Below are 112,197 nucleotides of genomic sequence, written 5' to 3'. Positions count from 1 at the left end.
AGGCCGCCCCGCTGGTGACACGGCGGGCGAGGGCGACGCCACGGCTCGGGTCTGCCGTCCAGATACTCAGGCCGAGCCCGTAGGGCGTGGCGTTCGCGAGCCGTACGGCGTCCTCGTCGTCCCGGGCGACGGCGATGGCGGCGAGCGGGCCGAAGGTCTCCTCGTCGAAGGCCGGCAATCCCGGGCCGGTGTCCCCCAGGACCGTGGGCTGGTAGAAGTAGCCGTCGCCGGGCACGGGCTTGCCTCCGGTCAGCAGGGGGGCGCTCTCGCCCAGACACTGCAAGCTCTGATCGACAGCCTGACCAGCCAGGACTTCACGCTCGGCAGCGAAATCCATCTGGACGTCGTGGGCTGAAGCCGCTCGCCGGCGATGGCCGGCCGTGCCGAGCACGTGACCATGATGCAGCGCTCGCCCGGCTACGTCGTGCCGCGTCCCGGATCCCGCGAAAGACAAGCTCGCCCATGCCCGGCACACGGTGTTCCAAGAGCATCGTCTCACCGTCGACTGGCGGATGCCGGGCAGGAGGTGACCGGCGTCGAGGTGATCGTGGGCACCCCGGCCGGGTCGGTCGTCGCTGCCCAGGGGCCCCGACGCACCGGCCTAGGCGGCATCGTGGATGACGAGCTTGAACTCGGCGAGGGTCAGCAGACGCGGGGTGGCGTCGTTGTGCGTAACACGGAGCGCAATCGGAGTACCCGGGACAACGAATGCACCATGGTTCTTGACGTAGTACTGGCCGCCGGGCGTCGGCGTGCGGTGCTCGGTCGCCGTGGTGTCGTTGGGATTCGGCGTCAGGCCCAGCGGGTCACGGACGTACTGGTCGCGCAGCTCGGTGTAGCCGGCCGTGCCGCTGGCGGACTCCCACTGGATCATCGCGTGCAAGTGGCCCCAACCGGCTTTGGACGGCCAGATCAGGCCGCTCCGGTCGTCGGTCGACCAGTCACTCACCACATAACCGTCCGGCTGGGCGGCCTGGTGCATCTCGAACCGGTCCGTCGACTCCGCCGCTCCGAAGGGAAAGCGGACAATCTTGTACGTGGTCCCCGGCGAGACCAGCTGAGGTGTATCGACCTTGAGAGAGCAGACCTGCACTCCGGCCGCAACGCCACCGTCCGTAGCCATAGTTCAGCATTGCCCACGGTCGGCCGACGGTATGCCCACCCCGCTGCCTGCCTGCCCGCACTGCCAGTCCGACGTCGAGCTCCGCATACCCGACTGATCGCCTGCCTGCGAGGAGACTTCGTCTCATACCTGTCCGATCCCGCCTGGGGAGGACATGAGAGGCGGGGGGAGAAGCTTCCACCGACCGTAGTCCCATGCCGCGAGTACTGGACTCATTCATCAAGGCCAAGGGAACTGTTCGAGCGTAAAAGGCACCGACTCCGGCATCCCCTGCCTTACAAGTCCGCCGAAGCACCGTCGTGGAGCCAGGCATCCCGACCTTCCACGACAACGCCGGCAGGGACGGCACCTCACCGCTGTGACCCGAGTGATCAGCGTCCCGGACAGTTCACCTACAAGTGCTGAGGACGTGGCTCGGACTTGGTGGCGCGACGGGGGCGGCCTTGTAGGTCTCGGGCAGGAAGCGGTGTTCGATGGCCGTGCGCTTGGTGGCGGCGTCGCCGCCAACGACCTCGGCGCGTCTGTTCATCAGGGCAAGGAAACCCTGGCGGGCGACTTCCTTGCGGCTGTTCTTCTTCATACCGGGACCGAAGGCGGTGTTGTTCATGCCGGCGCTGGCGTGGAGGTTGCTGTCGGTGGCCCCGGGCATGAGGCAGGTGACGGTGACGCCGTGTTCCCTGAGTTCCTCGCGCAGTCCGAGGGCGAACATGCGGGTGATTTCGGGGATCTTCTTCGACGGACCGTGTCGGATTTTGACCATCATCAGTCAGAAGTTTATCGGCATTTCCGCAGGTGTCGCCCTACGTTGGCCGTAGGGGCGAGGAACGGGCACCTCCCCCGTGGCGGAAACGGAGAGAGCGGCGAAGGGCGACGGTGTCGGCGGGACGTGTCATCTCGGCACACGCGGGCGAGACGATCCGCACGTGGCTGAAAGAGGCCGACCGGGTGCTGGTCGCGGCCGGCGCCGGTCTGAGCGCTGCGGCGGGCTGCGACTACGGCGACACCGAGCGCTTCAGGGAGCTGCTGCCGGCGCTGCACCGGCTCGGCCTGCGCTCGCGCTACCTGCTCGGTGCGCCCCTCCCGAAGGACATGATGTGGGGCTACTGGGCCGTCCATATCGACGACGTCCGCTTCACCCCGGGCCCCAACCCTCTCTACGGCAGGCTGAGGGACCTGGTGGGCGAGCACGACCACCGGGTGATGACGTCCAACGTCGATGCCCTCTTCGCCCGCAGCGGTTTCGCTCCGGACCGGGTCTTCACTCCTCAGGGCGACTACGGCCGGCTGCAGTGCACCGTCCCCTGCGGCCGTGACACCTGGCCCAGCAAGCCGTTCCTCGACCCTATCCTCGCGGCCTACGACCGTGACACCGGCCGGGTGACCGATCCACAGGCCCTGCCGCGCTGCCCCAACTGTGGCGCCGAGGTCTTTCCGAACGTCCGGGTCGGCCCCGAGTTCGTGGACGATGCCTACCTGCCCGCCGGACAGCGGCTGGCCAGGTGGCTCGCCGACGCACCCACGGACAGCGCCTTGCTCGTCCTGGAGATCGGTGCCGGGTTCAATACCCCCGGGGTGATCCGCCTGCCGATGGAGAACGTGGTGCGCCAGACGCCACGGGCCCGCCTCGTCAGGATCAACCCCGACCATCCTGACGTTCCCGCCGACCTGGCAGAACGGGCTCTGCCCGTGCCCTCGGCGCGGACCGGCTCCTCGACCGGATCGACCCCTGACGGGTCCCGGTGGAGCGCCTTCGTCACCACCGGAAGGAGACATACACGTCATGTCCGAGCCACCCATGGGATCCGCGGGATCTACGAACCCTGCGGCATCCACGGCATCCACGGCATCCACGGCATCCACGGCCAGCGTTCCCGCGGTCGCGGTCGCGGTCACCGGCTCCACCGGCCGTCTCGGTGGGCGCGTCGCCCGGCGTCTCGCCGAGCGGGGCACGTCGCAGGTACTGGTGGTCCGCCGCCCCGACCGTGCCCCGAGGCTTCCCGGTGCGGTGGCCGTACGCGGCGACTACGCCGACCGGGCCTCTGTGCTCGAAGCCCTCGCGGGCATCCGGACCGTGTTCATGGTGTCCGCCTCCGAGAGCGCCGAACGGCTCGCCCAGCACAAGGCGTTCGTGGACGCCGCCGTGGAGTCGGGTGTCCGGCATCTGGTCTACGTCTCCTTCTACGGCGCTGGTCCCGAGGCCACCTTCACCTTGGCGCGCGACCACTTCCACACCGAGCAGCACATCCGGGCGAGCGGCCTGGCGTACACGTTCCTCCGGGACAACTTCTACGCGGAGTTCGTCCCCGACCTCGTCGGCGAGGACGGCGTCATCCGCGGCCCGGCCGGACAGGGGCGTGCCGCGTTCGTGGGCCAGGACGACATCGCCGACGCGGCCGCCACGGTGCTCTCGCGCCCGGAGGACCACGAGGGCATGTCTTACGACCTCACCGGGCCCGAGTCCCTGACGCTGGACGAAGCGGCCGTGATCCTGTCCGAGCAGCTCGGACGCACCGTCACCTACCAGCCGGAGACGATCGAGGAGGCCTACACCTCCCGTGCCTCCTACGGTGTTCCGCCGTGGCAGCTGGACGCCTGGGTGTCCACCTACACGGCCATCGCGTCCGGCGAACTCGCCGGCGTCAGCGACGCGGTGCGCCGCCTCACCGGCCACGGCGCCACGCCCCTCGCCGACGTCGTACGCACCGCCCGGCGCTGAACCGCATCACCGACGAGCGACACGTGTCACGTTTTGAACAGTGCAGGTCGCCTGAGGCGCCGGTCCGTCGCCTTCTGCGCCGTGAGCACCGGAGCGTGTTCGGTTACCCCAAGCGCGAGGCCGCCTCGGTCGCACTGCGGACGGTCACGGACTGGCTCGAAGCGCACCTGGGCCGTTTCGACCGCATCGTGTTCGCCGTGTTCGGGGAGGACGACGAACTGGCCTACCGGCATGCCCTCGGCCACGGCGCTCGGCCTTGATCCGACGGGCGCCGTCGCAGCTTGGGGCCGCTCATGCACCGGCACCCGAACGAGGGACGCTCGGCCGTCGACCGCATCCGGTACCGCTCCAGGGGGCGAAATCTCATCGCCCGTACGCATGCCCCACCCGGCGGAAGGCTTCCTGCCATGTCCACCCCGCACTGGCTCTTCGGCGACCAGCTCGGCCCGCATTTCCTCACTCCCGCCGGTGAACAGGGCCCCGAGCACGGGGCGCCTGTGGTGATGATCGAAGCGAGGTCGGTCTTCCGGCGCAGGCGTTTTCACCGCGCCAAGGCCCACCTGGTGCTCTCGGCGATGCGGCACCGCGCGGCGGAGCTGGGTGAGCGCGTGACCTACGTGCGGGCGGAGACCTATCGCGAGGGTCTGCGCCGGGCGGTGGACGACGCCCCGGTGACCGTGTGCCACCCCACCTCGTACGCGGCGCTGCGGCTGGTGCGCTCCTTGCCGGGGGTGCGGGTTCTGCCCGCCCGAGGCTTCCTCGTCGCGCACGGGGAGTTCGCCGGGTGGGCCGGGGAGCTCGGTGGGCGGCGGCTGCTCCAGGAGAACTTCTACCGCTGGGTGCGTGAGCGGCACGACCTGCTGATGGACGGTGGCAGCCCGGCCGGGGGCCGGTTCAACCACGATCACGCCAACCGCGAGCCGCCGCCGCGCGGTGCCACCGCACTGGAGGTGCCCGGACCGTACCGGCCGCGGGAGGACGACATCGACGCCGAGGTGCGTCAGGACCTCGACCGGTGGGAGCGCGAGGACGGGGTGCGGTTCGTCGGTCGGGACGGCCCCCGCCGCTTCCCCGCCACCCGGCGCGAGGCCCTGTCGGCGCTGCGCCGCTTCGTGGCGCACCGGCTGTCCGCCTTCGGACCGTACGAGGACGCGATGCTGGCCGGCGACCCGGTGATGGCCCACAGTCTGCTGTCGTCCTCGATGAATCTGGGGCTGCTGCACCCCGCCGAGTGCGTGGAACGCGCCGAGCGCGCCTGGCGGGAGGGCACCGTCCCGGTGAACAGTGCCGAGGGGTTCGTCCGGCAGGTCGCGGGCTGGCGGGAGTACGTCTGGCAGCTGTACTGGCACTTCGGCGAGGACTACCGGCACGGCAACGCTCTCGGGCACTCGCGAGGACTGCCGGCCTACTTCAGCGAACTCGACGCGGACGCGGTCACCGCCCGCTGTCTGTCCGAAGCGCTCGCCCAGGTCCGGGACACCGGATGGACGCACCACATCCCCCGCCTGATGGTGCTGGGCAGCCACGCGCTGCAGCGCGGGTGGGACCCGGCCGCCGTCACCGACTGGTTCCACCGCTGCTTCGTCGACGGCTACGACTGGGTGATGGTGCCGAACGTGGTCGGCATGTCCCAGTACGCGGACGGCGGCCGGATGACCACCAAGCCTTACACGTCCGGGGGCGCCTACATCCACCGCATGAGCGACCTGTGTGACGGCTGCGCCTTCCGGCCCACCGACCGCACCGGCCCGCACGCGTGCCCCTTCACCGCCGGGTACTGGGCTTTTCTGCACCGGCACCGGCACCGGTTGTCCGGCAACGCCCGCATGCGGCGCGCGGTGCAGGGTCTGGAGCGGCTGGGCGACCTCGACGAGGTGCTGCGCCAGGAGCGGCACCGAGGGGACGAGCCGCCGTGACCAGGCCGCGTGGCGGTGGGGTCCGCGGCGGTGGCGGGATCGCTGGGTGCGCTGGGTGTCACGGCGCTCGCGACACCCGCGCAGGCCACACCCGCAACGATCAACACCGACCAGGTGATGGCCACCACCGATCGCGCGACCCACGCCCCGAACCAGCGCGGAACCTGGGCAGGTGGTGCAGGTCCGCCATGAGGAGCATGTTCTCCTCGCCGGTGATCGGGCCGTCCACGGCGGAGAACTGGCCGGTGACACCGATCGCGGCCCGCACGGACCGCGGGTCGGTGGCGAGGTCGTGGCCGCCTACCCGGATGTCACCGGCGTCGGCGATGATCAGGGTGGAGAGGATCTTGACGGCGGTGGTCTTGCCTGCGCCGTTCGGGCCGAGCAGGGGGGCGAGACCGTGCCCGTTGCCACGTGCAGGTCGATGCCGTCGAGGACGGACTTGTTCCCGAAGGACTTCCGCAGCGCCGTGGCGGCGATGGCGGAGATGTGGGTCGTTGTCGTCATGCCCCGGAGTCTGCGGGGCGCCGCGTTCAACGGCCTGTCAGCGCAGTTTCATCCCTCCTCGCCGGCCGGCCGCACCCGCCGCTCGACGTCCGTCCCGGCCTCCAATTCATCGCGCTGCACGGCACTTTCGCTGCACAGCACTGTCAGGGGGCCGCTCGAGACCCGGTGCCGGTTTCGAGAGATGGTGCTCGAACTTGAGGGGACTCGTCAGGGCCGAGGTTTCTTGTGGGAACCTGAACCTGATCGTCGAGGGAGCCTGCCATGCCCACCGCCCCGCACATCGCACTCGACTCGCCCGCGGCCGTCGACGGGCGCCATATCCGTGCCGTGACCTTCCAGTCCGTACGGATGGAGTACCTGCGGCGCGTGCTCGGGGAGCTGAGCCTCGCGGCGGCCGGCAGCCGGGCGCTCGTCGTCGGCAGCGGGCGCGGCCTTCTGGCCCGCGGTCTCGCCCGACTCGGGTTCGAGGCCGTGGGAGCCGATCCGTCCCCCGCCGCCACGGCCCTCGCCCTGGACACGGACGGCGGACTGGGCGTCACGTACCTCACGACGCCTGCCGAGGAACTCGACCTCGCGGACAGCTCTTTCGACCTCGTGTACTGCGCCGACACCCTCGAGATCACCGAACGGCCGGATGCGGTCCTCAAGGAGGCGGCACGCGTGCTGCGCCCCGGTGGTGCTTTCGTCTACGACACGGTGAACCGCACCCCCGTGTCCCGTCTTGTCTACCTCGGCGCCTTCCAGACCGTCCCGAGCACACGGATCATGCCCCGGGGCCGCTACGCCGCTCACCGGCTGCGCCGCCCCGTCGAGCTTGCCGAGTCCCTCGACCGGGCGGGACTGTCCGCAAAGGACGTCTCGTCGTTCAAGCCGCGCGACGTACGCAGTCTGGTGCGCGCGACGCGCGGGCGCCGGCGGGGCACGCTGACCGATGATCAGCTGCCGGAGCTCGTCGGCATGGTGCTCGAGCCGGAGAGCAGGCCGGTCGTGACGTACCTGGGATACGCGGTCCGCCGGGCATGAGGGTGCGCGCCGCGTAGGGCACGGAACGTTCCGGGGAACGGGACCGCAGCGGCCTGGACACCGGCGGGCGGAAGCGCCTGAGTACGCGTACTCACACTGTCCGAGCTGTCCGCCCCTGCTGCCCGCGGGCCGGTCGCAGCCACACTGGACCGCCTTGTCCCCGTACGAAGAGGTTCCGATGGCCCGTGCCCTCAGTCTGCGTTCCGCCACAGCCGGCGACATGTCCTGGATTCATGAACTGCGGCACCGCGTCTACGCGCAGGAGTTGGGCCAGCACGTGCCCAATGCCGAGGGGCGGCTGGTCGACGGGCTGGACGGCGACAACGTCTACCTGGTCGCGGCACGGGGTGCGGATCGTGCCGGGTTCGTGAGCGTGACGCCGCCGTGGGCCGGCCGGTACGGGCTGGACAAGTACCTGAGCCGGGCGGAGCTCCCGCTCCTCGACGAGGCCGACGTCTTCGAGGTGCGGCTGCTCACCGTCGAGCCCGACGCGCGGGTGGGCGCGGCAGGCGCACTGCTGATGTATGCGGCGCTGCGCTGGATCGCGTCCCGGGGCGGGCGGCGGGTGGTGGCGATGGGCCGTGCCGACCTGGTCGGCATGTACCGGGCGGCGGGTCTGCGTCCCGTCGGCCGTACCGTCCGCAGCGGGGCGGTCGACTTCGAAGTGCTGACGGGGGAGGTGGCGGAACTGTCGCGGTGTGCCGCAGGGCGGCATGCGGCGACCCTGGCCCGGTTGGCGGCCGGGGTGGACTGGCAGCTGGACACGCCGTTCGCGCCCCGGCCGGACGGCTGCGAGCACGGTGGGGCCTCGTTCACCGCGGTGGGCACGGACTTCCGCACGCTCGAACGGCGTCACGAGGTGGTCGCGGCCGACGTGCTCGACGCCTGGTTCCCACCGGCCCCCGGGGCGCGCGCCGCCCTCGCCGAGGACGTGGGGTGGGTCGCCCGCACCTCACCACCGACCGGTGCGGAGGGCTTGCTCGCGGAGGTCGCCGCGGTCCGCGGCCTGCCCCCGGGGACGCTCGCGGTGGGCGCCGGCTCTTCCGACCTGATCTTCCGGGCCTTCGGCCGGTGGCTGACATCGACGAGCCGGGTTCTGCTGATGGACCCCGGGTACGGCGAGTACGCCCATGTCACGGAGCGGGTGATCGGCTGCCGCGTGGACCGGTTTCGGCTGCGGCGCGACGAGGGCTGGCGCATCGATCCGGTCAGGTTGTCGGCGGCCGTCGTCGACGGGGCGTACGACCTTGTGGTCGTGGTCAACCCGAACAACCCGACCGGCCGCCATGCACCGGCCGCCGAGCTGCGTGAGGTGATCACCGCTGCCCCGGCCCGGACGCGGTGGTGGATCGACGAGGCGTACCTCGGCTACGTCGATCCCGCCGAGTCGCTCGCCCCGTTCGCCGCGCGGGACCCGCGCGTGGTGGTCTGCACCTCGATGTCGAAGACGTATGCCCTGTCCGGCGTGCGGGCCGCGTATCTAGTGACCGAGCCGGGTACGGCGGCGGAGCTGAACAGGTGGACGCCGCCCTGGGCGGTCGGGCTTCCGGCCCAGCTCGCGGCCGTGGCGGCACTGCGCGACCCGGCGTACTACGCGACCGCGCTGCGGCGCACGCACGAGCTGCGCCGTCGGCTCGCCGCCGACCTGGCCGCGGTGGACGCCTCGGTCACGGTCGAGGAGTCGGTGGCCAACTTCCTTTCCCTGACCCTGCCGTGGGGCGGGCCGAGCGCCGCCTCTCTGGTCGCGGAGTGCCGGCACCACGGTGTGTACCTGCGGGACCTGTCGCCGCTGTCGTCGGCTTACGAGGGCCGCACCGTGCGCGTAGCGGTCCGCGACACCGGCGAGAACGGGCGCATCGTGGACGCCTTCCGGGCCGCCCTCGGTGAACTGCGCGCGCGTCCCTGCGCTGTGCCGGGCGTCGGGGCGGCTCAGTGACCTCGGTGGCCGCTCTGGTGCCGTGGCTGGGCGGCGCCCTGCTGGTGAGCGGCGTGGCGGTGGGGACGTCGCGGCGGCGGGAGTTGCTGGTCCGGTGGTGTGCGTGGGCCGTGGGTGTGCCGCTGGTGACCGCCGCGTTCTGGTGGGGGCGGCCTGGGATCGCCCTGCTCGCCGGAGTCGTCGCGGTGGTCGCGGTGCTGGAGTTCGGGGTGCTGGCTCGACTCCCGCGCGTCGACCGGGCGGTGCTCGCCGCGGCCGTCACGGGGTTGGTCGTCGCCGCGGCATCGGCGCCGGACCAGGTCTGGCGGGTGGGCGCCGTCGGGGCGCTCGCACTGGTCGCCGTACCGCTGGTGGCCGGCGATGCGGAGGACGGACTGCGACGGCTCGGCACCGGTCTGCTCGGCTTGGTCTGGCTGGGCGTGCTGGCCGTGTTGGTGCCGCTGGGGACGCTCGGCCTGGCGCTGTTCGCTGCCGTGTCGGTCGCCGACGTGGTGGCCTACTTCACCGGAAGGCGGCTGGGCGGGCCCCGGTTGTCGCCGCTGTCCCCGGCCAAGCGGTGGAGCGGCACGCTGTGCGGTGCGGCGGCGGGCCTCGCGGTACTCGCGCTGCTGTCGGCGTGGAGTTGGCCGGCGGCGGCCGCGGTGGCCGTCGGCGGACCGGCGGGTGACTTGGTGGAGTCCCTCGTCAAGCGCGGTGCCGGGGTCAAGGACTCGGGCCGGTGGTTGGCGGGAGCGGGAGGCCTGCTGGACCGGATCGACTCACTCGTCGGGGCGTTGGCGGTGGCCGTGGTGCTGGGGTGAGCGGCGGGCAGATCGAGGCTGAGGGGGCGGCCAAGCGACCGGGCCGTACTCTGCCGGGGTGGATGCGGTGCCGGTTTGTCCGTGCCCCCCTGCGGAATTGTCCGAGATCCGTAACGGAGGGATCCCCCAGTCGTCGTCCCTCGTCCTGTCAGGTGGCCGGGATCGGGCGAGGAACTTCGAAAGAGCGGGGCGGACATGGCGCGGCACGGTGGTGGGCGGGGCTGGTACGGCAAGGTCATCGGGGCGGCGCTCGGGGTGACGGTGCTCGCCACCGGCGCGTCGGTGTGGACCGCGCAGGCCGGCGCCACCGGCACGTCGGCACCGAACGCAACGGCCTCCGTCTCGCCCGCCGGTGACACCGAGCCGGTGGCCGTCAGCATCGCGCACGCCTCAGAGAAGGGGGCGCGTGGCGTCAACGTCACCATCGACGACGGCCCCGACCCCGTGTGGACCCCTCAAGTGCTCGACGTGCTGCGGGAGTACGGGGTGAAGGCCACGTTCTGCATGGTGGGAACGCAGGCGCAGGCGCACCCGGACCTCGTGAAGAAGGTCGTCGCGGACGGGCATCGGCTGTGCGACCACTCCGTGTCGCACGACACCGCCATGGACAAGAACTCCCACGCCTACCAGTCACGGCAGATCCTCGACGCCGAACGCATGATCACCAAGGCGTCCGGAGGTGTCCGGCCGATGTATTACCGGGCGCCCGGCGGAGCCTTCACCCCGTACAGCCGCAAGCTCGCCGCGTCCCGGGGGATGCGGCCGCTGGGCTGGAACGTGGACAGCAAGGACTTCGAGCGGCCCGGCACGGACGCCATCGTCGCCACCGTGGAGCGGGAACTGCCCAACGGGCCGACGCTTCTCTTCCACGATGCGGGCGGCGACCGGTCCCAGACCGTCGAGGCGCTGCGGCGGATCCTCCCCTGGCTCAAGGAGCAGGGCTACTCCTGTGGCTTCCCGGTGCGTTGAGCGGCCCTGCTCCGACATGCCGGGCCGGTAGTCCGGCCTTCTCCCGGATGCCGCCGACATCGCAGCGTACGAGTGGAATGTCGCCAAGCGTCTCGTGGGACGTGCTTCACGCTGCTCCCGCGTTGTCCAGCTGCAGTGCCGCACGCAGCCAGTCGTCCGCGGAGCCCGGGGTCGGCTGCGGGCGGCTGCCGGGCGGGGTCAGGACGACGGAGGCGAGTTCCCAGTACCGGTCCAGCCGTGCCTCGGCCGACAGACGGGTCGCCAGCGAGCGGCGGAACTCGTCGGTGTCACGGCTGCGGTAGGCGCTGGCGTACGCCGCGACGTAGGCGTCCAGGGCCTCGCCCGGCTGCGGGTCCTGTGCCCGGCGCACGTGTGGGGCTGCGAGTTCGAAGGCTTCGATGAGGCCCGCGTACAGCAGGACGGCACCGTCGGCCCCTGCTGCTCGGTGTATCTCCGGCTGGGGCTGCCGACCGCCTGGGCAGGGAGCCGTCGTCATCGCATGCAGGCGGGCGAAGGCGAGCACCTGGGACGGGTGCGGTTCGTCGGGCGGCTGGGGGACGGCCGCCTCCAGGAATGCCGCGGTTGCCGGGCGCGGCATCCGTGCCGGCAGCCAGGCGCGCCAGAACCTGGCCAGTGGTGCGGTGCTCGGCGGGGTGTTCAGCGAGCTGAGCAGCGTCAGCCGGCCGGCCCGCTGAGCCGGCGGGCAGTCCCGCACCAGTTGGAGTGCCGCTTCCCGCCAGCGCAGCGCCTTCAGCTCACTGCCGAGCTCTCGCAGACGGCTGTCCAGGGCGCCCTCCAATGCCCGGCCGGCTGCCTCCTGGTCTTCGAGGATGCGGCGTACCTGGGGCAGGGGCAGGTCAAGGGTGCGCAGGGAGCGGATCAGCTGGAGTCGTTCCAGCGCCTGGCGGCCGTAGCGGCGGTGTCCGCCACTGGTGCGGGCTGCTTCGGGCAGCAGGCCCTGGTCGGAATAGAAGCGGACGGTCTTCACGGTGGCACCGGCCCGCTCGGCGAGCTCCCCGATGCTCCACAAGTGCTCGTGCGAAGTGGACAGTTGAACCTCCCTCAGGGGGAGTTCCTACGGTACCTGGGCGCGGGCCGGGCAGACGCCGTCGCCCGCGGACGATGGCGTACGCGACCGGCGCGGCGTCATGGACGAGTCCGGGGAGGGCTTTGTGCGGGTGTTCATCATGGTGGCGGGTGTGTTCACCGGGGCTCATGTCTGGCAGGAGACGGCCGCGCGGCTGGTCGCGGCGGGCAGCGCGGCGCACGCGGTGCCGCTGACGGGCGTCGACCCGGCCCGGCCCGCCACCCCGGCGCACGTCGGTTTGGAGACGCACATCGAGGACGTGATCGCGGCGATCGACGCGGTGGACGTGACGTCCGGGCAGGAGATCGTGCTCGTGGGTCACGACTACGGCATCCATCCGGTGATCGGCGCCGCAGACAGGCGTGCGGAGCGCATCGCACGCGTGGTGTACCTGGACAGCGGGATACCGCAGAACGGTGTTCCGGCACTGGCCGCCGTGCCGGACCAGGCGCTTCGCGCGCTGCTGGCCGAACGCGCCGAGGCAGGCGAGCGGGAGGGCGTGCTTGCGCCACCGGCTCAGGACGAATGGGGACGCTGGGGCAGTACCGATGGTGTCGACGGGGCGTCCCTGGAGCGGCTGACCGCGTTGGCGGCCCCACAGCCGCTGGGCACCCTGCTGCAGCCGCTGCGGCTGACCGGAGCGGTCGCCGCGGTTCCCTTCACCGGCGTGCTGTGCGCCGGGAACGGCGCCAGTATCGGCCTGGTGCAAAGGCTCGTCGACTTCGGCGACCCCGCGCTGGCCGCCCTGACCCAACCTCAGGTCACCTTCTTCGAACTTCCCACCGGGCACTGGCCGATGCTGTCGTGTCCCGCCGCACTGGCAGACGTCCTGCTGCGGGCCGCGGCCGGTGAGGGGCACCGCCTGCGGCCGGTCGGCGACGATGCGCCGCCCGCTCACCTGCGCCCGTTCCCGCTGGACCTCCCCGAGCCGCCTCGCGACCGCCAGGGTCAAGTCGATCTGTACGTCCCCGACGGCGACGGCCCGCGACCGGCCGTGGTGTTCGTGCACGGTGGACCCGTGCCCGCCGGAGCGCGGCCGCGCCCGCGTGAGTGGCCGACCCTGGTGGGCTACGCCCGCTTGGCCGCCGCCGAAGGCATGATCGGCGCAACCCTCGACCACGGTCTTCACGACATCGCGGACTACGAACGGGCCGCCGCGGACATCGCCGCCTCGGTGGAACTGGTGCGGGCCGACGCCCGGGTGGACGCCGACCGGATCGCCCTGTGGTTCTTCTCCGGCGGCGGCCTCCTCACCGCGGACTGGCTCACCCGGCCTCCCGCCTGGCTGCGCTGCCTGGCCGCCTCCTACCCCATCCTCGCCCCCCTTCCCGCCTGGGGAATGGCAGGCAGCCGCTTCCACCCCGCCAGGGCGGTCGACGAGGCGGGGCCCCTGCCTGTCGTCCTCCTCCGTGCCGGGCGGGAGGCACCCGAGATCGCCGCGACCGTGGAAGCGTTCGTGACCGCGGCCGAGAAGTGCGCAGCGCGACTCGAAGTGGTCGATGTCCCCAACGGCCATCATGGGTTCGAAACCGTGGACGCACCTGAGGAAACGGTCCCGGCCCTGCGGCATGCGATGCGCTCGGTGGTCGCCCACCTGACGGGGTGAGTCCCCACCCTCGGCGATGCGCCGGCTCGCCGGCTGCACATGGGGAGGTCTTCGTTCCGGGCATGGTGGCACCCCGGGGGCGGTGAAGCGTGGAGGGCCGGATGCCACGGCGGGCGCCGGCCCGGACTTCGCCGCGTCTGCGGTCTCCCCCCGGAACCATGGTGGCGCTAACTCCACCCCCGTCAGGGGGTGGACGTCATTATGCCGGCGGAGAATGCTCTGGATACTGAGCCTCATGACCACATCGATGGCGCCGCAGATGGACCCGCCGACGCGAGGAGAACGACAGCAGCAGAACAAGGGAAGTGACTTCTCTGAATTGTCTCGGCGGATAGCCGAGGCCGGACTTCTCCGGCGTCGTCCGCTGTATTACACCGTCCGTTTCGGACTGGTCGCCCTGGCTCTCGCGGGGTGTGTCGGCGCATTCGTCGCACTGGGCGACAGCTGGGGCCAGGTGTTCGTCGCCGTCGCCCTGGCCGTGGTCTTCGGTCAGCTCGGGCTGGCCGCCCACGACCTCGCCCACCGACAGGTCTTCTCCCGTCGGCGGTCCAGCGAGGTGGGGGGACTGCTGGTCGCCGACCTGCTGCTGGGCATGAGCTACGGGTGGTGGATGAACAAGCACACCCGGCACCACGCCAACCCCAACCACGAGGAAAAGGACCCGGACGTCTCGCCGGACATCCTCGTCTGGTCGCGCCGACAGGCGCGCGCGGCCCGGGGTTTGCCGCGTTTCGTCGGAAAGCACCAGGCCGCGCTCTTCTTCCCGCTGTTGACCCTGGAAGGGCTGAATCTGAGCTTCAGCAGCTTTCGAGCTCTGAAGAGTCCCTCGATGAAGAGGCCCGCACTCGAAGGCGCGCTCCTGGTGGCGCATTTCGTGGTGTACTTCGGCGGCCTGTTCACCGTCCTCTCCCCCGCCAAGGCACTCCTTTTCCTCGCCGTCCACCAAGGCCTGTTCGGGATCTACCTCGGTTCGGTGTTCGCGCCCAACCACAAGGGGATGCCGATGATCGAGGAGGGGAGCAGGCTGGACTTCCTGCGCCGCCAGGTTCTCACCTCGCGCAACGTCAGGGGCGGCGCACTGGTCGACGCCTTCATGGGCGGGCTCAACTACCAGATCGAGCACCACCTCTTCCCCAGCATGCCGACACCCGCACTGGCCAGCGCCCAGGTCATCACCGAGCGGTACTGCGCGGAGTTGCGCATCCCCTACCACCAGACGGGACTGATCGCCTCGCACCGGGAGGCGCTGCGCCATCTCAGGAGCGTCGGCGAGCCGCTGCGCGCCCCGGCGGAGGGCTGACCCGCCGGACCGCCCGGCTGTGACCCTCCGCAAGCGGATGGTGGAATCCGCAGAGCGCCCCGCCCTCTCATTCCGTCCGACCGGCTCGGGCAGCGGTGAAAGCCAGCAGGGGCGTGGCCGTCCGTGAGGGATCTTCGAGCAGGGGCGAGTGCCCAAGCGGGGGAAGCTGCTGGAGAAGCTACTCAGGCCGCGCCTCGGCAGCCTGCCGCGCCCCGTGGTAGCCAACGTCGGTGAGCCCTTCCGCCCGGGCGCCGGAGCGGTCGTGGCGTGGAACAGTGGAGACGAGGAGACACGGCGCCCTGGAGGGTGTGGGCCGGACGAAGGAGGCCGGGATGCGTCCCCCTGTTCTGGCGGGCATCGACGGATCCGAGTGTGCGGCGGCAGCGGCCGAGTGGGCGGCGCGGGAGGCCGCTCTTCGCGGTGTTCCGCTACGGCTGCTGCAGGTGGCTCCGCGGCTCTCCGGCCCCACTGTTCCGGGCCCGGCGCTGGAACGCCTGCACCTGATGGGCGCCCGGGTGGTCCAGCGGACGGTCGAGGACCTCGCCGGCCGCTACCCGGACCTCGAAGTGACGGGCGAGCAGGCGGACGAGCCGCCCGCCGTCGCTCTTCTCGGCGCCGCCCGCGATGCCGGACTCCTCGTCGTGGGCACGCGCGGAACAGGCGGTTTCCAGGATCTGGTGGTCGGCTCGGTCGCCCTGCGGACGGCAGCAGCGGCCCCCTGCCCCGTCGTACTCGTCCCCCGCCCCACCAGCACCTTCGCCGGCGGAACGGCTGCGCCTCGCGGCACCGGCATCGTCGTGCTGGGCTTCGACGCCCACCGGCCGGCCGGCGAGGCGGCCGACTTCGCGTTCAGGACGGCCGACACGCGCACGGCCCGCCTGCGCGTGGTGCAGGCCTGGGCCCTTCCCGCGGAATCGGTCTCCCCGCGCTCCTTCGTGGTGACCGAGGAAGACCGCGCCACCTGGGAAGACCAGGAGGTGCTGGGGCTCTCCGACGCACTGCGTCCATGGCAGGAGAAGTACCCGCGGGTGACGGTGTCCACCGACCTCATGCTGCTGCACGCCGCGGAAGCGCTCCTGAACGCCTCCCGGAGAGCGGACCTGCTCGTCATCGGGCGCCGCACCGACCCGAGGGCGGCCGAGGGGCGGCTGGGCCCGGTCGCCCATGCCGTGCTGCACCATGCCCGTTGTCCGGTCACGGTCGTACCGCACGGAGACTGACGACTCAGCCGAAGAACACCTCGAACTCGTCGTACAGCGACGGCTCCACCACCTTGTTCTCCGCCGTGGCGTCCGCCAAGGACACGCGGACGATGCGTGTGCTCTCGAGAGCGACCATGCAGCCGAAGTCCCCGTCCTTGACGGCCTCGATCGCGTGCAGCCCGAAGCGGGTGGCCAGCCATCGGTCGAAGGCACTCGGGGTGCCACCGCGCTGGATGTGCCCCAGCACCGTGGTGCGGGCGTCCTTCTCGGTGCGTGCCGAGATCTCCTGGGCCAGCCATTCACCGATGCCGGAGAGTCGTACATGACCGAACTCGTCCAGCGACTGGTCCTTGACGATCAACTGCCCTTCCTTGGGGACGGCACCTTCGGCCACGACGACGATCGGCGCGTAGTTGATCTGGAACCGGCTCTTCACCTGCTCACAGACCTGTTCGATGTCGAAGGGCCGCTCCGGGATGAGGATCACGTTGGCGCCGCCCGCGATGCCGGCGTGCAGGGCGATCCAGCCGGAGTGCCGTCCCATCACTTCCACGACCAGGGCTCGCATGTGTGACTCGGCGGTGGTGTGGAGGCGGTCGATGGCCTCTGTCGCGATGCCGACGGCGGTGTCGAAGCCGAAGGTGTAATCGGTGCCCGTGACGTCGTTGTCGATGGTCTTCGGCACGCCGACCAGATCGATGCCCTGTCGGCTGAGCTCCATGGCCGCCCCCAGAGTGTCCTCTCCGCCGATGACGACGAGCGCGTCCACATCGTGCGCGGCGAGGGTCTCCCGTACACGCTGCATCCCGTTCTCGTGCTTGAACGGGTTCGTTCGGGAGGAGCCGAGGATGGTCCCGCCCCGGGGAAGGATCCCCCGGACGCTGGAGATGTCCAGGGGGACGACATCGTTCTTGAGCAGACCCAGCCAGCCGTCGCGGATCCCGACGAAGTCGAACGAGTAGTCCTGGACACCCTTGCGCACGACACTGCGGATCACGGCGTTGAGGCCGGGGCAGTCCCCGCCACCGGTCAGCACTCCGACCTTCATGGGTTTTCTCCCGTCCGCCGCACACGCTGCCCGCCGGCGCCCCTCGCGACGGCCGTGGCCGACCAGAGGGCAGGAACCGCCGCCTCGCTTACAGCGTCCCTCTCTTCCGTCCACGATGGCCACTCGAAGGACGCCCGCCCGGAAGGCGACGATGATTTCGTCGCGGAGTCGCGGAGTCGCGGAGTCGCGGAGTCGCGGAGTCGCGGAGTCGCGGAGTGGTGAGGGGCGTGCTGTCCTGATGTAGTACGCAGGGAGTGCACCGATGCGGCATTTCCGGACTTCCGTCCTCGTCTCCGTGCGGTCGCCCGCCCCCACCGGGTCGGGCGGTGGGTTGCTGCCGGCGCGGGAACTCGCGGTCGCCTGGTCGCTGGTCGTCCTGATCACGGTGCCCGCCTGGGTGCTGACCGTCGGGCAGGCCCGGGGCATGGGCGTCGAGCCCGGCACGATGGGGCTGGCGCTGCCCCTCTTCCTTCTGCTGTGGCTGGCGATGATGGCGGCCATGATGCTGCCGTCCATGGCGCCGGTGGCCCTCACCTGGGTACGGGGGCTCGTGCGCCGGTCGTCCGGGTGGAGCCGGGCGGGGCACATCGTTGAGTTCGTGGGCGGGTATCTGCTGGTGTGGACGGCCTTCGGGCTGCTCGCCTACGTCGCTCTGGACTTCACCGGTGACCTGGTGGCCGAGCAACCTACGGCGGGACGCTGGATCGGAGCGGGGGCCTTCCTGCTGGCGGGCCTGTACCAACTGGGCCCTCTCAAGAACGTCTGCCTTCGGCACTGCCGAGACCCCATGAGCCAGCTGGTGCGCTACGCCGGGTTCCGGCAGCCCGCCCGCGAGCTGCGGGTGGGCCTCCACCATGGTGGGTACTGCGCCGGTTGCTGCGCGGGGCTGATGGTCGTCCTCATACCGCTCGGCGTGATGAACGTGGCGGTGATGGCCGGGCTGGCGGTGGTGATCTTCGCGGAGAAACTGTGGTCGCGGGGGCCCTTGCTCGCGGGAGTGGTGGGTGTGGTCTTCCTCGTCCTCGCCGTGCTTGCGCCGTTCCAGGACTGGCTGCTGCCGGGGCTGCAGGAACCTGCGCCTTCGATGAGCGACATGTGAGCACCTGCGGCAAGCTGGGAGAGAGGCCGCCTCGCGATCCGCGTGCGGGCTCGGGACATGCGGTCTCGCCACTCCGATGGAGCTCCCTCGGGCTCGACGGGAGGGATGCGAGATGACGGAACAGATCAGCGCCGGGACCAGCTGGCATCTGGTGGGCGACTGGTTCGACGTGTGCAAGTGCGCCATACCGTGCCCCTGCACGTTCGCGCAGGCTCCGACCTACGGGGACTGCGAGGGCGTGCTGGTCTGGCACATTCGTGAGGGCAACTACGGCGACGTACGCCTGGACGATCTCAACGTCCTGATGCTGGGCGCCTTCGTGGGCAACGTCTGGGCCGGCGAGCACAGCGACGCGTACGCCGCGGTCTTCCTCGACGAACGCGCCGACGACCGGCAGCGCGCCGCACTCGCAACCGTCTTCGGCGGTGAGGCCGGGGGCTGGCCGGCACGGTTCGGGGAGATGCTCCGCCCCGAGATGCGCGGCATGGACTTCGCACCGATCCGTGTGGAGATCGACGAGGACCTCGCCACCTGGAGAGCCGAGATCCCCGGCCGGGTCACGGCCACCGCCGAAGCGCTCGCCGGCCCGACGACACCGCAGGGCGCCCGCGTCCAGGTCCACAACGCTCCGGGCGCCGAGGTAGGGCCGGGCCAGGTCGCCACCTGGGGACGGGCCACCACGGACCGCGCCGACGCTTTCGGCTTCTCCTGGGAACGCTCGGGAAAGTCGAGCAAATACTTCCCCTTCGACTGGACCGGGCCCGACTGAGCGCGAACAGTGCGGCGAGAAGCCCGGCTTCCGGTTCCAGCGCTCCGGCTGCCGGAGGCGCGAAGGTCGACCTCGGCCTTAAGCCGTCAAGGGTGCCGGCACACACGGCGTCCCGGACGAGCGACCAGAGGAGGACATCCGCCCCACCAGCTTCCCGATCGCTTCACCATCCGGGCGGCAGCCACACCTCCCCGCCCTCGACGAGCCGTGGCCGCCGATGGCGCCACCATCGCCCGCCTCCGGGTTCCGCGCGGTCGGCACCGACTCCCAGCAGAGGCACGGTCGCACTGAGGTAACGAGCGTCGAGCTCTCTCAGCTCCGCCTCGCGAAGGGAGCGCACGGTTTCGGTCAGCATCGGCCATGCTTCGGCCAGCCAGTCCCGGCACTGCACGTCATGTCGGTACTCGAAGGCACTGTCCGCGTCGAAACCGTCCTCGACGTCCTCGACGAAGAACGCCCAGGCCTCCAGCATGGCGTTGAGCGTGACAACGCCGTATCGCCCGGCCAAAGCCTGCCCCGCGTGATGGATCGAGGCGTAGTCCTCCGGACTGAGCACTGGTGATTCCACACACGTGACCCTGCCAAGTTCCCTCTCGTCGTACAACCCGCGGAGGTCGCGCAGCGTCAAGTACTCGACGAGTGGCCTGGCTTGACTGCCCGCTCGGATGTAACAGAAGCTGTTGCGACAAGGAGGGGTGATGGCGGCGAACAGTCGATTGACCATCGCGACGCACGCGCTGGTCTGGCTTGCGCTGGCGCAGCGTCGCGGCCAGGAGCTTCTCACTTCGGAGCAGGTCGCGGCCAGCGTCAACACCAACCCCGTGATCATCCGGCGCAGCCTCGGTGATCTGCGGCGGGCCGGGCTCGTGGACGTCCGCCGCGGCGCCGGTGCGGGCTGGAGTCTGGCGCGTGAGCCCGAGGGGATCACCCTGCTCGAGGTGTATGACGCCGTCGATGCGCAACCACCGTTCGGCCTGCACCACACCGAGCCCAATCTGGAGTGTCCGGTCGGCCGGGGTATCCGGCCCGCCCTCAGCGGGGCCTACGGCCGTGTCGAGCAGGCCATACGGCGGGAGCTGGCAGACACCTCGATCGCCGACGTCCTGCGCGAGACGCTGACGAACCAGCCGACAGGCCGGTAGCCGGACAGTCGCCGTACCACTTGTTGTGACAAAGATTGTTTCAGCAATCGAAGGGGAGCAAGGCCTGTGGAAGCTCTACGGAGCCCGGTCGTCGAACTACGGCAGTACACGCTGCACTCAGGACAGCGAGACGTACTGATCGATCTGTTCGACCGGGAGTTCATCGAGTCCCAGGAGGCAGTGGGCGCGACCGTCCTGGGGCAGTTCCGGGACCTGGACGACCCCGACCGCTTCGTTTGGCTGCGCGGCTTCGAAAACATGTCGCGCCGAGCCGAAGTCCTGGAGAGCTTCTACGGCGGACCGGTCTGGCAGGCACACCGCGACGAGGCGAACGCGACGATGATCGACTCCGATGACGTGCTGCTGCTGCGGCCGGCTTCGGCGCGCGGCGGTTTCCCCGTGCCGGAAGGCGCCCGCCCGGCTCCCGGTGAGCGGGCGTCGTCGCCACCGTCGCTCGTCCTCGCGACGATCTGGTACGGCCACGGCCCGTTCGACGCACCGTTCGTCGAGTTCTTCGAGCAGCGCGTGCGCCCCGTGCTGGCCGAGGCCGGCGGCGAGCCACTGGCGTACCTGCGGTCGGAGCACGCCCCGAACACCTTCCCGGCGCTGCCGGTTCGGACCGACGACGAGGTCTTCGTATGGTGTGCGCGTTTCAGCGACGAAAGCCACCTCGACGACTACCGGAATCGCTTGCAGCATTCGGAACATTGGCGCGAGGAGGTGCTGCCGGCTCTTTCGGAACGGTGGGTCAGGGCCCCGCAACAGCTGCGGCTGGCACCTACCGCGCGGTCGATACTTCGGTGAGTTCCACGGCGCCAGTGGCAGTGTCGATCAGCCGACCTCCGCGGGTCGCGGGGGGGGTGGTACGGGCCTCGGCCTTCAGGGTGGCATCGCCGGGCCCATCCAGGGGACAGGTGTTCAGAAGTGCCGCGGCATCCGCTTCGACGGGCAGCGGGACCGTGTGGGAAGAGGGTGGGTGGTGTCCTGGACGTAGCCAGGTCTCCAGGGTCGTGAAGGCCGCGCGGTGGCACGGCGTGAGCGGGCGCAGGCGCCCCGGGTAGGTGTCCGCCAGGGCGTCCGTGTGGGTGCCGCCCTCGATGCGGTAGTAGCGATGCAGTGGGCTCCGGCCGGCCTGGCGCACCATACGGGCGTAGAGGTCGGAGTCCTGGGTGATCGGCAGCAGGACGTCCAGGGTGCCGTGCAGGGTGATCAACGGTTTGCCGATCCTGCCGGTCAGAGCGATCCTGTCCACAGCTGTGCGAACCTCGTCGGGACGCGCGGCGTAGTCGTAGTCGGCGTCACAGGCCGACGTGCCCGGCGCGCAGAAGGGCGTGCCCGCCTCGGTCGGGCCGTCGAAAGCGGGGTCCAGTTCCTCACGGTAGACGCGCTGGGTCAGATCCCAGTAGACCTTGTGGTGGTACGGCCAGAGGAACTCGGAGCCGGCCGGGAAACCGGCGCCATGCAGAGCCCTGCGCGCCGCGTCGGCTCTCTCACCCCCGGTGGCGAACACGGGGTAGTTGCGCAGCGCCTCGGGCAGGAAGTTCAGCAGGGTGGGACCGTCGGAGCGCCACAGTGTCCCCTCCCAGTCCACGCCCCCGTCGTAGAGACCGGGATGGTTCTCCAACTGCCAGCGCACGAGGTATCCGCCGTTGGACATGCCGGTCACCAGCGTGCGTGACGGCGGTCGGTGATAGTGCCGGGCGACCGTGGCGCGGGCGGCTCGGGTGAGCTGGGTGAGCCGGTCGTTCCATTCCGCGATGGCGTCGCCCGGCTTCCTGCCGTCCCGGTAGAAGGCCGGTCTGGTGTTGCCCTTGTCGGTGGCGGCGTAGGCATAGCCGCGGGAGAGCACCCAGTCGGCGATGGCCCGGTCGTTGGCGTACTGCTCCCGGTTGCCGGGGGTGCCGGCGACCACCAGCCCGCCGTTCCACCGGTCGGGCAGCCGGATGACGAACTGGGCGTCGTGGTCCCATCGGTTGTTGGTGTTGGTGGTGGACGTGTCCGGGAAGTAGCCGTCGATCTGAACGCCGGGGACCCCCTCCGGCACGGCCAGGCCCTGCGGGGTCAGTCCCGCCCAGTCGGCAGGGTCGGTGTGGCCCGAGGTCACGGTGCCGGCCGTGGTCAACTCCTCAAGGCAGGCGGCCCGTTGGTGTTCCGCCCCCGGTACGCGCAGGTGGGTGAGGCGTGTGCAGCGGCCACCGTCCGAGTTCACCGGTGCCAACGGGGTGGGCCCGGGTGCGAGTGTGAGGGCGGCCAGGGCGAGGGCCGCCGCCGGTCCACCGCGTCGCCAGGAACATGGCAGGGGGCGGAAAGAGGGACGCATGCGGGTACCTCCGCGGTCGCCTTCAGGGACGAACGGGAGGCTATGGCGCTGCTACATCACGGCATATGGGGCTGCCGAACACGATCCGGAGTCATGGCATAGCGGTCGGCACCACCGGACGCGGGCCGGGTCGACCGTGCCCCCAGGGCGCGGATCGACCGTGCCGCCCATGGGCACCAGCCTGAGCGCTCCTGCCATACACGGTCCTTCACGTGCCGGGAAATGTCCCGCCATCACACAGGTTCTCGCCACTCATGGCTGTCCCACCCATGCCGACGCCGGCTCGGAAACCCCGATGATGCACTCCTCACCGGTCACCGGTCCTGTCGGTACCGGCGAGCCCCCCCCACGCATCAGGAGGCAGTCGTCATGGAACAGTCGCGTCCTGCGTTCCGTTTCTCGCGGACCCTCGCCGGAAGCATGCGCCGTTGGGTCACCGCCGCCGGGGCTCTCGTCCTGACCGGCGGCCTGCTCGCCGTCAGCCCGCAAGCATCCGCCGCGGGTCTGGTCCAGGTCCCCGCGTTCGGCAGCAACCCGGGCAACCTGTCGATGTACACCTACGCACCCGACGCGCTGCCCGCCGGTGCCCCGTTGGTCGTCGCCCTGCACGGCTGCACGCAGAGTGCGAACGACTACTACGCGCACTCCGGCTGGCCCAAGTACGCCGACCGCTATGGTTTCGCGCTGGTCCTCCCCCAGACCAGCCGCTCCAACAACGCCACTTCCTGTTTCAACTGGTTCGAGCCGGGCGACAGCGGACGCGGTCTGGGTGAGGCGTTGTCGATCAAGCAGATGGTGGACAAGGCCGTCTCGCTGTACGGCGGCGACACCCGGCGCATCTACATCACGGGCCTGTCCGCGGGCGGCGCCATGACGGCGAACATGCTGGCCGCCTACCCCGACGTCTTCGCGGGCGGGGCCATCGGCTCCGGCCTGCCCGCCCGTTGCGCGAGCAGCGCGATCACGGCCTACACCTGTATGTACAGCCCGCCGGACAGGAGCCCGGCCCAGTGGGGGGACCTGGTGCGTTCCGCCGCTCCGGCCGGCACGACCTCCTGGCCGCGCGTGGCGATCTGGCAGGGCACCGCCGACACCACCGTGAAGCCCGCCAACGCCGTTGAGTTGCGCGACCAGTGGACGAACGTGTGGGGCATCGGCCAGACGCCGTCCCGTATGGAGAGCCTCGGCGGGGGTACCACGCTGACCGTGTTCGACGACGCCTCCGGCCGATCCGCCGTCGAGGTGTACTCCGTGCCCGGCATGGGGCACGGACTGGCCGTCGACCCGGGCAGCGGCGTCGAAGAGTGCGGCAGCGCCGGCAGCTACTACCTCGACACCATCTGCTCCAGCTACCACACCGCCCGCTTCTGGGGGCTCGACGGTGACGAGGACGCAGACATCCTGCCCGCACCCACAGGGCTGAGGGTCATGGCACCACCGACACCGCCGTCTCGCTGAGGCGGAAGCCGGTCGGCGGCGCGGCCTCGTACACGGTCTGTCACAGCGGTGCATCGGAAGCAGGTCCAGCCGCCGTGGCGACGGGGACGAGGTGCCGGACTGTGCCGGTGGGATCGAGCGCCGAGCTCGCGCAAAACCGTTGGTGGGACCGCGGCGACCGGTGCTACGTTTCCGGAGGCCGTGCGAGAGAACGAGGAGGTGGTACCCGTGAACGCAGAATCGACATGGGTGCTCCCCTCAGGGGTCACGGTCGGGCGGTAGGTCGCCCGGGAGCGCCGTTCCAGCGCACTCCCGAAAGGCACGACCATGCAGTTCACCACGGAACGGCGTCTCGACGACGGCGTCCTCGAGCGCGAATTCACCCTCGGCGAGATCCCCGGCACGCTGTGGACACCGGGTTCCACGCCGGCCCCACTGGTCCTGATGGCGCACAACAACGGCCTGCCCAAGGCCGATCCCCGGCTCGTGGCCCGGGCCGGGTACACCGCGGGACGCGGCTACGCGGTGGCCACCATCGACGCCGCCGGGTGCGGTGACCGTCCCCGCTCCGCCGCCGCCGAGCAGGCCCGTGGAGACCTCCGCCGGGCGATGCGGGCAGGCGAGCCGGTCGACGAGATGTTGGAGTCCTTCGTCGGGCCGCTGGTCGAAAACGCGGTCCCGGAATGGCAGACCACTCTGGATGCCCTTCTCGAGCTTCCCGAGATCGACGGCCGGGTCGGGTACTCCGGGGGGTGGACCGCCCTCGGCATTCGGCTGGCGGTGGCCGAGCCGCGCATCGCGGCCGCAGGCCTCTTCGCCGGCGGGTACGTGCCCCGCGCCCAGCGCGAGGAGGCCCGGCAGGTCACCATTCCGTTGCTGTTCCTCCTTCAGTGGGACGACGAGGGGAATCCCCGGCAACGGGCTCTGGACCTGTTCGACGCCTTCGGCAGCAAGGAGAAGACACTCCACGCCAATCTGGGAGGGCACACCGGCACTCCGTCGTTCGAGCTGGAGGACGGGTGCCGGTTCTTGGACCGGCACCTGAAGTGAGGCCGGGACGGCACCGGGCGTGGAGGAGCCCGTAGGAAGCAGGGGCCACCGCGGCCACACGCCCGAACCGTTCGGAAAGGTCGGCGACGAGCGGTGATGGGAGGAGCCGCCCAGGTGGATGAACAGCTCGCCGTTCATCCACCTGGGAGCTGCTGCCCGAGGTCGGTGGCCGAGCCCCACGCTGTGGCCTTCGGCCCGGGTCCCGCACTGCCGTTCCGTGGTGTGGGTGACGCTGGGTCAAGAGCTGCGTGGGGCCATCAAGCCGGACTCGTAGGCACGGACGACGAGTTGGGCGCGGTCGCGGGTTCGGAGTTTGGCCATGGCGCGATTGATGTGCGTCTTCGCGGTCAGCGGGCTGATCACCATATGGGCGGCGATCTCTTCGTTGGACAGCCCCTTCGCGACCAGGACCACGGCCTCGCGTTCGCGGCTGGTCAGCTCCTCCAGGCCTGTGCCGGCATCGGTGGGGAGTGGCTGGGTGACGTACCGGTTGATCAACTTGCGGGTGATCGAGGGAGCGAGCAGGGCATCGCCACGAGCGGCGACACGTACGGCGTGCAGGAAGTCCTCCGGCACGACGTCCTTGACCAGGAACCCGGTGGCGCCGGCGCGCAGGGCGTCGAGGACGTATTCGTCCAAGCCGTAGTTGGTCAGGATGACCACGTGCACCCCGGCCAGGGCCGGGTCCGCGGCAATGCGCCGGGTCGCCTCGATGCCGTCGACGACCGGCATCCTGATGTCGATGAGCGCGACGTCGGGCAGGTGCCTTTCGGCGAGTTCGAGGGCCTCTTCGCCGTCGGCGGCCTCGGCCACCACCTCGATGCCGTCCTCGAGATCGAGGAGCGCGCGGAATCCGCTGCGGATGAGGGGCTGGTCATCGACCAGCAGGACACGGATCATGAGGCCCGGTCCACGGGGAGTTCGGCCTGGACGGTGAAGCCTCCCCCGTCCCGTGGTTCGGCGCGCAGCCGACCGCCGAGGGCGGTGACGCGTTCGCGCATGCCGAGCAGACCGAGGCCGGGCAGCGGGGCGGTGGCCGACATCGCCTTGCCGTCGTCGTCGATGCGTATGGCGAGGGAATCCGGAAGACAGCTGATGCGGACCGCCGCGGTGGTGGCGTCGGCATGCCGGGCGACGTTGGTGAGCGCCTCCTGCACGATCCGGTAGACGGTCCGGTCCACCGCGGCCGGTACGTCGTGCTGCCGCCCGTCGATCGTCAGCGTGGTGTCGAGTCCCAACGTCCGGGAGTTTTCCACCAGGTCGTGGACTTCGTCGAGCCCGCGCGGCGGGGTCGTGTCGTCGTCGCGCAGCGCCTCCAGCGTGGCGCGCAGTTCCCGGCTGGCTTCGCGGCCGGCCTCCTGGATGGCCAGCATCGCTTCCGGTACCTGCTCGCCGAGTCTGCGGGCTACATGGACCGCGGCTTCGGACTGCACTTTGATCACGGAGATCTGATGAGTGAGCGAATCGTGCAGCTCCCGCGCGATGCGCAGCCGCTCCTCGTCGGCGCGCCGCCGCGCGGTCTCCTCCCTGGTCCGCTCGGCCTCCTCCGCCCGCCGCTCGGCCTGCCGTACGGCCTCCCCGGCGGCGAAGGCCGCGATCAGCCAGGCGATCTCGAGTACGCCGCCACCCCGCCCGAACGCTTCGCGCACCGGCTCGTCCCGGACGATGAGCGCGGTGAGGTGGAGAGCGAGCAGCAGGGCGAGGGACACCGCCACGGTGACGGCACGGTGTCCGGCCCGCACCGCGCCGTACACGGCGACCAGATAGGAGACGGCGAGCACGTCGAACCCGGCCGCCTGATACCCCACCGCGCTCAGTGCGGTGACGGTCAGGACCAGAAGGGGAGCGCGGCGGCCTGCCGCCAAGGCCAGCCCGCCGCCCGCCAGCAGCGCATAGCCGAGCAGGTCACTGTTCGCCGTGGAGCTCCCGGCGGACATCCCCCTGCCCACCTGCAGCGCCGCCACGCCGATGGCGACCGCGCAGTCGCGGACAGCGGCCGGGACCCCTGATCGTTCTCTGCCCATGCGCGCACCCTAGTCGGACGCCGTCACGGGCGAGTCCCGCTGACGAACGAGACGCCGACTACCGCGCCCGCGGTAGTCGCGGCTCGACTGCCGCAGCCGCAGGAGGCACCTGGACCTCCGGCAGCAGCGCGCATTGTCTGCGTCCGCTGGACGACCGACGCGGGGCCGACGGACATGCTGGGCCGACGTCGAACAGCAGGAGACGAGGAGGCCTCTCATGGCAGTTTCACTCGTGATCGCCGCACCGGCAGCCGCGCACATCGCGGTCCAGTCCGCTGCCACCACCGGCCTGACCTCCGGGCGACTGGTAGGCAGCACGGCTGCCCTCGTGGCACTGGCCGGCTTGATCATCGGCGGACTCGCTCTGGCCCGCTCCGCCGGTCGTCGCGGCATCGGCAACCGGCGAAACAGGGCCTTCATGGCCCTGGCGGCGGGACTGATCGGCCTGTCCATGGGCGTGGTGAACCTGGCGGTCGCCGACGGGGGCCCCGGCACCGGCAACGGCGTGGTCGCAGGTGGCATGGCTCTGGCCTTCGGGCTGATCGGCACGGTTCTCAGCGGTCTGGCACTCATCCGCGCTCGGCGCACCGGCTGACGGTGGCAGGGGCCGGCCTGTACGGCGTGGCGCGGATCGGGGTGTGCGGGGGCGGAGGGTGGGCGGGCGGGCCGCGAAGAGATCGCCCGGGTCGAGGGCGGTCACTTCGAGCCGGGGCGGTGCGTGCCCCGTACAGTTGAGTGACGGGAAGCCCACTTCCCCCTCGCGCCCATCCGTACGGGAGCACTCATGCACCACCCGTCCGGCAGCCCGGACGGCGACCCGGACGTACTGTTCGGGCTCGACGCCCTCTCCCCCGGCCCCACCGCACCCGACCGGCCCTCCGCGTTCCGCGTCTCCGCCGTGGCACGCCGGCTGCTGCCCGTGCGGGAGATCTACGCCGAGCCCGCGGCTGCCGCGTCCCCACGCGGAAGGCAGATCAGCGCCCGGTTCCCCGACGCCCGGATGACGATGGTCGACTCGCACTGGCGCATCCCCGGGCTGCACGGCAACCAGGGCAACATCGAGCGCTGGGTGCGTATCAAGGGGGAGACGCTGGTCCTGGGTGAGAAGAAGACCCTCACCACTCGCCCCAACGGCCGGTCCGCGGACTGGATCGCTCCCGGCACCTCCAACGGTTGCGCCATGGCCTGCGCCTACTGCTACGTGCCCCGGCGCAAGGGGTACGCCAACCCCATCACCGTCTTCACCAACATCGAAAGGATCATCGCCCACCTCGCCCGGCATGTGACACGGCAGGGGCCCAAGCCCGAGCCGAACCAGTGCGACCCCGAGGCGTGGGTGTACGACATCGGGGAGAACGGCGACTGCTCCGTGGATGCGCTGATCTGCGACAACACCGCGGACCTGGTGCACGCCTTCCGGGAGTGGCCCACGGCGAAGGCGTCCTTCGCCACCAAGTTCGTCAACCCCGACCTGCTGGGTTACGACCCGCGTGGCCGCACCCGCATCCGGTTCTCGCTGATGCCGCCGGACGACGCCCGGCTGCTCGATGTGCGCACCTCACCCGTCGCCGAGCGGATCGGCGCCGCCGCGGACTTCCTGGACGCGGGGTACGAGGTGCACTTCAACCTCTCCCCCGTGGTCGTCCGCCCCGGGTGGCAGGACGCCTGGGCCGAGCTGCTCACCCACCTCGACGACGTCCTGCCCCGGCGGGTGAAACAGCAGGCCGCCGCGGAGGTGATCATGCTGACCCACAACCAGGAGCTGCACGAGGTCAACCTCGGCTGGCATCCACGCGCCGAGGAGGCCCTGTGGCGGCCGGAACTCCAACAGGCCAAGCGCTCCGAGAACGGCGCACGGAACCTCCGCTACCGCAACAGCGTCAAGAGCGAGGCCGTACAGACACTACGCACCCTGATCGACCGCCACGCGCCGTGGCTCCGAGTGCGGTACGCCTTCTGAGCATCGGGCGGGACCAGTGAGGCGGCCGTCCGGGCCGACGACCGAGACGCCGGGCCCCTCAGTTCATTCCGGTGGAGTGACAAGGCAGAAGGGATGACCGACCGGGTCGGCGTAGACCCGGTATCCGACTGGCTTGTCCGACCCGTCGAGCAGTGTTGCGCCCAACGCGAGCACTTGCGGCTCCGCCAGGTCAAGATCCGCGACCATGACGTCGATGTGCATCTGCTGAGGACGGTCGGGGTCGGACCACTGGGGCGGTCGGAAGTCGAGGTCTCGCTGGAATGCCACGACTTCCCTTCCTGTCGCTGTGCCCAGGACGACGAACTCCACCGTGTCCTCGAGTCGGCTGAGTGACAGCAGACGCTCATAGAAGTCGGCGAGCTCGGACGGGTCGGGACAGTCGATGACGATGGCGTGAAGCTTTCCGATCATCCCGTTGACTATGGTGCCTACAGCGCTGCAGCACCAGGTGAGCAGTCCGTTCCGCCCCGGCCTGTGGCCTCCGTACTACGTTCGCTCGACTGCCTGAGCTCGGCCACGAGGAGCTGCAGCAGGCCGGGGCAGTGCTCCTCGATGTCCGCTCTGAGGAGTCTCAGTGCGCTTCCGTTGCCGTGGTCGCGTTGCGCCACCAGGCCCGCCTCGCGCAGCACTCGGAAGTGGTACGTACGCGTGGCCTTCTTCACCGGCAGGTCGAACGAGCCGCAGGCGCGCTCCTGGCCCTCGGGACCGCTCGCGAGTTCGGCGATCACTTTCCGCCGGGAGTCGTCCGCGAGCGCGGCGAACACTGTGCCGAGGTCCACGATCCTCCTTCAGCCGCAGGTATGAGTTGCATCGTACCTCGGTGCCTGATTAATCTCCCAGGTATGAACATTGTCGTACCTGAAGGAAGCGGCCCTGTCGGTATCTGCGGATTCGCCCGGCCGCGCCCTGAACGCGCCGAAGAACTGGAGCGTCTGCTGCTCTCGTTCGTCGAGCCCACTCGCGCCGAGCCGGGCGCCTGGCAGTATCAGGTGCACCGCGCTGCCGCCGACCCCACGACGCTGGTCTTCTACGAGCTGTGGCGTTCCGGTGACGACCTGCTCAGGCACCTCGCCCGACCCGATCTTGTCCGGTTCCAGGAGACTCGCATGGAGTACCTGCGTGAGGACCTGGAGATCCACTGGCTGACTCCGCTCACCGCAGAGACTCCGGCCCGCGGCCCACGGCAGGATGCGTAGCGCTGCACTGCGTGGTCACCAGGAGTCGGCGATCAGCTTCTTCACCTCGGGGGGCAGTCCGTTGCCGGAGTCGATCGCAAGGAACTTCACGTCGTCGGGTGCGTCTCCGACGGCGATGGCCACGGTGGGAGGGAGGCCGTCGACGGCGTAGGCGGTTTCCGTCGTGGACGGCTCCTCGCCCTTGTTCCGACCGCCGGTGTCGTCACAGGGCGGCTGGATCGCTGTGCCCAGTTCGTTGCCGACGGTGAACTCCACGTTGGCGACATCCCGGTAGGTGCGACCTTCGTAGGTCACCACGTAGGCGCACGACGCCGCGGCCTCGCCGCTGTCCTCCTCCGGCTCGCAGGCGGAAACCGACGCCGCGGCGGCTGCCGTCAGCAGTGCGAGCACGGATCGCTTGGCCCAGCGCATGAGGGGACCTCCAGGTTCGAATCCTCAACCGACATGTCCGAGTCCGAAGACGTGTCCGGCCTCATCAACACCGACGGAGTGGAGGTCCTGTTCGTTCGGGCGGTTTCTGGGCGCCCCTCGCGGGGCCGGGGCCCGTACAGACGGTCCCGGCCCCCGCGAGGTCGGGCTCATACGCGGTCGGCCGCGATCAGGACGTACTGGAAGGAGCCGTCCCGGTAGGACTCGATGAACGCCTTCTCGATCCCGGTGACCAGCGAGGACGTGGCCCGCAGCTCCCAGTAGGGCAGCGTGTCCGGGGTGAGGTCGACGATGGTCTGCGGCACGAGCCGGTTGTCGGCCATGGCGCGCAGATACTCGCGGCGGGAGTGGATATTGCACTCGAAGTGGGCGTTGATCTGGGAGACCCACTTCGACGGCTGGCCGTAGCGGGGGTTCCAGCAGCCGGTGATCGTCACGTACCGGCCGCCCACCTTGAGGAAGCGGGAGTGCTCGGCGAACAGGTCGTGCAGGTCGACGTACATCGTCGACTCGTTGTTCCACGAGGCGGTGACGCTGCCCTTGTCGAAGGGCGTGTCGAGCATGTTGCACACGCGGGAGCGGACGTGGTCCTCGATCCGCAGTTCTCGCGCGCGCCTGTTGCCGAAGTCGGCCTGGGTGGCGGACAGGGTGACGCCCTCCACCTTGCAGCCGAAGCGGCGATGGGCCATGACCATGGACCCTCCGCGCCCGCAGCCGGCGTCGACGAGGGTGTCGTCGGGCCCGACCGTGCCGAGGTGATCCATGAGGAACTCTGCCTGTGCCGACTCCAGCCGGTGCAGCTCCGCGATGAGCTTTTTCTCGTACTCGCTGTGGGCCGGGTCGCCGAGCGCGGCGTGGTCCACGGCGCCGATGCCGTAGTGGTGGTGGTAGAGCCCGTCCACGTCACCGAGACGGAGGTTGACCGGCCGCGCCTCGTTGTTCCAATAGCGGGCGATGTCCCCCTGGTACGGCGTCGCCGGGGCCGGGATCTTCGCGGAGAGGGTGGAGGTCGTTTCAGTGGTCACAGAGGTGTCCGTTCCTTACCAGAAGTCGGGCAGGGTGTAGCGGTAGGTGTTGGTGCGGTGCCAGTCGTGGTTGCCGTCGACCCAGGCGGCCACGCCTTTGAGGAAACGCAGCACGGGGGGCAGGGGGCAGGCCTCCGCGAGGTCGGCCGCGGCGGCCTCGAAGGCGTGCTGGAGTTCGTTGTGAACCTCGACGGCCTTCAGGTAGGCGTCGCGTTCGGAGAGCTGCTCGCGTTCGGCGATCACCACGGGCAGGTTCAGGTGGCGGCCAGGGCTGTTGAGTTCCTTTGTGTACGAGTAGAGGTCGTTGACGATGGTGGTCGCGTTGCCGGCGAGGGCGATGACCCGCTGCATGTCCGGCCGGGCGTGCAGGTCCGCGGGCAGTTCGTAGCCGCCGACGGTGTCGGTGATCGTGGGGCAGGGGCGGAAGTTGTTGAACTGGCGCATCGCCAGGTACTCCCACACCTCCGGGACGTGCTCGGTCTGCGCCCAGGCGGCCTCGGCGAGGTAGCCCATGTGCAGCCGGGCCATGTCGTGACGGAAGCGGTCGGCCTGGGAGTCCGTGGCCGCGCGGACGAAGTAGTCCATCGCGCTGCGGTACGCCCGTCGCGGGGCGTCCGAGGTGAGCGACTCGTGCCACGCCGGCGTGTACTGCGCGGTGGTGTGGAAGTGGTCGAGCGCGGTGTGCGCGAGCAGGAGGCGGCCGCCGAGTCCGACGGGGGACCCTCCGTGGTCCTCGCAATAGCAGTCGTCCACCGCGTTCTCCGCGACCATCAGCCGCGTGGCGAGCATCAGGTGGTCGACCGTCGGCGCGTCGGGATGGCAGGCGACCATGTACCGGCCGACGGAGAAGCCGTCGAACTGCCCCTCCCACTCCTCGGGGTAGAGCTGGACCTCGTCCTCGGCCCAGGCCTTGATCCGGCGGCTCACCTCCTCGACGCGCACAGGGTCCGGCTCCGGGACGGGGTGGTGGTAGAGGCCGGGCACGGCTTGCCCCGCGGCGGGCTCGGCGGGGTCCGGGGGGACCGGATCGGGGCGCGTGGGGGTGTACCTGCCGGCCAAGGAGAGCGAGCTCGTGCCCGGTCCGGTCGGTCCGCGCAGGATCCGCCGAAGGGCGGATCCGACCCCGACCGCGTCAGGCGCGTCCGGGACGGCGGATCCGACCGCAGCCGCCACAGACGTGTCCAGTACGGCGGATCCGACCGCAGCCGCCCCAGACGTGTCCAGTACGGCGGATTTGACGGCTGGCGTGTCAGGCGCGCCCAGGCCGGCGGTGGCGGCCGCCGAGGTCGGTGGCGTCGGCGGGCCGGGAATCGTCACCGGCGGATGCAGTGCGGCCAGAAAGTGCCGGGCGGTCGGCGTGATCTGACGGTCGGGGGCCGACGCGGTGGGGGCGTCCGGCATGGCGGTGGGCGATGCCGGACGTTGCTCAGGTGGGGATGTTCCGAAGGGCCCGGAGTCGGGCATCGGCGGCTCCTTGCTGCGGTGGGGTGGGCGCTGCATGGCAGGTGGGGGCGACAGGCATGCCCCTGCCGCGGATCAGGGCTTCAACGTGGCCTGGGCGCGATCTGCACGTTCTCCATCACTCCGAGGGCGTCGGGCAGGAGCACCGCGGCTGAGTAGTAGGTGCTGACGAGGTAGGAGATGATCGCCTGTTCGTTGATGCCCATGAACCGCACGGAGAGCCCCGGTTCGTACTCGTCCGGCAGTCCGGTCTGCCACAGGCCGATGACGCCCTGGTTCTTCTCGCCGGTGCGCATCGCGATGATGGAGCTGGTCTGCTCCTTGCTGATCGGGATCTTGTTGCAGGGCAGAATGGGGACACCGCGCCAGGCGGGGACGGATTGCCCGCCGAGGTCGACATGATCGGGGTAGAGGCCGCAGGCGTTGAAGCCGCGTCCGATGGCGGCGATGGTCCTGGGGTGGGCGAGGAACATCTTGGTGCCGCGCCGACGGCAGAGCAGATCGTCCATGTCGTCCGGGGTCGGCGGTCCGGAGCGGGGCTGGATGCGCTGCTTGAAGTCGGCGTTGTGCAGGAGCCCGAAGTCACGGTTGTTGATCAGCTCGTGTTCCTGGCGCTCGCGCAACGCCTCCACGGTGAGCCTGAGTTGCTCCTCGCTCTGGTTCATCGGACCGTTGTAGAGGTCGGCGACCCGGGTGTGGATCCTCAGGACGGTCTGCGCGACGGAGAGCTCGTACTCGCGCGGCTGCAGTTCGTAGTCCACGAAGGTGCCGGGCAGTTCGGCTTCGCCGACATGGCCGGCCGACAGGGCGATCTCGGCCTCGCCGTGCTTGTTCTGCCGCAGCCGCGAGCGGGAGCCGAACCGGTCGACGTGGGCCTGAAGGCTTGGGGCGGAGGCGAGAACCGCACTGAAGTCGGCGCGGGTGAGAGTGAGGAGGGTGCCGGAGGTCTCGGCGGTGGTCGTGCAGTCGTGGCGGGCGTCGGAGTCCAGCAGGGCGCCCTCACCGAAGTGGTCGCCGTCCGCGAGCACCCCGACCGCGATCTCTCCGCCGTACTTGCCCTCCGAGGTCCGGCTGACCCGGCCGTGGGCGATCAGGTGGAGCCGGTCTGCGGGGCTGCCCCGTTCTGCGAGGACTTCCCCCGCCGCGAAGTCGCGCTGCGTGCAGCGGTCGGCGAGGGCGGTGAGGACGTCCGTGTCCCCGAAGCCGCGCAGCAGGGCCAGTTCACCGAGCTCCCGGGGGATCACCCGGACCGTGGCGCCTTCCTGGACGAACTCGATGTGCCCGTCGCCGAGGGTGTGGCGCAGCCGCCGGTTGACCCGGTAGGCGCCGCCGTCGGCCTCGACCCAGGGCAGCATCCGCAGCAGCCAGCGGGAGGTGATCTCCTGCATCTGCGGAGCGGACTTGGTGGTGGTGGCGAGGTTGCGGGCAGCGGTCGTGCTCAGGGACTGCTGCGGCGGGTCGGACGTGGTCCGGGCTTCCGGGATGCTGTCGACGGTCATCGAGGGCAGGTGCTCCTTGCACGACGGGTCGTCCGGTGCACACGGGTGCGCCGACCGGGAGACAGGGAGGAGTGGGCAACGAGCGGGAAGGATCACGGGAATCCGTCCACCTGCAGAAAGCTAGCCGCTGAGGGGGCCGCATCCACCAGCGAGACGAGATGCTTACCTCGAAGCAGTGACAATCACTTGAATGCGGTTTATCGGTCCGTGATGTGTCATCGCCAGTCAGTGCCCGGTACCGCTCGGGATGTTTACGGCGTTCCGGGAAGCCGAACCGTGACGAGGAGGCCGCCGGCGGGGCGGGCGACGAGGTCGAGGGCCCCGTCGTGAGCGCGGACGACGCTGTGCACGATGGCGAGGCCCAGGCCGACACCGGCGTGCTCGTCGGTGCGTACGCGTTGCGTTCCGCGCCGGAAGGGCTCCGTGAGCGTCGGCAGCAGTTCCGCCGGCACGGGATGGCCCGTGTTCTCGACCCGCAGCAGGCACGTGTCGTTCCGGGTCTCGGTGTGGACCGTCACGGTGCCTGCAATGGGGAGGTTGTGGACGATCGCGTTCTGGAGGAGATTCGTCACCATCCGCAGCAGGAGCTCCGCGGAGCCGCTGGTTCGTGCCGCTGCGCCGATGACGTCGAGCGTGATGCCGCGCTGTTCGGCGAGGCCGAGCAGGTTTTCCGCGGCCTCTTCGGCGATCAGGGAGAGGTCGACGCTCTCGCGGGCGAGGTTCCCGCGGTCGCTGCGACTGAGCAGCAGGAGGGCCTCGGTGAGGGCGATCGAACGGATGTTGACGGCGTGCAGGCGGTCGAAGAGTTCGTCCTCGTTCCGCCGCGCGGGGTCCTTGCGGGCGAGGTCGAGCAGCGACTGTGAGATGGCCAGCGGGGTGCGCAGTTCGTGGGAGGCGTTCGCGGCGAACCTCCGCTGCTCGGCGACGTGCGCCTCGAGTTGCCCGAGCATCGTGTCGAACGTGTCGGCGAGTTCGCGGAATTCGTCCTGGCGGCCCTCCATGCGGACCCGGTGGGACAGCGATCCGTTCCCGGCCGTCCGTGCCGCGGCCGTGATCCGGGAGAGCGGTGCGCGCGCTTGTGCCGTGGTGCGCCACCAGCGGCGCGACGCCCACGCGGCCGACGCGGCGCCGACGGCGTTGACGATCACATCGTCCACGGAGGACACCCGGTCCAGCTGCAGTACGTACTGCGCCGTTTCGACCAGGACCGAGCAGCCCGCCCCGAGCGCCAGCACCCGCGGCACGGAAGCCAGCGCCGCGCACCGCATCGGGGCGAAGAACCCCAGTGCCGCGAAGACCAGCAGATTGCCGGCGATTCCGAGCGGGCCCATCGTGATCAGGTCTCCCAGCGGTATCAGGCTCACGCGGCCGGGGACTGTGCCCGCCCCTGCGCCCGGCATGAGGATCATCCAGACGAACGGCACCGTCCCGTGGACCATGCCCACCTCGGCCAGCGACATCCGCCACGCCCCCACGACGCCGGCGGCACGCCGGCGGCGCGCCAGAGTCCACGCCACCAGCGCGGCCAACGGCAGCGTGACCAGAGTCATGAGCACGACGCCGGTGAACGTGTCGAAGCAGCCGTGCCACCGACCGCCATGCACGTCGGAGCGGCCATCATGAGCGGCCGCCGCACGACGTACACGGCACCCGCCACGGTGAGAATCCCAAGGGCGGACAACACGATCTCGCGCGTGCGGCGGGGCGGTGGGGGCTGGAATGCGTTCTGGGCCATGTCCCCATTGCAAAGAGAGGACCGTTGCGGTGGCGTATCCGCTTTTCGATACGCCGGCGATACCACCATGGCGGGGAAGAGCCCGCCTCTCCCCCAGTGACCGGAACTGCTCCGTCGCAGCCGGCGGAGCGCTAGTGTCGAACCCCGTGATCGTATGGCTCAACGGCACCCATGGCGCAGGCAAGACGACGACCAGTGCACTCGTGCAGAAGCTGATTCCGGATTCACGGGTTTTCGACGCCGAGAAGGTCGGCGAGACACTCATGGACATCACGCCGGCGCTGCCCGGGCCCGGCACGGACAACTTCCAGGACTGGCCGCCGTGGCGGCCGCTGGTCGTCGAGACGGCCCGCCGCGTACTCGACTACACCGGCGGCACTCTGGTGATCCCCATGACCGTCCTGGTCGAGCAGTACTGGCGGGAGATCAGCGCCGGGCTCGCCCAACACTCCATCGAGGTACGGCACTTCGTCCTCCACGCCGACCAGGACACCCTCCGCCGGCGCATCGAGAGCGAACATGTCGTCCCCTCCCCCTTCCGTCTCAGATACCTCGCGCCCTACGCCGAGGCCGCCCGCACGTGGCTGCACAGCGCGGCCGAGGTCGTCGACACCACGCACCTCACGCCCGACCAGGCCGCCCTGCGCATCGCAGAGGCCGTCGGGACGCGGCGCCCCTGATCGGTCGGCCACACTCATCGGTAGCCTGCGTCACCATGATGCGCGTCTGGATCCTGCCCATGCTGCTCGTGCTCTGCGGCTCCGTCGCCGCGACCGGACTGGTCTTCGCGGGGAGCCCCGGCACGGCAGCCGCACTGCTGCTGGTGTTCCTGCTGCTCGCCGGTGTGAACTCGCCGCTGGTCTTCCCGAGATCGATCGGTGCAGAGGAGGCACGACAACGCAGCACGGTCGACGGCCGACCGGTCGTGTTCTGGCGGCCGGGCTGCGCCTACTGCCTGCGCCTGCGTATCCGGTTGGGGCGGAGCGCTCGCCAGGTGTACTGGGTGGACATCTGGCGTGACCCGGCCGGAGCCGCGGCGGTCAGGGAGGCCAACGACGGCAACGAGACCGTGCCGACTGTCGTCGTGGACGGCCGCTCACACACCAACCCCGATCCGGCGTGGGTCCGCAGCCGGCTCTCCCCGTCCCGGTGACGCGGAGCCCCCGTCATCGCAGGTGACGGCTACTCCTGCGTGCTCACCACCGGGGCGTCTTCTCAGGGCAGGAGCGGATGCCCGGTGGAACCGGCACAGGGCGGTCGGTCCACCGCCCCGCTCCACTCGACGGTCGGTCCACCGCCCCGCACGACTCGACGGTCAGTGCACGGCCCTGCTCCACTCGACGGTCAGTCCACTGCCCCGCTCCACTCGACGGTCAGTGCACGGCCCTGCGCGCGTCCCGCCTCGGCGGCCGGGCGGCGCGTGGACGGGTCCAGCGCATTGGGACCGACCGCGGCCCGCGACGCCTCGTCCGGTTCGACGACCGCGACCTGGGCACCTCGCGCCCGCAGCTCCTCGATGGAGCGCTCCACCGGCACATCGCTGGGGAACGGCTCGACGGCACCCATCGGCGCGATCACGAGTACGCGCGAAGCGCCCGCGGCGTGGTCGGCGTTGGCGACGGAACGCACACCGCCGTCGACGTACCGGCGCCCGTCGATCGTGACCGGCGGCCAGATACCCGGAACGGCGCAACTCGCCGCGACGGCGTCGACCAGGCTCACGCCGGAGTCGTTGTCGAACACCCGCTGCTGCCCGCTCTCGGCATCCACCGCCACGATGCGCACGGTGCGCGCGGGCCATTCGTGCGACGGCAGCCGCGACTCGATGACCGCGCGGCGCCGGGACTCCGGCACGGTCCGGGCACGGAGCGCCAGCTGTCCGACCGCGCGCCGCATCTCGCCCACGTCGGCCGCGCCGTCCAGCGCGGCGCCCATCTGCGCGGCGAATGCGTCCAGATCCATCTCCGCCATGATCTCGGCAGCCTGCAGGGCGGGATCGACCTGCCGGGCGTACAACTCCTCCAGGGGCAGTCCGCTGCCCAGCTGTGCTGCGACGACCGACCCGGCGGAGGTGCCCACGATCACGTCGGCTCCCGTCACGTCCTGCCCGGCGTCCGCCAGGCCCGCCAGCAGCCCCGTGGTCCAGGCGATGCCCCCGACTCCACCGCCGCCCAGCACCAACGCGTCTGTCATGTCCGCCCCTTGCGTTGTGGAGTGATCGCTGAGGATCGGAATCGTAGGCCCGCAGCAGTACGAGGACTTCCGCCCCGGTGGCGCCGGGGCGGGCCCGTCAGGCATCTCGGGCCGGTGCACCGTCTGGAAGGTGCCGCTGGGGCGAGTTGTCCGAAGGCATGGTGGCCAGCCGGGGAGGTACCGCTACGTCGTGCCCCGTGCCAGGCGGGCGCAGCTCCGGATCGATTCGCCCTGCGGGAGCCGTCGCTACGGCAGGCTCGGATCCGGAGGCACCGGAGGCGTCGGTCAGGGCGATGCGGGCCGTGATGCGTTTGCCGACCGCCTCCCGGTCGACGGACAGGTCCTCCGACACGGCCTTGACGATCTCCAGGCCGTGGCCGCCGATCCTGCCCGGATCCGCGGCCCGGGGCGCCGGGACCTCGGGATCGCTGTCCCATACGACCACTTCCACGGCGCCGGCGGTCAGACCCAGCTCCACCAGGACGGGCCCCGGCGCGTACTTGCAGGCGTTGGTGACCAGTTCGCTCACCACGAGCTGGGTGAGGTCCCTCGCGCGCGCTGTCACCAGCAGTTCGTACTCTTCGCCCGCCTGGTCGAGGAAGGCGGCCGCGTGCTGGCGCGCGTCCGCGATGCAGCCGTCGTCGCCGCCCAGGGCGAAGCCGACGCGCACCAAGTACTCGTCGCGTGCTGTACAGCCGTCACCGTCGGTATCATCTGCCACTGGCCTCGCCTCACTCCCCGTTTCGCGCGCGACTACCCCCCTGGTCGGCATGCATGCCGCCCGGGTGATGTTCGAGACAATCCCGTAGGTGCATCCGGGCGGCCGGTGGGGCAGAATCATCCGCGCACGTCCTGAACCGGTGACAAGCCTAAATCGCAGTCGAGGAGACCGTGGCCCACATCGAACCAGCGGACCGGCCAGAACGGCTCTCCGTCGAACACCGCATGGTCGAGGGCATCCGTGTCGTGACCCTGCGGGGCGAAATCGATCACGACGTCCAGGATGTGCTGCGGCAGGCCCTGCAGGCCGAGGGCGGGGCGGTGCCGCCGCGCATAGTCGCCGATCTCAACGCGGTGACGTTCATGGACTCCAGCGGCATCAACGTCTTCGTCGCGGCCTACCAGCAGCTGAGCGACGCGGACGGTTGGGTGCGCATCGCCGGCGCCCAGGACTCCGTCCTGCGCGTCCTGCAACTGGTCGGCGTCGACACGCTCATCCCCTGCCACCCCACGACCGAGCAGGCCCTGACCGCCTGACCGCCCCCTGCGGACGGGCCGCCGGGCAGCACGGTGAGGCGTAAGGCGCTGCACGGCCGTGCCCTGCCGCCGGTTCCGCCTCAGGCGGGAGCCTGCGCTGTGTGGAGTGCGCCGATCGTGGCGGCGAGGGTGCCCGGCAGGAAGCGGAGAACCGTTTCGGCAGGCGGGTTGGAGGCGGGCTCCAGTCAGCCGCCGGTGAGCGGAACTCTGATGCACCCTGCGGTGGCCGAGGATAGGCCTAGACCCTTTCCTGAACCCGGGCTAGGCTCTGCCGGGCGTATCCGAGAGCGCTCTCAAGCTCTGCTGTTCCACCCCCACCTGCTGGAACAACGAAGGGGCATCCCTTGAGACGCACCACCATCCTGCGCACCGGACTGTCCGCACTCCTCCTGCTCGGCACCTGGGGGACCGCGAGCGCCCTGCCGGCCTCCGCCGCGGACACTCCCGTGCGATCCGCCCAGGCACCGGCTTCCCCCGAACTCCTCTCCGCGATGCAGCGCGACCTGGGGCTGACCCGGGACGAGGCCGAGGCGCGCCTGGCCGCCGAGAAGAACGCGACGGACGTCGAACGCAAGGCGCAAAAGGCCGCGGGCCCGGCCTACGGCGGCTCCTGGTTCGATGCCCGCAGTGGCGGACTCACCGTCGCCGTCACCCGCGCCGCGCGGGCCGACGCGGTCCGCGCGACCGGAGCGACCGTACGGCTCGTGCGGCACGACGCACGGCAACTCGACGCGGCGAAGAAGAGCATCGACGCGCTGCCCGCCCCCGCCGGAGTCGCGAGTTGGCACGTCGATCCCAAGGCCAACAAGGTCGTCGTCGGCATCGTCGAGTCGCACCGGGACGACAACGATGTCCGGGCCTTCCTCGCCCGAGCCCGCCAGGCCGGTCCCGTGACGGTGCGGCAGACTCCGGCCGCACCGCGTACCTTCGCCGCCGGCACCGTGGGCGGCGACCCGTACTACACCGGCAACGTCCGCTGCTCCATAGGCTTCTCCGTGCACGGCGGCTTCGTCACCGCCGGGCACTGCGGCTCCCCGAGCGCGGCGGTGTACGGCTGGGACCGGTCGTACATCGGCAATTTCCAGGGGTCGTCGTTCCCGGGCAACGACTACGCCTGGGTGAACGTGGGCAGTGGCTGGTGGACCGTGCCGGTGGTGCTGGGCTGGGGCACGATTCCCGACCGGCTCGTCCGCGGTTCCGCCGAGGCACCGGTGGGTGCCTCCGTCTGCCGCTCCGGTTCCACCACGCACTGGCACTGCGGCACCGTGCTGGCGAAGAACGAGACGGTGAACTACCGCGAGGGCGCCGTCCATCAGATGACCAAGACGAGCGTCTGCGCCGAGCCGGGTGACTCCGGTGGCTCCTTCATCAGCGGCGACCAGGCCCAGGGCGTCACCTCGGGCGGCTGGGGCAACTGCGCCGGGGGCGGCGAGACGTGGCATCAGCCGGTCAACGAGATCCTCAACCGGTACGGACTGACGCTGCATACCGCCTGACCCTCACCAGCACGCCGAGCGGGCCCCGGCACGGAACGGCCACCGGAGCCCGCTCGGAGCGCCCGGCGTCCTCCAGCGGTCTGCGGCTCGGTCAAAGGCGTTCGATGATGGTCACGTTGGCCTGGCCGCCGCCCTCGCACATCGTCTGCAGCCCGTAGCGGCCGCCGGTGCGTTCCAGCTCGTGCAGGAGGGTGGTCATGAGCCGGGTTCCGGTGGCTCCGAGCGGGTGGCCGAGGGCGATGGCGCCGCCGTTGGCGTTGACCTTCTCCGGGTCGGCGCCGGTCTCCTTCAGCCAGGCCAGCACCACCGAGGCGAAGGCCTCGTTGATCTCGACCAGGTCGATCTCGTCGAGCGTCATCCCGGATTTCTTCAGGGCGTACGCGGTGGCCGGGATCGGAGCGGTCAGCATGCGGATGGGGTCCTCGCCGCGCACCGAGAGGTGGTGGACGCGGGCCCTGGGGGTCAGGCCGTGCTCCCGTACGGCCCGCTCCGACGCGATGAGCATGGCCGAGGCGCCGTCGGAGATCTGGGACGAGAGGGCGGCCGTGAGCCGGCCGCCCTCCACCAGTGGCTGCAGGCCCGCCATCTTCTGCCGGCTGGTGTCGCGGCGCGGTCCCTCGTCGTGGACGACGTCGCCGTAGGCGACGGTCTCCCGGGCGAAGCGGCCCTCGTCGATGGCCCGGATCGCCCGCCGGTGGGAGCGGAAGGCGAACTCCTCCATGGATTCCCGTGAGATGTCCCATGTGCGGGCGATCTCCTCGGCACCGAGGAACTGGTTGACCGGCCGGTCGCCGTAGCGGGCCCGCCAGCCCGCCGAGCCGGCGAACGGGCCCTCGGTCAGGCCCAGCGGGGCGGCGGCCTGCCGGGTGGCGAAGGCGATGGGGATCTGCGACATGTTCTGCACGCCGCCGGCGACGACCAGGTCCTGGGTGCCGGAGAGGACTCCCTGCGCGGCGAAGTGCAGGGCCTGCTGCGAGGAGCCGCACTGGCGGTCGACGGTCACACCGGGTACCTCTTCGGGCAGTCCGGCGGCCAGCCAGCAGGTGCGCGCTATGTCACCGGCCTGCGGGCCGACGGTGTCGAGGCAGCCGAACACCACGTCCTCGACGGCGGCCGGGTCGACGCCGGAGCGCTCCATCAGCGCGGTCAGCACATGGGCGCCCAGGTCGGCCGGGTGGATGGCGGACAGTCCGCCGCCCCGTCGGCCGACCGGGGTGCGCACCGCTTCGACGATGTAGGCCTCGGCCATGGCGTCTCCTTCTGTGGGCCTGCGGATGCAGGACTGCCTATGTGTCGTGCAGTGCGATGCCCTCCAGCACCATCGACAGGTACTGACGGGCGATCTCCTCGGGGCTGTGCCGGCCGCCCGGCCGGTACCAGGACGCGGCGACCCAGACCGTGTCGCGAACGAAGCGGTAGGTGAGCCGTACGTCCAGGTCGGGCCGGAAGACCTTGGCGGCCACTCCGCGCTCCAGCGTGCCGAGCCACGCCTTCTCGAACTTCTGCTGCGACTCGACGAGATAGGCGAAGTGCGGCTGGGTCCCGAGGTGCCTGGACTCCTTCTGGTAGATGGCGACCGCGTCGAGGTGCCGGTCGATCTCCCGGAAGGACTCGGTCACAAGGGCCTCCAGGGTTTCCCTGGGGCCGAGCCCGGCGCCGAGCACGGCGTCGTACCGGGCCCAGAGTTCGTCCAGGAAGCCGGAGAGGATCTCGTCCAGCATCGACTCCTTGGAATCGAAGTGGTAATAGAGGCTGCCCGCCAGCATCCCCGCCGCGTCCGCGATCTTGCGGACGGTCGTGGCGTTGTAGCCCTGCGCGGCGAACACCCGGGCCGCGATGGCCAGGAGTTCCTCGCGCCGCTCGGGCGGGCTCACCCTGGACTTCTTGTGGTCGCTGTTGCTGCTTTTCGGCACGGGACCATTCTCGCCTCACGGGTGCTGGCTGCTGACCGACAGGACCTCGCCGGTCAGGTACGACGCGTAGCCGCTGGCCAGGAACACGATCACGTTGGCCACCTCCCACGGTTCGGCACAGCGCCCGAAGGCCTCCCGGCCGGTCAGTTCCTCCAGCAGTTCGGGGGTGGTGACCTTGGCGAGGTGCGGGTGCATGGCCAGGCTCGGGGAGACGGCGTTCACCCGCACTCCATAGGCGGCGGCCTCCACCGCGGCACAGCGGGTGAGGGCCATGACACCGGCCTTCGCGGCGGCGTAGTGGGCCTGGCCCTGCTGTGCGCGCCAGCCGACCACCGAGGCGTTGTTGACGACGACGCCTCCGGCGCCCGCGGCTTTCATCCGCCGCAGTGCGGCACGGGTGCAGCGGAAGGTGCCGTTGAGAGTGACGTCGAGGACCCTGTCCCACTGTTCGTCGGTCATGTCGACGACATCGGCGGTGCCGCCGAGGCCCGCGTTGTTGACCACGATGTCGAGGCTTCCGTGGTGTTGCTCGGCGTGGTCGAACAGCGCGGTGACCTGGTCCTCGTCCGTGACGTCGCAGCGCAGTGCGGTGACGCGGTCGGCGCCGAACTCGGCAGCCAGTCCGGCCTCGGACTCCTTCAGGCGGCGGGCGTGGACGTCGGAGATCACGACCCGTGCGCCCTCCTCCAGCAGCCGCCGGGCGGTCGCGCCGCCGATGCCGGCTCCCGCGGCGGCGGTGACGACGGCCGTGCGGCCGATGAGCAGGTGGTGGCCGGGCAGGTACGGCGGTGGGGTCGCGGTCATGGCCTACCTCCTCGGGCAGCGTCCCGTCACCGCCGTCCGTTGCGTGGGGGCTGTGGCGCTGGGCGACTCTCGACGGCCGACGACCCGTACGTTAACCTACCAAACACTTGTTAGGGAAGGAGGAGGCGATGTCCACTGCCCGCACCGCGCCCCCGGACCCCGTCCGCTACGAGCGCCGCGGCGCCGTCGCCCAGGTGACGATGGACCGGCCCGAGTACCGCAACGCCCAGAACTCGGCGATGACCTACGCCCTGGACCGGGCTTTCTACCGTGCGGCGGACGACGACGAGGTGAAGGTCGTGGTCCTCGCCGGAGCGGGGCAGCACTTCTCCGCCGGCCACGACATCGGCACCCCCGAGCGGGACGCGCACCTGCCGTTCGACCGCACAGCGGGACTCTGGTGGGACCACTCGCAGAAGAAGGGGGCCGAGAGCCGCTTCGCCCGCGAGTCCGAGGTGTACCTGGGCATGTGCCGGCGCTGGCGCGAACTGCCCAAGCCGGTCATCGCCTCCGTACAGGGCGCGTGCGTGGCCGGCGGGCTGATGCTTGCATGGGTGTGCGATCTCATCGTCGCCTCCGAGGACGCCTTCTTCGCCGACCCGGTGGTGCGCATGGGGATCCCGGGCGTCGAGTACTTCGCCCACCCGTGGGTGATGCCGCCGCGGATCGCCAAGGAGTTCCTCTACACCGGCGACCGGATGAGCGCGCGGCGCGCCTACGAGGTCGGCATGGTCAACCGGGTCGTGCCCCGCGAGGAACTGACCGAGCACACCCTGGAGCTGGCCGAGCGGATCGCGGGGATGCCCCGGATGGGGCTGGCGCTGACGAAGCGGGCGGTCAACCAGGCCGAGGACCTCCAAGGGCTGCATGCGGGGCTGGACTCGGTCTTCGGGCTGCACCACCTCGCCCACGCGCACAACGCGGAGACCGGCGACGACTCGCTCGGCGGGATGGACGTGCGCGCCATGAAGGAGGCGCGCCGCTGATGGATCTCGACTTCACCGCCGGCGAGGACACCTTCCGGGCGCAGGCGCGGGACTGGCTCGACGCCCGTGTGCCGTCCGTCCCGCTGCCGTCGCTGGAGACCGCGGAAGGCTTCGCCGCCCACCGGGAATGGGAGGGCACGCTGTTCGCCGACCGGTGGTCGGTGGTCTCCTGGCCCGAGGAGTTCGGCGGCCGGGGCTCCTCCCTGCTGGAGTGGCTGATCTTCGAGGAGGAGTACTACCGGGCCGGCGCGCCCGGCCGGGTCTCGCAGAACGGCATCCACCTCCTCGCGCCCACGCTCTTCGAGCACGGCACCGACGAGCAGCGTGCGCGGGTGCTGCCGTCCATGGCGAGCGGTGAGGTGATCTGGGCGCAGGCCTGGTCCGAGCCGGAGGCGGGGTCCGACCTGGCCTCGCTGCGGTCCACCGCCGTGCGGACCGAGGGTGGCTGGCGCATCAGCGGCCAGAAGACGTGGTCGTCCCGGGCGGCCTTCGCCGACCGCGCGTTCGGCCTGTTCCGCGGCGATCCGGACGCGGACCGGCCGCACCAGGGTCTGACGTATTTGATGTTTCCGCTGGACGCGGACGGAGTGACCGTACAGCCCATCGGGCGGCTGGACGGCAAGCCCGCCTTCGCCGAGCTGTTCCTGGACGACGTCTTCGTACCCGACGAGGACGTCATCGGGGAGCCGGGGCAGGGCTGGCGGGTCGCGATGAGCACCAGCGACAACGAGCGCGGGCTGACCCTGCGCAGCCCCGGCCGCTTCACCGCCGCAGCCGACCGGCTGACCGCACTGTGGCACTCCAGCACGGACCCCGACTCCACAGCGGCCCTCACCTCCGGCTCCGGCTACGGCTCCTTCTCCCACGACCCCGCCCTGCGCGACCGGGTGGCCGACGCGGTGATCGGCGCTCGTGCCTACCAGTTGTTCGCCTACGCCCACGCCTCACGCATCGCCGCCGGTGGATCGATCGGCGCCGAGTCCAGCCTCAACAAGGTCTTCTGGTCCGAGCTGGACATCGCGCTGCACGAGACCGCCCTCGACCTGCTCGGTCCCTGGGGCGAGTTGTCCGACGAGTCCACCGAGGCGCCTGCGGACGGCAGTTGGGCCGAGGGGTACACCTTCTCCCTGGCCGGGCCGATCTACGCCGGCACCAACGAGATCCAGCGCGACATCATCGCCGAGCGGCTGCTCGGCCTGCCGAAGGGACGCCGGTGATGCGGTGATGCGGTTCCTCCTCGACGACGAGCAGCGGGAGTTCGCCCGCACGCTGGACGACATGCTGGGTTCCGCCGGAACACCCGGCGTCGTACGGTCCTGGGCGGCGGGCGACCACGGGCCCGGACGCGCCCTGTGGGCCAGGCTCGCGGAGGCCGGCGTCTTCGCCCTCGCCGTTGCGCAGGAGCACGAGGGGTTGGGACCGCTGCCCGTCGAACTGGCCGTCGCCTTCGCCGAGCTGGGCCGTCATGCCGTGCCCGGTCCGCTGGCCGAGACGGCCGCCGCCAGTGCCCTGCTGGGCCGGCTCGGGGGTGACGCGGCGCATGCCTGGCTTCCGCAGTTCGCGTCGGGCAAGGCCATGGCGTCCCTGTGCGTCCTGTCGCCCGGGGGCGGCCCGTACGCGCTGGACGCCGACGCCGCCGACGCGGTGTTCGTCGTGGACGGCGACACCGTACGGCTCGCGGCCTCGCACGGTCCGGTGCAGTCGTCGGCCGACCCGACGCGGCGGCTGGCCCGACCGTTGGGCGGAGCCGTGCTCGGACAGGGGCCCGAGGTGACGGCGGCCGCCACGTACGCCACCGATGTCGCGGCGCTGGTCACCGCCGCGCAGGCCCTCGGGCTGGGAAGGTCGCTGCTGGAACGCACGGTGCGGTACGTCCGGCAGCGCACCCAGTTCGGGGTGACCGTCGGCTCGTTCCAGGCGGTCAAGCACCGCCTGGCCGACACCCTCATCGCCCTGGAGTTCGCCCAGCCTCTGGTCCACGCCGCCGCCCTGGCCCTGGCGGCGGACGATCCGGCGGCAGGCCGGGAGGTCGCCGCCGCGAAGGTGTCGGCCTGCGAGGCGGCGTACGGGGCGGCGCGCACCGCCCTGCAACTCCACGGTGCTGTCGGCTACACCGAGGAACTGGACCTGTCCTTGTGGATCCGCAAGGCCCGCCCGTTGCGCAACGCCTGGGGTACTCCGGCCGCGTGCCGTGCCCGGGTACTGGCGGACGGGCCGGTGGGGTGAGGCCGGCGGCGGATCAGCGCGAACTGCGGCTGCCGGTAGGGCCGTTGCCATCCTCCCTCACTCGACGGTCGGCAGCCTGCCGAGCGTTGCGCATGCCTCCATCATGATCCTTCCGACGAGTTCGGCGCAGGACGGCAGGTCGTCGATCAGCCCCCCGACCTGGCCGCAGGCCATCACACCGAGGTCGGTGCGGCCGTCGACCATCGCGGCCTTGAGGAGCATCGGGGTGTTGGCGGCCAGGAGGACCTGGCTCCAGGTCAGGCTCTTGCCGTGCTTCATGGCCAGGCCGTCGCGTACCATTCCGGCCCAGCTCATGCCGGAGTCCCGTTTGAAGGCTGAGGCGTGCCGCAGGGCGCGCAGCAGCGAGGCCGTACGGCCGGAGCGCTCCAGCGCGTCCACCAGGTCGCTGCGCAGCATGCGGTGGGGCAGGCCGTCGACCTTCGTGGTGACGGTGACGTCCTGGACGCCCGCGGCGAGGTAGCGGGCCTTGACCGCGTCGGGGACGGTGCTGTCGGAGGTGAGCAGGAAACGGGTGCCCATGGCGATGCCGGCGGCGCCGTAGGCCAGGGCCGCGACCAGTCCGCGTCCGTCCCGGAAGCCGCCCGCGGCGATCACGGGGATGTCGACGGCGTCCACGACCTGCGGCAGCAGCACGGTGGTGGCGACGCTGCCGGTGTGGCCGCCGCCCTCGCCGCCCTGCACGAGCACGGCGTCGGCGCCCCAGGCCGCGACCTTCTCGGCATGCCGCCGGGCGCCCACGGAGGGGATGACGACCACCCCCGCGTCCTTCAGGCGGGCGATCAGTTCCGGCCGGGGCGCGAGCGCGAACGAGGCGACTCTCACGCCCTCGTCGAGGATGATGCGCACCCTCTCCCCCGCGTCCGAGGCGTCCGCCCGGAGGTTGACCCCGAAGGGCGCGTCGGTGCGGGACCTGACCTCGCGCACGGCCGAGCGGAGCTGCTCCGGGGTCATGGTGGCGGACGCGAGGATGCCCAGGGCTCCCGCGTCGGCGGCGGCGGAGACCAGGCGGGGGCCGGCCACCCACCCCATGCCGGTCTGGACGATGGGGGTGCGCACTCCGACGAGTTCGGTGAGGGCCGTGGCGATCGCGGTGTCGCTCATGCGGGCACCTCACGGTCACGGGCGCCCTTCGAGTCGATGACCTCGCGGACGAGGCGCAGCTCTTCGCTGGTGGGCTCGCGGGTGTACGGCACCTCGTCCGGGACGGTGAGGGCGAAACCGGTGGCCGCAAGGACCTGTTCGATCGTGACCCCCGGATGCAGCGAGCGCAGCCGCATCGAGTGGTCCGGGGTGGCGAAGTCGAAGACGCCGAGGTTGCTGACCACTTCCGGGACGTGGTGGAAGCGGGTGGCCGACGGGCCGGCCTCGGCCGCACGGTCGTAGCCGACTCCGCACACCATGTCGACCTGCTCCACGAAGACGCGCGTGGAGTGCTTCGGTACCCAGTAACTGGTCGGATTGTTCAGGGTGTTCACGGGGGCGCCCCGGACACCCAGGAGTTGCCGGGCGGGACGGGACCAGTCGCCGATGCAGGAGATGTTCTGGTTGCCGTGGCGGTCGATCTGGCCGGCGCCCATCATCACGTGCCGCCGTCCCGTGGCGACGAGAGCCAGGTGCTGGCGGTAGGGCAGCCAGCCCTCCACCACCTGGGCGCGGGCGTCGAGCGCCGGGACGTCGCCGATCAGCAGTGCCTCGCCGTCGGTGAGCAGCAGGTCGGGCGCGAACGTCAGCTTCGCCAGCCGGGCGCCGATGGCGGGGACGGTTCCCATGGGGCCGGCCAGGACCTCCCCGGCGTGGCGCCAGACCTCCGCGCAGGCCACCACGCAGTACTCGGCGCGCGTCGTCTTGCCCGTCGTAGGACTGCTCACGCGCGCTCCTCGTGGAATGCCGCGACCGCGGCCTGATACGTCTCCTCGTCCGCGGACAGGTAGCGATCGGTGAAGGCCTGCCAGGCCTGAGGGTCGCGGGCGGCAACGGCGTAGGCGCGCTGGAAGGCCTCGTCGCGGTCGTGGTCGGGGGCACAGGAGGTGAAGTGCGCGCCGTTGGGTGTCTGGACGACCCCGGTCACGAACGCCCGCTTGACGAGCAGCGTCTGCGGGGCCGCGTCCTTGAGCAGGTCGGCCGTGTCGACGAGCTGCTCGCAGGAGACGTACGCGGCGTCGGCCGCCTGGCAGAACAGGTCGTCGAAGTACGGGTCGGGCCCCAGGTACTGGGCGTTGCCCTGTGCGTCCGCCCGGTTGAGGTGCACCAGCGTCGCGTCCAGGCGCAACGCCGGGACCGCGACGAACTCCTCGCCGTCCGCGTAGGGCGAGACCACCGTGCGCAGGTGCGGGTTGACCTTCATCACGTCGGAGCCGAGTCCGGCTCGGACCGGCAGGAAGGGCAGCCGCTGCGCTGCGGCGGTCAGACCCCACATGAACATCGCCTCGTCCAGTTCCACCAGGTCGAAGGCCCCGCGCTGCCGGGCCGCGGTGAAATGCGGCTCCAGCGGGATGGAGTCCAGGGTGGCGAACGGGGTCACCAGAGTGCGGATCCGGTCCGCCGCGGCGAGCAGGCCTACGTCGGGGCCGCCGTAGGACACCACCGTCAGGTCGGTGATGTCGGAGCGCAGCAGTGCACGGATCAGTGCCATCGGCTTGCGGCGCGATCCCCAGCCGCCGATGCCCAGGGTCATGCCGCTACGGAGCCGGCCGACCACCTGCTCGGCGGTCATCGTCTTGTCGCTCAACGCGCCTCCCTTTCGGACGGCTCGGACGCCTTCGACGACGACCGGGACGAGATGAAGGCCTCGCGGTACCGGTCCGACACGCCCCTGAGGTTGGCCTCGAACGTGAAGCCCTGCTCGAAGCGGTAGCTGCGGCGGACGTCCACGGGGTCGATGCCGTTGATCGAGGCCTTGGCGAAGCGGATGAGGAGCCCGTCCTTGGCGGCGATCTCCCTGGCCAGCTCCATGGCCGCGGCGTGCAGCTGTTCGCGCGGGACGATCCGCCACACCGAGCCGTGGCGGTGCAGTTCCTCGGCCGTCACGGTGCGCGAGGTGTAGTAGAGCGTCCGCATCAGGTGCTGGGGGACCAGCCGGGCCAGGTGGGTGGCGGCGCCGAGCGCGCCCCGGTCCAGCTCGGGCAGCCCGAAGGTCGCGTCGTCGCTCGCCACGATCGAGTCGGCGTTGCCGACCAGGCCGATACCGCCGCCCACGCAGTAGCCCTGCACAGCGGCGACCACGGGGACCTCGCAGTCGTAGACCGCGTTGAACGCCTCGTAGCAGCCGCGGTTGGTGCCGACGAGTGCCGTGTACCCCTCGGTGCGCTGCATCTCCTTGATGTCGGCGCCGGCGTTGAAGCCGCGCCCGGTCGCGGTGAGGACGACGCAGCGCACGGCGGGATCGGAACCGGCACCGCGTACCGCGGCAGCCAGGTCGTACCAGCCCTGGACGGGGACGGCGTTGACCGGTGGGAAGTCGACGGTGATGACGGCGATGCCCTCTGCGGGGCTTGCGGTGGAGACACCCATGGGCGGATCAGCTACCTTTCCACCAAACGTTTGTTAGGTGTGAAGGTAGCAGCGGAGTACGCCTCGCGGGAGGTCCCCCATGGCAACGATCACCGATCTGAGCGGACGGGTGGCGGTGGTCACCGGCGGAACCAGGGGCGTGGGCGCGGGCATCACCCGGGCCCTGCTGAAAGCCGGGGCCGAGGTGGTGACCTGCGCGCGGCGCCCCGCGGACGGGCCTGTCGAAGCGGCCGGGCGCACTGCCCGGTTCCTGCCGGTCGACCTGCGTGACGCGGACGCCGTCGGTGCCTTCTTCGCTCACGTGAGGGGCGAGTACGGCGGGCTGGACGTCCTCGTCAACAACGCGGGGGGCACGCCGTACCGGATGCTCGAGGAGGGCGGTGCCGAACGGCACTCCCGGGTCGTCGAGTTGAACCTGCTGGCCCCCCTGACAGCCTCCCTCGCCGCCTACGAGCAGATGCGCGCCCGGCCCGGCGGCGGGTCGATCGTCATGATCGGCAGTGTCAGCGGCAGCCGTCCGTCACCGGGCTCGGCGGCCTACGGCGCCGCCAAGGCGGGGCTGGAGCAGCTGGCCCGCAGCATGGCTGTGGAGTGGGCCCCGGAAGTACGGGTCAACACCCTGGTCCTCGGCATGGTCCGCACCGAGCTGTCGCAGCTGCACTACGGCGACGAGGACGGCGTCGCGGCCGTCGGCCGCACCGTGCCGCTCGGCCGGCTCGCCGACCCGGCGGAGGTGGGCGACGCCTGTGTCTTCCTCGCCTCCGAGCGCGCCGCGTACATCAGCGGCGCGAGCCTGCTCGTCCACGGCGGCGGCGAACGCCCGGCCTACCTCGACGCCGCCACCGCCGGCAAGTGACCCACCGAACCCACCCGTTCCCCGACCTTCCAGACCTCTCAGTGAAGGGACCCAGAGCATGTCCGGACTGTGCAGCGAACGTGTCGCGATCGTCACCGGGGCGGGACGTGGACTCGGCCGGGCGCACGCCCTCGCTCTCGCCGCCGAGGGCGCGAAGGTCGTCGTGAACGACCTCGGTGTCGGCCTCGACGGGAGTGGTACCGAGGCGGGGCCCGCCCAGCTCGTCGTCGACGAGATCGTCGCCCGCGGCGGGCAGGCGATCGCCCACGGCGGGGACATCGCCACGACGGAGGGGGCGGCCTCGTTGATCCGCACCGCCGTCGAGGCCTACGGCCGCCTCGACACCCTGGTCAACAACGCCGGATTCCTGCGGGACCGCATGCTGGTGAACCTCGACGAGGAGGACTGGGACGCCGTCATGCGCGTCCATCTCAAGGGGCACTTCCTGCCGCTGAAGCACGCGGCGGCCCACTGGCGCGCGGAGGCCAAGGCGGGCCGTGTCCCGGCCGCCCGGGTCGTCAACACCACCAGCGGGGCGGGGCTGTTGGGCAGTGTCGGCCAGGGCAACTACTCCGCGGCCAAGGCCGGGATCATCGGGCTGACCCTCGTCGCCGCGGCCGAGATGGGCCGTTACGGCGTCCTGGTCAACGCCATCGCCCCCGCGGCGCGCACCCGGATGACCGAGGCCACGTTCGCCGAGGCCATGACGGCCTCCGGCAGCGGCTTCGACGCCATGGCCCCGGAGAACGTGTCCCCGCTCGTCGTGTGGCTCGGCTCCGCGGCCTGCGCCGGGGTGACGGGGCGGGTCTTCGAGGCGGCGGGCGGTCGCATCACGGTCATGGAGGGGTGGCGCCCCGGCCCCACGGCGGACAAGGACGCCCGCTGGTCCCCGTCCGAGGCCGGGGAGGCCGCAATGAAACTCCTGGCGGAGGCGGCGACTCCCGAACCGGTGTACGGAGCGGGGTGAGCACCCGGCGGGTGTACGACTCCGAAGAGCCGGACACCCGCCCTGCTGCCGCCGGACCGACGGAAGAGGCCGGAGCGGACCGTGAGCGGGTGGCGGCCGCCGGCTGAGGACAGCACAGAAACGACGGCCGGTGCGGAGCGCGCGCTCCGCACCGGCCCTCGGTGGTGCTGCTGCCGTTGTCCAGCCCCTTGCTGCTCATGCGGTTGACCAGTGTGCAGCAGCCGTTGCAGCACGTCAGCCGGCGGGGGACGGCTCCGGCAGCGTCTCGGGTTCTGCGGCGGGGGCGTCCGGGTGCCGGCGTTCGTTTCGCCACGACGCCACCCACGCGAGTACCGCGCCGCCCACGGCGTAGGCGCCGAGCACCCAGACGGCGGACGTGACCGCATGGCCCGAGAAGTAGACCGTGTTGCGGACCAGCGTGGTACCGGCCCCCGGCGGCAGGGCCTGTCCGATCGCGCTCCAGAACGCGGGGAGCAGCGGTGCCGGGTAGACGCCGCCGGAGCTCGGATTGCCCAGCACCACGAAAAGCAGGATGACCAGGCCGGTGCCCAGCAGGCCCAGTAGGGTCTGCAGGGCGAGCGCGGTCGCCGCCGAGGCGAGGACGACCAGGGCACCGATGCCGCTCAGGGCCCAGAAATGACCGTCGAGTGCGCCGAACACCGGCCCCACGACGACCGCTCCGGCGATTCCGGACACGGCCGCGTACACCGCGAGCACGGCGAGGCGGATCAGGGTGCGCTGCCGGTTGGCCGGGCGGGTACCCGCTGCCATCCCCATGATCGTGGCCGTCAGATAGCCGCCGATCACCCAGCCCACCACCAGGTAGAAGGACGTCATGCCTCGCCCGTCCCCGGCATTCGGGGGCCGGATGTCGGAGACGGTGATCTGCCGCTTCTGCGCCGTCTCGATCTTCTGGGCGATCTGCGTGGCGGTCTGCGACACCGAGGGTCCACCCGCCGAAGCGACGAGGAGGGTGTCTTTGGTGCCGGCCGCGTCGAAGAGGAAGGCGGCGTCCGTCTTCCTCGTGAGCACCCATTGCCGGGCCGTCTCGGCGCTCGGTGCCGCCGTCGCCTTGACCGGGTCGTCGGACAGGGCGTTGAGCTGGCCGACGATCTTCGCGGAAGCCTGCTGTGGAGCGGCGACCGCCACGGTTATCCGGTGAGGTGTGGGCGAGTGGAAGGCCCCGACGTAGGAGACGATGAAGGCGAGCTGGACGAGCAGGCCGCCGAGCACCAGCCCGAAGGCCCGGAGCGTGACGGCGTCCTTGAACTCGGCCGCGAAAACAGGCGACTTGGAGTCGCGCTCGATCGGCGATTCGCCCGAAGGCGGGCTGGAGGGTGCTTTCACGGGCGAATGATCGCACACGGACGTGAATGCCTTGCTCCGCTTACTCCGCCGCACTGGCCATCAATGACGCACTGGCGCCGCGCACCACCGCGCCGAGCCCGCCTTGGCCCGTCGCTATCCGAACAGGCGCCGCTGGATCTCCCGCCGGTAGTCCTCCAGCGTCCTGTCGAGGTGCACCGCCGTGGCCTCGGCCGCCTCGTCGGGGCGGCCGTCGCGGATGGCCCGGTAGATGGCCTCGTGCTCCTCCACCGCGGCCGCCGTACCGTCGCCGAACGTGTCGTGGATCCCGATGGCGCTGGACTGCCGCTGCAGGCGTCGCGCGTCGCGCACCGCGCTGACCAGGAAGGTGTTGTGCGAGGCCGCGGCCACACCGGTATGGAAGTCGTCGTCCGCCTGGTTGAACACCTCGACCTGGCCGTGGACGAACCCGTGCCTGCATTGCTGCATCGCGACTTCGATGGTCCGCAGCTCGGCGGGCGTGGCACGGGTGGCCGCCAGACTGCTGGCGGCCATCTCCTGCACCCTGCGGAACTCGAACAGCATCAGGACGTGATCGATGTCGACGGGGCGGAAGAAGCCGCCCCAGCGGCTGGTGATGAGCATGCCGTCGTCGTCCGCGACGAACAGTCCGCGTCCCTTGTGCGCCCGGACCCGACCGAGGGCCGAAAGGATCTTCACTGCCTCCCGCACGACCGCTCTGCTGGTGTTCAGCGTCTGGGCCAGGTCGTTCTCCGTCGGCAGCCGGTCCCCAGGCGTCAGGCGCGCCTCGGCGATGAATTCGAGGATCCGCTCGGCCACCACCTCGTAGCCGGGCCGATAGTCACGCCGCTCCTGGTCCGAGCCGTTCGCCGCCGCGGCAGCAGTGGTCGAGGCTTGCGCGGGCAGGGCCGGTTCGGTCGCGGGCGTGTCGTTCATCTGGAATGCCTCCGGGTGACTGCGACGACAGCGACTGATCGCTGTTGAGCCGCGCTCATCGTACCCGTAGCCAACAATGAGTCGTACTTATTTGGCAATGGGCCAGTCGATAAAGGCCGATGCATAAGTTGGACATAACGGTCACAGCAGGCACCAATCTCTCCTTAATCGCCGAGGCGACGCTTTGAAATTGGGCAAATAGAGCCGCACACACCCTTGACTGCCTGCTGGATAAGGCGCCTAATTTCTTCCGCGACGGCAGTGACAGAGCAGTCGTCGCCTCATCCCCGCGCCACCTTCCCGATCTGCTTCGGGGCGCCCGCACACCAAGTGGAGTCGTTCATGACCCTTAGCGAGTCTTCGGCCGGCCAGGAAAGAGTGTCGAGCAAGAGACGTTCTGCGTTGCTGGCCGGCTGCGCGGCCACCGTGCTCATGACCGTGGCCGCCTGCGGTGGCGGCACCGCGAGCACGACCGAGAAGGACGGCTTCGCCCAAGCGCCCCAGAAGGACGGCGCGTTGACCGTCTGGGTGGACGCGACCCGGCTGGCCGCCGCGAAGCAGTACCAGCAGCTGCACCCGGACGTGAAGCTGGACATCGTCAGCTACGACGGCAACGCCAACGGGTCGAACTACCTCCAGACGAAGGTCCAGCTCTTCAACCGCACCCACAAGGGCTGGCCGGACGTCGTCTTCAGCTCCCAGAACAACGAGGTCACCTGGGCGGTCGACGCGGGCTTCGCCGCGCCGCTCAACAAGGGACTGATCCCGGAAGGGACCCTGGGGAACTTCGCCAAGGGCGCCAACGACGTCTGTACGGTCAACGGCACGCTCTACTGTCTGCGCAACGACCTCTCCCAGGCGGTGCTCTGGTACAACGCGCCGCTGATGAAGAAGTTCGGCTACACGGTGCCGACGACCTGGGAGGACTACCAGAAGCTCGGCGAGAAGGTCGCCGAGGAACACCCCGGCTACCTGGTGGGAGACGCGGGCGACTCCTTCACTCCCGAGATCTACCTGTGGGCGAGCAAGTGCGGCGCCAACCACATCACCGGCCCCAAGGCCGTGTCGGTCAACACCACCAGCGAGGCCTGCACCAAGATGGCCAAGCTCATGGACGCGCTCATCAAGAACAAGTCCATGTCCATCAGCGGGGTGTTCAGCACCGACTTCACCAAGAACGAGGCCGACAAGATCCTGCTCATGCCCGGTCCGGCCTGGTTCGGCGGGGCGGTGTTCAAGGACGGCCTCAAGACCCCGGCGAAGCAGATCGGTGTGGCCCCCATACCCCAGTGGAAGGGCGACACCTCGACGTCCACCGGCAACGTCGGCGGCGGCACCTGGCTGCTCTCCCAGCACTCCACTCACCTCAAGGCGGCCACCGACTTCCTGAAGTGGGTCACCACCGACAACGCCTACCAGGGCGAGAAGGCGCCCGGCTTCCCGGCCTACGCGCCCGCGGCCGAGAACTGGCTGAAGGCCCAGGACGCCTCCGGCTACTTCAGCGGTGGCCTCGGCGCGCTCAAGGACGCCTCCGGTCAGGTCTGGCCGGGCTGGGGCTCGGGCCAGTTCAGCCAGGAGGCGATCTGGGCCGCCACCGTCAAGCCAGGCCTGACCCAAGGCAAGAGCATCGTCTCGATGCTGCCGGCCTGGCAGGACTCCATCGTCAAGTACGCCAAGTCCGACGGATACAAGGTCTCCCAGTGACCCTGACCCTCTCATCGACCGGCTCTGCCCGTCGGCGCCGTCGCGGCCCCGCCCGGCAGAGCCGGGCCGGCGCGGCGTTCGTCGCCGCCTACGTGATCCTGCTGATCGCGTTCGGCATCCTTCCGACCGGCTACGCCGTCTACTTCGCCTTCACCGACGCCGGGGGCACCTTCACCGGCTTCGCCAACTTCATCACCACGGCGCAGGACTTCCGCTTCGTGGACGCCGTGAGCCACGTGGCGGTCTACCTCGTCCTCTGGCTCTTCTCGCTGGTGGTGTTCGTGGTGGGCCTGGCGCTGCTCCTGCACCGCCTGGCCTCCGGGAAGGCCGGGCAGGCGCTCCGGTTCCTCTATTACATCCCCGGAGCGCTCGCCGGCGCCGCCAGCGTGCTGGTGTGGCTGTTCATGCTCGATCCGACGGTGAGCCCGGTCAGTTCCCTGCTGGGGACACTGGGGTTCCACACCTTCGGCGAGGTGATCGCGCCCGGCAACCTGGCACTGCTGTTCACGATCATCGCGTTCTGGACCGGAGCCGGCGGCTGGATCGTCGTCATGTACGGGGCGCTCAACAACATCCCCAAGGACGTCATGGAAGCCGCGCACATCGACGGCGCGAACGCCTGGCAGACCGCCTGGCGGGTGCAGATCCCGATGCTTCGCAAGTGGATCGTGTACATGGTGATCCTGGGCTTCGCGGGCGGCGCCCAGCTGTTCGTCGAACCGCAGTTGCTCTCCCTCGCCAGTGTGGGCGTGGCCGGACGTGACTACTCGGTCAACCAGCTGACGTACGACTTCGCCTTCCAGATGAACAACATCAACGGAGCCGCCGCCGTCTCGGTGGAGCTCCTGGTCGTCGGTGTGTCGGCCGCCGCCCTCTTCGTCGCACGGTCGGGATTCTTCGATGCCGATTGACACCTCCCCCAGTTCGGTCGCCGCACCCCGCTCGGTGCGGGGACCCGAGGCCGTGAGCCGGTCCCGGCACCGGACCTCGCGGCAGCGCCGACGGCCCGCACGGCACCTGCCGTCGCGGCTGCTGGCCGCCTCCGTACTCGCCGTGTTCGTCGTGTTCTTCGTGCTGCCGGTGCTCTGGCTCGTCCTCGCCGCGACCAAGACCGACCAGCAGTTGGTCCACGACAGCCCGCTGTCCATCGGCTCCTGGCACACGCTCGAGGCCAACTGGCACGCCCTCACGGCGTACCAGGACAACGCCATCATGCTGTGGCTGCGCAACTCCGCTCTCTACGCGGTGATTTCGCTGGCCATCACGCTGTGCGTGGCCGTGCCCGCGGGCTACGCCCTGGCGATGACCGAGTTCCGGGGCCGGCGCGCGCTGCTGATCTCGACACTGGTCGTGATGCTCATGCCGAACGCCACGCTGGTGGTGCCGCTGTTCCTGGAGATCAACGCGGTGGGCCTGATCGGCACGATGTGGTCGATCATCCTGCCGTACTCCTTCTATCCGTTCGGCGTCTACCTGACCTACATCTACTTCACCACCGCCGTGCCGAAGGACCTTCTGGCAGCGGCGCGGATGGACGGCTGCTCCGAGTTCGGTGTCTTCCGCCTCGTGGCACTGCCGCTGGCGACACCTGTCATCGCGCTCGTGGGCTTCTTCAGCTTCGTCGCCAACTGGACCAACTACTTCCTGCCGTACGTGATGCTCCCCGAAAGCGACCAGATGCCCGTCCAGGTGGGCGTCGGCAACCTGCTCAGCAGTGTGCCGTCGTTCAACCCGACGGTCGGCTCGCTCGCCATCGAGCGCCCGCAGCTGGCTCTGGCGACCTTGGTGGCCATCACACCGGTGCTCGTCGTCTTCCTCTTCGCCCAGCGCTTCCTGGTGAGCGGAATGCTCGCCGGAGCCACCAAGGAATGACGTCCGCGCCGCCACCCCGAACGGAGAACCCCCGCATGCCACTCAGCTCTGCCGACCACGATTCGGGGGAGGACGCCCAGGCCTCCGGCCACCCGGCTCCCCCGCCCGAAGTCCAGGCCGGGGTGCCGCTGCTCGAACCACCCGGCTGGGCCACGGCACAGCGTGCGCTGTTCGACCTGCTCGACCACGCCTGGCGCCGTTTCGCCCGCGACTTCACCGGCCAGGACGGACGGCTGAACTACAACGACCGGCTCACCACCCGTGACGGTGTGGACGACTTCTACGAGGTGTTCTTCAACTGGCCCCAGCTCTACCTCCTCGGCGGCGCCGACGATCTGCTGCCCGCGAGTGAGAGGCACTGGGAGGGCGTGACCCGGCAGCTCACCGAACTGGACATGCTGCGCGACGAGTACGAGCGCGGCTACGACTGGTTCCACCAGGGCGAGAGCCTGCTGCTGCTCTACTTCCTGTGCATGGCCGCCCCCGACCGCTGGTCCGAGCGCGCCCTGCGCTTCGCCGAGCTGTACGTCGACGCGTCCAAGGGCAACTACGACCCCGAACACCGCGTCATCACCCGCCCCCACAACGGCAGCGACCCGGACCGGTCGGGCCTGTTCGACGGAGACGTCTACCCCTGGCTGCTGAAGGAGGCCGAGACCTACGGCTTCCCTCTGGACTGGATCCCCGAGGCGCAGGGCGGCCCGTTCCCCCTCTCCGAGGATCCCCGGCTGGGCGCGCAGATGCGGACGCGGATGGGCGTCGGCGACACGGCGGTCAACCTCGCCGCGGCCGGGCTGGTCCTCAACGCCTGGATCCTGTCGGGCGAGGAGCGCTACCGCGACTGGATCGTCGAGTACGTGGGTGCGTGGCGGGAACGGACGCAGGCGAACGAGGGACTCATCCCGGACAACGCCGGCCCGGACGGCGAGGTCGGCAGTCTGCTGGAGGGGCGCTGGTACGGCGGCCACTACGGCTGGTCCTGGCCGCACGGCTGGCACAGCGTGGGTCACGCGGCCTGTGTGGCGGCGCTGGCGGCGGCGACGGTCACCGGGGACGACGACTACCTCTCCATGGTCACGACCTCGCTCGACACCCTCATCGGCCACGGCAAGGTGATGCCCCACACCGAGGCGGACTCGAGTCTGCCCTCCAAGTGGGCGGTCGAGCTCGGTCCGGACATCACCACGCCCACGCTCCACCTCCCCTTCCGTCACAACGACTCGGGCTGGTTCGACTACAACCCCCTCACCCCGCCCGTGCCGGTCGCCCTGTGGCACCACACGGCCTCCGACACCGACCGCGCCCGGCTGGAGGGGCTGCGCGAGGCCGACGGCATCGACTGGCGCACGGTGCGGCCGTTCCGTGCCAAGGAGGAGTCCGGGCACGAGAAGGCGTGGTTCGCCTTCCTCGCCGGTGACGACCCCGGCTACCCGGAGCGGATCCTCGCCACCGCCCAGGCCCAGGTCCGCCACCGTCTGCGGCGCATGGACCGCTACCGCGACCTGGACGTGGCCGAGGCCGACATCCACGTGTGGCAGCTGTGCAACCCGGTGGTCACCGAGGCTCTCGTCCAGCTGACCTGGGGCGGCCCCCAGGTGCTGTACAACGGCGGCCTGCAACAGGCCCGGCTGCGCTACCACGACGCCGAGGCCCGCCGCGCCGGCCTGCCGCCGGACGTGGCCGCGCTGGTCACGTCCATCGAGCCCGAGGCGACCACCGTCGAACTGGTGAACCTCTCCCCCGCGGCCGAGCGCACGGTGATCGTCCAGGCGGGTGCCTTCGCCGAGCACACCATCACGGCGGTCCGGTACACGACGTGCGCGGACGACGGTTGGATCGGGGACATGTACGACTACGGCCACACGGAGCCGGTCGTCTCCGAGACGGAGGCGGCTTGCGACAGCGCCTTCCTGACCGTCCGGCTTCCGGCGTCCACCCGTGTACGGCTGACGCTCCGGCTCCGGTTGCGCACCCGCACCCCCAGCTACCGCACACCCTTCGACAACTCTGCCGACCAGCCCCGCCCGGGCGTGGAGGAGCACACCTCATGAAGCGCTTCGCCCAGACCATCCGGCTCCGGCCCGAACACCGGCGGGAGTACCTCGAACTCCACTCCGCCGTCTGGCCCGGAGTCGAGGCCGCCCTGCACCGTGCGCAGATCCGCAACTACAGCCTCTTCCTCCACGGTGACGTGCTGTTCGCCTACTTCGAGTACCACGGCGAGGACTTCGAGGCCGACATGGCGGAACTCGAGGCCGACCCCGAGACCCAGGAGTGGTGGAAGCTCACCGACCCGTGCCAGGAGCCGTGGCCGGACCGGGGCGACTCACGCCAGTGGACGGAGATGCCGGAGGTCTGGCATCTGGGCCCGAAGGCGGACCCGCAGTGACCGCCCCCGCTCTCGTCGACGCCCACCACCACCTGTGGGACCTGGCCCGGCGTCCGCAGCCCTGGCTCGACGACCCCGCCGTGACGTCGATCCGCCGTACCTTCACCCCCGACGATCTGCGCGCCACCGCCACTCACCCGATCGCGGGCCGCCGGCTGCACAGCACGGTCGTGGTGCAGTGCATCGCGGACGTGCCCGAGACCGAGGACCTGCTCGCGCTCGCCGCACAGGAGTCGCTGATCGGGGCCGTGGTCGGCTGGGCGGATCTGACGTCCCCGGCGATCGGTGACGTGCTCGACCGCCTGAGCGCCGGACCCGGCGGCACGTATCTGCGCTCGCTGCGCCACCTCGTGCAGGGCGAGACGGACCCCGGATGGCTGCAGCGGCCCGATGTGGAGCGTGGCCTGGCGGCGCTCCGGGACCGCGGGCTCTGCTACGACGTGCTCGTCCGCAGCCACCAGCTCGACCAGGCGATCCGGCTGGCCGAACGGTTCCCGGACCTGCCCCAGGTGCTCGACCACGCGGGAAAGCCGCCCATCGCCGCGCGTGACCTGGCGGACTGGGAACGCGAGGTACGCCGGCTGGCCGGTCATCCCCACGTGGTGTGCAAGGTGTCGGGGCTGATCACCGAAGCCGACCACGGCAGCTGGACGACCGCCGACATCCGGCCCGTCTGGGACGTCCTGCTCGACTCCTTCGGCCCCGGCCGGCTGATGTTCGGCTCGGACTGGCCGGTCGCGAACCTCGCGGGCGGCTGGAACCGCTGGGCCGCCACCGTCGACGAACTGCTCAGCGGCTGTGCCGCGAACGAGATCCAGTCCGTCCTGGCCGGCACCGCGACCGCCTTCTACCGCCTCGCGCCCGCCTCCGATGGAGGCGACGCCGCCGCCCGCACCACGAGGGGGGACGGATGACCCCTTCCCACCGTGCGCCTGCCTCCCCCGAGGAGCACGTGGTGCGCCGGCGGACCGTGGGAAACACCTCGGTCGCCGTGACCGACCTGGGCTTCGGGGCCTCGGTGATCGGCAACCTCTACCGGGTGACTCCCGCCCAGGACGCGTCGGCCGCCGTCGACGCGGCCTGGGAGGCGGGCATCCGGTACTTCGACACAGCGCCGCACTACGGCCTCGGCCTCTCCGAGCGCCGTCTGGGCGCCGCCCTGCGCGCCCGGCCGCGCGAGGCCTGCGTCGTCTCCTCCAAGGTGGGCCGGCTCCTCGTCCCCAACGAACGGCCCCGAGGCCTCGACGACGAGGGCTTCGTGGTGCGCGATGACGTGCGCCGGCAGTGGGACTTCAGCCGCGACGGTGTCCTGCGCTCCATCGACGACACCCTGGAGCGCACCGGCCTGGACCGGCTCGACGTCGTCTATCTCCACGACCCCGACGACCACTGGCGGCAGGCCGCGGAGGAGGCCATGCCGGCCCTCGCCGACCTGCGCGACCAGGGCGTGATCGGGGCCGTCGGGGCCGGCATGAACCAGTCCGCCATGCTCGCCCGCTTCCTGCGCGAGACCGCCGCCGACGTCGTCATGCTCGCCGGGCGCTACACCCTGCTCGACCAGTCCGCGCTGGACGATGTGCTGCCCGCCGCGCAGGAGCACGGCAAGAGCGTCGTCGCGGTCGGCGTGTTCAACTCCGGACTGCTCTCCCAAGACCGGCCCGCCGAAGACATGAAGTACGACTACCGGGACGCGCCGCCGGACCTGGTCCGACGGGCGCTGGCCATCGCCGAGGTCTGCGCGCGGCACGGCACCGCCCTGCCCGCCGCCGCCATCGCCTTCCCCTACACACACCCCGGCGTCGTCAACGTCACGCTGGGCATGCGGACTCCGAAGCAGGTCCGCCGGAACGCCGCACTCCATCGGGGTGCCGTTCCCGAGGCGCTCTGGGACGACCTCCGGCGCCAGGGTCTCATCAGGCCCGACGTTCCCCTCGCGGCGGACGAGCCTTTACGCCGGCCCTGACTCCCGTCGCTCCACCTCCGTCGTGAGGCGAGCCCACAGTCGTGCCCCGGCCTTCGAGGCACTCAGAGCCGAACCCGATGACGACCCGAGTCAACCGCACCGAGGACCTACCGAGGACATACAGGGAGCCGCCGTATGTACGCCCACCCGATCGTTCGCACCAGAGGGAGGGACAGACGATGAAGCACGTCACCTCCTCCGTCCGCATGCTGTCAGCAGGCGCCGCGGTGGCGGTCTCCGCCACGCTGCTGACGTCCCTCACGATGCCGACCCCGGCCTCGGCCGCGACCCAGGCGACGTACTACGTCTCTCCTGACGGCAGCGACTCCAACTCCGGTACCGTCTCGGCTCCGTTCAAGACCCTGCAGCACGCCCGGGACGTCGTGCGCACGGTCAACGACAGCATGACCGGAGACACCAACGTCTATCTCCGGGGCGGCACCTACCCGGTGAGCAGCACCATCAACTTCGCCTCCGCCGACTCCGGCACGAACGGGCACCACGTCGTCTACGCCGCCTATCCGGGTGAGAAGCCGGTCCTGGACGGTGGTGTTCAGGTGACCGGCTGGACACAGCACAGCGGGAATATCTGGAAGGCCACCCTCGACCGCGACAACAAGCTCCGCGCTCTCTACGTCAACGGCAAGCGCGCCCAGATGGCCTCGAAGACGATCAACTCTGCTGGGTGTTACGGGACTTACACCGTCACGCAGAACCAGGCTCCGTGGGCCTGGGAGTCGGGTACGGAGTGCGACGGAGCCAAGTACAGCCTCTCCGACCTGCCTGCCATCGCGTCCAACCAGGACGACGTGGAGATCAAATCGTCGACGACCTGGACCACGGCGATCGTGGGCGTCAGGCAGATCACCACGAGCTCGGACGGCGCCAATCGCGTGGCCATGTTCCAGCAGCCGGGCGCGGCCATCGCCCAGGGACCGCCGAACGGCAACTTCAACCCCGGCGGCAGCCACACGTTCATGAACGCGTACGAGTTCCTGAACCAGCCGGGTGAGTTCTACTTCGACAAGGCCGCCCACACGCTCTATTACTACAAATCCAGCTCCGAGGACATGACCACGGCGAAGGTCTTCGCGCCGAACAACGTGTCCACCCTCCTCAAGATCGCCGGCACGTCCACGACCGACCACGCGCGGAACATCACGTTCTCCGGACTCACGGTCGAGCACTCCGACTGGAACCTGGTCAATGTGGCGGGCTCCGTCTTCCGGCAGGGCCAGCAGGGCAATGCCAGCTCGAACGTCTACACGACGGGGAACTTCCACGTCTACACGTACCGCAACGTCGATCTGCCGCCTGCGGCCATCCAGATCGAGAACGCCGACGGAATCGTCCTGCAGCGCAACACGGTGCAGCACACCGGCGCCGACGGGATCACCCTGGCCAACGACGTGACGGACTCGCAGCTGACCGGCAACTACACCAATGACATTGCCGGATCCGCCCTCACCGTGGGACATCCCCAGCATGTGTACATCGGCGACTACACCTCGGCGAACCACGAGAAGTACCCGGTGAACGTCGAGGGCGTCTGCAAGAACATCACCGTCACGAACAACTACCTCTACGACAGCGCGGTCCTGTTCGAGGGGTCCAGCCCCGTGTCTGCTTACTTCGCCGACACCTTGTCCCTGCAGCACAACCGCATCGAGAAGTCCCCGTGGGCGGGCATCACGCTCGGCTGGGGATGGTGGAACTTCGACGGTTCGCAGGGCTCCATCAACCCCGGGAACCCGACCACCACGGCGAAGAACAACACCGTCAAGTACAACGAGCTCATCGACACCATGCAGACGCTCGGCGACTCCGCTCCCATCTACACGCTGGGCAACCAGCCGGGCACCGAGATCAGCAACAACTTCATTCAGGGCGTGCCGGCCGGTCACAAGTACGGGATCCACCCCGATGAAGGCTCCGCCAACATCAACGAGCACGACAACGTCCTCGACATCGACCCGAACGTCAAGTACGCCATCAACTCCGGCACCTGGGGCAAGCAGCACGACCTGCAGATCACCAACACCTACGGCCCCGTCAACACGATCTTCAGCAAGAGCGTCCCGAACAGCACCATCGACAACGTGCGCGTGTACGCGGACCGCGTGTGGCCGTCGCAGGCCTACAGCATCGCGGTGAACGCGGGTCTGGACGACCTCTACAAGGACATCGTGCCGTCCGCCGATGTGGCGCTCCAGGACTACGCGCTGCCCGCCAGCACGTTCACCGGCAAGGGTGTGACGACCATTGCGGTGCGAAGCCCCGGAGACGGGAGCAAGACCCTTTGGCTGGCTCCCGCCGGCACCACGACGTTCGCCACCGGTCCCACCAAGACCAGCGCGAGTGGCACCTCGACGACCATCAGCGTCCCGCAGACCGCGGGTGACTACCGCCTCTACGTCGTGGACGCCCAGGGGAACGCCTCCGCCGCGTCGAAGGCGCTCGTGCGGCAGCGCTGGAACCACGTCGACGACAAGGCCGCCGGCGTGACCTACTCGGGTACCTGGTCGAACTGGAACGACACGAAGGACATGAACGGGTCCGAGAAGTTCACGAGCACCGCGGGGAACTACGCCGAGTTCTCGTTCACCGGCTCGGGAGTCCGGTACCTCAGCATGACGCAGCCGAACATGGGCAAGGTCGACGTCTACCTCGACGGCACCCTCGCCCAGTCGGGCATCGACGCTTATGCCTCGACGGTGACGAAGCAGGTGCCGCTGTTCGAGAAGACGGACCTCGCGGCGGGCCCCCACACGATCCGGGTGGTGTGCACCGGCACGAAGAACACCGCCTCGTCCGGAGCCGTCTGCACCCTGGACGCGTTCGCCTCCATCGCGTTCCCCGCCACGAACGCCAACTACAAGTTGGTCAACAAGGGCAGCTCCAAAGCGGTCGATGTCTCGGGTGCGTCGATGTCCGACGGAGCCAACGTCATCCAGTGGGCCGACTCCGGAGCCCTGAACCAGAACTGGCGCTTCGTCCCGGTGGGTGACGGCAGTTACGAGATCGTCAGCCGGAACAGTGCCCTGCTCATGGACGTCGGCGGGGACGGCACGTCCATCGTCCAGTCGTCCGATGACAACGCCCCGAGCCAGCACTGGACACTGGTCGCCGCCGGAAACGGCTACTACAAGATCAAGAACGTGAACAGCAACAAGCTGCTCGACGTGTCCTCGGGAGGCACTCAGCTCGTCCAGTCGACGGACACGAACGCCGACAGTCAGCTGTGGAAGGTCGTGAACGTGGACTGACCGCTCACCGATACCGGCGGGCCGGAAAACTCAAGGAGGCGAAAAACCCTGCGGGGCGGGCCGGTGCGGAAGCCGGCACCGCCCCGCAGACATGCGTCGAGGACGTCTGCCGTGGACGGCTGCACACCTCGCCTGCCGTGTCGCGCCTGCCGGTCAGCCGTCCGAGGGCTCGCCCTCACCGCGCCAGGGCCGTGCCAGCGTGCACAGGGACACTCCGGCCGCCGCCACCGCGAACAGCATGATGAGAGCCATCGGCAGGGAGCTGTCCTCCCCGAAGACGCCGACCAGGGGCGAGACGAGGGCGCCGCACAGGAACTGCAGGCCGCCGAGGACCGCTGAGGCGGCGCCGGGGGCTGCGCGGCCGAGGGTCTGGCCGATGCTCATGACCGCGGGGAAGACGAGGCCGATCCCGGCGACGGTGACGAACAGGGTGATCCAGGTTCCCGCGAGGGTTTCGCCGACGGTGACCACGAGGAGGACCTGGGCCATGGCGCCGAGCGCGGCGACGCCCACGCCGGTCGTGAGGAGGGTGTTCAGCCGCACGCCTCGCCGGACCAGGCGGGAGAACACCGACCCGTTGATGAGCATGCCGACCGCGTTGGTGGCGAAGATGAGCGAGTACGTCGTCGAGGAGACTCCGTGCAGGTTCTCGAAGACGAAGCTGGAGCCGCTGATGTAGGTGAACAGCGCCGCGGAGACGAAGGCGAGGACGAGGACGTAGCCCATGAAGGCCCGCTTGCCGAGCAGGGCGCCCATGGCCCGGAACGTGCTCGCGATCCCGCCGTGCTGCCGGCGCTCCGGCGGCAGGGACTCGGGCACGGCCCGCACCACGGCCGACAGGAGCAGGGCCCCCAGCACCGTCAGCACGACGAACACCACGCGCCAGGTGGAGACGGCCAGGACGGCCCCGCCGAGCACCGGCGCGGCGATGGGTGCCACGCCCATGATCTGCGACAACACGGCGAAGTGGCGGGGCAGTTCGGTGCCGCGGAAGCGGTCCGTCAGGACGGCCCGGGCCAGCACGGCACCGGCCGCGCCGGTCACGCCCTGCAGGAATCGGGCAGCGGTCAGCACACCGATGTTCGGGGCCAGCGCGCACACGAGGGAGAAGAAGGCGAAACCGGCGACCCCGGACATGAGCAGCCCACGTCGCCCGAGCCCGTCGCTCAGGGGGCCGAGGACCAACTGACCGACGACGAGCCCGGCCAGGAAGGCGGTCATCGTGAGCTGGACAGCTGAGCTGCTCGCGCCGAGCGTGTCGCCCATGGAGGGGAAGCCGGGCACGTACATGTCGATGGCCAGAGGCGTCACGGCGGTGAGGGCACCGAGGATGGCGACCAGGGTGAGGGCCGAGCGCCTGGCGGTTTGGGGGGCGGTGTCCGGGTCGGTGAGTCGTTCAGCGGTGGAAGGAGCGGGGGACGGGGATATCATGGCAATAACGTTAGCCAATGATTCACTGGTTAACAAATGTCCCCGTACAGCTGGAGCCGAGCCGCATGCCCTCCACCCTTCCCTCCCCCGACGGGATCCGCGCACAGTGGGCCGAGCACAACCCCGACCTGGACACCTCCCCCATGGAGCTGGTCGGCCTGCTCAAACGTGTCACAGGCCTCCTCGGCCGTGCCGTCGAGCCGCTTTACGCGGGCGCCCCCCTCACCGCTCCGGAGGTCGATGTGCTGGTCCCCCTGCGGCACGCCACCGACCCGGTCATCGCCAGCGGTCTCGCCCAGCACATGGGGATGTCCCGCGCCGGAATGAGCAAGACCCTCGCCAAACTGGAGCGCCGTGGCTTCATCGCCCGCACCCCCAATCCCGCGGACCGCCGTGCCGCCCTGGTCGTCGTCACCGAAGCGGGCGCCCAGGCCATCGACGCCTTCTTCCCCCGCCAGCTCGCCGCCGAGGTCGAGCTGCTGACGGACCTGGGCAAGGATCGTCAGCAGGTCATCAGGGCTTTGCAGCGGCTGGTGGAGGTCATGGAGAGCGGGGCCGGACGGGACTGACCCGCGGCACGGTCATCGCGTCCGCGTTCTGGCCCCAGGGAGCCGAGTTCGCCGCGCACGCGCGGCACCGGCCCGGACGGAGACCGCAATGCGCTCCACGGTGCCGCGTTCATGCGGGCCCGGCCCCGGACGTACCGAAGGAGAAGGAGGTGAGGCGGAAGTCGCCGTGCAGGGTCAGCCGCAGGTCGTGGACACCGTCGACGGGTGCCGTCACGTCGGCCGTCACCGTGGTCCAGGTGTAGGGACCCCCGGTGACCGGTACGGCCAGTTCGGTCAACGGCCGGTCCCCGGCAAGGATCTCCAGCCGTGCCTCTCCCCCGTCGGCGGCCACGCGCGCGACCTGCGCCTCGAAGCGGGCCGCGCCGGTCAGATCGGCGCGGCGGAACAGCAGGGTGGCGGGGCGTGCGGCGCCGGCCGGGGCGACGGCGTCGCCTGCAGCGCGGTCGGCGTCGACCAGGGTGACGGCGGTGTAGTCGTCGAAGTCGACGGCCTGGGTGCGCCGGCCGACGACCGCTCGGGGCGCGGGAGGCGCACCGGTCACCGTCACCGGTGCGGTCAGGACGACGTCTTCGGCGGACCGTGCGACGAGGACCTCGTAGGCGCCGGGGTCCACGGTGAAGGCGCCGGCGGCGACGTCCCAGTGCGCGAACCGGTCGGCGGGCAGCCGGAAGACAACCTCCCGGCTCGCCCCCGGTTCGAGCCGTACCTTGCGGAAGTCGGCCAGCCGCAGCCTCGGCGCCTCGTAGCGGGCGTCCAGCGCCCGGACGTAGAGCTGGACCACCTCGCTTCCGGCACGGCCGCCGGAGTTCGTCAGGGTCAGCGAGACGTCGAGCGCACCGTCCCCCGCCACCTCCGCCGCGGACAGCCGCAGGTCGCTGTGGGTGAACTCCGTGTAGGACAGGCCGTGCCCGAAGGCGTAGCGGGGTGCGGCGTGGTGGTACTGGTACGTCCAGCCCGCCTTGATGACGTCGTAGTCGAGGGGGTGCGGGAGCTCGTCGTCGCCCCGGTACCAGGTCTGCGGCAGGCGCCCGGCGGGGTCGGCCTCACCCAGCAGGACGGCGGCCAGTGCCGTGCCTGTTTCCTGCCCGCCGTGAGACGTCCACATCACGGCGGGCAGGTGCTCGTCGGCCCAGTCGAGGGCGTAGGGGTAGCTGCTCATGACGACCAGCGCGGTCTCCGGGCGGACCGCGGCGACCGCTCGCAAGAGCGCCTCTTGGGCCGCGGGCAGTGCGATGCCCGAGCGGTCCTCGGTCTCGCGGCCGTCGATGAGCGGGTGGTTGCCTAGGACGACGATCGCGACGTCGGCCGCCTCGGCGGCGGCGCGGGCCTCGGCCGTGCCGTCCCGCAGCAGCTCGCGCTGCCAGCGCTCGGCCTCCTTGGGGGTCCCGGCGGTGGCGGCGACCCGGCCGTCCGCGGGATCGACCGCGGCGTAGCGACCGGTGTGGATGTTGCGCAGGAGCACGGTGCCGGCGTCACCGAGCGGATCGGGCTCCAGTCGGAAGGTCTCGTTGACGAACCAGCTCTTGATGACCGTGGGATCCGCGATGAGCGTGTCATCGTCCTTGCGGGTGAGGTAGCGGCCGGTGAGGGTGTCGCGCAGCGTCAGCGCGCCGCCGCCCCAGTCCTCGACGTCGAACGTGGTCCCGCCGAGCGGTGCGCCCGTGGTGTGCGAGCGCAGGGCGATCCGGTCGGCGCCCTCGACGGTGACGACGTCCGCCGAGGCGGCACGCAGCCCGGACGCGATGCCGGTCTGGTAGGGCAGGGTGCCGCTGTACCAGTCCTCGTACACGCTGTCGGCGTGCGGGCCGATGACGGCGATGCGGGGGGAGTGCTCCGCCCCAAGGGGCAGCAGACCGTCGTTCTTGAGCAGCACCACCGACTCGGTGGCGGCGCGCCGGGCGAGAGCGCGGTGGCCGGGGCAGTCGATCACTTCCGGGCCGATGTGGGCATACGGGTCCAGGTCGGGGTCGAACTCGCCGAGCCGGAAGCGGAGTTGCAGATGGCGGCGGGCCGCGCGATCGATGTCCGACTCGTCGATCAGGCCGCGTTCCAGGGCCTCCCGCAAGCGGCCGGTCACCGTCGAACTGTCCTCGTTCTGGTCGGTGAAGCTGTCGATGCCGGCCTTCAGCGCCGCGGCGTGCCCCTCGGGGTGGTCGGCGAAGTAGTGCTCCGGATCGACCAGGTTGGACGGCGCCTCGGCGTCGCTGACCACGAAGAGTTCGTGTCCGGTCGGCACGGCCCACTCGCGCAGTTCCGTCCGGATGAGGGGACTGACGTGGCAGGGGCGGCCGTTGACGAGGTTGTACGCGGCCATCGCGCCGGTGGCCGCGCCCGAGGCGACAGCGGGCCGGAAGGCTGCCAGGTCGTATTCCTGGAGCACGCGGGGGCGCAGACCGGAGGAGGTGACGCAGCGGTCGTCCTCGTTGTTGTAGGCGAGGAAGTGTTTGAGCACCGGAGCGGCGCGCAGATACGTGGGGTGGTCGCCGGCCAGACCCCGGCAGTAGGCCGTGCCGAGCCGTGCGGTGTGCTCCGGATCCTCCGAGTAGCCCTCCTCGTTGCGGCCCCAGCGCGGGTCGCGCAGCAGGTTCAGCACGGGCGCCCATGCCTGGAGGCTGTTGGTACCGACGCCGTTGGCCGTCGGGCGGTGGCGGTGGAAGGCGCGCAGTTCGACCGAGACGGCCTGGGCCACCTCCCGCACCAGGTCCTCGTCCCAGGTCGCGCCGAGCCCCACCGCCTGCGGGAAGACGGTCGCTTCGCCGAGCCAGGACACGCCGTGCAGTGCCTCCGTGCCGGTGCGGAACGCGGCTACGCCGAGGCGCTCGATGGCCGGGGTGTACTGGTGCAGAAGGGCGATCCGCTCGTCGAGTGTGAGCCGCCCGAGCAAGTCGTCGACGCGCTTCGACATGGGCAGCGCGGGGTCACGGAACGGGAGCCGGTCGGCGGCGGTCAGATACGGAGAACTCACGAGACGAACCCCTAGAAGCAGGCCGGTTTCGGATTGTTGAAGCGCTTCGACGCTGCCACCGGTTTCGCGGGCTGTCAATGCAGCGAAGGAAAGAAAGTTTCTTGAGTATCGCCCTCTTGTTTCGCGAGAAACATGTCATTAACGTTCGCCGCCAAGTGAAGCGCTTCAACGCTCCGAGCCAGAAGGGCCGCTCATGAGCAACGAGTTGAACCGCAGAGGCTTCGTCGGCAAAGCCACCGCGGTGGCGGGCGCCGCGGCGATGGCTCCCCTGCTCTCCGCCTGCGGGAACGGCGGCGAACAACAGACCGGTTCGAACAGCGCGTCCGAACTGAAGAAGGCGATGCCCGCCTACGTTCCCAGCCAGTCCCTGAAGCCCGACATCCCTTCGGTGTCGAACGGCGCCGACCTGGCCACGGACCCCGGCTTCCTGCGCTACCCGACCGAGCACCCCACCACCGTGTCCGGCGTACCGGGCAAGGGCGGCAAGTACACCGCGGTCACCCCGCTCTGGGGCACCGTGCCGCCCCCGGGAAACTCCTTCTACCAGGCCATGGGAGACCCACTGCGGCATGCTCAGGGCTGGTACCTCTCCACCCGCCTCGACGACGCCGACCACGCGGCCCTGGTCGCCCGGCTCCCGGACGAGGCGGAGGTGAGCCCCGAGGTCCAGGACCTCCCTCCTCGGGTCGAGGCCGTCACCCGGCACGCCCCGGACGGCCGCCGCTGGCGCTTCCTGATCAACCACCGCACCGAACCCGTGCCGCTGCCGGAGCCCGCCCACGACCTGCTCACGGACGCCCCGGTGTCCGAACTGCCGCCCGTCGGCTGCGTCGTGCTCCGTATCGCCTGAACCCCGCCGACCGACCGGAAAGGCAACCATGACCAGCGCACCGCAGATCCTCCGATGGGGCCACCGGGCCCTGGAGGTCGAGATCGGCGTGGCCGAGGACGGCATCGCCCGCCTCACGCGGATCGGCCGCCCCGGCGGCACGCCTCCCGAGCGGCGCAACTGGCCTTCGCTGCCCCTGGTGGAGGTGACGGCCGCGGGCCACGGCCGCGCCTGGTCGGGCGGACGCCTCATCGACACCTCCCTCGGCGCGCGTCTGCGGTACCGCGAGCACCGCGTGACCCGCGACAGCCAATGGCTCGTGCTCACGGTCGGCCTTCACGACCCCGAGACAGGTCTCGCCGCGGAGGTCACCTACCGTTCGCCGGAGGGCGTGCCCGTGCTGCGCGCCGAAGTGGCCCTGCGCAACGACGGGGAGGCCACCCTCCACCTGGAGTCGGTCTCCTCCCTCGTCGTGGGCACCCTCGCCGACGGACCGGAGGCCATCGGGGCGGCGGACCTGCTGTGGGCCGAGAACGACTGGGTCGCCGAATGCCGGTGGCAGCGACGGCCGATGCGGGTGACCTCACCGGCCCTGGGCGATCGCGTCGTCTACGACAACGGCAAGGGCGGGTTCACGCGGACCGGGCGGGGCGTGTGGTCCAGCTGCGGCCACCTGCCCATGGGCGGCCTGGCGGACCGTCGGCTCGGGCGCACCTGGGTGTGGCAGATCGAGCACAACGGCGGTGGCTGGCACTGGGAGTGCGGCGAACGCGACACGTTGGCCTACCTGGCCCTGTTCGGCCCGAACGACACCCATCACGGCTGGCGGCACCCGCTGGAGCCGGGGGCCGGGTTCGCCACCGTGCCGGTGGCTCTCGCCTTCAGCGACGAGGGCGGCCCGGACGAGGCCTTCGCCGCGCTCACCCGCTACCGCCGCGCCATCCGCCGCCCGCATCCGGACCACGAGCAACTCCCCGTCATCTACAACGACTACATGAACTGCCTGATGGGCGACCCCACGGCGGAGAAGCTGCTGCCGCTGATCGACGCGGCCGCCGACGCGGGGGCGGAGTACTTCGTCATCGACGCCGGCTGGTACGACGGCGAGAACGGCGGCTGGTGGGACAGCGTGGGGGCCTGGGAGCCGGCCGCCTCGCGTTTCCCCGGCGAGCGCGGGATCCACGAGGTGCTGGACCGCATCCGGGAGCGCGGCATGGTGCCCGGTCTGTGGCTGGAGCCGGAGGTGATCGGTGTCCGCAGCCCCATGGCCACGTCCCTGCCGGACGAGGCGTTCTTCCGCCGCGACGGCGTACGCGTCACCGAGACCGGCCGCCATCACCTGGATCTGCGTCACCCCGCCGCCCGCGCCCACCTGGACCAGGTCGTGGACCGTCTGGTCGGCGCGTGGGGCGTCGGCTACCTGAAACTCGACCACAACATCGACCCGGGCTCCGGCACCAGTGCCCACCCCGGTGAAACTCCGGGCGCGGGACTGCTCGGCCACAACCGCGCGCACCTCGACTGGCTCGACGGCATCCTGGACCGCCATCCGCACCTGGTGGTGGAGAACTGCTCGTCCGGCGGCATGCGCTGGGACTACGCGCTGCTGTCCCGCATGCAGCTGCAGTCCACCAGCGACCAGCAGAACCTCCAGCTGTACGCGCCCATCGCGGCCTCCGCGCCCACCGCCGTCACCCCGGAACAGGGCGCCGTCTGGGCCTACCCGCTGCCGACGGACTCCCCGGACGAGGTGGTGTTCACCATGGCCAACGCCCTCCTCGGCCGCATCCATCTGTCGGGCTTGCTGCCGGACCTGCGGCCCGAGGCGCTCGCCCTGGTGCACGAGGCCGTCGCCGTGTACAAGGCCATCCGCGACGACCTGGCCCGGGCCGTGCCCGCGTGGCCGCTCGGGCTGCCGGCCTGGGAGGACCCGTGGGTCGCCCTGGCCCTGCGCATTCCCGGCACCACGTACCTGACGGTGTGGCGCCGCCCCGGAGCCGACGTCACCACGCGTCTCGCCCTGCCGCACCTGCGGGGCTCCGGGGCCCACCCGGACGTGCTCTACCCCACCGCGAGCCGGGCCGACGTCGCCTGGGACCCCGACACCGCCGACCTCACGCTGACGCTGCCCACGGCTCCGTCCGCAGTACTGCTCCGCCTCGACAGCACGTCGACCAACCGCTGAACAGAAGGATTCGACCAAGTGCCAGAGAATCAGCTCCCCGAGGCCGTCGTGGCCAACCCCGTCATCCCCGGCCTCCATCCGGACCCCAGCGTGTGCCGTGTGGGCGACGACTATTACCTGGTGTGCTCCAGCTTCGAGTACTTCCCCGGCATCCCCGTCTTCCACAGTCGCGACCTGGTGCACTGGACGCAGATCGGCAACGCCCTGGACCGGCCCAGCCAGCTCCGCCTGACCACGGACACGGCGTCCTCCGGCGGCATCTACGCCCCAACGCTGCGCCACCACGACGGCCGTTTCTGGCTGATCGTCACCAACGTGGCCAGTGGTGAGGGAAACCTGCTGTTCACCGCCACCGATCCGGCCGGGCCCTGGTCGGAGCCGGTGCGACTGTCGGGGATCGGCGGGATCGACCCGGACCTCGCCTGGGACGAGGACGGCACCTGCTGGTGCACGACCGCCGGGGTCTCCCAGGTGCGCCTCGACCCGTCCACCGGGCAGACGCTCGGCGAGCCGCAACCGCTCTGGTCCGGCGGCGTCGACGCGATGGCCCCGGAGGCACCGCACCTGTACCGCATCGGCGCGTACTGGTACCTGCTCATCGCCGAGGGCGGCACCGAGCGCGGTCACGCCGTCTCGATCGCCCGCGGGACGTCTCCCTCCGGCCCGTTCGAGCCGTGCCCGCACAACCCGTTCCTGACCCACCGCGGCACCAACCGGCCTGTTCAGAACACCGGACACGCGGATCTGGTCCAGGCGCCCGACGGCTCGTGGTGGATGGTGCTGCTGGCCGTCCGGCCGCGGGGCGGAACGCCGGGCTGGCACGTGCTGGGCCGTGAGACGTTCCTGGTGCCGGTGCAGTGGGTGGACGGATGGCCGGTCGTCGGCGAGGTGCCGTCCGAACTGCCCGCACCAGCCTGGCCACTCGTCCCCGCGCCCACCGAGCCCGTCCGTGACGACTTCGACCTCGGTGAGCTGCGGCCGCAGTGGATCTCCGTGCGGGACCGTCTCGTGGAGCACTGCACCACCAAGGAACGCTCCGGCTGGCTGACCCTGCGCGCCCGCGGCGCCTCGCTCGACGAACGGGACGTCGTGTTCGTCGGCCGCCGCCAGCAGCACCTGACGTGCCAGGCGCGGACCCGCGTCGACGCGGCGGAGGGGCGCGGCGGCCTGGCGGTCCGCCTGGACGAGGAGCACCACTACGAGATCGAGGCGTCCGGAGGAGAGGTACGGATGCTCGCCCGGGTGGGGCCCTTGCGCACCGTCGTGTCGTCCCGGTCCGTGCCCGCCGGGCCCGTGGTCCTCGTGCTCCGCGTCTCCCCCACCTCTCCGCGGGACGCCCGCACCGGGCCGGACACCCTCGCGTTCGGCGTCGAGGAGCCGGACGGCACGTTCACCGAGCTCGGCGCCCTCGACGGCCGCTACCTGTCGACCGAGGTGGCCGGCGGTTTCACCGGCCGGGTCATCGGCATGTACGCCGCGGCCGGCACGGTCCACTTCGACTGGTTCGACTACGAGCCCCTCGGCTCCTGATCCGGCGCCCAGGCGCCGCCGGAACCGCTCTTCCTCGACCACCTGAACGCGCCGTCCCCCCACGGGCGGACCCCGCCCGGCCGAACAGAGAAGGGCCAGAGATGCAGGGACAGCACCACCTCACCAACCGCCGCAGTCGCGGCCCGGGACGTGTACTCGGCCTCCTGCTGGCGCTGGTCACCGTGATCGGGCTGACCAGCACCGCGGCCTTCGCCGCACCCGACCATCAGGGCTCGCTCCCGATACGGCTTCCGAAACTCGCCGCCACGCCGATGGAGACGGTGGCCGCGATGCAGCCCAGCTGGAACCTGGGCAACACCCTGGACGCCATTCCCGAGGAGACGTCCTGGGGCAACCCGAAGGCCACGAAGGCCGTGTTCGACACCATCAAAGCCCAGGGCTTCCGCAGCGTCCGCATTCCCGTCACCTGGACCGACCACCAGTCCTCCACGGCCCCCTACACGATCGACGCGACGTGGATGAACCGCGTCAAGGAAGTCGTCGACATGGCCCTGGCCGACGGTCTGTACGTCGTGATCAACGTGCATCACGACTCGTGGCAGTGGATCGCCGACATGCCCACCAACCATGACGGCGTCCTGGCCCGCTTCAAGGCCAGCTGGACCCAGATCGCCGCGAAGTTCAGGAATTACCCGCCGAGCCTGCTGTTCGAGAGCAACAACGAGCCGCAGTTCAACAACACCACCGACGCCCAGGGCATTCAGTACAACAGCGAGCTGAACACCGCGTTCCACACCGTGGTACGCCAGTCCGGAGGCAACAACGCGACCCGGCTGCTCGTCCTGCCCACCCTGCACACCAATTCGGGCCAGGGGTTCCTGGACGCCCTGGCCGGCGAGATGAAGGCGCTGAACGACAAGAAACTCGTGGCCACGGTGCACTACTATGGCTACTACCCGTTCAGCGTGAACGTCGCGGGCGGCACCACGTTCGACGCCACCTCGCAGAAGGACATGAGCGACAACTTCTCCAGGATCCGTGCCACCCTCACATCCAAGGGCATCCCCGTCTACCTCGGTGAATACGGCCTGCTGCAGTTCCCCGACTCCAACCACCCCTCCCGCATCGAGCGGGGCGAAGCGCTGAAGTTCTACGAGCAGCTCGGCTACAACGCCCGCACCGCCGGTGTGACCACGGCCCTGTGGGATGCGGGAAGCTGGAACCACCTGAACCGCACCACCCTGCGGTGGTCCGACCCCTCGCTGTTCGCCGCGATCAAGTCCAGCTGGACCACCCGCTCGGGGACCGCCTCATCGGACCGGGTCTTCCTGGCGAAGTCGAGCGCCATCGCTGCAAAGACGCTCACGCTGAACCCGAACGGCACCACCTTCCGGGGCGTCTGGCAGGGCAACACCCAGCTCGTCCAGGGCCGGGACTACACCGTCTCCGGCAACCAGCTGACCCTCACGGCCTCCGCTCTCACCAGACTGGCCGGCAACCGCGCCTACGGGATCAACGCGACGATCCAGGCCCGTTTCTCCGCGGGCGTCCCCTGGAACATCTACGTGACCACGTACGACAGGCCGGTGCTCTCCAACGCGAGCGGCAACACCTCCGGCGGGCTCAGCATCCCCACCCAGTTCCGTGGTGACCAACTGGCGACCATGGAGTCCAAGTACGCCGACGGCAGCGTCGCCGGCAACACCTCCTGGACGCCTTACCAGGAGTTCAACGGCGCCTTCTCCCCCAACTACTCGGGTAACGCCCTCACCCTGACCCCCGACTACCTCAACGCCCTGAAGGACGGTGCGCAGGCCACGCTCACCTTCCACTTCTGGAGCGGAGCCACCGTGACGTACCGCGTGACCAAGAACGGAGGCTCGGTGACGGGAACGGTCGCCTGACCGCGCCTCGCCTCGCCCCGGGTGCCGTGCCGGCACCCGGGGTCCTCCTCCGCTCCTCTCAGCTCTTGGGCGGGGCCGTGCTCTCCCGGATCGTGAGCGTGGTCGCGATCTCCAGTCCGACCCGGGGCACGTCCTCGCCGCGGCCCAGCGCCAGCGCCAGTTCCGTGGCGGCCACGGCCATGTCGGCCAGGGGCTGATGGACCGTGGTCAGGGGTGGGTCGACCCAGGCCACGGCCGGTACGTCGTCGAAGCCCACCACGCTCAGGTCCCCCGGGATGTTCAGCCCCAGCTCGCGCGCCGCCTGGTAGACGCCGAGGGCCTGCATGTCGTTGGCGGTGAAGACGGCGGTGGGGCGATCGTCCCGGGAGAGCAGTTCGCGGGCCGCGGTGCAGCCGTCCTCGCGGGTGAGCAGGGTCTTGACCATCAGGTTCGGGTCCACCGGCAGACCGGCTTCGGCGAGCGCCGAGACATAGCCGGAGGTCCGCGCCAGACAGAAGGGATGATCAGGTCCGGTGATCATGGCGATGCGCCGGTGTCCCAGATCGATCAGGTGCCGGGTCGCGGCCTGCCCGCCCCTCCAGTTGGTGGCACCGACGAACGGTACGTCGTCGGGCAGTTCCCCGTTCGGGTCGAACACGACGAACGGGATGCCCTTCGCCTTCAGCTGGTCCCGCTCGTCCTCCGACAGCCACGCCACCGACAGCACGCATTGCGGTCGCCGCCCCACCGTCTCGTCGATGGTCCTGGCCGGTGTGTCGTGAAGGCCGAACTCCGAGACCAGGACACCGACCTTGTTCCTGCGGGCCGCCCGTTCCACCCCACGGATGATCTCCACGGCCCACATGCTCTCCAGCTCGCGGAACACGAGCTCCACCAGGTTGCTGCGGTTCTTGGGCGGCTTGCGGTAACCGTAGCGCTGGATCAGGTCCTCGATGCGGGCCCGGGTCTCGTCGGACACGCCCGACCGGCCGTTGAGCACCTTCGACACGGTGGGGACGGAGACGCCGGCGGACTCGGCGATGTAGGCGATGGTGACGGCCGCCGGCCCTCCGCCGCCCGTGCTCTTGTCCTCCGACTCTTCCGTCTCTTCCGCTTCTTGCGTGGAAGGCGCTTCTGATCGGTTGTCCGGCACGTTGCCTTTCCCATCCCTCGCCCGGTGAGGCCGTCATTCCGGCACCCCCCGCGCGACCCCGGGGGGTCACGAAAGCATACCCGGACTTTCGTAATCGGCAGCGGCTACGAAACACACCACAGAGACCGGCCTGACCAGGAACAAAGCCGATCACGACGTTTCTCGCAGGGCACCTTCGACATCACGGCCGCTCGCGATACTTTCGCAACGCGTCAAACGGAGCGTTATGCCCCCGCGTTACTTCGAGGACCTCTCCCCCGGCTACGGCAGGACGACCCCACGATCCGCCTTCTCCTCGAGCGCCCCGAGGATCGACCTGAACGGTCTCTGGGCCTTCCGCTTCTCGCCCACCGAACTCGACGGAACGGACGGCTTGGAGCTTCCCGCTTTCCACGACGGGGAATGGGACCGGCTGCCCGTCCCCGCCCACTGGCAGTTGCACGGCTACGGCAAGCCCGTGTACCTGAACATCCCCACCCCATCCCCCTGGATCCCCCGTACGTCCCCGACGAGAACCCGACCGGTGATCACCACCGTGTCTTCGACCTGCCCGAGTCGTGGCGGGCACGCCCGCCGTGGTGCGCTTCGAGGGAGTGGAATCCTGCGCGCGGGTCGCATCCTGACCGTCAACGGCCGCCGGGTGGTCCTGCGCGGTATCAACCGGCACGAGTTCCATCCCGACCGTGGCCGCTGCGTCACCGTGGACGACATGCGCGACGACGTGCTGTCGATGAAGCGGCACGACATCAACGCCGTACGCACCTCGCACTGCCCGCCCCACCCGGCGTTCCTCGATCTGTGCGACGAGTACGGCCTGTGGGTCATGGTCGAGTGCGACCTGGAGACCCACGGGTTCGAGATGACGAAACCACACCCCTGGCTGGGCAACCCGTCCGACGACCCTCGGTGGCGTGAGGCCTATCTGGACCGCGCCGTGCGGACCGTGGAACGCGACAAGAACCACGCCGGCGTCATCTCCTGGTCGCTGGGCAACGAAGCCGGCGACGGCCGCAATCTCGAAGCGATGGCCGCCTGGATCCGCGAACGGGACCCCTCGCGGCCCATCCACTACGACGCGACCGCATGGCCCGCTACGTCGACCTCTACGGCGAGATGTACCGCGCGCCGGCCAACGTCAGCCGCATCGGCCGGGGTCTGCTGCGGCCGGGCGAGAAGTTCTACCCGGCCACCGACGGCAAGGGCGACCGGGCGGCTGACCACCGCCGCCGACGCCCGGAGCGGATCGTCACTCATGGCGACCTCTCCGACGGCGTGCCGGCGGGGGTCGGCGTGTCCGGGGCCAGCAGTCCCTCGGCGCGCAGATCGTCCCAGAGGGCGGCCGGGACCGGGTGCCGCAGCTGCTCCACTGTGTCGCGCACCTCGTCGACGAAGCGGGCCCCGGTCAGGACACTCGCGACCGCGGGGTGCCCGTAGGGGAAGTGCAGGGCGGCGCTTCGCAGCGGCACGCCGTGACGTTCGGCGACGGCCTTCAGCCGCAGCGCGCGGTCGAGCACCGGTTGCGGGGCGGGCGCGTAGTCGTACATCGCGCCGGGCTCCGGAGCGATCAGCAGCCCCGAGTTGAAGACCCCGCCGATGACGACGCTCCTGCCGCGAGCGGAGGCCTCCGGCAGCATCTCGGCGAGGCCCTGCTGTTCGAGCAGCGTGTAGCGGCCGGCGAGCAGGACGACGTCGATGTCGGTCTCCCGCAGGAAGCGGGCGGGCAGCGCGCACTGGTTCATCCCGACGCCGATCGCCCCGATCACACCTTCGTCGCGCAGCCGCTCCAGCGCCGGATACGCCTCGCGCAGCGCCTGGTCGGCGTGGTCGTCGGGGTCGTGCAGCAGGGCCACGTCGACGCGGTCGAGGCCGAGGCGTTGCAGGCTCGCTTCCAGGGAGCGCAGCACCCCGTCGGCGCTGAAGTCCCAGACGCGCCGGTGGGTGTCGGACACGGCGAAGCCGTGCGCCAGGTCGTCGCCCCGGCCGCCCCGCGGGTCCGGCTCCAGCAGCCGCCCGACCTTGGTGGACACGGTGTACGTGTCCCGGGGGCGGTCACGCAGTGCCGCGCCCAGGCGGCGCTCGGACAGGCCCAGCCCGTAGTGGGGCGCGGTGTCGAAGGTGCGGATGCCCGCGTCCCAGGCTGCGTCGACCGTGGCGAGGGCCGCCTCGTCGGTGATCGGGCGGTAGAGGTTGCCGATCCCCGCGGCCCCGAACGACAGCTCGGTGACCCGGACACCGGTGCTGCCCAGCGTCGCCGTCTTCATGAGCCGGCCGCCGGGCGGAGCCTTAGCCCCTGCATGCCGCCGTCGACGGCGAGGGCCGTACCGGTCACGGAAGCGGCGGCCGGAGACGCCAGGTAGACGATTGCGGCGGCGACCTCGTCCGCGGTGACCAGGCGCCCCATCGGCTGACGGGCGTTCAGAGCGGCACGTTCGGCCTGGGGATCGTCGGCGGCGTCCAGGAGCCGCGCCACCCAAGGGGTGTCGGCGGTACCGGGGTTGACGCAGTTGACGCGGATGCCTTCGCGGACGTGGTCGGCGGCCATGGAGAGGGTCAGCGACAGGACCGCGCCCTTGCTGGCGCAGTAGAGGGCGCGCTGTGGGAGGCCGGCGGTGGCGCCGATCGAGCAGGTGTTGACGATCGCCGCGTGCGCCGAGCGCCGAAGATGGGGCAGGGCGGCGCGGGTGGTGCGCACGATGCCGAGGACGTTGACGTCCATGACGCGGTGCCATTCTTCGTCGGGGTTGTCCTCGACGGTGCCGATGGCTCCGGTGCCGGCGTTGTTGACGAGGATGTCGAGGCCGCCGAGGCGCGTGGCCGCTTCCTCCACGGCGAGGCGTACCGACGTGTCGTCCCGGACGTCGGCCTTGACGGGGTACAGCGGTTCGGGCACCCCGGACGCTTCGAGGTCGAGCACGGCCACCGCCGCGCCCCGCCCGGCCAGCGCGCGTGCGGTGGCGAGCCCGATGCCGGAAGCGCCGCCGGTGACGAGGGCCCTGAGTCCTGACAGTTCGCTCATGTGTCACTCTCCTGCCGGGCGCGGTCGGCGGCCCAGAAAGTTCCGTCCGGGAAGTGGTAGGCGGCGATGGACTCCTCACGCATGGTGGCGGAGAAGCCCGGATCGAGGGGGGCTGTGTAGTGCCCGCCGCGCACGACCACGGGCACGTCGAAGTGCTGGTGGAGGTGGTCGACGTACTCGATGGCCCGGTCCTCGGTCGTGCCGGACAGGGCGAGGTAGTCGAACATGGACAGGTGCTGTACCAGCTCGCACAGTCCCACGCCTCCGGCGTGCGGACACACCGGCACCCCGAACTTCGCGGCGAGCAGCAGGATCGCCAGGTTCTCGTTCACCCCGCCGACCCGGGCCGCGTCGATCTGCAGCACGTCGAGGGCATCGGCCTGGAGGAGCTGCTTGAAGACGACACGGTTCTGCACGTGTTCGCCGGTGGCGACCTTGACGGGGCCGACCGCCCGGCGCACGGCGGCGTGTCCGAGGATGTCGTCGGGGCTGGTGGGCTCCTCGATCCAGTAAGGCCTGAACTCGGCGAGTGCGGTGACCCATTGGATCGCCTCGGCCACGCCCCACCGCTGGTTGGCGTCGATGGCGATGCGGATGCCGTCGCCGACGGCCGCCCGGGCGGTGCGCAGGCGCCGGATGTCGTCGCCGAGGTCGGCGCCGACCTTGAGCTTGATCTGGGTGAACCCGTCGTCGACCGCCTGCTCGGCAAGCCGGGTGAGCTTGTCGTCCGGGTATCCGAGCCAGCCCGGGGACGTGGTGTAGCCCGGATAGCCGCGCTCCAGCAGCGTCACCTCGCGGTCGGCGAGCCCCGCACGGCCGTTGCGCAGGAGGGCGAGGGCCTCCTCGGGGGTGAGGGCGTCGGTGAGGTACCGGAAGTCGACCTGGGAGACGAGCCACTCGGGTTCGGCGTGGGCGAGCAGGCGCCACAGCGGCTGCCCGGCGCGCTTGGCGGCCAGGTCCCACACCGCGTTGACCACGGCGCCGATGGCCATGTGCATCACGCCCTTCTCGGGGCCGAGCCAGCGGAGCTGGCTGTCGCCGATCAGGTCGCGGCTGAGCGAGCCCGGGTCGTCGCAGAGCTCCGCGACGGAACGTCCCACGACATGGTGCCGCAGGGCGTCGATCGCGGCGACCTGCACGTCGTTGCCACGCCCGATGGTGAAGGTGAAACCGTGGCCTTCCGGACCGTCAGCGGCGTCGGTGCGCAGCACCACGTAGGCGGCGGAGTAGTCGGGATCCGGGTTCATCGCGTCGGAGCCGTCCAGTTCCCGTGAGGTGGGGAAGCGGACGTCGTACGTGTCGAGCGCGGTGATCCGGGCTGAGGTGGCGGTCACGGGCGGGCCTTTCATGCTTGGCCGAAGGTCTGGCGCTGGCTGCCGAGCCGGTCGACGGAGAGTTCGACGGTGTCGCCCGGGCGGAGGTAGGGAGTGCCGGGCAGACCGAGGGCCACGCCGGCCGGCGTACCCGTGTTGATCACGTCGCCCGGCTCCAGGACCATGTACTGGCTCAGATGGGCCACGATGTGCTCGACCGGGAAGATCATGTCCCGGGTGTGTCCGTTCTGCCTCTTCACGCCGTTGACGCTGAGGTGCAGCCCGAGGTTCTGCGGATCGCCGACCTCGTCCGCGGTGACCAGCCACGGTCCGAGCGGGTTGAAGGTCTCGCAGGACTTGCCGAGGTCCCACTGCGAGGAGTATTCCAGCTGGAACTCCCGCTCCGAGACGTCATGGCTGATCGCGTATCCGGCGATGACGGCCCGGGCGGCTTCCGGGCCGTCCAGGTAGCGGGCCCGGCGGCCGATGACGACCGCGAGTTCGACCTCCCAGTCGGTCTTCACCGAGCCGCGCGGGACGAGCACCTGGTCGTAGGGTCCGACGACGGTCCCCGGGTCCTTCATGAACACCACCGGCCGCTCGGGGATCGCGGCACCGGTCTCGGCGGCGTGGTCCCGGTAGTTCAGCCCGACGCAGACGATCTTGCCGGGGCGTGCGACGGGCGGGCCGGTCCGCAGTCCGTCGGCGTCCAGTGCGGGGAGGCTTCCCGCGGCGACCGCGGCGCGGGCACGGTCGATAGCGTCCGAGGCGAGGAACGCGCCGTCGATGTCGGAGGTCACGGAGGACAGGTCCAGCAGCCGGCCCTCGTCGGTGCGGACGGCTGGGCGCTCCTCGCCGGTGGCGCCGACCCTCAGCAGTTTCACTCGCGGCCTTCCCTTGCCCAGGCGGTTCACGGAGGGAGGCGACGGCCGGTTTCCGTGCTCTCCCAGTCATCGGATGTATGACTACAGCGTGACTGTAGACGCAAGAGAAACCCGCTGGCAACGGATACCTCGGATGTATTTCCCTACGCGCCGGTGGCCTCCTTGACCGGGGCGGAACACCTCATTGGAAGCTCGTACGAGCGTGCCGGGCAAGGGCGGGAGCGGGTGAGCGGAACCGGCTCATGTCGCGTAGATCGGTAGGTTCGGAGTCCTGTCAACGCCGGCAACGCCGGCGTCACGTCCTCGGCGTCCGATACATCGGATGAATGCCCCTCAGCTTGGCAGCTGCGCTCACCGACGAGGCGGTGGACAAGACCAAGGCGATGATCGGCTACATGAGTGAAGGCGGGTTCCCGGCGTCCGTGAACGCCGGGAACCCGCCGTTGGGGCCGGTCCGGTCGACGTCAGTCACCGGTCGTGGCCCGTGCCACCGCTTCCGCGAGGACGCCGGCTACCTCGTCGGGGTGGGACAGGTGCGGGGAGTGCCCCGAGGGGACGCGCAGGATGTGCGCGGCCCGGCCGGCCCACTGCTCCTGGACGGGGGGCGGCAGGGCCGGGTCCCCGGTGGCCACCACGTACGTCAGCGGGACGTCCGCCGGCGCAGCGCCCAGCTTCTCGGTGAAGGCGCGCATGCCCTGCCAGTTGAGGCGCTTGACGGCCTCGGCGGTCAGGACGGGGTCTACGCCGCTGAAGATGGACTCCTCCGCGTCTCCCGCCTTGACGGCGAGCCCGTCCGGGGAGTGGTTCCAGGTGGGCGGGAAGTCGCCGCCCATCCACTCCATCATCGAGGTGCCCGGCTCCAGGGCGAACGCGGCGATGTAGACCAGTTCGACGACCTGGTCCGACTCGGCGGCGATCCAGGTGGCGGGAACACCACCGTAGGAGTGGGCGGCGAGGACGACGGACCCCGCGACTGCCTCGACGGCGGCACGGAGCACCGCGACGTCCTCGGTCAGCCCTTGGGCGGCGGTGCTGTCGGGGTTACTGCTGGGCAGCTGCACGGCGAGGGACTCGATGCCGCGGGCGGTGAGCCGCTCACGCAGCGGGTCGAAGATCCACGGGGTGTGCATGGCACCGTGGACCAGCACGACGGTCGGGTTCATCAGAGAGGCCTCACGGGGTCATGGCATCGCGGACGAGCGCGGTGTCGGTGAACTGTTCGAAGCGGACGATCAGGCCGCCGCGCACCACGAAGTGATGAGCCACCCGGACGTCGATCGGCTTGCCCGTGCCCTTGTGGGTCGCGGTGTACCGGGCGAGGACGACGACGTTCTCGCCGTCGACGACATAGGTGTCGTCGTGGGCCGCCCAGTCGTCCCAGTCCTGGCCGAGCTTCTCCATCACGTTGGAGGTGACGCCTTCGGGGGTGCGGTAGGTGCCGGCGAGGGGGAAGCCGGCCATCTCCGTCCACTCCACGTCGGGGGCGAGTGTGGCACGCAGGGCTGCCAGGCCACCGGCCGCGGAGGCCAGGTACTGGCGGCGTACGACGTCGGCGGGGGCGGTGGAGGTGGTGAAGTCGCTCATCGTCAGCCCCACTGCATTTCGCCCTTGGCGACCTTCGCGCCGATCTGGGCGGCGATCAGCATGCCGTTGTCGGGGTAGCGCTTGACGAGGGCGTCGGTCAGCGCGGCACCGTCGGCCGCCTTCCCGAGCTCCTCCTCGAAAGCGACGAGGTACTCGCGGGTGGCGGTGATGGCGGAGGCGTCGGCGGGAGCGCCGGGCAGACGGTGTCCGGGGACGACGAGCTCCGGCTGCAGGCCGGCCATCTCGTCGAGCAGGCCGATCCACGCGGAACGGTCACCTGGGGTCGGGGTGTCGGCGACCCAGACGTGCTCCTGCTGGAAGAGCAGCACACCACCCAGGATCGCGCGATGCCCGGCCTGCCACAGGTAGTGCCGGTCGGGGAGATCGGCCGGGCCGCCCTTGAGCTCGAAACGGTTTCCCTCGAGGGTGAGGTCGCCGGTCAGGGGCTCCAGGTCGACGAGGCGGGTCGGCAGGTTCTCGCCCACGGCCGCCCATGCCTTGAGCTTGCCCTCGTAGGAGTGCCGGATGTGCTCGATGACGATCGGGGTGGCGACGAACTTCGCCTCCGGGAAGGCGTCGGCGAGGACCTCGGCGCCGAAGTAGAAGTCGGGGTCGCCGTGGCTGACGAAGACGGTGGTCAGCTCCTTGCCGGAGTCGAGGATCTCGGCGGCCAGGCGGTGCCCGTCGGCGCGGGTGAACGCGGCGTCCACGAGGAGTGCCTCGTTCTCGCCGGTGACGAGGGTGGCGGTCTTGTTCTTGCTGCCGGCGGGGAAGTCGAGGTCGAGGACCTTGAAGGAGAGAGCGCTCATTGCTGTTCCTTGCGGTGTGGGGCGGTTGGGGACGGGGGGGAAGCTCAGTGGGCGGTGAGGGACGAGAGCCGCTGCTCGACCTCGGTGGCGGTGGCGTTTCCGTAGGCCAGCGGGGTCACTCGGTCACCGTCGACGGCGAGGAGCGTGGGGAAGCCGGTGACGCCCAGGGCGGCCGCCCGGCGGAAGTCGGCCTGGGCCGCCTCCTGAGCCGGGGGCGCCTCGAAGGCGGCGATCACGGCGTCGGCGTCCAGTCCGGCCTCCTCGGCCACCTTCCGGTACGTCGCCGGATCGGAAAGGCTGCGGCCGTCGACGTAGAAGGCTCGCTGGAGGGCGGTGGCCAGCTCGACTTCCCGCGCGGGCGCGACCTGGCGCAGGGCGGCGACGCCACGCGCGGCGGCCTCGGAGTCCATCACGAACGAACCGTCCGCGATCAGCCGGTCGTACGCCTCACCGAACTCGGCGCCGGTCAGCTCGGCAATCTTGGCGTTGGCTCCCTGGACGTATCCGAACTGGCGGATCGGCACCCGGCGGGGCCCGGTGAACAGGCCGCCGGAGACGACGTCCACGTCGAGCTCCGGATGCCGCGAGGCCACTTCACGCAGGGCCCGGGAGAACCCGTGGGACCAGCCGCAGTAGGCATCGAAAACGTAGATGAGCTTCATCGAGGACCTCGGCAGAACGGTGGGGGACCCGCCCGGTGCGGGCGATTTCACCTGACTCAACAGTACCTGACGCGTCAGATATTTCCCTAGCCACGTGTCGCTCGCCACACTGGTTCCCCAGGGCGAGCAGCGGTCATCGCCGATCCTTGCCCCGCCCGGTGAACACAGGCCTGCGCCGCAGGTCAAATAGCCGCCAAGCATGCGACCGCCCGGACGTTTTCGACCGCGAGAAAGGGCCCGCTGAGGCAGCGGGCCCGTCATCTCAGTGCGTCTCAGTGGATGTGGGAACCGCCGTTGACGTCGTAGGTGGCTCCGGTGACGTATCCGGAGCCGGGCCGCGTCAGAAACGCGATGACGTCGGCGACGTCGGCGACGCCCCCGATCCGGCGCACGGGGATGTCCGCCACCATGGCCGCCTTGCGGGCCTCGTCCAGTTTGCCCTGCGTGATGTCGGTGTCGATGAGACCGGGTGCCACGCAGTTGACCGTCACGCCCGACGGGCCCAGCTCGCGGGCCAGCGCCCGGGCGAACCCGAGGAGTCCGGCCTTGGCCGCGGAGTAGGCCACCCCGCCGAAGACCCCTCCCCCGCGTTCGGCGGAGACGGAGGAGAGGAAGACGATGCGACCGAATCCTCGTTCCGCCATGCCTGCGGCGACACGCTGGGTGACCAGGAAGCCGCCGCGCACATTGACGTCGAAGATCCTGTCCCATTCGGCGGGCGAGACTGCCAGGAACGGCACGGGCGAGGTGATCCCCGCGTTGTTGACGAGCGCGCCGATGGGCGGCAGGGCCGCTTCCGCCTGCGCGACGGCGGCGTCGACGGCATCGGCGTCGGTGACGTCCGCCGCGAGGGCGAGGGTCTGGACCCCGTGGCGGGCGGCCACGTCACGGGCCGCTTCCTCGGCGGCTTCCTTGTCGAGGTCGAGGACGGCGACGGCGTAGCCGTCGGCCGCGAGCGCGTGCGCGGTGGCGCGGCCGATGCCGCGGCGGGACCCGGCTCCGGTGACGAGGGCGGTGCGCGGGCTGTTCGGGGTGGTCATGCGGGCTCCTGACGGGGGCGGTGAGTTCACGGTGGTCGGGTCAGTGGCTCTCGGATTCACAGTTCACGGCGGACCAGGTCCTTGATCGCCGCCACCGACAGGCCGTACCGGTCGTGCAGCGTGGGCAGGGCGCCCGCCGCGAGGAACTCGTCCGGCAGACCCACCGGGACGAGATGTGCCGTCACCCGGGCGAAGGCCAGGCTGGAGGCGACGGACTCCGCCAGGCCTCCGATCACACTGTGGTTCTCGAGGGTGACGACGAGCCGGTCTTTCGCCGCTTCCCGGACGACGGCCTCGCGGTCGAACGGCTTGATGGTCGGCACGTGCAGGACCGCGGCGTCGACGTGGTCGCGTTCGAGTTCCCGGGCCGCGGACAGGGCGCGTACCGTCATCAGGCCGGTGGAGATGAACAACACGTCGCGCCCGCCGCGCAGTTCTGCGGCGCGTCCCAGCCGGAAGGTGTAGTCGTACTCGTCGAGCACGGTGGGGACCGCGCCGCGCAGCAGCCGCAGATAGGTGGGGCCGGGGTGCGCGGCCAGGGCGGGTACGGCCTGCTGGATGTCGACCGAGTCCGCCGGGTCCACGATGGTCAGACCGGGCATGGCACGCAGGATCGCCAGGTCCTCGGTGGCCTGGTGGCTGGGGCCGTAGCCGGTGGTCAGTCCCGGCAGGGCGCCGACGACGTTGACGTTCAGTCCCGGCTCGGCGATGTCCAGGCACAGGAAGTCGTAGGCACGGCGGGTGGCGAAGACGGAGTAGGTGGAGGCGAACGGCGTCAGACCCGACTCGGCGAGCCCCGAGGCCGCGCCGAGCATCGCCTGTTCCGCCATGCCCATCTGGAAGAAGCGGTCGGGGTGCGCCTCGCGGAAGACGTGCATGTCGGTGTACTTGGCGAGGTCCGCCGACAGGCCGACGATGTCCGGCCGTTGGTCGGCGAGCCGGGCGAGGGCGTGCCCGAAAGGTGCCTTGGCGGTGCGCTGGCCCTCCTCGGCGATGGAGGCGATCATGGCGGAGGTGGTGAGCCTGCGCGTGCCGGTTGCGGGGGCGCCGACGGAGTTCATGCGGTGTGCTCCTCATCTGCGGTCGCTGCGTTCCGGTCGGCACACTCGGCGTGGAATCGCTCGGTCAGCTGGTCGCGGGCGATCTGCCACTCGTGCTCCTCGACCCGCAGGAAGTGCGCTTTCTCCCGCGTCTCGAGCATCGGCACGCCGCGGCCGACGCGGGTGTCGCAGACGAGCACGGACGGCGAGCCCCGGTGGGTGCGCAGGCTGTCGAAGGCCGCGACGAGGGCGTCGACGTCGTTGCCGTCCACCCGGACCGCGTGCCAGCCGAACGCCTCCCACTTGTCGGTGACGGGCTCGGTACGCAGCACGCCGTTCGTCGGACCGTCGGCCTGCAGGGCGTTGACGTCGACGATGGCGGTGACGTTGTCGAGGCCGTGGTGGGCGCAGGCCAGGGCGGCCTCCCAGGTGGAACCCTCGTCGAGTTCGCCGTCCGAGAGGAGGTTGTACACGTGCGCGCGGCTGCCCTGGTGGCGCAGGCCGAGCCCCAGTCCGGCGGCGATGCCCAGGCCGTGCCCGAGCGAGCCGCCGGAGATCTCCATGCCGGGGGTGTAGGTGGCCATGCCCGACATGGGCAGGCGGGAGCCGTCACTTCCGTACGTCTCCAGTTCCGCGGTGTCGAGCACTCCTGCCTCAGCGAGCGCCGCGTACAGGGCGATGGCATAGTGCCCGATCGAGAGCAGCAGCCTGTCCCGCCCGGGCCACTCCGGGTCCTCGGGACGGTGGTTGAGCACGTCCTTGTAGACGACGGCGAGGACGTCGGCCACACCGAGTGCCTGTCCGACGTAGCCCTGGCCCTGGACCTCGGCCATGTTCAGGGCGTGGGTGCGGATGCGGTACGCGGACTCGCGCAGAGCACGCAGTCGCTCGGCGTGCGACGCGGGTGGGGCGGTCCGGGGACCTGCGGCCGGCGTGGTGGTGGCGGTGGGGGCCACGTCAACTCCTTCTTCTGGGGTGCGAGTCAGTGGGACAGGGCGGCGGGAGCGGTGGTGTCGCGCGCTGCCCGGGCCGCCAGGTCGGCCTGCCGCCGCTCGGGCGCTCCCCAGGTCTCGCGGGTCAGCACGGTGGCGACGAGGCCGAGCAGCCCGTAGAAGCTGAAGAGGACGGCCGGGCCGGTCCATCCGACGGCGGAGTACAGCGCGGTCGCGATCATGGGCGTGAACCCGGAGACGACGGCGGAGAGCTGGTAGGCGAGCGACGTGCCTGCGGTACGGGTCCGGGTGGCGAACAGCTCGCAGAACCACGCCCCTTGGACGCCCGCCAGGGAGTTCTGGCAGACCGCGTAACTCATCACGAAGGCGACCAGGACGAGCGCGGCGATGCCCGTGTTGACCAGCAGGAAGAGTGGGAAGCCCCAGAGCAGGGTCACGGCACAGCCCAGCAGGTACACCGGTCGGCGTCCGACGCGGTCGGACAACAGTCCCCATCCTGTCGTGGTGGCGATGCCCAGGGCCGCGGCGGTCACCAGCGCGGTGAGGCTGACACCGCTGGAGACGTCGGGGGCGCGGTCGTCGTTCAGGTAGGAGAGGACGAAGGTGACCGAGACCGCGTATCCGGCCGTCTCCGTGGTCCTGAGGCAGAAAGCCCGCAGCAGACCCCGCCAGTCCTTGCGGAGCACCTCCCCCAGGGGGTTCTTGGCGACGTCGCCGGACTCCTTCAACTCCTCGAACTGCGGGGATTCGTCGATCTTGAGCCGGATGAAGATGCCGACCGCGATCAGTACGGCGCTCAGGAGGAACGGCACCCGCCAGGCCCAGGTGTCGTCCAGGGTGTGCCGGCTGAAGAGGAAGGCCAGGTTGGCCAGGAGCAGACCGACGGGGAAGCCCGCCTGGGTGATCCCCGTGTACAGACCGCGCCGTCGCCACGGCGCGTGCTCGAAGGTCATCAGGATGGCGCCACCCCACTCCGCGCCGAAGGCGAGACCCTGGACGATGCGGACGGCCACCAGCAGCACCGGTGCCCAGACACCGACCATCTGATAGGTGGGCAGACAGCCGATCAGGACCGTCGCCACGCCCATCAGCAGCAGCGATCCGACCAGCACCGGCTTCCGTCCGATGCGGTCGCCCAGGTGGCCGGCGATCACACCGCCGAGGGGGCGGGCGGCGAAGCCGATGCCCAGCGTGGCGAAGGACAGCAGAGTGGCGGACAAGGGGTCGGAGTCCGGGAAGAACACATCGCCGAAGTAGAGCGCCGCGGCCGTGCCGAAGCCGATGAAGTCATAGGTCTCGATGGTCGCGCCGACACCGCAGCCGACGGCGACTCTCATGCGCTCGGGGGAGCCCTCGGCCGACGGTCCGGGGGGCGGGGAAGCAGCCATGTCGATCCTCCTTGATCGCTGACGGAACGGTCCGTCCCTGAACTGCGCCTGTTGGCTGTTGACTGTTAACAGTCGAGAGTCGACTCTGGGGAGTGCAGCCGCACGTGTCAACCCCTGGCAGCGAAAAAGGCCCACCAGCGGGTCGCCGGCGGGCCTTTCGAGAAGGAGGGAAGGATCAGAGAGCGGCCTGGTCGTCCCCGGTGTCCGCGGCACCGAGTTGCTCGACGGCGGCGGCCATGTGGGCGCGCAGCACGCCTTGCGCCGCGGCCGCGTCACCGCGCTCGATCGCCTCGACGAGCGGCAGATGAGCCGACGCCGCCATGGCCACCTCGCGCCGCTCGGCCGCCGCGCTCATGACGACCACCCTGATCGGCCCCTCGAGCCCGCGCCAGGTCTTCAGGAGGACGGAGTTGCCCGACAGTTCGCACAGCATCAGGTGGAAGGCGAGGTCGGCCTCTACCTTGGTACTCAGGTCCGCACCCGACTCGACGGCGGCGTGGAGCCGCGCCACGGCGTCCCGCAGGGCCCGAAGCGCCTCGGGTCCTGGCGACGACTCGATGATCTGCCTGATCGCCAGACCTTCGAGCGCCTCCCGGACCTGGAACAACTCCCGAACCTCGACCGGCGACAGCTGGGACACCCGCAGCATGCCCCGGGCGCCGGCGGTGACGAGCCCCTCCTGCTGGAGGTGACGCAGCGCCTCCCTCACGGTCCCGCGGCTCACGGCCAGCCGCTCCGCGATCTCCACCTCGCCCAGATGATCACCGGGCCGGTACCGGCCACTGGTGATCGCCGCTCGCAGCGTCAGGAGCGCCTGCTCCCGCAGGGTCGTCGAGCGGGCCAGACTGGAAAACGTCGGACCGGTCACGGACCAGGCCTCCTTCAGGCTCCGGGGAGACTCATCGTAACGGAAGGCCTGTCATCTGTTGACAGTCGGCACTGATGCCCGATGCGGTGGCCCGCCTGGTCCGGACCCGTCGGTCAAGATTCGGTCTCGCTTAACCGAGTATTCGGCGCCGGGGAGTGTTACCCACGGTAAGTTCCCCCTCCCCACTCCCCGTTGTCAGGAGCCCCGGATTCATGCGCCGACTTACAGCCTCCATCGCGGTGGCGTCAGTGGCCATCGGCGGGTTCATCACGAACACGTCCCCCGCCGCTGCCGCAGACCCCGCGTCCGGTTCCTTCAGCGTCCTCGCCTACAACGTCGCGGGCCTGCCGGAGAGCATCTCCAGCGCTCCCACCCCGCGCGAGCCCGCCACCACGGAAATCGGCCGGCGGATCGCGCCGTACGACATCGTCAACGTCCAGGAGGACTTCAACTACCACGCCCTTCTCTACGCCGGCGACACCGCGCACGCCTACCGCACCCCGACCAGCGGCGGCGCGGGCATCGGCAGCGGCCTCAACACCCTGGCGAAGCTCCCCTACGACACCGACGACTTCGAGCGGGTGCGTTGGAAGTCCTGCCAGTTCGACTCGGGTGACTGCCTCACGCCCAAGGGGTTCACCTTCATCCGCCAGCGTCTCGCCGAGGGCGTGTACGTGGACTTCTACAACCTGCACACCAATGCCGGAACCAACCCCGGCGACCTGGCCGCGCGGGCGGACAACCTCAACCAGCTGACGGCCTTCATCAAGAGCCATTCGGCCGGGAACGCCGTCGTCGTCATGGGCGACACCAACACCCGCTACACGCGCTCCGGCGACACCATCGCCGAGTTCGCCGCCGCGAACGGCCTGACGGATCCCTGGGTCGAGCTCATCCGCGGCGGCACCCCACCCGCCAAGGGCAGCGACGCCCTGGTCTGCGACCAGACCGGCCCCACCGTGCCCAACACCTGCGAGGTCGTGGACAAGGTCCTGTACCGCGACAGCAAACTCGTCTCCCTGGACGCCACCTCCTACAACAACGAACACTCCAAGTTCCTCACCGGCGACGGGCTCATGCTGTCCGACCACGACCCGATCAAGGTGGACTTCTCCTGGTCGCGCGCCGCGGACTTCCAGCTCAGCGACCAGTTCGGAGGGCCGCACGGCGACTACTACAACGACATCGACGCCGTTCCGGCGGGCGCCCGCCCGGTCAGCCTCTCGCTGCGCGGCGGCACCCGCGTCGACGGTGTCGGCCTGACGCTCGGCGACGGCAAGGTCGTCAGTCACGGCGGAACGGGCGGCACGGTGTCGACCCTGAACCTGGGCAGCGGGGAATTCCTCAGCTCCGCCCAGCTGTGCCGGGGTGAGAAGGACGGCCGCACCCGGATCTTCTCCGCCACGTTCACCACGAACCTCGGCCGGAGCCTGTCCGGCGGAACCACCACGTCCGACTGCGTGACGCGCACCGCGCCGTCGGGGTGGCAGATCGCCGGGTTCCACGGGCGCGCCGGTGCCGAGATCGACAAGCTGGGCTTCATCTACACCAAGCGCTGACGCACACTCCCGCCGGCTGCCTCCGGCGCCGGCACACCGACGGCGGCGACAGCCTCACCCCGGCTGTCGCCGCCGTCCGCGCGGGAGGGCCCGGCGTGCGCCTTCCTAGGGCGCCGGGCCCTCCCCGCAGCGGTCGGGACCCGCCGTCCGCCGCATCACGCCCGAGAGGTTCACACCGGACACGCGCCGCCACCGGCGCCGTCGTCAGGGGAGGCGGGGCAGCATGTCCCGCGCAGTGTGGCTGAGGACGCGGAGGTTCTCGGCGAACCGCTCCCGGTCCTCGACCGGCAGGGGGGCCAGGAAGTAGCGCTTGATGTTCTCCACGTGCGCCCGGGCCGCGACAACCGTGGTCTCCTCCCCTCGCGCGGTCAGGCGCACCAGGCGCGCACGCCGGTCACCGGGGTCCTCGACCCGTTCGACCAGACCGGCCGCCACCATGCGGTCCACCAGGCGGGTGGCCCCTCCCGTGGTCAGCACCTGTTCCTGGGCGATGGCACCCATCGACAGTCCGGGATCCCCCGCCCGCCCCAGAATGAGCAGCACCTCGAACATCAGGTGGCTGATGCCGCACTCCGCCTCCAGCGCCCGCCCCAGGATGTACTCCAGCCGGTTCGCAGCCCCCTGCAACCGGCCGAAGGCCAGCACCAGGGCGTCGTTCGCCGCTTCCCCCGGCGTCGAGATCTCCGCCTGCTCGTTCACGGCTCCGACACCCCTTTCCTCCTCGCAACCCGTCCCCCCGATCATGCCGCACCCTCGCCGGGCGTCACCTGCCGGCTTTGATGCACCTGCCGGAACGTGCCCGGCGGCATGCCCGTGTGGCGGGTGAAGAACTTGCCGAAGTTGGTGGGTTCGGGGAAGCCCAGGCGGCGTGCGATCGTCGCCACCGGCTCGTCGGTGTGGGCGAGCAGGCGCCGGGCCTCCAGGGCGACACGGCCGTCGATGACGTGCTTGACGGGTTGCCCCGTGGCGGCCGCGCAGGCGCGGGTGAGGGTCTCCGTTCGTCTTCGAGGCCGTATCGGGCGGCGAGGCCGCCGACCAACTGCTCATCAAGCTGCCCGAGCAGGGCGTCCTGGTCGCGCAGGACCTCGTGTACAACGACGTCCACCTCTACCTGGGCAACAACGACATCACCGGCTGGCAGCAGGCGGTCGACGCGCTGGCCGCCGAGTCCGGCTACGACACGATCCTGGCGGGCCACGGCCTGCCCACCGGGCCCGAGGTCTACGCGGACGTGCACCGCTACCTCACCGACGCCCGCGAGCTGCTCGGCGACGACGGCGACGCGTACAAGAAGGCGATCGTGGACCGCTACCCCGCCCATGTCGGCCCGTTCATCATCGACATCGCCAACCGGTCGCTGTTCGGCGCCGGCCACTGATCGCACACCGCTGATCACACCCACTGATCGCGAAGGGAAGCAGTCATCATGCAGATCACCATCATCGGGGCCGGCAACATGGCCCGCGGCATCGCGACCCGCGCCCTGGCCGGCGGGCATACGGTGACCCTCACCGCCAAGGACCCGGCCAAGGCCGCCCGGCTCGCCGAGGAGCTGAGCGCACCGGCGGCGGGCGACGCCGCCGTGCGTGTCGGTGACGACTCCGCGGTCGACACCGCCGAACTCGTCGTCCTGGCCGTGCCGTTCACCGCCGCGAAGGAGCTCACGGCCGCCCTCGGGGCCCGGCTGAGCGGCAAGGTCCTCGTGGACATCAGCAACCCGGTCGACGCCTCGCTGGACGCGCTCGTCGTCGACCCGGGAACCTCGGCCGCCGAGGAGATCGCCGGTGTCGCCGCTCCCGGCACCCGCGTCGTCAAGGCGTTCAACACCACGTTCGCCACGACGTTGGTGGCCGGCCAGGTGGGCGGCACTCCACTGGACGTCTTCATCGCCGGTGACGACGAGGCGGCCCGCGCGCTGGTCGCGGAGCTGGTGACCTCCGGCGGACTCCACGCGGTCGACGTCGGGACGCTCAAGCACGCACGCGAGCTGGAGGGCTTCCAACTGCTGCACATGGCACTGCAGATCAGCCAGGGCGGCTACGGCTGGGCGAGCACCGTCAAGCTCATCGCGCCCTGATCCCCGGTCCACCCCCTCCTGGAGAACCACCCCATGTACCCCCGCGCCACCCTCACAGCGCTGGCGGCGGCCGCCCTACTGGCCTCCGCGGCGACCACGACCGCCTCCGCCGCCACCGCTCCCGTCTCAAGGCCCCGCGTCACCGCCCACTTCGAATCACGAACGAGGACCCCAACCTCCTGAGGGCCCATCTCGGCCGTTGAGGCGGAGCAGGGTCTCCTCCGTCCCGTGCCGGTGTCCGTCCTGTCCGGTCGGCACCGGCACGGCGGCCACGGCGGCGCTCCCGGCCCGCCTCCACTCCCGCATCCCTGGACCATCCATGCCAGAAACACACCCGGCCGTCGCCACCGTCACGGAGGTCCGGGCCACCGTCCGGGCAGTCGGCCCCCGTCGCTTGCCTCTCGTCCTGATCCTGGGCTCGTTGACCGCACTCGGCCCGCTCAGCGACACCTCTACCTGCCCGCGCTCCCCGAGGTCAGCGAGGATCTGCGTGTCTCACAGGCCGTCACCCAGCTCACCCTGACCGCGTTCATGGTGGGCATCGCGGTGGGCCAGCTGGTCATCGGCCCGCTCAGCGACACCCTCGGCCGGCGACGGCCGCTACTGGCCGGGCTGACCGTGTACGTGGTGGCGGGCGCCGTGTGCGCCGTCGCGCCGGACCCGGCGATCCTCATCGGCATGCGATCGGTGCAGGGGCCGGCCGGCGCGGCGGGCCTCGTCATCGCCCGGGCCGTCGTCCGCGACCTGTACGACGGCCCGGGCGCGGCCCGGCTGCTGTCGTCGCTGATGCTGGTCTCCGGTACCGCGCCGATCCTGGCTCCGGTGCTCGGCGCCCAGCTGCTGCGCCTGACCTCCTGGCGCGGCGTCTTCCTCGCCCTCGCCCTGCTCGGCCTGGCCATCCTGGCCACCACCGCCGCCTCGCTGACCGAGACTCTGCCTCTCCCCCGGCGCCGTCCCGGCGGACTCGCCATCACCCTGCGCACCATGCGCGGCCTGCTCCAAGACCGCCCTCTCACCGGCTACTTGCTCACCGGCAGCCTCGGCTTCGCGGCCCTGTTCGCCTATATCGCCGGCTCCTCCTTCACCCTCCAGCGGATCTACGGCGCCTCCCCGCAGGCCTACAGCCTGCTGTTCGCCCTCAACTCGATCGGCATGGTGGCGACGGGTCAGCTGAACGGCAAGGTCCTGCTCGCCCGTTTCCCCTCGCACCGCATCCTGGCGGCGGGCCTGACCGTGCTCGCCTGCGCAGGCACCACCCTGGTCCTGCTGGTCACGACCACGCACGCGGGGCTGCCCTGGATCGCGGCTGCCCTGTTCCTCGTCGCCTGCCCCGTCGGTATGATCTTGCCCACCACCACGGCTCTCTGCCTTCAGCGCGCCCCGCACACGGCCGGCAGCGCCTCGGTGCTGCTGGGCACCACCCAGTTCCTCATGGGCGCTCTCGCCCCAGCCCTGGCCGGCCTCGGCGGCCGGAACACGGCCCTGCCCATGGCCGCGTCGGTCCTGGGCCTCGCGCTGGCCGCGGCCGCCTGCTTCCCCGCCCTGTGCCGTCCTTGGAGAGCCACCCCCGACCCGCTCGCTCAGCAGGGCTGATGCGTTCTCACGTGGTGAGATCGAGCGACGGAGCTCATCGCATCCCCCATAGGCCCTTGATCAGGACGGAAAGGCCGCCGACAAGCGCCAGGGCGAAAATGAGTCGCCGGATCCACTGCTCAGGAACCCTCGGCGCGAGTGCCCTGCCGATGAGCGCGCCCGTTGCCAGGGCGGCCGTGGCCACCGCCCACGCCGTACCGCTCAGCTGCGGCGCACCGTTCGCGGTGACCGAGAACACGTTAACCGTAATTCCATAAAATTGTGCGTTTGGAACAAATTCTCGCACCGGCCAGCCTGCGTTCACCGCATATAAGGAATACGGTGGCCCGCCCACACCGGCCGCAGAATTCATGAATCCGCCGACCGCGCCGGCAGTGACTGCTCCCTTGAATCCGCTCAGGGCAGATATGCGCAAGCCTCGTATCACACATATCACCGCGGCCGTCACCAGAATGCCGACGCCAGCCAGCAGTGTGGGTTCGGGCAGTCGGGCCGCCACCCAGGAGCCCATCGGGACGGTGCACGCGGACGCGATGACCAGGGGAATCATTGTGCCGAGCCTCACCTGTCTCCAGCCCGTGGTAAGTCCGACGATGCTTATGACGCCGGCCGCACAATTCGCGAGCACCACGCCCTGGGCGGGCCCGAGTAGTAAAACGAGCGCGGGTACAGCGACCAGCGCGAATCCCATTCCGGTGAGCCACTGCACGGATGCGCCCAGCACCACTATGACTCCCAGTAGCAACTCTGCTGCCCCAGCACCCTCCACGGAAGACTCCTCCGGTAACCGGGATGATCTCCACTACGCTCTCCACGCCAGGCTGATGCGTTCTCGATCGGCGTGATGAGCGATTCACCCGGGAATAGTGGTAGTCAGTCGGTTTGCCCGGCTGGATGACGAGACGCGACCCCTAATGATCAAGGTTCTCGAAGCCATGGATCATGAACAGGGGTCGCGTTCGCGTGTCATCTTCCCTGATCGACGTCCTCACATGCCACCGCGAGGACGTCGACCTCCCATGCTCGCTTGCTGACATGCGCATATTGGCCCAGGTACTGGACGAGGTGCCCGATCCACGCCGGGTCCGATGGTCTTGCAGAGGTAGAGGACCGCGTCGTCGTCGTTGGAGTACGTCGAGACGATCTTCCCCTTCCAGCGCGGGTCGAGCAGGTCCCGGGCCGAGCCGGGTGGGTTCGAGCCGGCCTTGTCGACGTTGCAGACGGTGGAGAAGGCATCGACGAAGATGCCGGTCCACGCGCCGTCGGGATCCACTTGCTGCAGCCACGACGATGTTCAGCGATATGCCGGGGAGCGCCTTCTCGAACGCGGCCTTGTTGCCGTCCTGCTGAGGCGCGGTGTCACCGCCCGCGTAGACGGTCTCGCTCCCGGCGAGCGCACCGGCACCTTTCGCCTCGGCGGCGACGACCTGCTGACCGCCGAGGACGGCAGCAGCTTCATCAGCGCCGAGGACTACGCGGTCGCTCTGGTGGACAAGGTGGAGAAAGGCGAAGCGATCCGGCGCCGCATCACCGTGGCGTACTGACCGGCGGTGGGCCTCACAGAGCCGTGAGGGTCCACATCAGGTTGGTGTTGCCGTCGTAGGACCACTGCTTGGTGACGGAGCCGGAGGGCACGTTGCCCCCGCCGTCGAGGATTAGGCCGGTGGTGCGGTTGGCGATCGTAGCGGCCGTCGCCCCTGTGGGTGATACGCCACTGCTGGTTGCTGCCACTGTTCCAGGCGGCCTGTCGGGCGGTGGAGCCGTCGGCGGCGGCACCCCAGCCGTCGGCCACCATGCCGTTGGCGCGGTTGACCAACTTGTAGTAGCCGCCGCCGACTTCGACCACCTGCCAGTGCAGGTTGGGGCAGTTGTCCCAGCTCCACTGCTTGAGGTCGGAGCCGGAAGCGACGTCCCCGCCGGAGTCCAGGGCCAGGCCGTCCGTGACATTGGTGATCCGGAAGTACGAGGACGGCGCGAACTGGACCCGCAGCGAGGCGACCTTGTCGTTGCCGCCGGTGCCCCGCAGGTCGGGGAGATTGGTGGTGAAGGTCCACGAGGTGCCGGTGCACTCGTCTCCGGAGTAGCCGGTCACCTGGTAGCCGGGGGCCAGCCGCAGTGAGGACAGACTGCGGGGGCCGAGACCTGCGAGTTCCAGTTGCTGACCGTCGTAGTCGCCGACGGCGAGCACCGCGGCCGGCCCGCGGTAGCCGGAGTCCGGGAAGGCCACGGCACCGCGCGGGGGGCGCAGGCCGGGGATCTGACCGGAGAACTCGAGCTTCAGGACGTACGCGTGGGCCTGGAACGGCGCTGCTGCCGGGAGGCTCACCTTCAGGCCGGTCGCGCCCTGCAATACGAGCCGACCTTGATCACACCGCCGCCGTGGGCGTGGACCACGGCTCCGGTGGTGTCCGTGAACTGGGTCGCGTTGGTCACGGTGACCGAAGCGGCCTGGGCGGGCGCACCGGCGGAGAGGAGTCCGAGGACGCCCACGAGCAGGGCCGACAGGAGCAAGCAGGCGCGACGGAGCATGGCATCCATGCCTTTCTTCGCAAAGACGGGAGAACGTGTCGCCGGAGCCCCACGCCTGCATGGCCTCGCCGACGCCGGGCGGAAGAACCCACCCGAGAACTTGGGAAATTGTTGAAACGTGCGCGTTTCTGCTGGAGGACGCTAGGCTCCGCCGGGAGTCTCGTCCAGATGTCACGCACTGTGCGGATACCACGGATCGACCTGGGCATCGAGCAGCAGTGCGCAGGGCGCGCAGGAGGCGGGTTGCATGGGCGGGGGCGATGCGGAGTGTGGTGAGAGTCCGCCAGTTCTTCAGGTGGGCGAATCCGTGCTCGACCGGCGCCCGTCCGACGGCGAGGACGCGGTTGGCTTCCTTCTGGCCGGGTGTGAGCTTGTGGGTGCGGGTGGCGTGGAAACCTGTGACGATCGCGTTGCGTACGTCGTTGTCCAGGCCGCGGAAGCCGAGGTCCGCAAGGGCGCCGAGGCCGGCGGCGCGCGTGGGCCAGGATGTGGTCGTGGCGGGCTGCGGTGATGTCGTGGGTGCGTTCGGGCGGGGCGGCGGATCTCCAGATCAGGCGGCCGTTTTCGTCGGTGAGGGCGAGGAAGCGCAGCAAGCGGGCAGGCACCCTCGGCGTACTCTTCGGTTTTCGTCACACCATTCCAACGGCCGCCGGGGACACCGGGGTTACGCTCGCGCCGCACCACTCCGGGCTGCTCTTGTCGGCTCGCTCTCGCCGACGCCGGTCAGCAAATCCGTGGGTCCCTGTCGCCGTCCTGATCGGCCGAGTGAAACAGTTCGATGACACGTTCCTCGTACCGGACGCGGGCCGGGGAGAAGTCGTACGGCATCTTGCCGATGGTCTCCCTCACGCTCATCCTCGCCCCGTCTTCTTCCTCGCCGGCGTGCTCGTCCTCCCGGTCCAGGAGCACGGTGAGGGCCTCTTCCAGGCCGGATCTTTCGATGGCGGCCGCCAGGGCGGCCTCGTGATCACATCGCTGGGCGGCCAGGTCTTCGATGCGGGGGTCGTCGGGGGACATGGTGTCGTCCAGGGCCGCCTCGGCCTCGGCCAGTCGGTCCTCCTCGGCCCGCAGCTCGGGGTGGGTGGCCAGGACGATGAACCGGTCGGCCTGGACAGCGGCGCCCAGGGGGCCGAAGATGCGCTCCGTGACCAGGAGGGTATCGAGGTCGGCGGAGCGCAGGGCTCCGGGCGGTAGATCGCGCAGGCGGCCAGTGACCAGCGGTGAGAGCAGGCCCAGGGGGCTGCCCACCTCGCGGAGACGGTTCACGGCGGCCCGCTGGGCCTCGATGGCGGCAGCCTTGGAAGCGAGGGACTCCTCCAGGCGGGCCAGGGACTGCTCGATGCCGGTGGTGCCCCTGAAGGCGGCGTTGATGTCATCCAGGGAGATACCCGCATCGGCCATCCTGCGGATCCACAGCAGGCGGATCATGTCGCCGTATCCGTAGCGGCGGCGGTCATCGCTGCCCCGTTCCGGTTCGGCGAGGAGCCCGATGGCGTGGTAGTGGCGGATGGCGCGGGGTGTGGTCCCGGCGAACGCGGCGGCATCGCCGATCTTGACCCGGCGGGGAATCGCAGGAAGGGGCATGCGAGGGAACCTCTCAATGTCGTGCTCGCCGCCTACTGGACCACATGCCGCTACGGCACATGCAAACCCCTCTGTCGTGGGAACGCCCGCGGTCGGCCAGCCTGACCAGCTTCCCGCGCAGCGGCTCCAGTCCGGACCGCGCGCTGATGTCCACCCCCAGCATCTCGCCGACCTGCCGGGCCATGACCGGTCCGGCGCCCTGCCGCACGGCGGCGAGAATGCGCCGGTAGTCCGACGGCAGAGCCCCCTCCTCGACGCCGGACGTGCGGTGCGGGATCAGCATCACCGCCCGGCCGCCCACCGGCCCGGGCGTCGGCGCGGCCGAAGCACGCTCCTTGGCGAGCTGCTCCCTCACCCGCTCAAGAACCCGTTCAGCGACCGCGAGTTCGTCGCGCTCGGCTCGTACCCGGCGCGCGGAACTGGACTAACTCGAAGAACATCTGGCCAAGCAGTTGGCGGAGGGTGACGTCCGCCGCGGGCGTGGAGGCGCTGCCGGGTCATCCAGGCTGACAGATATATTTCGTAGCTCGATATATGCTCGACGCATGACCAGACAGAATCCGCCCTTGACGGAACCGCAGTACTTCATCCTGGCTGCGCTCATGGATGGTCCGTTGCACGGGTACGGCATCATCAAGGCCGCCGAGCAGGCCACCGACGGGCGGCTGCGGATCGCTGTCGGCACCCTCTACGGCGCGCTGGAGCGGATGGAGCGGGCCGGGCTGGTGGCCGCCGGCCATGAGGAGATCGTGGACGGGCGGGCGCGGCGCTACTACCGGCTCACCGAGGACGGCACCGAGGCGCTCGGCCGGGAAGCGCTGCGGATGCAGCAGGCGGCGGCCGTCGTCATCGGACGCGCGCGGGATGCCGGAGCGGCCCCCGCATGAATCGTCTGCTGCTTGCGGCCTATCCCAAGTCCTACCGTTCCCGGCAGGGCGGGGAGTTACTGGCCTGCCTGGCCGAGGCATATCCCGGCCGCTCCTGGCCCCCGCCGCGGGAAGTCGCCGCCTTGGCGTCTGCCGGGGTGCAGGCCCGCGCCCGTGCCACCGTTGACGACACCACGCGGCCGTGGTGGCTGGACGGCATCCATCTGGCCACCCTGGCCCTCGCCGCGCTGGCGCTGGTTCCGTACTTGCAGGATGTGTGGCACTGGGCACTGCGCATCGACCCCGGACAGCACGCCATCGCCTTCCACTTCTCCGGCTGGTACCCATGGGCCGGAGGTCCCACGCGGGTACGGCTGCTGCCCTACGGACTGCTCCCGCTGGGGTGCCTGATCGCTCTGCTGCGTGGCAAGGCGTGGATCGCGCTGCCGGCCGCGGCAGCCATGATCTGGGCCGGCGCCACGAGCCACGGCCGCACCCTCTTCGGCGACGAGGGCAAGGCGGGCTTGAGCTACTACGGGTTGGGCGCCCCGATAACGGCCCGTGACCTGGCGCTCTCGGGGGCACTGTGCGCCGCGTGCGCCGTGCTGGCGCTCTGCCGTCCCAGCCGTCTACGACGCCGCTCGTACCGCTGGCTGGTCCCCGTCGTGCTCGCCATGGCCGTGGCCGGAGGCCTGCACATCATCTCCGTCAGTCCGGCCTTCCAGCGCGGTTTGTTCGTCCTCGAAGTCGCCGCGCTGCTCGGCGCGTGGGTGGCGACGGCAGCCACCGGCGACTATCGGTGGCTGATCCCCGTCGCGGCGGTCGCGATCGTCCGCACGCAGGCGATCGTCGTCCGGCCGGACGCGTTCATGCAGTCCTTTCCGGACCTGGTCGTCCTCCTCCTGCTGATCGCACCCCTCCCCGCCCTGGCGATCGCCGCCCAGCGCCGGCAGGGGCAGGCACTCGCCGAATAGGAGCGGCCCCCCGGTGAGCCGACCGAGCCCGGCGGCCTACGTCGTGCCACAAGACGTGCGTGACCGAACTCCCCTCAACGGAAGAAACACAGCGATGACTCAGCACGATTCTCCGACCCTGCCCGCGCACCGTCCGGAGGCCTCAAAGCAGGCCCCCGAGGCCCCCGACGACACCAGCCCGTCGCGTACGACACGGCCGTGGATACCGGCACTGCTGTACACCCTGGGGTTCCTGACGGTCTACCTGCTCGCCATCTGCACCCCGTGGGGGCAACGAGCTGAGAACGCCCTGTTTCATTTCGGTAAGCAGGGCGGCGAAGAAGCGTGGATCTACCCCCTGTCAGGATCGGCCTACGGCTCGACACCCCTGCCGCCGATGGAATTGACCGCCAAGCCCACCCTGATGGCGGGCCTGGCCGTCATCGTGGTCCTCACCCTGGTGCGGCGGTGCTGGCGGCAGGGGTGCGCGGCGCTCGGGGTCGTCATTCTCGCGACCGGAGGCAAGGAGGTGCTCAAATCGACCATGCCCCGCCCCGATCTGGTGGGCGCGCCCGAGAATCTCCTTGATCAGGGTTTTCCCAGCGGGCACACGGCCATCCCCGCCGCGCTGACCCTCGCCGCCGTCCTCGTGGTCTCCCCTCGCATCCGCCCCTACGTCGCCACGGCCGGTGTGCTGTGGCTCGCCTGCATCGCCGCCGCCACCGCGACCATGGGCGGCCACCGGCCCAGCGAAGTACTGGGAGCCACACTGTTGGCCTGTGCCTGTTACGGCCTCGCAACCTGGCTGCTGCCGCCGGCCACCGCGCCAGGCGCCACGCGGATTCCCCGTCCGCTGCCCGTCATCGCCCTGACACTGGCACTGGCCGTCGCCCTCGTTTCCGGCGCACGGAACGACACCCTTTCAAGGTCACTGGTCTCCGCGGCCACGGCCTTCATATGTGCGGCCCTGGTCTGGTACGCCGCAGTCGGGCGGCCCGCACGCCGCACACGCCCCGCACTGGACTGACCACCCGGCCGGCCCGGCACGGCAAGTTGGTGGAGGCGTCCAACGAGAAAGCTCCGCAGCAACACCAACGCCCCTCGGTCGGCCGATGGTCACAGTCGGATCCTTCCAGGTCATGGAAGGTGTCGAACGCGTCATTCCGTGGTGCAGTCATGTCATGGCCCCACCGCTCACGGATGACCAGGACGCTCTCGCGCCCTCCCGGCGAGAGCGTCCCTCCCGGCTGATCGACGTCGCCGTCGCCCTGCTGCTCCTGGTCGCGGACGCGGTCATCGTCGTCGTCGCCGTGGTGCTGCTCGTCGCGGTCGGCTTGGGCACGGCGCACTCGCCGTACTCCCCGTCGACCGCACGCTCCCCCGACACCCCGGTCCTGGCGTGGCTCGTCATCTGGGGCGTTCCGGCGGTGGCGGCAGCCGGCGCCGTCGTTCACGCGCGCCTGAGGATGCCCGTCACGGCTGTGGTGCAGGGCCTGTTCACGCTCGCCTGCACCTTCCTCGCCATCGCGTGGACGCGCATGCTGCTGTCGTGAGGAAGGCGTAGCCCGCCCGCACCGAGCAGAGACGGGCCGGGACCGGATTCGCCCGGTTGAGGTCTCACCACGTCACGGGCAGCTCCAAGGGGAAGCGCCGGATGGTGCGGGTGTCCCAGCGCACGGCCTCGGCCGGAACCGCCAGACGCAGCCCGGGCAGGCGGGTGAACAGGACCCCGATCGCGGTGCTGAGTTCGGCGATCGCGAGCGTGCTGGCGATGCAGTGATGGTTGCCCCAGCCGAACGTCATATGGGGATGAGGCGAACGGCCGACGTCCAGGGCATCAGGGTCCGCAAACACCGCCGGGTCCCGGTTGGCCGCCAGATAGGAGACGTGGACGAAGTCACCCGCGCGGATCAGCACTCCCTCCACTTTCACGTCCTCCAGGGCTATGCGCGGAATGCCGACGCCCTTGCGGAAGGGGATGTGCCGCAGGAGTTCGTCCAGCAGCCGGGGCAACTGCTCGGGACTGCGCCTCAGCAGGTGCGAGAGTTCGGGGCGGGTGAGCAGGGTGAAGGCGATATTGCTGATCTGACAGGTCGCCGTGTCGTTGCCACTGAGGATGAGAGTCAGTGCCAGGACGGCCAGTTCGTCGTCGCTCAGGGGCTCCTCCCCCTGCTCGCAGGCCGCCATGGTGTTGATGAGGTCATCACCCCCTGCCACCCGGCGTTCGGCGACGAGCGCGGTGAAGTAGGAGCGCAGGAACTGCTTGGCCTCGGCCGCCGCCTGCCTGGCTCCGGGGGCGGTCGTGAGCATCTGCTGGGTGTAGCGCAGCATGAGGGGCCGGTCCGCGGCCGGTACGTCCAGCAAGGCGCAGATGGTGTGGTTGGGCAGCTGCTCGGACAGACCTCGGGCCAGGTCGGCCGGGGGGCCGTGCTCGATCATCTCGTCCACGAGGCGGTGGGCCACTTGTTCGATGGCCGGCCTCATGCGCTTCACGCCGCTCTGTGTGAAGGCCCGGGCGGCGGCATGACGGAGTCTTGTGCTGCGCGGCGGGTCCATGACGTTGAGCGACTCCGGGGAGACAATCGGCTCGGGAGTCATCCGGGGGTAGTCACGGCCGACGATCCCGGCCCGGCTGAACCTCGGGTCGGTCGTCACCTGACGTACGCCGTCGAAGCTGGTGACCAGCCACGCGTCGGCTTCGCCGTAGGGCAGTCGGATACGGCTGACCGGGCCGCCGGCCATGAGCTGTACGAGTGACGGGTCGAAGACCAGTTGCTCGCTGAAGTCGAAGGGGCAGGCGGCGACGTGAGCCATGGGTACTCCTGTGCGCGTGCGGCGGTGCGGCCATGTGGGCGGGTCCGGGACGCGGCCACCCGGCCCGAGGGGGACATTTCGCATAGTGCGGCAGAGCGCCGCTCCATGCACCCACTGCCGTGTCAAACGGCAGAAAGCGGGGAGACATGCCCGATCCGGCCCCTCAGACACCGCAGCAGCCGGCCGTGGACGTGCTGATCGTCGGCGGCGGCCCCACCGGTCTCACCCTCGCCTGCGACCTGGCCAGGCGTGGTGTGCGCACCCATGTCATCGAGGCCGCCGACCAGCTCCTCCCCGGGTCGCGCGGCAAGAGCCTGCAGTCACGCACGCTGGAGGCCTTCGACGACCTCGGTGTCGCCGACGCGCTGATGGCCGCCGGCTCCCCCTTCCCGCCCATGCAGACCTGGCGTGACGGTGAGCGCCAGGGCGAGTGGCAGCTGATCCAGCCGGATCCCGAGGCTCCGGTGTCCCGGTACCCGCGGCCATGGCTGGTCCCTCAGTGGCGTACGCAGGACATCCTGCGCGATCGACTGCTCGACCTGGGCGGGACGCTGGAGTGCGGTGTCCGGCTCACCTCCCTCACCCAGACCGACACGCATGTGACGGCCGAGGTGACGCACTCCGACGGTGACCGCCACCTGGTGTCGGCGCTCTACCTGGTGGGCGCCGACGGCAGCCACAGCACGGTACGCGAGTCCCTGGGCGTCGCCATGAAGGGTGAGGAGGGCGGGCTGCGCCCGGCCGTGGTGGCGGACGTACGCGTCGAGGGGCTGGATCGCGACCACTGGCACATCTGGCCCGACCCGGCAGGTGAACTGCTGCTGTGTCCACTGCCCGGAACCAACGACTTCCAGCTGAACGCCAAGATCACCGGCGGGGAGTTCACCGCGACGCCCGAGACCGTGCGCGGTCTGGTCGCCGCTCGTACCCATCTGCCCTCCGACGCCGTCACCGACGTGCGGTGGTTCTCGTTCTACCGGCCCCGTGTCGCGCTGGCCGAACGCTTCCGTCAGGGGCGCGTCTTCCTCGCCGGGGACGCCGCGCACGTGCACCCGCCCGGCGGTGGCCAGGGACTGAACATCGGCGTGCAGGACGCCTACAACCTCGGCTGGAAGCTGGGCCAGGTCATCGACCGCCATGCCCCGGACACGCTGCTGGACAGTTACGAAGCCGAGCGCCGGGCCGCCGCGGCGGACACGCTGGACCTCAGCACGCGCCTGTACCGGGCCGGCCGCAAACCCCAGGACGCCGACGAGCAGGCACGCCACCGGGGGCGGGTCTGCCACCTGCTGTCGGTGCACTACCGCGACAGCCAGCTCTCGACCGACGCGCGGGAGCGCCGTGCTCCGACCGGTTTCCGGGCCGGCGACCGCGTGCCCGACCTCCCGTGCGTCACCACCGAAGGCCCCTGCCCAAGCCTCTTCGACCTGCTGAGAGGCCCGGACTTCACCTTGCTCGCGGTGAAGTGTGCTGCGCCCCCCGAGGCAGCGGGTCTGCACACCCACCAGGTGACCGGCGGACCGCTCGCGCAGGAACTGGGCACCGGGTTGTTCCTCGTCCGCCCGGATCACCACATCGGTCTGGCTGCTGACAGCCCTGAGCACCTCGGCCGCTACCTGGCGGGCGTCGGACTGAGGGGCACCGGGATGTAGCGGGCGCATGCACCTCGGGTAACGGGCCCGTCCAGCCGCCTTCAGGGCCGGCGCAGGTCCGGTGGCGAGACGTCACCGGACCTGCCGGAGCGTGAGGTCAGCGTCGGCGGGCCCAGCCGGCACCGACGCCGGCCACCTGCAGAGCCAGGCACATCAGTCCCAGCAACATGACGTTCGTCGAAGAGAACACATCGTTGGTGCTGATCTCAGCCGCGTTGATCAGGAACGCCAGGAAGAACAACACTGCCGCGACTATGCCGAGCATGACGAGCTCCTCTCGAAGGGGATGCAGCCCGTATGCCCCGCCTTCACGCCCGCAGACACCGGCACGTTCACCCGCCTGTGCGGGCGCCGATGAAGTCTTCTGGCAGCTGCAACTCCCGCCCCGGGAGTCAACTCGTCCTGTACACAGTCCCGTTGACACCGAACATCGCCGACCGGATGCTGACGTCGAACAAAAGGACGCTGCTCATCGGGAACAAGCCTCTGCTCTTGTCCGTACCATCTCCCACCAAGACGACGTGCGGTACACAGGAAGGGTCAGCACCATGCCCGAGACAGCAACTCCCGCCACCGAACTGGCATCGCAGTACATCGCCCAGGTGACGGGCGACCTTGACGCAAACCTGAAGGAACAGGAGCGCATCAGCGCGGACATCGCCTCCCTGCAGGAGCAGCTCGCCGCTCTGCAACATGACCACAGCGTGCTGGTCAGCATGCAGCAGGCACTCGGCATCACGCAGGCCCAGACCGGGTCCGCAGTCGAGTCCAAGAGCGCCACTGTGCCCTCCCCGCGACGGAAGAAGGCCGCTGCCTCGGCCGGCGGGAAGCAGAAGGCACGCAAGTCGACTGCCGCCCCCGCGAAGAAGACGGCCCGCAAGTCCGCGGCCAAGACGTCGGACACCGCACAGGCCGCCGAGCTGACCCTGGTCGAGCTCATCCGCCGCCACCTCGCCGAGCAGAAGGAGCCGCGCTCCGCCGCCGAGATCTCCACGGCGCTCGGCCAGGCCCACCCCGGCCGCGACATCTCGCCCAAGGTCGTACGCGTCACCCTCGAAGGCCTCGTGGCCAAGAGCGGGGCCGAGCGCTCGAAGCAGGGCAGGTCCGTCTTCTACAGCGCGCCGGCGCAGGGCGGGAAGGCCTCACCTCAGACCGGGGCACAGCCCGAGTCCGCGGACAGCTGACGGCAGGAGCCCGGCCGACAGGAATGCCACAGCCCCCGGCCGGGGCCTTCTGAGCGCTGGTCCGGGGCACTGCTGGTGAGCCCTCTTGCGATAAGTTGCCCGCCATGACTGAACCAGGGCCCGGGCCCCTCGGCCGGCCGCCCGCCCCCTTGCGGACCGAACGGCTCGTGCTCCGCGCGTCCGAGGCAGGGGACCGTGTGGCGTTCATCGAGCTGTTCGCGTCGCCGGAGGTGGGCACCTACGTCGGTGGCGCCCGACCGCGTGATGAGCTCGAGCGTGTCGTTCCCGAGGTACCCGGGCGTCGTTCCGGCCTTTTCGTGATCGATCTCGACGGGGCGATGATCGGTATGGTCACACTTGACCGGCGTGGCGCGGAGCGTCCAGGTCACGTCCGGCCGGAGGGCGAGGAGGCCGAACTCGGTTACCTGCTGCTGCCGGAAGTCTGGGGATGCGGTTATGCCGCCGAGGCGTGCGCGGCGGCGCTCGGCTGGTTCGCCGACGCGCATCCCGGCGAGCCGGTGGTGCTCTGCACCCAGACCGCCAACGAGGGTGCGCTGCGCTTGGCGATGAAGCTGGGGTTCACCGAGGTGGAGCGGTTCGAGGAGTACGACGCCGAGCAGTGGTTCGGGGTGTGGGCGCAGGGCACGCCCGCCGGTTGAGCTGCCCCTTCCCCCAACGAGAGAACGGGATGCGGGTCCAGGGCAGGTTCGTGGTTCGGATCATGGTGTGAACTCCTGCTCGAAGAGGGCGCGTTGGCGGTGATGGCGTGGCCGTGTTGCAACGGGCAAGGCGGGATTGCCGCGGCGTACGGGCTGCGCGGAGAACCCGGCATGGATCACGCTCTGCGCGTGCCGATTCATCGATGAGCAGGGCGAACGTTGTCTGATGCGGCACTAGTGGGCGGAGGCTTTTGCCGTGGCCGGGGCGTCGGCCGGCTGCGCGTGTCCGGGGGCTGCCGGCTCCGGGCGGCTGTCCGGGGAGTCCAGGCGGAGCATGGCTGCCTCGTCCGGGGTGCCGGGGGCTGCTTGGTAGACGACCATGCGCTGGCCGCCCGTCCTGGCCAGTCGCATGACCTCGTAGGTCAGGGTCATCGGGCCGACCTTGGGATGCCGGAACACCTTCTGGCCGCCGCCGCGTTCGCAGACGTCGTACCGCTCCCAGAGGCGTGCGAACTGCGGCGACTTCAGCATCAGTTCGCCGACGAGTGCGGTGAGCTCGGGGCTGTCCGGGTCGGCCCCGCCGACCGCCCGCAGATGCGCGACCGACAGGGCGACGGTCGCCTCCCACGGCTCGTAGAGCCTCCGGCCGACCGGGTGGAGGAAGACGTAGCGCGTCAGGTTGCGCTGCTCCTCGGGCCAGTCCCAGAGCCCGGGCATCAGCCGCCGACCGGGCGGGTTCGCGGCCAGGACGCGGTTGTACCGGCTCACCACGTAGGCGGGCAGCGGACGCACCGACTCCAGCATCCGCAGCACCGAGTCGCGTACGTCGTGGTCCGAGCAGGCCGGCAGCTCCGAGACGCGGCCTGAGGCCAGCTCCGCGAGCTCGTGCAGGCGCTCGAAGCCGTCGCCACGCAGCCGGAGGGTACGGCCGAGGGCCTCCACGACGGCCGGAGAGGGATTGGTCTCCCGGCCGCGCTCCAGGCGGATGTAGTAGTCGACGCTCACTCCGGCCAGCGCGGCCAGCTCCTCGCGGCGCAGGCCGGGAGTGCGGCGCAGGCCCGCGCCGGCCGGGAGACCGACGTCCTCCGGGCGTACCTGCGCTCTGCGGGCCTTCAGGTATCGGCCGAGCTCCGTGCCCCTCGCATCCGCTGCTGCTGTCACCCGGTCATTGTCGCAGGCGGTCAAGAGGCGTGGGGGGCCGTGTCAGGGCCAGGAACGCCGCACCCTGGGCAGAGTGCGGTCTGTCGGGAGCCGCGGGTCGGGCGGAGAGTTGGCGGTGGAGCGGGCGGCCCGGCCGCCGGAGCCCAGGGGGTGCACGACACCGGACCGCGGCCCCGGTCGCCGCAGCCGCCCGCCCGGTCGTCCCTTCCCCAGTCGTTCTCGCGGATCTCAGGAGCTCACCATGCCGGCCACCCCTCCCCTGGCCTCCTCAACCGCCTCCGGTCCCGGGCCCGAGGCAGAGCCGCCGGCACCCGGGCCGGGGCACCGTACGCCGGACCGGGCCCGGCCAGTCGTGCCGCCCTCCGAGACCGTCCCCTCGCCGCGGCGAGGCGGCGCGGCCCTGGTCGCTTCGCTGCTCGGCTTCACAGTGATCACCATCGACGTCTCGGCCGTGAACATCGCGCTGCCCTCGATCCGGAGCTCCCTCGACAGCGGAATGTCCGGACTGCAGTGGGTCGTTGACGCCTACACCCTGATGTTCGCGGCGCTGATGCTCTCGGCAGGCGCACTCGCCGACCGCACCGGCGCCCGCCGCGCCTACACCTGGGGCATCGCCCTGTTCACCCTCGCGTCCCTCGCCTGTGCGCTGGCACCCGGCATCGGTGTGCTGATCGCCTCGCGCGTGGCGCAGGGCGCTGCCGCCGCGATCGTCATGCCGGCCTCGCTGGCACTGATCCGGCAGGCCTACGAGGACGCGCGGGCGCGCGCCCGGGCCATCGCCCTGTGGACGGTCGGCGGCTCGGTGGCGATGGCCGCGGGGCCCGTGCTGGGCGGGCTGCTCACCGACACGGCCGGCTGGCGGGCGGTCTTCCTGCTCAACCTTCCCGTGGGCGCGGCCGTCCTGGGCCTGCTGGTGCGGGTGCCGCGTTCTCCGCGCCGGCCCGCCGCGCTGGACCTCGCCGGCCAGCTCACCGCCGTAGCGGCCCTGGCGGGGCTGGCGTTCGCCGTGATCGAGGGCGGCCACCTGGGCTGGACCAGCGGACCCGTCCTGGGCGCTGCCGCGCTCGCGCTCGTCTCCGGGTGCGCCTTCCGCGCGGTGGAGGCCCGGCACCCTCGGCCGATGGTTCCGCCGGCCTTGCTGAGGGACCGCCGGGTGGCCGTCCCACTCGCCGTCGGTTTCGCCGTCAACGCCGCCTTCTACGGCGGGATCTTCCTGCTCGGGCTGTACTACCAGCAGCTGCGCGGCATGTCGGCCGTCGCGGCCGGGCTGATGTTCGTGCCGATGTCGGCGGTCGTGACGGCGACCAACCTGGTGTCACCTCGCCTCGCCGAGCGTGTCGGGCGACGCCGGGTCATCGTCACCGGGCAGCTCGTCTTCACCGGAGCGATGCTGGCCATGCTGCCGCTCGGCGCGCACA

Annotated in this window: 103 protein-coding genes and 9 pseudogenes (2 of these 112 only partly in view); 56 read left to right on the top strand and 56 right to left on the bottom strand. The window is 70.5% G+C overall.

Annotation, left to right across the window (positions count from 1 at the left end; all coding sequences use genetic code 11):
• From FDO69_RS23490 to FDO69_RS23475, 3 genes are all read right to left on the bottom strand, one after another.
• A protein-coding gene (locus tag FDO69_RS23490; protein ID WP_234388047.1) for an aldehyde dehydrogenase family protein crosses the window boundary here: on the bottom strand, positions 1-283 show its 5' portion. It extends 134 nt beyond the left edge of the window; only the first 283 of its 417 coding nucleotides appear in the window; it begins with the start codon at positions 281-283; its stop codon lies beyond the left edge, outside the window.
• Positions 284-601: 318 nt separating this feature from the next.
• Positions 602-1,123, bottom strand: a complete 522-nt coding sequence (locus tag FDO69_RS23480; protein WP_104781807.1) for a hypothetical protein — start codon at positions 1,121-1,123, stop codon at positions 602-604.
• Between the two features lie 388 nt (positions 1,124-1,511).
• Positions 1,512-1,886: an SDR family oxidoreductase gene (locus tag FDO69_RS23475; RefSeq protein WP_234388046.1), complete on the bottom strand. Its 375-nt coding sequence runs from the start codon at positions 1,884-1,886 to the stop codon at positions 1,512-1,514.
• Between the two features lie 1,017 nt (positions 1,887-2,903).
• Between FDO69_RS23475 and FDO69_RS23465 the strand changes: the two genes are divergently transcribed.
• The 3 genes from FDO69_RS23465 to FDO69_RS23455 all read left to right on the top strand — a co-directional run bounded on the left by FDO69_RS23465 (position 2,904) and on the right by FDO69_RS23455 (position 5,755).
• Complete coding sequence (locus FDO69_RS23465; protein WP_234388045.1) at positions 2,904-3,839, top strand: SDR family oxidoreductase; 936 nt, start codon at positions 2,904-2,906, stop codon at positions 3,837-3,839.
• Positions 3,840-3,934: 95 nt separating this feature from the next.
• Positions 3,935-4,099, top strand: a complete 165-nt coding sequence (locus tag FDO69_RS41315; protein ID WP_159030641.1) for a macro domain-containing protein — start codon at positions 3,935-3,937, stop codon at positions 4,097-4,099.
• 147 nt (positions 4,100-4,246) lie between these two features.
• Positions 4,247-5,755: a cryptochrome/photolyase family protein gene (locus tag FDO69_RS23455; protein WP_104781805.1), complete on the top strand. Its 1,509-nt coding sequence runs from the start codon at positions 4,247-4,249 to the stop codon at positions 5,753-5,755.
• Between the two features lie 163 nt (positions 5,756-5,918).
• On the opposite strand, the pseudogene FDO69_RS23450 reads toward FDO69_RS23455, so the two are convergent.
• Positions 5,919-6,262, bottom strand: a pseudogene (locus tag FDO69_RS23450) (ATP-binding cassette domain-containing protein); the annotation flags it as partial.
• Between the two features lie 261 nt (positions 6,263-6,523).
• Between FDO69_RS23450 and FDO69_RS23445 the strand changes: the two are divergent.
• From FDO69_RS23445 to FDO69_RS23430, 4 genes are all read left to right on the top strand, one after another.
• On the top strand, positions 6,524-7,285 hold the full coding sequence (locus FDO69_RS23445; RefSeq protein WP_104781804.1) for a class I SAM-dependent methyltransferase: 762 nt from the start codon (positions 6,524-6,526) through the stop codon (positions 7,283-7,285).
• Positions 7,286-7,463: 178 nt separating this feature from the next.
• Positions 7,464-9,221: a histidinol-phosphate aminotransferase family protein gene (locus FDO69_RS23440; RefSeq protein WP_104781803.1), complete on the top strand. Its 1,758-nt coding sequence runs from the start codon at positions 7,464-7,466 to the stop codon at positions 9,219-9,221.
• Positions 9,218-10,021, top strand: a complete 804-nt coding sequence (locus tag FDO69_RS23435) for a phosphatidate cytidylyltransferase (protein ID WP_170320932.1) — start codon at positions 9,218-9,220, stop codon at positions 10,019-10,021. The genes FDO69_RS23440 and FDO69_RS23435 overlap by 4 nt, the downstream gene beginning before the upstream one ends.
• 195 nt (positions 10,022-10,216) lie before the next feature.
• The gene (locus tag FDO69_RS23430; RefSeq protein WP_104781802.1) at positions 10,217-10,990 is read left to right on the top strand and encodes a polysaccharide deacetylase family protein; all 774 of its coding nucleotides are present in this window, start codon (positions 10,217-10,219) and stop codon (positions 10,988-10,990) included.
• Positions 10,991-11,096: 106 nt separating this feature from the next.
• On the opposite strand, the gene FDO69_RS23425 is transcribed toward FDO69_RS23430, so the two are convergent.
• Positions 11,097-12,041: a helix-turn-helix domain-containing protein gene (locus tag FDO69_RS23425; protein ID WP_104781801.1), complete on the bottom strand. Its 945-nt coding sequence runs from the start codon at positions 12,039-12,041 to the stop codon at positions 11,097-11,099.
• A gap of 121 nt (positions 12,042-12,162) precedes the next feature.
• Between FDO69_RS23425 and FDO69_RS23420 the strand changes: the two genes are divergently transcribed.
• From FDO69_RS23420 to FDO69_RS23405, 3 genes are all read left to right on the top strand, one after another.
• Entirely contained in the window at positions 12,163-13,683 is a 1,521-nt protein-coding gene (locus FDO69_RS23420; protein ID WP_104781852.1) for an alpha/beta hydrolase, read from the top strand.
• 247 nt (positions 13,684-13,930) lie between these two features.
• Positions 13,931-14,983, top strand: a complete 1,053-nt coding sequence (locus FDO69_RS23415) for a fatty acid desaturase family protein (protein WP_234388056.1) — start codon at positions 13,931-13,933, stop codon at positions 14,981-14,983.
• Positions 14,984-15,315: 332 nt separating this feature from the next.
• Positions 15,316-16,203: a universal stress protein gene (locus tag FDO69_RS23405; protein ID WP_104781800.1), complete on the top strand. Its 888-nt coding sequence runs from the start codon at positions 15,316-15,318 to the stop codon at positions 16,201-16,203.
• Positions 16,204-16,207: 4 nt separating this feature from the next.
• Here the strand turns inward: FDO69_RS23405 and FDO69_RS23400 are convergent, their stop codons facing one another.
• Positions 16,208-17,233, bottom strand: coding sequence for a 6-phosphofructokinase (locus FDO69_RS23400; RefSeq protein WP_104781799.1), 1,026 nt, complete (start codon positions 17,231-17,233; stop codon positions 16,208-16,210).
• A 262-nt stretch (positions 17,234-17,495) separates the two neighbouring features.
• Here FDO69_RS23400 and FDO69_RS23395 point away from each other — a divergent pair, with 262 nt between their 5' ends.
• Both FDO69_RS23395 and FDO69_RS23390 read left to right on the top strand, forming a co-directional pair.
• Positions 17,496-18,332: a DUF2182 domain-containing protein gene (locus tag FDO69_RS23395; RefSeq protein WP_104781798.1), complete on the top strand. Its 837-nt coding sequence runs from the start codon at positions 17,496-17,498 to the stop codon at positions 18,330-18,332.
• A 112-nt stretch (positions 18,333-18,444) separates the two neighbouring features.
• The gene (locus FDO69_RS23390; RefSeq protein ID WP_104781797.1) at positions 18,445-19,101 is read left to right on the top strand and encodes a DUF1326 domain-containing protein; all 657 of its coding nucleotides are present in this window, start codon (positions 18,445-18,447) and stop codon (positions 19,099-19,101) included.
• 163 nt (positions 19,102-19,264) lie between these two features.
• On the opposite strand, the gene FDO69_RS23385 is transcribed toward FDO69_RS23390, so the two are convergent.
• On the bottom strand, positions 19,265-19,669 hold the full coding sequence (locus FDO69_RS23385; protein ID WP_138430151.1) for a hypothetical protein: 405 nt from the start codon (positions 19,667-19,669) through the stop codon (positions 19,265-19,267).
• A gap of 130 nt (positions 19,670-19,799) precedes the next feature.
• On the opposite strand from FDO69_RS23385, the gene FDO69_RS23380 reads away from it, so the two are divergent.
• Positions 19,800-20,243: an Rrf2 family transcriptional regulator gene (locus tag FDO69_RS23380; protein WP_104781795.1), complete on the top strand. Its 444-nt coding sequence runs from the start codon at positions 19,800-19,802 to the stop codon at positions 20,241-20,243.
• 66 nt (positions 20,244-20,309) lie between these two features.
• On the top strand, positions 20,310-21,047 hold the full coding sequence (locus FDO69_RS23375; protein ID WP_104781794.1) for an NIPSNAP family protein: 738 nt from the start codon (positions 20,310-20,312) through the stop codon (positions 21,045-21,047).
• Here FDO69_RS23375 and FDO69_RS23370 read toward each other — a convergent pair.
• Complete coding sequence (locus tag FDO69_RS23370; RefSeq protein ID WP_104781793.1) at positions 21,022-22,563, bottom strand: 3-hydroxybutyrate oligomer hydrolase family protein; 1,542 nt, start codon at positions 22,561-22,563, stop codon at positions 21,022-21,024. The two genes, FDO69_RS23375 and FDO69_RS23370, sit on opposite strands and share 26 nt — an antisense overlap.
• A 369-nt stretch (positions 22,564-22,932) precedes the next feature.
• Here FDO69_RS23370 and FDO69_RS23365 point away from each other — a divergent pair, with 369 nt between their 5' ends.
• Together FDO69_RS23365 and FDO69_RS23355 are read left to right on the top strand one after the other, a co-directional pair.
• A complete protein-coding gene (locus FDO69_RS23365) occupies positions 22,933-24,021 on the top strand; it encodes an extracellular catalytic domain type 1 short-chain-length polyhydroxyalkanoate depolymerase (protein ID WP_167526662.1) in 1,089 nt (362 codons plus the stop codon).
• 306 nt (positions 24,022-24,327) lie between these two features.
• Positions 24,328-25,050 carry a dienelactone hydrolase family protein gene (locus FDO69_RS23355; RefSeq protein ID WP_104781792.1) on the top strand — a complete coding sequence of 241 codons (723 nt, stop codon included), beginning with the start codon at positions 24,328-24,330 and terminating at the stop codon, positions 25,048-25,050.
• 237 nt (positions 25,051-25,287) lie between these two features.
• On the opposite strand, the gene FDO69_RS23350 is transcribed toward FDO69_RS23355, so the two are convergent.
• Together FDO69_RS23350 and FDO69_RS23345 are read right to left on the bottom strand one after the other, a co-directional pair.
• Positions 25,288-25,950 (bottom strand): response regulator, encoded by a 663-nt coding sequence (locus FDO69_RS23350; protein WP_104781791.1) that lies wholly within the window; start codon positions 25,948-25,950, stop codon positions 25,288-25,290.
• Positions 25,947-27,074 (bottom strand): sensor histidine kinase, encoded by a 1,128-nt coding sequence (locus tag FDO69_RS23345; protein ID WP_104781790.1) that lies wholly within the window; start codon positions 27,072-27,074, stop codon positions 25,947-25,949. The genes FDO69_RS23350 and FDO69_RS23345 overlap by 4 nt, the downstream gene beginning before the upstream one ends.
• 217 nt (positions 27,075-27,291) lie before the next feature.
• Between FDO69_RS23345 and FDO69_RS23340 the strand changes: the two genes are divergently transcribed.
• A complete protein-coding gene (locus FDO69_RS23340; protein ID WP_167526661.1) occupies positions 27,292-27,669 on the top strand; it encodes a DUF6223 family protein in 378 nt (125 codons plus the stop codon).
• Between the two features lie 189 nt (positions 27,670-27,858).
• On the top strand, positions 27,859-29,034 hold the full coding sequence (locus FDO69_RS23335; RefSeq protein ID WP_104781788.1) for a spore photoproduct lyase family protein: 1,176 nt from the start codon (positions 27,859-27,861) through the stop codon (positions 29,032-29,034).
• Between the two features lie 63 nt (positions 29,035-29,097).
• Here the strand turns inward: FDO69_RS23335 and FDO69_RS23330 are convergent, their stop codons facing one another.
• On the bottom strand, positions 29,098-29,466 hold the full coding sequence (locus tag FDO69_RS23330; RefSeq protein ID WP_104781787.1) for a VOC family protein: 369 nt from the start codon (positions 29,464-29,466) through the stop codon (positions 29,098-29,100).
• Positions 29,467-29,483: 17 nt separating this feature from the next.
• Entirely contained in the window at positions 29,484-29,834 is a 351-nt protein-coding gene (locus FDO69_RS23325; RefSeq protein WP_104781786.1) for an ArsR/SmtB family transcription factor, read from the bottom strand.
• 63 nt (positions 29,835-29,897) lie between these two features.
• On the opposite strand from FDO69_RS23325, the gene FDO69_RS23320 reads away from it, so the two are divergent.
• On the top strand, positions 29,898-30,251 hold the full coding sequence (locus tag FDO69_RS23320) for a putative quinol monooxygenase (RefSeq protein ID WP_104781785.1): 354 nt from the start codon (positions 29,898-29,900) through the stop codon (positions 30,249-30,251).
• Positions 30,252-30,266: 15 nt separating this feature from the next.
• On the opposite strand, the gene FDO69_RS23315 is transcribed toward FDO69_RS23320, so the two are convergent.
• The 5 genes from FDO69_RS23315 to FDO69_RS41310 all read right to left on the bottom strand — a co-directional run bounded on the left by FDO69_RS23315 (position 30,267) and on the right by FDO69_RS41310 (position 36,215).
• Positions 30,267-30,662, bottom strand: a complete 396-nt coding sequence (locus tag FDO69_RS23315) for a DUF6281 family protein (protein WP_104781784.1) — start codon at positions 30,660-30,662, stop codon at positions 30,267-30,269.
• 167 nt (positions 30,663-30,829) lie between these two features.
• On the bottom strand, positions 30,830-31,705 hold the full coding sequence (locus FDO69_RS23310) for a geranyl diphosphate 2-C-methyltransferase (RefSeq protein WP_104781783.1): 876 nt from the start codon (positions 31,703-31,705) through the stop codon (positions 30,830-30,832).
• 15 nt (positions 31,706-31,720) lie between these two features.
• Positions 31,721-33,169: a family 2 encapsulin nanocompartment cargo protein terpene cyclase gene (locus FDO69_RS23305; protein WP_167526660.1), complete on the bottom strand. Its 1,449-nt coding sequence runs from the start codon at positions 33,167-33,169 to the stop codon at positions 31,721-31,723.
• Positions 33,170-33,249: 80 nt separating this feature from the next.
• Entirely contained in the window at positions 33,250-34,665 is a 1,416-nt protein-coding gene (locus tag FDO69_RS23300) for a family 2B encapsulin nanocompartment shell protein (protein ID WP_104781781.1), read from the bottom strand.
• A 251-nt stretch (positions 34,666-34,916) separates the two neighbouring features.
• The gene (locus FDO69_RS41310) at positions 34,917-36,215 is read right to left on the bottom strand and encodes an ATP-binding protein (protein WP_234388044.1); all 1,299 of its coding nucleotides are present in this window, start codon (positions 36,213-36,215) and stop codon (positions 34,917-34,919) included.
• A gap of 331 nt (positions 36,216-36,546) precedes the next feature.
• On the opposite strand from FDO69_RS41310, the gene FDO69_RS23285 reads away from it, so the two are divergent.
• Positions 36,547-37,080, top strand: coding sequence for an AAA family ATPase (locus FDO69_RS23285; RefSeq protein ID WP_104781849.1), 534 nt, complete (start codon positions 36,547-36,549; stop codon positions 37,078-37,080).
• Positions 37,081-37,115: 35 nt separating this feature from the next.
• Positions 37,116-37,553 carry a glutaredoxin domain-containing protein gene (locus tag FDO69_RS23280; protein WP_104781780.1) on the top strand — a complete coding sequence of 146 codons (438 nt, stop codon included), beginning with the start codon at positions 37,116-37,118 and terminating at the stop codon, positions 37,551-37,553.
• Positions 37,554-37,744: 191 nt separating this feature from the next.
• Here FDO69_RS23280 and FDO69_RS23275 read toward each other — a convergent pair whose 3' ends face one another.
• Positions 37,745-38,593: a patatin-like phospholipase family protein gene (locus FDO69_RS23275; RefSeq protein ID WP_104781779.1), complete on the bottom strand. Its 849-nt coding sequence runs from the start codon at positions 38,591-38,593 to the stop codon at positions 37,745-37,747.
• Positions 38,594-38,867: 274 nt separating this feature from the next.
• Positions 38,868-39,365: pseudogene (locus tag FDO69_RS42165) on the bottom strand (ATP-binding protein); the annotation flags it as partial.
• Between the two features lie 119 nt (positions 39,366-39,484).
• On the opposite strand from FDO69_RS42165, the gene FDO69_RS23265 reads away from it, so the two are divergent.
• Both FDO69_RS23265 and FDO69_RS23260 read left to right on the top strand, forming a co-directional pair.
• Entirely contained in the window at positions 39,485-39,850 is a 366-nt protein-coding gene (locus tag FDO69_RS23265) for an STAS domain-containing protein (protein ID WP_104781778.1), read from the top strand.
• A 344-nt stretch (positions 39,851-40,194) separates the two neighbouring features.
• Positions 40,195-41,346, top strand: coding sequence for a S1 family peptidase (locus FDO69_RS23260; protein ID WP_170320931.1), 1,152 nt, complete (start codon positions 40,195-40,197; stop codon positions 41,344-41,346).
• A gap of 91 nt (positions 41,347-41,437) precedes the next feature.
• Here the strand turns inward: FDO69_RS23260 and FDO69_RS23255 are convergent, their stop codons facing one another.
• The 3 genes from FDO69_RS23255 to FDO69_RS23245 are packed head-to-tail and all read right to left on the bottom strand — an operon-like array spanning position 41,438 to position 44,063.
• Positions 41,438-42,595, bottom strand: coding sequence for an acetyl-CoA C-acetyltransferase (locus FDO69_RS23255; protein ID WP_104781777.1), 1,158 nt, complete (start codon positions 42,593-42,595; stop codon positions 41,438-41,440).
• A 37-nt stretch (positions 42,596-42,632) separates the two neighbouring features.
• Positions 42,633-43,259, bottom strand: a complete 627-nt coding sequence (locus tag FDO69_RS23250) for a TetR/AcrR family transcriptional regulator (RefSeq protein ID WP_420878530.1) — start codon at positions 43,257-43,259, stop codon at positions 42,633-42,635.
• Positions 43,260-43,274: 15 nt separating this feature from the next.
• Positions 43,275-44,063 (bottom strand): SDR family oxidoreductase, encoded by a 789-nt coding sequence (locus tag FDO69_RS23245; protein ID WP_104781776.1) that lies wholly within the window; start codon positions 44,061-44,063, stop codon positions 43,275-43,277.
• A gap of 128 nt (positions 44,064-44,191) precedes the next feature.
• Here FDO69_RS23245 and FDO69_RS23240 point away from each other — a divergent pair, with 128 nt between their 5' ends.
• Genes FDO69_RS23240 through FDO69_RS23230 form a run of 3 tightly spaced genes read left to right on the top strand, consistent with a single transcriptional unit; the run spans position 44,192 to position 47,275 of the window.
• On the top strand, positions 44,192-45,049 hold the full coding sequence (locus tag FDO69_RS23240; protein ID WP_104781775.1) for an enoyl-CoA hydratase: 858 nt from the start codon (positions 44,192-44,194) through the stop codon (positions 45,047-45,049).
• Positions 45,049-46,266, top strand: coding sequence for an acyl-CoA dehydrogenase family protein (locus tag FDO69_RS23235; RefSeq protein WP_104781774.1), 1,218 nt, complete (start codon positions 45,049-45,051; stop codon positions 46,264-46,266). Before FDO69_RS23240 ends, FDO69_RS23235 begins: the two co-directional genes overlap by 1 nt.
• Positions 46,267-46,273: 7 nt before the next feature.
• Positions 46,274-47,275, top strand: coding sequence for an acyl-CoA dehydrogenase family protein (locus FDO69_RS23230; RefSeq protein ID WP_104781773.1), 1,002 nt, complete (start codon positions 46,274-46,276; stop codon positions 47,273-47,275).
• Positions 47,276-47,332: 57 nt separating this feature from the next.
• Here the strand turns inward: FDO69_RS23230 and FDO69_RS23225 are convergent, their stop codons facing one another.
• Genes FDO69_RS23225 through FDO69_RS23210 form a run of 4 tightly spaced genes read right to left on the bottom strand, consistent with a single transcriptional unit; the run spans position 47,333 to position 50,806 of the window.
• Complete coding sequence (locus tag FDO69_RS23225; protein ID WP_170320930.1) at positions 47,333-48,397, bottom strand: NAD(P)H-dependent flavin oxidoreductase; 1,065 nt, start codon at positions 48,395-48,397, stop codon at positions 47,333-47,335.
• On the bottom strand, positions 48,394-49,164 hold the full coding sequence (locus FDO69_RS23220) for a CoA-transferase subunit beta (RefSeq protein ID WP_104781772.1): 771 nt from the start codon (positions 49,162-49,164) through the stop codon (positions 48,394-48,396). The genes FDO69_RS23225 and FDO69_RS23220 overlap by 4 nt, the downstream gene beginning before the upstream one ends.
• A complete protein-coding gene (locus tag FDO69_RS23215; RefSeq protein WP_338105736.1) occupies positions 49,161-50,024 on the bottom strand; it encodes a CoA transferase subunit A in 864 nt (287 codons plus the stop codon). The genes FDO69_RS23220 and FDO69_RS23215 overlap by 4 nt, the downstream gene beginning before the upstream one ends.
• Positions 50,021-50,806, bottom strand: coding sequence for an enoyl-CoA hydratase family protein (locus FDO69_RS23210; RefSeq protein ID WP_104781771.1), 786 nt, complete (start codon positions 50,804-50,806; stop codon positions 50,021-50,023). Before FDO69_RS23210 ends, FDO69_RS23215 begins: the two co-directional genes overlap by 4 nt.
• Before the next feature lie 79 nt (positions 50,807-50,885).
• Here FDO69_RS23210 and FDO69_RS23205 point away from each other — a divergent pair, with 79 nt between their 5' ends.
• Positions 50,886-51,662: an SDR family oxidoreductase gene (locus FDO69_RS23205; RefSeq protein WP_104781770.1), complete on the top strand. Its 777-nt coding sequence runs from the start codon at positions 50,886-50,888 to the stop codon at positions 51,660-51,662.
• Between the two features lie 58 nt (positions 51,663-51,720).
• Positions 51,721-52,629 (top strand): SDR family oxidoreductase, encoded by a 909-nt coding sequence (locus FDO69_RS23200; RefSeq protein ID WP_104781769.1) that lies wholly within the window; start codon positions 51,721-51,723, stop codon positions 52,627-52,629.
• Positions 52,630-52,863: 234 nt separating this feature from the next.
• On the opposite strand, the gene FDO69_RS23195 is transcribed toward FDO69_RS23200, so the two are convergent.
• Together FDO69_RS23195 and FDO69_RS23190 are read right to left on the bottom strand one after the other, a co-directional pair.
• Positions 52,864-53,976: an ABC-2 transporter permease gene (locus tag FDO69_RS23195; RefSeq protein WP_104781768.1), complete on the bottom strand. Its 1,113-nt coding sequence runs from the start codon at positions 53,974-53,976 to the stop codon at positions 52,864-52,866.
• Positions 53,977-54,090: 114 nt separating this feature from the next.
• Positions 54,091-54,891 (bottom strand): FadR/GntR family transcriptional regulator, encoded by an 801-nt coding sequence (locus FDO69_RS23190; protein WP_104781767.1) that lies wholly within the window; start codon positions 54,889-54,891, stop codon positions 54,091-54,093.
• Positions 54,892-55,233: 342 nt separating this feature from the next.
• Here FDO69_RS23190 and FDO69_RS23185 point away from each other — a divergent pair, with 342 nt between their 5' ends.
• The 8 genes from FDO69_RS23185 to FDO69_RS23150 all read left to right on the top strand — a co-directional run bounded on the left by FDO69_RS23185 (position 55,234) and on the right by FDO69_RS23150 (position 66,085).
• Positions 55,234-56,595 carry an ABC transporter substrate-binding protein gene (locus tag FDO69_RS23185; RefSeq protein ID WP_104781766.1) on the top strand — a complete coding sequence of 454 codons (1,362 nt, stop codon included), beginning with the start codon at positions 55,234-55,236 and terminating at the stop codon, positions 56,593-56,595.
• On the top strand, positions 56,592-57,506 hold the full coding sequence (locus tag FDO69_RS23180) for a carbohydrate ABC transporter permease (RefSeq protein WP_104781765.1): 915 nt from the start codon (positions 56,592-56,594) through the stop codon (positions 57,504-57,506). Before FDO69_RS23185 ends, FDO69_RS23180 begins: the two co-directional genes overlap by 4 nt.
• 106 nt (positions 57,507-57,612) lie before the next feature.
• Complete coding sequence (locus tag FDO69_RS23175) at positions 57,613-58,467, top strand: carbohydrate ABC transporter permease (protein WP_104781843.1); 855 nt, start codon at positions 57,613-57,615, stop codon at positions 58,465-58,467.
• A 35-nt stretch (positions 58,468-58,502) separates the two neighbouring features.
• On the top strand, positions 58,503-60,518 hold the full coding sequence (locus tag FDO69_RS23170) for a DUF8034 domain-containing protein (protein ID WP_104781764.1): 2,016 nt from the start codon (positions 58,503-58,505) through the stop codon (positions 60,516-60,518).
• Positions 60,515-60,856, top strand: a complete 342-nt coding sequence (locus FDO69_RS23165) for an L-rhamnose mutarotase (protein WP_104781763.1) — start codon at positions 60,515-60,517, stop codon at positions 60,854-60,856. The genes FDO69_RS23170 and FDO69_RS23165 overlap by 4 nt, the downstream gene beginning before the upstream one ends.
• Complete coding sequence (locus FDO69_RS23160; RefSeq protein WP_104781762.1) at positions 60,853-61,770, top strand: amidohydrolase family protein; 918 nt, start codon at positions 60,853-60,855, stop codon at positions 61,768-61,770. The genes FDO69_RS23165 and FDO69_RS23160 overlap by 4 nt, the downstream gene beginning before the upstream one ends.
• On the top strand, positions 61,767-62,819 hold the full coding sequence (locus tag FDO69_RS23155) for an aldo/keto reductase (protein ID WP_104781761.1): 1,053 nt from the start codon (positions 61,767-61,769) through the stop codon (positions 62,817-62,819). The genes FDO69_RS23160 and FDO69_RS23155 overlap by 4 nt, the downstream gene beginning before the upstream one ends.
• 179 nt (positions 62,820-62,998) lie before the next feature.
• Positions 62,999-66,085, top strand: a complete 3,087-nt coding sequence (locus FDO69_RS23150) for an RICIN domain-containing protein (RefSeq protein ID WP_104781760.1) — start codon at positions 62,999-63,001, stop codon at positions 66,083-66,085.
• Positions 66,086-66,238: 153 nt separating this feature from the next.
• Here the strand turns inward: FDO69_RS23150 and FDO69_RS23145 are convergent, their stop codons facing one another.
• The gene (locus FDO69_RS23145) at positions 66,239-67,516 is read right to left on the bottom strand and encodes a multidrug effflux MFS transporter (RefSeq protein ID WP_104781759.1); all 1,278 of its coding nucleotides are present in this window, start codon (positions 67,514-67,516) and stop codon (positions 66,239-66,241) included.
• Between the two features lie 65 nt (positions 67,517-67,581).
• Between FDO69_RS23145 and FDO69_RS23140 the strand changes: the two genes are divergently transcribed.
• Complete coding sequence (locus FDO69_RS23140; protein WP_104781758.1) at positions 67,582-68,085, top strand: MarR family winged helix-turn-helix transcriptional regulator; 504 nt, start codon at positions 67,582-67,584, stop codon at positions 68,083-68,085.
• Positions 68,086-68,194: 109 nt separating this feature from the next.
• Here the strand turns inward: FDO69_RS23140 and FDO69_RS23135 are convergent, their stop codons facing one another.
• Positions 68,195-71,050 carry a glycoside hydrolase family 3 C-terminal domain-containing protein gene (locus FDO69_RS23135; protein WP_420878529.1) on the bottom strand — a complete coding sequence of 952 codons (2,856 nt, stop codon included), beginning with the start codon at positions 71,048-71,050 and terminating at the stop codon, positions 68,195-68,197.
• A 193-nt stretch (positions 71,051-71,243) separates the two neighbouring features.
• On the opposite strand from FDO69_RS23135, the gene FDO69_RS23130 reads away from it, so the two are divergent.
• The 4 genes from FDO69_RS23130 (at position 71,244) to FDO69_RS23115 (ending at position 77,459) form a co-directional block, all read left to right on the top strand.
• Positions 71,244-71,900: a Beta-galactosidase C-terminal domain gene (locus FDO69_RS23130; RefSeq protein ID WP_107502216.1), complete on the top strand. Its 657-nt coding sequence runs from the start codon at positions 71,244-71,246 to the stop codon at positions 71,898-71,900.
• A gap of 28 nt (positions 71,901-71,928) precedes the next feature.
• The gene (locus FDO69_RS23125) at positions 71,929-74,064 is read left to right on the top strand and encodes an alpha-galactosidase (protein WP_104781757.1); all 2,136 of its coding nucleotides are present in this window, start codon (positions 71,929-71,931) and stop codon (positions 74,062-74,064) included.
• A gap of 18 nt (positions 74,065-74,082) precedes the next feature.
• Positions 74,083-75,594 carry a glycoside hydrolase family 43 protein gene (locus FDO69_RS23120; protein ID WP_104781756.1) on the top strand — a complete coding sequence of 504 codons (1,512 nt, stop codon included), beginning with the start codon at positions 74,083-74,085 and terminating at the stop codon, positions 75,592-75,594.
• Between the two features lie 101 nt (positions 75,595-75,695).
• Complete coding sequence (locus tag FDO69_RS23115; RefSeq protein WP_104781755.1) at positions 75,696-77,459, top strand: cellulase family glycosylhydrolase; 1,764 nt, start codon at positions 75,696-75,698, stop codon at positions 77,457-77,459.
• 58 nt (positions 77,460-77,517) lie between these two features.
• Here FDO69_RS23115 and FDO69_RS23110 read toward each other — a convergent pair whose 3' ends face one another.
• The gene (locus tag FDO69_RS23110; protein WP_104781754.1) at positions 77,518-78,591 is read right to left on the bottom strand and encodes a LacI family DNA-binding transcriptional regulator; all 1,074 of its coding nucleotides are present in this window, start codon (positions 78,589-78,591) and stop codon (positions 77,518-77,520) included.
• Between the two features lie 226 nt (positions 78,592-78,817).
• On the opposite strand from FDO69_RS23110, the pseudogene FDO69_RS43245 reads away from it, so the two are divergent.
• Together FDO69_RS43245 and FDO69_RS43240 are read left to right on the top strand one after the other, a co-directional pair.
• Positions 78,818-79,183 (top strand): annotated as a pseudogene (locus FDO69_RS43245) (sugar-binding domain-containing protein); the annotation flags it as partial.
• Between the two features lie 24 nt (positions 79,184-79,207).
• A pseudogene (locus FDO69_RS43240) lies at positions 79,208-79,749 on the top strand (glycoside hydrolase family 2 TIM barrel-domain containing protein); the annotation flags it as partial.
• 92 nt (positions 79,750-79,841) lie between these two features.
• Here the strand turns inward: FDO69_RS43240 and FDO69_RS23100 are convergent.
• From FDO69_RS23100 to FDO69_RS23040, 13 genes are all read right to left on the bottom strand, one after another.
• Positions 79,842-80,852, bottom strand: coding sequence for an aldo/keto reductase (locus tag FDO69_RS23100; protein ID WP_104781753.1), 1,011 nt, complete (start codon positions 80,850-80,852; stop codon positions 79,842-79,844).
• Positions 80,849-81,607, bottom strand: a complete 759-nt coding sequence (locus tag FDO69_RS23095; RefSeq protein WP_104781752.1) for an SDR family NAD(P)-dependent oxidoreductase — start codon at positions 81,605-81,607, stop codon at positions 80,849-80,851. The genes FDO69_RS23100 and FDO69_RS23095 overlap by 4 nt, the downstream gene beginning before the upstream one ends.
• Positions 81,604-82,941, bottom strand: a complete 1,338-nt coding sequence (locus tag FDO69_RS23090) for an L-fuconate dehydratase (protein ID WP_104781751.1) — start codon at positions 82,939-82,941, stop codon at positions 81,604-81,606. The genes FDO69_RS23095 and FDO69_RS23090 overlap by 4 nt, the downstream gene beginning before the upstream one ends.
• Before the next feature lie 11 nt (positions 82,942-82,952).
• Positions 82,953-83,804: a fumarylacetoacetate hydrolase family protein gene (locus tag FDO69_RS23085; RefSeq protein ID WP_104781750.1), complete on the bottom strand. Its 852-nt coding sequence runs from the start codon at positions 83,802-83,804 to the stop codon at positions 82,953-82,955.
• Between the two features lie 464 nt (positions 83,805-84,268).
• On the bottom strand, positions 84,269-84,967 hold the full coding sequence (locus tag FDO69_RS23080) for an alpha/beta fold hydrolase (protein WP_104781749.1): 699 nt from the start codon (positions 84,965-84,967) through the stop codon (positions 84,269-84,271).
• A 10-nt stretch (positions 84,968-84,977) separates the two neighbouring features.
• On the bottom strand, positions 84,978-85,388 hold the full coding sequence (locus FDO69_RS23075) for a nuclear transport factor 2 family protein (RefSeq protein WP_199838301.1): 411 nt from the start codon (positions 85,386-85,388) through the stop codon (positions 84,978-84,980).
• 2 nt (positions 85,389-85,390) lie between these two features.
• Positions 85,391-86,197: an MBL fold metallo-hydrolase gene (locus FDO69_RS23070; protein WP_104781747.1), complete on the bottom strand. Its 807-nt coding sequence runs from the start codon at positions 86,195-86,197 to the stop codon at positions 85,391-85,393.
• A gap of 44 nt (positions 86,198-86,241) precedes the next feature.
• Positions 86,242-86,859, bottom strand: a complete 618-nt coding sequence (locus FDO69_RS23065) for a DsbA family protein (protein ID WP_104781746.1) — start codon at positions 86,857-86,859, stop codon at positions 86,242-86,244.
• Between the two features lie 272 nt (positions 86,860-87,131).
• Positions 87,132-87,899 carry an SDR family NAD(P)-dependent oxidoreductase gene (locus FDO69_RS23060; RefSeq protein ID WP_104781745.1) on the bottom strand — a complete coding sequence of 256 codons (768 nt, stop codon included), beginning with the start codon at positions 87,897-87,899 and terminating at the stop codon, positions 87,132-87,134.
• 56 nt (positions 87,900-87,955) lie between these two features.
• On the bottom strand, positions 87,956-88,960 hold the full coding sequence (locus tag FDO69_RS23055) for a transketolase family protein (RefSeq protein WP_104781744.1): 1,005 nt from the start codon (positions 88,958-88,960) through the stop codon (positions 87,956-87,958).
• Positions 88,957-89,895: a transketolase gene (locus FDO69_RS23050; protein WP_199838303.1), complete on the bottom strand. Its 939-nt coding sequence runs from the start codon at positions 89,893-89,895 to the stop codon at positions 88,957-88,959. The genes FDO69_RS23055 and FDO69_RS23050 overlap by 4 nt, the downstream gene beginning before the upstream one ends.
• Before the next feature lie 26 nt (positions 89,896-89,921).
• Positions 89,922-91,280 (bottom strand): MFS transporter, encoded by a 1,359-nt coding sequence (locus tag FDO69_RS23045; RefSeq protein ID WP_104781743.1) that lies wholly within the window; start codon positions 91,278-91,280, stop codon positions 89,922-89,924.
• A gap of 175 nt (positions 91,281-91,455) precedes the next feature.
• Entirely contained in the window at positions 91,456-92,148 is a 693-nt protein-coding gene (locus FDO69_RS23040) for a GntR family transcriptional regulator (RefSeq protein WP_104781742.1), read from the bottom strand.
• A 212-nt stretch (positions 92,149-92,360) separates the two neighbouring features.
• Here FDO69_RS23040 and FDO69_RS23035 point away from each other — a divergent pair, with 212 nt between their 5' ends.
• Complete coding sequence (locus FDO69_RS23035; RefSeq protein ID WP_104781741.1) at positions 92,361-93,707, top strand: jacalin-like lectin; 1,347 nt, start codon at positions 92,361-92,363, stop codon at positions 93,705-93,707.
• A 204-nt stretch (positions 93,708-93,911) separates the two neighbouring features.
• Here the strand turns inward: FDO69_RS23035 and FDO69_RS23030 are convergent, their stop codons facing one another.
• Both FDO69_RS23030 and FDO69_RS23025 read right to left on the bottom strand, forming a co-directional pair.
• Positions 93,912-94,406 carry a MarR family winged helix-turn-helix transcriptional regulator gene (locus tag FDO69_RS23030; RefSeq protein WP_104781740.1) on the bottom strand — a complete coding sequence of 165 codons (495 nt, stop codon included), beginning with the start codon at positions 94,404-94,406 and terminating at the stop codon, positions 93,912-93,914.
• A 41-nt stretch (positions 94,407-94,447) separates the two neighbouring features.
• Positions 94,448-94,702, bottom strand: a pseudogene (locus FDO69_RS23025) (helix-turn-helix domain-containing protein); the annotation flags it as partial.
• On the opposite strand from FDO69_RS23025, the pseudogene FDO69_RS23020 reads away from it, so the two are divergent.
• The 3 genes and pseudogenes from FDO69_RS23020 to FDO69_RS23010 all read left to right on the top strand — a co-directional run.
• Positions 94,696-95,085 (top strand): annotated as a pseudogene (locus tag FDO69_RS23020) (MBL fold metallo-hydrolase); the annotation flags it as partial. The pseudogenes FDO69_RS23025 and FDO69_RS23020 sit on opposite strands and share 7 nt — an antisense overlap.
• Positions 95,086-95,133: 48 nt before the next feature.
• Positions 95,134-95,784: an NADPH-dependent F420 reductase gene (locus FDO69_RS23015; RefSeq protein WP_104781739.1), complete on the top strand. Its 651-nt coding sequence runs from the start codon at positions 95,134-95,136 to the stop codon at positions 95,782-95,784.
• A gap of 228 nt (positions 95,785-96,012) precedes the next feature.
• Complete coding sequence (locus tag FDO69_RS23010; RefSeq protein WP_324827036.1) at positions 96,013-97,377, top strand: multidrug effflux MFS transporter; 1,365 nt, start codon at positions 96,013-96,015, stop codon at positions 97,375-97,377.
• Between the two features lie 34 nt (positions 97,378-97,411).
• Here FDO69_RS23010 and FDO69_RS23005 read toward each other — a convergent pair whose 3' ends face one another.
• Together FDO69_RS23005 and FDO69_RS42160 are read right to left on the bottom strand one after the other, a co-directional pair.
• On the bottom strand, positions 97,412-98,104 hold the full coding sequence (locus FDO69_RS23005; protein WP_267896250.1) for a sulfite exporter TauE/SafE family protein: 693 nt from the start codon (positions 98,102-98,104) through the stop codon (positions 97,412-97,414).
• A gap of 261 nt (positions 98,105-98,365) precedes the next feature.
• Complete coding sequence (locus tag FDO69_RS42160; RefSeq protein WP_234388043.1) at positions 98,366-98,650, bottom strand: ABC transporter substrate-binding protein; 285 nt, start codon at positions 98,648-98,650, stop codon at positions 98,366-98,368.
• Here FDO69_RS42160 and FDO69_RS42155 point away from each other — a divergent pair.
• Entirely contained in the window at positions 98,622-98,921 is a 300-nt protein-coding gene (locus FDO69_RS42155) for an NAD(P)-dependent oxidoreductase (RefSeq protein WP_234388042.1), read from the top strand. The two genes, FDO69_RS42160 and FDO69_RS42155, sit on opposite strands and share 29 nt — an antisense overlap.
• A 13-nt stretch (positions 98,922-98,934) precedes the next feature.
• Here FDO69_RS42155 and FDO69_RS22990 read toward each other — a convergent pair.
• The 5 genes and pseudogenes from FDO69_RS22990 to FDO69_RS22975 all read right to left on the bottom strand — a co-directional run.
• Positions 98,935-99,724 (bottom strand): annotated as a pseudogene (locus FDO69_RS22990) (RICIN domain-containing protein); the annotation flags it as partial.
• Positions 99,725-99,726: 2 nt separating this feature from the next.
• Positions 99,727-99,906: pseudogene (locus FDO69_RS42150) on the bottom strand (beta-xylosidase); the annotation flags it as partial.
• 292 nt (positions 99,907-100,198) lie between these two features.
• A pseudogene (locus FDO69_RS42145) lies at positions 100,199-100,312 on the bottom strand (IS5/IS1182 family transposase); the annotation flags it as partial.
• A gap of 317 nt (positions 100,313-100,629) precedes the next feature.
• Positions 100,630-101,490, bottom strand: a complete 861-nt coding sequence (locus FDO69_RS22980) for a MerR family transcriptional regulator (RefSeq protein WP_104781736.1) — start codon at positions 101,488-101,490, stop codon at positions 100,630-100,632.
• Positions 101,491-101,503: 13 nt separating this feature from the next.
• The gene (locus FDO69_RS22975; RefSeq protein ID WP_234388041.1) at positions 101,504-101,845 is read right to left on the bottom strand and encodes a hypothetical protein; all 342 of its coding nucleotides are present in this window, start codon (positions 101,843-101,845) and stop codon (positions 101,504-101,506) included.
• A gap of 190 nt (positions 101,846-102,035) precedes the next feature.
• Between FDO69_RS22975 and FDO69_RS22970 the strand changes: the two genes are divergently transcribed.
• The 4 genes from FDO69_RS22970 (at position 102,036) to FDO69_RS22955 (ending at position 104,862) form a co-directional block, all read left to right on the top strand.
• Positions 102,036-102,377: a PadR family transcriptional regulator gene (locus tag FDO69_RS22970; protein ID WP_104781735.1), complete on the top strand. Its 342-nt coding sequence runs from the start codon at positions 102,036-102,038 to the stop codon at positions 102,375-102,377.
• Positions 102,374-103,330: a hypothetical protein gene (locus FDO69_RS22965; RefSeq protein WP_104781734.1), complete on the top strand. Its 957-nt coding sequence runs from the start codon at positions 102,374-102,376 to the stop codon at positions 103,328-103,330. Before FDO69_RS22970 ends, FDO69_RS22965 begins: the two co-directional genes overlap by 4 nt.
• Before the next feature lie 94 nt (positions 103,331-103,424).
• Positions 103,425-104,336, top strand: coding sequence for a phosphatase PAP2 family protein (locus tag FDO69_RS22960; RefSeq protein ID WP_104781733.1), 912 nt, complete (start codon positions 103,425-103,427; stop codon positions 104,334-104,336).
• Between the two features lie 154 nt (positions 104,337-104,490).
• Positions 104,491-104,862 (top strand): hypothetical protein, encoded by a 372-nt coding sequence (locus FDO69_RS22955; protein ID WP_104781732.1) that lies wholly within the window; start codon positions 104,491-104,493, stop codon positions 104,860-104,862.
• 64 nt (positions 104,863-104,926) lie between these two features.
• Here FDO69_RS22955 and FDO69_RS22950 read toward each other — a convergent pair whose 3' ends face one another.
• Positions 104,927-106,123, bottom strand: coding sequence for a cytochrome P450 (locus FDO69_RS22950; protein WP_104781731.1), 1,197 nt, complete (start codon positions 106,121-106,123; stop codon positions 104,927-104,929).
• A gap of 146 nt (positions 106,124-106,269) precedes the next feature.
• On the opposite strand from FDO69_RS22950, the gene FDO69_RS22945 reads away from it, so the two are divergent.
• A complete protein-coding gene (locus FDO69_RS22945; protein WP_104781730.1) occupies positions 106,270-107,775 on the top strand; it encodes an FAD-dependent oxidoreductase in 1,506 nt (501 codons plus the stop codon).
• Positions 107,776-107,872: 97 nt separating this feature from the next.
• On the opposite strand, the gene FDO69_RS41305 is transcribed toward FDO69_RS22945, so the two are convergent.
• Positions 107,873-108,040 (bottom strand): hypothetical protein, encoded by a 168-nt coding sequence (locus FDO69_RS41305; RefSeq protein WP_167526659.1) that lies wholly within the window; start codon positions 108,038-108,040, stop codon positions 107,873-107,875.
• A gap of 283 nt (positions 108,041-108,323) precedes the next feature.
• Between FDO69_RS41305 and FDO69_RS22940 the strand changes: the two genes are divergently transcribed.
• Both FDO69_RS22940 and FDO69_RS22935 read left to right on the top strand, forming a co-directional pair.
• On the top strand, positions 108,324-108,959 hold the full coding sequence (locus tag FDO69_RS22940) for a hypothetical protein (protein WP_104781729.1): 636 nt from the start codon (positions 108,324-108,326) through the stop codon (positions 108,957-108,959).
• A gap of 104 nt (positions 108,960-109,063) precedes the next feature.
• On the top strand, positions 109,064-109,618 hold the full coding sequence (locus FDO69_RS22935) for a GNAT family N-acetyltransferase (protein ID WP_104781728.1): 555 nt from the start codon (positions 109,064-109,066) through the stop codon (positions 109,616-109,618).
• 234 nt (positions 109,619-109,852) lie between these two features.
• Here FDO69_RS22935 and FDO69_RS22930 read toward each other — a convergent pair whose 3' ends face one another.
• Positions 109,853-110,779, bottom strand: a complete 927-nt coding sequence (locus FDO69_RS22930; protein ID WP_234388040.1) for a helix-turn-helix domain-containing protein — start codon at positions 110,777-110,779, stop codon at positions 109,853-109,855.
• A 241-nt stretch (positions 110,780-111,020) separates the two neighbouring features.
• On the opposite strand from FDO69_RS22930, the gene FDO69_RS22925 reads away from it, so the two are divergent.
• A protein-coding gene (locus tag FDO69_RS22925; RefSeq protein ID WP_104781727.1) for an MFS transporter crosses the window boundary here: on the top strand, positions 111,021-112,197 show its 5' portion. The gene runs 302 nt beyond the window's last position; 1,177 of the gene's 1,479 nt are visible here — the first part of the coding sequence; it begins with the start codon at positions 111,021-111,023; its stop codon lies beyond the right edge, outside the window.

The sequence above is a fragment of the Streptomyces tibetensis genome (assembly GCF_007655005.1).
Taxonomy (GTDB): Bacteria; Actinomycetota; Actinomycetes; order Streptomycetales; family Streptomycetaceae; genus Streptomyces; species Streptomyces tibetensis.
The sequence above is the reverse complement of the archived record's forward strand: the minus strand, read 5'-3'. Positions and strand labels throughout refer to the sequence as shown.

What these genes read in the sequence shown, in the direction of transcription:
- FDO69_RS23480 (WP_104781807.1), bottom strand. Translation starts at nt 1,123, where the DNA reads ATGGCTACGGACGGTGGCGTTGCGGCCGGAGTGCAGGTCTGCTCTCTC.
- FDO69_RS23475 (WP_234388046.1), bottom strand. Translation starts at nt 1,886, where the DNA reads ATGATGGTCAAAATCCGACACGGTCCGTCGAAGAAGATCCCCGAAATC.
- FDO69_RS23465 (WP_234388045.1), top strand. Translation starts at nt 2,904, where the DNA reads ATGTCCGAGCCACCCATGGGATCCGCGGGATCTACGAACCCTGCGGCA.
- FDO69_RS23455 (WP_104781805.1), top strand. Translation starts at nt 4,247, where the DNA reads ATGTCCACCCCGCACTGGCTCTTCGGCGACCAGCTCGGCCCGCATTTC.
- FDO69_RS23445 (WP_104781804.1), top strand. Translation starts at nt 6,524, where the DNA reads ATGCCCACCGCCCCGCACATCGCACTCGACTCGCCCGCGGCCGTCGAC.
- FDO69_RS23440 (WP_104781803.1), top strand. Translation starts at nt 7,464, where the DNA reads ATGGCCCGTGCCCTCAGTCTGCGTTCCGCCACAGCCGGCGACATGTCC.
- FDO69_RS23430 (WP_104781802.1), top strand. Translation starts at nt 10,217, where the DNA reads ATGGCGCGGCACGGTGGTGGGCGGGGCTGGTACGGCAAGGTCATCGGG.
- FDO69_RS23415 (WP_234388056.1), top strand. Translation starts at nt 13,931, where the DNA reads ATGGCGCCGCAGATGGACCCGCCGACGCGAGGAGAACGACAGCAGCAG.
- FDO69_RS23405 (WP_104781800.1), top strand. Translation starts at nt 15,316, where the DNA reads ATGCGTCCCCCTGTTCTGGCGGGCATCGACGGATCCGAGTGTGCGGCG.
- FDO69_RS23400 (WP_104781799.1), bottom strand. Translation starts at nt 17,233, where the DNA reads ATGAAGGTCGGAGTGCTGACCGGTGGCGGGGACTGCCCCGGCCTCAAC.
- FDO69_RS23395 (WP_104781798.1), top strand. Translation starts at nt 17,496, where the DNA reads ATGCGGCATTTCCGGACTTCCGTCCTCGTCTCCGTGCGGTCGCCCGCC.
- FDO69_RS23390 (WP_104781797.1), top strand. Translation starts at nt 18,445, where the DNA reads ATGACGGAACAGATCAGCGCCGGGACCAGCTGGCATCTGGTGGGCGAC.
- FDO69_RS23380 (WP_104781795.1), top strand. Translation starts at nt 19,800, where the DNA reads ATGGCGGCGAACAGTCGATTGACCATCGCGACGCACGCGCTGGTCTGG.
- FDO69_RS23370 (WP_104781793.1), bottom strand. Translation starts at nt 22,563, where the DNA reads ATGCGTCCCTCTTTCCGCCCCCTGCCATGTTCCTGGCGACGCGGTGGA.
- FDO69_RS23365 (WP_167526662.1), top strand. Translation starts at nt 22,933, where the DNA reads ATGGAACAGTCGCGTCCTGCGTTCCGTTTCTCGCGGACCCTCGCCGGA.
- FDO69_RS23355 (WP_104781792.1), top strand. Translation starts at nt 24,328, where the DNA reads ATGCAGTTCACCACGGAACGGCGTCTCGACGACGGCGTCCTCGAGCGC.
- FDO69_RS23350 (WP_104781791.1), bottom strand. Translation starts at nt 25,950, where the DNA reads ATGATCCGTGTCCTGCTGGTCGATGACCAGCCCCTCATCCGCAGCGGA.
- FDO69_RS23345 (WP_104781790.1), bottom strand. Translation starts at nt 27,074, where the DNA reads ATGGGCAGAGAACGATCAGGGGTCCCGGCCGCTGTCCGCGACTGCGCG.
- FDO69_RS23340 (WP_167526661.1), top strand. Translation starts at nt 27,292, where the DNA reads ATGGCAGTTTCACTCGTGATCGCCGCACCGGCAGCCGCGCACATCGCG.
- FDO69_RS23335 (WP_104781788.1), top strand. Translation starts at nt 27,859, where the DNA reads ATGCACCACCCGTCCGGCAGCCCGGACGGCGACCCGGACGTACTGTTC.
- FDO69_RS23330 (WP_104781787.1), bottom strand. Translation starts at nt 29,466, where the DNA reads ATGATCGGAAAGCTTCACGCCATCGTCATCGACTGTCCCGACCCGTCC.
- FDO69_RS23320 (WP_104781785.1), top strand. Translation starts at nt 29,898, where the DNA reads ATGAACATTGTCGTACCTGAAGGAAGCGGCCCTGTCGGTATCTGCGGA.
- FDO69_RS23315 (WP_104781784.1), bottom strand. Translation starts at nt 30,662, where the DNA reads ATGCGCTGGGCCAAGCGATCCGTGCTCGCACTGCTGACGGCAGCCGCC.
- FDO69_RS23305 (WP_167526660.1), bottom strand. Translation starts at nt 33,169, where the DNA reads ATGCCCGACTCCGGGCCCTTCGGAACATCCCCACCTGAGCAACGTCCG.
- FDO69_RS23300 (WP_104781781.1), bottom strand. Translation starts at nt 34,665, where the DNA reads ATGACCGTCGACAGCATCCCGGAAGCCCGGACCACGTCCGACCCGCCG.
- FDO69_RS41310 (WP_234388044.1), bottom strand. Translation starts at nt 36,215, where the DNA reads ATGACTCTGGTCACGCTGCCGTTGGCCGCGCTGGTGGCGTGGACTCTG.
- FDO69_RS23280 (WP_104781780.1), top strand. Translation starts at nt 37,116, where the DNA reads ATGATGCGCGTCTGGATCCTGCCCATGCTGCTCGTGCTCTGCGGCTCC.
- FDO69_RS23275 (WP_104781779.1), bottom strand. Translation starts at nt 38,593, where the DNA reads ATGACAGACGCGTTGGTGCTGGGCGGCGGTGGAGTCGGGGGCATCGCC.
- FDO69_RS23255 (WP_104781777.1), bottom strand. Translation starts at nt 42,595, where the DNA reads ATGGCCGAGGCCTACATCGTCGAAGCGGTGCGCACCCCGGTCGGCCGA.
- FDO69_RS23245 (WP_104781776.1), bottom strand. Translation starts at nt 44,063, where the DNA reads ATGACCGCGACCCCACCGCCGTACCTGCCCGGCCACCACCTGCTCATC.
- FDO69_RS23240 (WP_104781775.1), top strand. Translation starts at nt 44,192, where the DNA reads ATGTCCACTGCCCGCACCGCGCCCCCGGACCCCGTCCGCTACGAGCGC.
- FDO69_RS23235 (WP_104781774.1), top strand. Translation starts at nt 45,049, where the DNA reads ATGGATCTCGACTTCACCGCCGGCGAGGACACCTTCCGGGCGCAGGCG.
- FDO69_RS23230 (WP_104781773.1), top strand. Translation starts at nt 46,274, where the DNA reads ATGCGGTTCCTCCTCGACGACGAGCAGCGGGAGTTCGCCCGCACGCTG.
- FDO69_RS23225 (WP_170320930.1), bottom strand. Translation starts at nt 48,397, where the DNA reads ATGAGCGACACCGCGATCGCCACGGCCCTCACCGAACTCGTCGGAGTG.
- FDO69_RS23210 (WP_104781771.1), bottom strand. Translation starts at nt 50,806, where the DNA reads ATGGGTGTCTCCACCGCAAGCCCCGCAGAGGGCATCGCCGTCATCACC.
- FDO69_RS23205 (WP_104781770.1), top strand. Translation starts at nt 50,886, where the DNA reads ATGGCAACGATCACCGATCTGAGCGGACGGGTGGCGGTGGTCACCGGC.
- FDO69_RS23200 (WP_104781769.1), top strand. Translation starts at nt 51,721, where the DNA reads ATGTCCGGACTGTGCAGCGAACGTGTCGCGATCGTCACCGGGGCGGGA.
- FDO69_RS23190 (WP_104781767.1), bottom strand. Translation starts at nt 54,891, where the DNA reads ATGAACGACACGCCCGCGACCGAACCGGCCCTGCCCGCGCAAGCCTCG.
- FDO69_RS23185 (WP_104781766.1), top strand. Translation starts at nt 55,234, where the DNA reads ATGACCCTTAGCGAGTCTTCGGCCGGCCAGGAAAGAGTGTCGAGCAAG.
- FDO69_RS23170 (WP_104781764.1), top strand. Translation starts at nt 58,503, where the DNA reads ATGCCACTCAGCTCTGCCGACCACGATTCGGGGGAGGACGCCCAGGCC.
- FDO69_RS23165 (WP_104781763.1), top strand. Translation starts at nt 60,515, where the DNA reads ATGAAGCGCTTCGCCCAGACCATCCGGCTCCGGCCCGAACACCGGCGG.
- FDO69_RS23155 (WP_104781761.1), top strand. Translation starts at nt 61,767, where the DNA reads ATGACCCCTTCCCACCGTGCGCCTGCCTCCCCCGAGGAGCACGTGGTG.
- FDO69_RS23150 (WP_104781760.1), top strand. Translation starts at nt 62,999, where the DNA reads ATGAAGCACGTCACCTCCTCCGTCCGCATGCTGTCAGCAGGCGCCGCG.
- FDO69_RS23145 (WP_104781759.1), bottom strand. Translation starts at nt 67,516, where the DNA reads ATGATATCCCCGTCCCCCGCTCCTTCCACCGCTGAACGACTCACCGAC.
- FDO69_RS23140 (WP_104781758.1), top strand. Translation starts at nt 67,582, where the DNA reads ATGCCCTCCACCCTTCCCTCCCCCGACGGGATCCGCGCACAGTGGGCC.
- FDO69_RS23130 (WP_107502216.1), top strand. Translation starts at nt 71,244, where the DNA reads ATGAGCAACGAGTTGAACCGCAGAGGCTTCGTCGGCAAAGCCACCGCG.
- FDO69_RS23125 (WP_104781757.1), top strand. Translation starts at nt 71,929, where the DNA reads ATGACCAGCGCACCGCAGATCCTCCGATGGGGCCACCGGGCCCTGGAG.
- FDO69_RS23115 (WP_104781755.1), top strand. Translation starts at nt 75,696, where the DNA reads ATGCAGGGACAGCACCACCTCACCAACCGCCGCAGTCGCGGCCCGGGA.
- FDO69_RS23100 (WP_104781753.1), bottom strand. Translation starts at nt 80,852, where the DNA reads ATGAAGACGGCGACGCTGGGCAGCACCGGTGTCCGGGTCACCGAGCTG.
- FDO69_RS23095 (WP_104781752.1), bottom strand. Translation starts at nt 81,607, where the DNA reads ATGAGCGAACTGTCAGGACTCAGGGCCCTCGTCACCGGCGGCGCTTCC.
- FDO69_RS23080 (WP_104781749.1), bottom strand. Translation starts at nt 84,967, where the DNA reads ATGAACCCGACCGTCGTGCTGGTCCACGGTGCCATGCACACCCCGTGG.
- FDO69_RS23075 (WP_199838301.1), bottom strand. Translation starts at nt 85,388, where the DNA reads ATGAGCGACTTCACCACCTCCACCGCCCCCGCCGACGTCGTACGCCGC.
- FDO69_RS23070 (WP_104781747.1), bottom strand. Translation starts at nt 86,197, where the DNA reads ATGAGCGCTCTCTCCTTCAAGGTCCTCGACCTCGACTTCCCCGCCGGC.
- FDO69_RS23065 (WP_104781746.1), bottom strand. Translation starts at nt 86,859, where the DNA reads ATGAAGCTCATCTACGTTTTCGATGCCTACTGCGGCTGGTCCCACGGG.
- FDO69_RS23060 (WP_104781745.1), bottom strand. Translation starts at nt 87,899, where the DNA reads ATGACCACCCCGAACAGCCCGCGCACCGCCCTCGTCACCGGAGCCGGG.
- FDO69_RS23055 (WP_104781744.1), bottom strand. Translation starts at nt 88,960, where the DNA reads ATGAACTCCGTCGGCGCCCCCGCAACCGGCACGCGCAGGCTCACCACC.
- FDO69_RS23045 (WP_104781743.1), bottom strand. Translation starts at nt 91,280, where the DNA reads ATGGCTGCTTCCCCGCCCCCCGGACCGTCGGCCGAGGGCTCCCCCGAG.
- FDO69_RS23035 (WP_104781741.1), top strand. Translation starts at nt 92,361, where the DNA reads ATGCGCCGACTTACAGCCTCCATCGCGGTGGCGTCAGTGGCCATCGGC.
- FDO69_RS23015 (WP_104781739.1), top strand. Translation starts at nt 95,134, where the DNA reads ATGCAGATCACCATCATCGGGGCCGGCAACATGGCCCGCGGCATCGCG.
- FDO69_RS42155 (WP_234388042.1), top strand. Translation starts at nt 98,622, where the DNA reads ATGCCGGTCCACGCGCCGTCGGGATCCACTTGCTGCAGCCACGACGAT.
- FDO69_RS22980 (WP_104781736.1), bottom strand. Translation starts at nt 101,490, where the DNA reads ATGCCCCTTCCTGCGATTCCCCGCCGGGTCAAGATCGGCGATGCCGCC.
- FDO69_RS22970 (WP_104781735.1), top strand. Translation starts at nt 102,036, where the DNA reads ATGACCAGACAGAATCCGCCCTTGACGGAACCGCAGTACTTCATCCTG.
- FDO69_RS22965 (WP_104781734.1), top strand. Translation starts at nt 102,374, where the DNA reads ATGAATCGTCTGCTGCTTGCGGCCTATCCCAAGTCCTACCGTTCCCGG.
- FDO69_RS22960 (WP_104781733.1), top strand. Translation starts at nt 103,425, where the DNA reads ATGACTCAGCACGATTCTCCGACCCTGCCCGCGCACCGTCCGGAGGCC.
- FDO69_RS22955 (WP_104781732.1), top strand. Translation starts at nt 104,491, where the DNA reads ATGGCCCCACCGCTCACGGATGACCAGGACGCTCTCGCGCCCTCCCGG.
- FDO69_RS22950 (WP_104781731.1), bottom strand. Translation starts at nt 106,123, where the DNA reads ATGGCTCACGTCGCCGCCTGCCCCTTCGACTTCAGCGAGCAACTGGTC.
- FDO69_RS22945 (WP_104781730.1), top strand. Translation starts at nt 106,270, where the DNA reads ATGCCCGATCCGGCCCCTCAGACACCGCAGCAGCCGGCCGTGGACGTG.
- FDO69_RS41305 (WP_167526659.1), bottom strand. Translation starts at nt 108,040, where the DNA reads ATGCTCGGCATAGTCGCGGCAGTGTTGTTCTTCCTGGCGTTCCTGATC.
- FDO69_RS22940 (WP_104781729.1), top strand. Translation starts at nt 108,324, where the DNA reads ATGCCCGAGACAGCAACTCCCGCCACCGAACTGGCATCGCAGTACATC.
- FDO69_RS22935 (WP_104781728.1), top strand. Translation starts at nt 109,064, where the DNA reads ATGACTGAACCAGGGCCCGGGCCCCTCGGCCGGCCGCCCGCCCCCTTG.